The sequence below is a fragment of the Thermogemmatispora aurantia genome, assembly GCF_008974285.1.
Classification (GTDB): domain Bacteria; phylum Chloroflexota; class Ktedonobacteria; order Ktedonobacterales; family Ktedonobacteraceae; genus Thermogemmatispora; species Thermogemmatispora aurantia.
Genome location: NZ_BKZV01000004.1, coordinates 454384 through 569726 on the forward strand (window position 1 = coordinate 454384; position 115343 = coordinate 569726).

The 115343-nt window shown below is 61.3% G+C and carries 90 protein-coding genes, 1 tRNA gene, 3 pseudogenes and 1 CRISPR repeat array (2 of these 95 only partly in view); of the genes and pseudogenes, 38 read left to right on the plus strand and 56 right to left on the minus strand.

Annotation, left to right across the window (positions count from 1 at the left end):
* Positions 1 to 239: the 3' portion of an iron chaperone gene (locus tag KTAU_RS14350; RefSeq protein WP_069805221.1), read on the plus strand. The gene continues 226 nt to the left of window position 1, outside the view; only the last 239 of its 465 coding nucleotides appear in the window; its start codon lies beyond the left edge, outside the window; it ends in the stop codon at positions 237 to 239.
* Between the two features lie 1271 nt (positions 240 to 1510).
* Here KTAU_RS14350 and KTAU_RS14355 read toward each other — a convergent pair.
* Positions 1511 to 1795: a hypothetical protein gene (locus KTAU_RS14355; protein WP_151729023.1), complete on the minus strand. Its 285-nt coding sequence runs from the start codon at positions 1793 to 1795 to the stop codon at positions 1511 to 1513.
* A gap of 87 nt (positions 1796 to 1882) precedes the next feature.
* Entirely contained in the window at positions 1883 to 3112 is a 1230-nt protein-coding gene (locus KTAU_RS14360; protein WP_151729024.1) for a tetratricopeptide repeat protein, read from the minus strand.
* 228 nt (positions 3113 to 3340) lie between these two features.
* On the opposite strand from KTAU_RS14360, the gene KTAU_RS14365 reads away from it, so the two are divergent.
* The 3 genes from KTAU_RS14365 to KTAU_RS14375 all read left to right on the plus strand — a co-directional run bounded on the left by KTAU_RS14365 (position 3341) and on the right by KTAU_RS14375 (position 5022).
* Entirely contained in the window at positions 3341 to 3832 is a 492-nt protein-coding gene (locus KTAU_RS14365) for a response regulator (protein WP_151729025.1), read from the plus strand.
* Between the two features lie 76 nt (positions 3833 to 3908).
* Positions 3909 to 4583 (plus strand): LuxR C-terminal-related transcriptional regulator, encoded by a 675-nt coding sequence (locus KTAU_RS14370; RefSeq protein WP_151729026.1) that lies wholly within the window; start codon positions 3909 to 3911, stop codon positions 4581 to 4583.
* Positions 4549 to 5022 carry a hypothetical protein gene (locus tag KTAU_RS14375; protein ID WP_151729027.1) on the plus strand — a complete coding sequence of 158 codons (474 nt, stop codon included), beginning with the start codon at positions 4549 to 4551 and terminating at the stop codon, positions 5020 to 5022. Before KTAU_RS14370 ends, KTAU_RS14375 begins: the two co-directional genes overlap by 35 nt.
* Positions 5023 to 5079: 57 nt before the next feature.
* Here KTAU_RS14375 and KTAU_RS14380 read toward each other — a convergent pair whose 3' ends face one another.
* From KTAU_RS14380 to KTAU_RS14435, 12 genes are all read right to left on the minus strand, one after another.
* On the minus strand, positions 5080 to 8499 hold the full coding sequence (locus KTAU_RS14380; RefSeq protein WP_151729028.1) for a Swt1 family HEPN domain-containing protein: 3420 nt from the start codon (positions 8497 to 8499) through the stop codon (positions 5080 to 5082).
* 145 nt (positions 8500 to 8644) lie between these two features.
* Positions 8645 to 11686 (minus strand): DUF1156 domain-containing protein, encoded by a 3042-nt coding sequence (locus KTAU_RS22000; RefSeq protein WP_228026473.1) that lies wholly within the window; start codon positions 11684 to 11686, stop codon positions 8645 to 8647.
* Positions 11683 to 15222 (minus strand): helicase-related protein, encoded by a 3540-nt coding sequence (locus KTAU_RS22175; RefSeq protein ID WP_151729029.1) that lies wholly within the window; start codon positions 15220 to 15222, stop codon positions 11683 to 11685. The genes KTAU_RS22000 and KTAU_RS22175 overlap by 4 nt, the downstream gene beginning before the upstream one ends.
* A 574-nt stretch (positions 15223 to 15796) precedes the next feature.
* A complete protein-coding gene (ureG, locus tag KTAU_RS14395; protein WP_069804543.1) occupies positions 15797 to 16462 on the minus strand; it encodes an urease accessory protein UreG in 666 nt (221 codons plus the stop codon).
* Between the two features lie 101 nt (positions 16463 to 16563).
* Positions 16564 to 18297 carry an urease subunit alpha gene (ureC, locus tag KTAU_RS14400; protein WP_151729030.1) on the minus strand — a complete coding sequence of 578 codons (1734 nt, stop codon included), beginning with the start codon at positions 18295 to 18297 and terminating at the stop codon, positions 16564 to 16566.
* A complete protein-coding gene (locus KTAU_RS14405; protein WP_174844069.1) occupies positions 18294 to 18719 on the minus strand; it encodes an urease subunit beta in 426 nt (141 codons plus the stop codon). The genes ureC and KTAU_RS14405 overlap by 4 nt, the downstream gene beginning before the upstream one ends.
* 35 nt (positions 18720 to 18754) lie before the next feature.
* Entirely contained in the window at positions 18755 to 19057 is a 303-nt protein-coding gene (locus KTAU_RS14410; RefSeq protein ID WP_069804541.1) for an urease subunit gamma, read from the minus strand.
* Between the two features lie 89 nt (positions 19058 to 19146).
* The gene (locus KTAU_RS14415; protein WP_170293304.1) at positions 19147 to 20106 is read right to left on the minus strand and encodes an urease accessory protein UreD; all 960 of its coding nucleotides are present in this window, start codon (positions 20104 to 20106) and stop codon (positions 19147 to 19149) included.
* 126 nt (positions 20107 to 20232) lie between these two features.
* On the minus strand, positions 20233 to 20997 hold the full coding sequence (locus KTAU_RS14420; protein ID WP_069804539.1) for an urease accessory protein UreF: 765 nt from the start codon (positions 20995 to 20997) through the stop codon (positions 20233 to 20235).
* Between the two features lie 337 nt (positions 20998 to 21334).
* Positions 21335 to 22999, minus strand: coding sequence for a hypothetical protein (locus tag KTAU_RS14425; RefSeq protein ID WP_151729032.1), 1665 nt, complete (start codon positions 22997 to 22999; stop codon positions 21335 to 21337).
* Between the two features lie 541 nt (positions 23000 to 23540).
* Positions 23541 to 24467: a class I SAM-dependent methyltransferase gene (locus KTAU_RS14430; protein WP_151729033.1), complete on the minus strand. Its 927-nt coding sequence runs from the start codon at positions 24465 to 24467 to the stop codon at positions 23541 to 23543.
* Between the two features lie 608 nt (positions 24468 to 25075).
* Complete coding sequence (locus tag KTAU_RS14435; RefSeq protein WP_151729034.1) at positions 25076 to 27412, minus strand: hypothetical protein; 2337 nt, start codon at positions 27410 to 27412, stop codon at positions 25076 to 25078.
* Positions 27413 to 27946: 534 nt separating this feature from the next.
* Between KTAU_RS14435 and KTAU_RS14440 the strand changes: the two genes are divergently transcribed.
* The 3 genes from KTAU_RS14440 to KTAU_RS14450 are packed head-to-tail and all read left to right on the plus strand — an operon-like array spanning position 27947 to position 30405.
* On the plus strand, positions 27947 to 28210 hold the full coding sequence (locus KTAU_RS14440; RefSeq protein ID WP_069804535.1) for a hypothetical protein: 264 nt from the start codon (positions 27947 to 27949) through the stop codon (positions 28208 to 28210).
* On the plus strand, positions 28211 to 29227 hold the full coding sequence (locus tag KTAU_RS14445; protein WP_151729035.1) for an MvdC/MvdD family ATP grasp protein: 1017 nt from the start codon (positions 28211 to 28213) through the stop codon (positions 29225 to 29227). It abuts the gene before it with no gap.
* 41 nt (positions 29228 to 29268) lie between these two features.
* Positions 29269 to 30405, plus strand: coding sequence for a methyltransferase domain-containing protein (locus KTAU_RS14450; protein WP_170293305.1), 1137 nt, complete (start codon positions 29269 to 29271; stop codon positions 30403 to 30405).
* 21 nt (positions 30406 to 30426) lie between these two features.
* On the opposite strand, the gene KTAU_RS14455 is transcribed toward KTAU_RS14450, so the two are convergent.
* The 4 genes from KTAU_RS14455 to KTAU_RS14470 form a co-directional block, all read right to left on the minus strand.
* Positions 30427 to 31416: an alpha/beta hydrolase gene (locus KTAU_RS14455; protein WP_151729037.1), complete on the minus strand. Its 990-nt coding sequence runs from the start codon at positions 31414 to 31416 to the stop codon at positions 30427 to 30429.
* Between the two features lie 247 nt (positions 31417 to 31663).
* The gene (locus tag KTAU_RS14460; protein WP_151729038.1) at positions 31664 to 32830 is read right to left on the minus strand and encodes a thiolase family protein; all 1167 of its coding nucleotides are present in this window, start codon (positions 32828 to 32830) and stop codon (positions 31664 to 31666) included.
* Between the two features lie 79 nt (positions 32831 to 32909).
* Positions 32910 to 33716, minus strand: coding sequence for an enoyl-CoA hydratase-related protein (locus tag KTAU_RS14465; RefSeq protein WP_069804530.1), 807 nt, complete (start codon positions 33714 to 33716; stop codon positions 32910 to 32912).
* A gap of 64 nt (positions 33717 to 33780) precedes the next feature.
* Entirely contained in the window at positions 33781 to 34248 is a 468-nt protein-coding gene (locus tag KTAU_RS14470; RefSeq protein WP_170293306.1) for a Zn-ribbon domain-containing OB-fold protein, read from the minus strand.
* A 614-nt stretch (positions 34249 to 34862) separates the two neighbouring features.
* Here KTAU_RS14470 and KTAU_RS14475 point away from each other — a divergent pair.
* Positions 34863 to 35612, plus strand: a complete 750-nt coding sequence (locus tag KTAU_RS14475; protein ID WP_151729040.1) for a hypothetical protein — start codon at positions 34863 to 34865, stop codon at positions 35610 to 35612.
* Between the two features lie 153 nt (positions 35613 to 35765).
* A complete protein-coding gene (locus tag KTAU_RS14480; RefSeq protein ID WP_151729041.1) occupies positions 35766 to 37676 on the plus strand; it encodes a copper resistance protein CopC in 1911 nt (636 codons plus the stop codon).
* A gap of 11 nt (positions 37677 to 37687) precedes the next feature.
* Here KTAU_RS14480 and crcB (KTAU_RS14485) read toward each other — a convergent pair whose 3' ends face one another.
* The 4 genes from crcB (KTAU_RS14485) to KTAU_RS14500 are packed head-to-tail and all read right to left on the minus strand — an operon-like array spanning position 37688 to position 40398.
* Complete coding sequence (gene crcB, locus KTAU_RS14485; protein ID WP_228026474.1) at positions 37688 to 38272, minus strand: fluoride efflux transporter CrcB; 585 nt, start codon at positions 38270 to 38272, stop codon at positions 37688 to 37690.
* Positions 38272 to 38658, minus strand: coding sequence for a fluoride efflux transporter CrcB (gene crcB / locus KTAU_RS14490; RefSeq protein WP_151729043.1), 387 nt, complete (start codon positions 38656 to 38658; stop codon positions 38272 to 38274). Before crcB (KTAU_RS14490) ends, crcB (KTAU_RS14485) begins: the two co-directional genes overlap by 1 nt.
* Entirely contained in the window at positions 38655 to 39011 is a 357-nt protein-coding gene (locus KTAU_RS14495) for a DUF190 domain-containing protein (RefSeq protein ID WP_170293307.1), read from the minus strand. The genes crcB (KTAU_RS14490) and KTAU_RS14495 overlap by 4 nt, the downstream gene beginning before the upstream one ends.
* Positions 39012 to 39030: 19 nt before the next feature.
* Entirely contained in the window at positions 39031 to 40398 is a 1368-nt protein-coding gene (locus tag KTAU_RS14500) for a DUF190 domain-containing protein (protein WP_170293308.1), read from the minus strand.
* Between the two features lie 283 nt (positions 40399 to 40681).
* On the opposite strand from KTAU_RS14500, the gene KTAU_RS14505 reads away from it, so the two are divergent.
* Complete coding sequence (locus tag KTAU_RS14505; RefSeq protein ID WP_151729046.1) at positions 40682 to 41803, plus strand: winged helix DNA-binding domain-containing protein; 1122 nt, start codon at positions 40682 to 40684, stop codon at positions 41801 to 41803.
* A 77-nt stretch (positions 41804 to 41880) separates the two neighbouring features.
* On the opposite strand, the gene KTAU_RS14510 is transcribed toward KTAU_RS14505, so the two are convergent.
* The 6 genes from KTAU_RS14510 to KTAU_RS22180 form a co-directional block, all read right to left on the minus strand.
* A complete protein-coding gene (locus tag KTAU_RS14510; protein WP_151729047.1) occupies positions 41881 to 42738 on the minus strand; it encodes a zinc ribbon domain-containing protein in 858 nt (285 codons plus the stop codon).
* A gap of 305 nt (positions 42739 to 43043) precedes the next feature.
* The gene (locus KTAU_RS14515; protein WP_228026475.1) at positions 43044 to 43688 is read right to left on the minus strand and encodes an LLM class flavin-dependent oxidoreductase; all 645 of its coding nucleotides are present in this window, start codon (positions 43686 to 43688) and stop codon (positions 43044 to 43046) included.
* A gap of 97 nt (positions 43689 to 43785) precedes the next feature.
* Complete coding sequence (locus KTAU_RS14520; protein ID WP_151729048.1) at positions 43786 to 44229, minus strand: hypothetical protein; 444 nt, start codon at positions 44227 to 44229, stop codon at positions 43786 to 43788.
* Between the two features lie 330 nt (positions 44230 to 44559).
* Positions 44560 to 45459: a hypothetical protein gene (locus KTAU_RS14525; protein ID WP_151729049.1), complete on the minus strand. Its 900-nt coding sequence runs from the start codon at positions 45457 to 45459 to the stop codon at positions 44560 to 44562.
* A gap of 1230 nt (positions 45460 to 46689) precedes the next feature.
* Positions 46690 to 47028 carry a winged helix-turn-helix domain-containing protein gene (locus KTAU_RS14530; RefSeq protein ID WP_151729050.1) on the minus strand — a complete coding sequence of 113 codons (339 nt, stop codon included), beginning with the start codon at positions 47026 to 47028 and terminating at the stop codon, positions 46690 to 46692.
* 82 nt (positions 47029 to 47110) lie between these two features.
* Positions 47111 to 47233, minus strand: coding sequence for a hypothetical protein (locus KTAU_RS22180; protein ID WP_265576282.1), 123 nt, complete (start codon positions 47231 to 47233; stop codon positions 47111 to 47113).
* Between the two features lie 1630 nt (positions 47234 to 48863).
* On the opposite strand from KTAU_RS22180, the gene KTAU_RS14535 reads away from it, so the two are divergent.
* Positions 48864 to 49826: a rolling circle replication-associated protein gene (locus KTAU_RS14535; protein WP_151729051.1), complete on the plus strand. Its 963-nt coding sequence runs from the start codon at positions 48864 to 48866 to the stop codon at positions 49824 to 49826.
* Between the two features lie 371 nt (positions 49827 to 50197).
* Here the strand turns inward: KTAU_RS14535 and KTAU_RS14540 are convergent, their stop codons facing one another.
* The 4 genes from KTAU_RS14540 to KTAU_RS14555 form a co-directional block, all read right to left on the minus strand.
* Positions 50198 to 51148: an LLM class F420-dependent oxidoreductase gene (locus KTAU_RS14540; RefSeq protein ID WP_151729052.1), complete on the minus strand. Its 951-nt coding sequence runs from the start codon at positions 51146 to 51148 to the stop codon at positions 50198 to 50200.
* Between the two features lie 113 nt (positions 51149 to 51261).
* Positions 51262 to 52221 carry a mechanosensitive ion channel family protein gene (locus tag KTAU_RS14545; protein WP_151729053.1) on the minus strand — a complete coding sequence of 320 codons (960 nt, stop codon included), beginning with the start codon at positions 52219 to 52221 and terminating at the stop codon, positions 51262 to 51264.
* A 28-nt stretch (positions 52222 to 52249) separates the two neighbouring features.
* Positions 52250 to 52612: an anti-sigma factor family protein gene (locus KTAU_RS14550; RefSeq protein WP_151729054.1), complete on the minus strand. Its 363-nt coding sequence runs from the start codon at positions 52610 to 52612 to the stop codon at positions 52250 to 52252.
* Positions 52613 to 52620: 8 nt separating this feature from the next.
* Positions 52621 to 53316, minus strand: coding sequence for an RNA polymerase sigma factor (locus KTAU_RS14555; protein ID WP_151729055.1), 696 nt, complete (start codon positions 53314 to 53316; stop codon positions 52621 to 52623).
* A 513-nt stretch (positions 53317 to 53829) separates the two neighbouring features.
* Between KTAU_RS14555 and KTAU_RS14560 the strand changes: the two genes are divergently transcribed.
* Positions 53830 to 55491 carry a flippase gene (locus tag KTAU_RS14560; protein WP_151729056.1) on the plus strand — a complete coding sequence of 554 codons (1662 nt, stop codon included), beginning with the start codon at positions 53830 to 53832 and terminating at the stop codon, positions 55489 to 55491.
* A gap of 258 nt (positions 55492 to 55749) precedes the next feature.
* Here KTAU_RS14560 and KTAU_RS14565 read toward each other — a convergent pair whose 3' ends face one another.
* Both KTAU_RS14565 and KTAU_RS14570 read right to left on the minus strand, forming a co-directional pair.
* Positions 55750 to 57912 (minus strand): GDSL-type esterase/lipase family protein, encoded by a 2163-nt coding sequence (locus KTAU_RS14565; RefSeq protein ID WP_151729057.1) that lies wholly within the window; start codon positions 57910 to 57912, stop codon positions 55750 to 55752.
* Between the two features lie 353 nt (positions 57913 to 58265).
* Positions 58266 to 59054 carry a mechanosensitive ion channel family protein gene (locus KTAU_RS14570; RefSeq protein WP_151729058.1) on the minus strand — a complete coding sequence of 263 codons (789 nt, stop codon included), beginning with the start codon at positions 59052 to 59054 and terminating at the stop codon, positions 58266 to 58268.
* A gap of 369 nt (positions 59055 to 59423) precedes the next feature.
* Between KTAU_RS14570 and KTAU_RS14575 the strand changes: the two genes are divergently transcribed.
* The 7 genes from KTAU_RS14575 (at position 59424) to KTAU_RS14605 (ending at position 70395) form a co-directional block, all read left to right on the plus strand.
* A complete protein-coding gene (locus KTAU_RS14575; protein ID WP_151729059.1) occupies positions 59424 to 60410 on the plus strand; it encodes an aldo/keto reductase in 987 nt (328 codons plus the stop codon).
* Positions 60411 to 60674: 264 nt separating this feature from the next.
* Positions 60675 to 61568, plus strand: a complete 894-nt coding sequence (panC, locus tag KTAU_RS14580; RefSeq protein WP_151729060.1) for a pantoate--beta-alanine ligase — start codon at positions 60675 to 60677, stop codon at positions 61566 to 61568.
* Between the two features lie 52 nt (positions 61569 to 61620).
* Entirely contained in the window at positions 61621 to 62481 is an 861-nt protein-coding gene (gene panB / locus KTAU_RS14585) for a 3-methyl-2-oxobutanoate hydroxymethyltransferase (RefSeq protein WP_052890143.1), read from the plus strand.
* Positions 62482 to 63616: 1135 nt separating this feature from the next.
* Positions 63617 to 66745, plus strand: coding sequence for a winged helix-turn-helix domain-containing protein (locus KTAU_RS14590; RefSeq protein WP_151729061.1), 3129 nt, complete (start codon positions 63617 to 63619; stop codon positions 66743 to 66745).
* A gap of 143 nt (positions 66746 to 66888) precedes the next feature.
* Positions 66889 to 68616, plus strand: a complete 1728-nt coding sequence (locus KTAU_RS14595; protein WP_151729062.1) for an MDR family MFS transporter — start codon at positions 66889 to 66891, stop codon at positions 68614 to 68616.
* Between the two features lie 363 nt (positions 68617 to 68979).
* Positions 68980 to 69384: a hypothetical protein gene (locus tag KTAU_RS14600; RefSeq protein WP_151729063.1), complete on the plus strand. Its 405-nt coding sequence runs from the start codon at positions 68980 to 68982 to the stop codon at positions 69382 to 69384.
* Positions 69385 to 69678: 294 nt separating this feature from the next.
* A complete protein-coding gene (locus tag KTAU_RS14605) occupies positions 69679 to 70395 on the plus strand; it encodes a class I SAM-dependent methyltransferase (RefSeq protein WP_151729064.1) in 717 nt (238 codons plus the stop codon).
* A 216-nt stretch (positions 70396 to 70611) separates the two neighbouring features.
* On the opposite strand, the gene KTAU_RS14610 is transcribed toward KTAU_RS14605, so the two are convergent.
* Both KTAU_RS14610 and KTAU_RS14615 read right to left on the minus strand, forming a co-directional pair.
* Positions 70612 to 72942: a serine/threonine-protein kinase gene (locus KTAU_RS14610; protein ID WP_151729065.1), complete on the minus strand. Its 2331-nt coding sequence runs from the start codon at positions 72940 to 72942 to the stop codon at positions 70612 to 70614.
* A gap of 23 nt (positions 72943 to 72965) precedes the next feature.
* Entirely contained in the window at positions 72966 to 78062 is a 5097-nt protein-coding gene (locus KTAU_RS14615) for a tetratricopeptide repeat protein (RefSeq protein WP_151729066.1), read from the minus strand.
* 309 nt (positions 78063 to 78371) lie between these two features.
* Between KTAU_RS14615 and KTAU_RS14620 the strand changes: the two genes are divergently transcribed.
* Positions 78372 to 79862 (plus strand): NERD domain-containing protein kinase family protein, encoded by a 1491-nt coding sequence (locus KTAU_RS14620; protein WP_151729067.1) that lies wholly within the window; start codon positions 78372 to 78374, stop codon positions 79860 to 79862.
* 39 nt (positions 79863 to 79901) lie between these two features.
* Here KTAU_RS14620 and KTAU_RS14625 read toward each other — a convergent pair whose 3' ends face one another.
* Complete coding sequence (locus tag KTAU_RS14625) at positions 79902 to 80153, minus strand: hypothetical protein (protein WP_151729068.1); 252 nt, start codon at positions 80151 to 80153, stop codon at positions 79902 to 79904.
* On the minus strand, positions 80150 to 80548 hold the full coding sequence (locus KTAU_RS22410) for a hypothetical protein (RefSeq protein ID WP_170293309.1): 399 nt from the start codon (positions 80546 to 80548) through the stop codon (positions 80150 to 80152). The genes KTAU_RS14625 and KTAU_RS22410 overlap by 4 nt, the downstream gene beginning before the upstream one ends.
* A 205-nt stretch (positions 80549 to 80753) precedes the next feature.
* Between KTAU_RS22410 and KTAU_RS22415 the strand changes: the two genes are divergently transcribed.
* The 11 genes and pseudogenes from KTAU_RS22415 to KTAU_RS22425 all read left to right on the plus strand — a co-directional run bounded on the left by KTAU_RS22415 (position 80754) and on the right by KTAU_RS22425 (position 92292).
* Entirely contained in the window at positions 80754 to 81239 is a 486-nt protein-coding gene (locus tag KTAU_RS22415) for a type ISP restriction/modification enzyme (protein ID WP_170293310.1), read from the plus strand.
* 125 nt (positions 81240 to 81364) lie between these two features.
* Positions 81365 to 81604, plus strand: a complete 240-nt coding sequence (locus tag KTAU_RS14635) for a hypothetical protein (protein WP_151729070.1) — start codon at positions 81365 to 81367, stop codon at positions 81602 to 81604.
* Between the two features lie 1155 nt (positions 81605 to 82759).
* A complete protein-coding gene (locus KTAU_RS14640; protein WP_151729071.1) occupies positions 82760 to 83512 on the plus strand; it encodes a DeoR/GlpR family DNA-binding transcription regulator in 753 nt (250 codons plus the stop codon).
* Between the two features lie 240 nt (positions 83513 to 83752).
* Positions 83753 to 84853, plus strand: a complete 1101-nt coding sequence (locus KTAU_RS14645; RefSeq protein WP_170293311.1) for a 2-aminoethylphosphonate ABC transporter substrate-binding protein — start codon at positions 83753 to 83755, stop codon at positions 84851 to 84853.
* Complete coding sequence (locus tag KTAU_RS14650) at positions 84813 to 85955, plus strand: ABC transporter ATP-binding protein (protein ID WP_151729073.1); 1143 nt, start codon at positions 84813 to 84815, stop codon at positions 85953 to 85955. Before KTAU_RS14645 ends, KTAU_RS14650 begins: the two co-directional genes overlap by 41 nt.
* A complete protein-coding gene (locus tag KTAU_RS14655) occupies positions 85936 to 87744 on the plus strand; it encodes a 2-aminoethylphosphonate ABC transporter permease subunit (RefSeq protein ID WP_170293312.1) in 1809 nt (602 codons plus the stop codon). The genes KTAU_RS14650 and KTAU_RS14655 overlap by 20 nt, the downstream gene beginning before the upstream one ends.
* A 45-nt stretch (positions 87745 to 87789) precedes the next feature.
* Positions 87790 to 88635 (plus strand): phosphonoacetaldehyde hydrolase, encoded by an 846-nt coding sequence (gene phnX / locus KTAU_RS14660; protein ID WP_151729075.1) that lies wholly within the window; start codon positions 87790 to 87792, stop codon positions 88633 to 88635.
* A complete protein-coding gene (gene pbfA / locus KTAU_RS14665) occupies positions 88625 to 90034 on the plus strand; it encodes a (R)-1-hydroxy-2-aminoethylphosphonate ammonia-lyase (protein ID WP_151729076.1) in 1410 nt (469 codons plus the stop codon). Before phnX ends, pbfA begins: the two co-directional genes overlap by 11 nt.
* Positions 90034 to 91236 carry a TIGR03364 family FAD-dependent oxidoreductase gene (locus KTAU_RS14670; protein WP_151729077.1) on the plus strand — a complete coding sequence of 401 codons (1203 nt, stop codon included), beginning with the start codon at positions 90034 to 90036 and terminating at the stop codon, positions 91234 to 91236. Before pbfA ends, KTAU_RS14670 begins: the two co-directional genes overlap by 1 nt.
* Before the next feature lie 143 nt (positions 91237 to 91379).
* Positions 91380 to 91502: pseudogene (locus KTAU_RS22420) on the plus strand (zinc ribbon domain-containing protein); the annotation flags it as partial.
* Between the two features lie 154 nt (positions 91503 to 91656).
* Positions 91657 to 92292 carry an HD domain-containing protein gene (locus tag KTAU_RS22425; protein WP_151729079.1) on the plus strand — a complete coding sequence of 212 codons (636 nt, stop codon included), beginning with the start codon at positions 91657 to 91659 and terminating at the stop codon, positions 92290 to 92292.
* 865 nt (positions 92293 to 93157) lie between these two features.
* On the opposite strand, the gene KTAU_RS14685 is transcribed toward KTAU_RS22425, so the two are convergent.
* The gene (locus tag KTAU_RS14685) at positions 93158 to 93907 is read right to left on the minus strand and encodes a hypothetical protein (RefSeq protein ID WP_151729080.1); all 750 of its coding nucleotides are present in this window, start codon (positions 93905 to 93907) and stop codon (positions 93158 to 93160) included.
* A gap of 1308 nt (positions 93908 to 95215) precedes the next feature.
* Here KTAU_RS14685 and KTAU_RS14690 point away from each other — a divergent pair.
* Positions 95216 to 95377, plus strand: a pseudogene (locus tag KTAU_RS14690) (MMPL family transporter); the annotation flags it as partial.
* Positions 95378 to 96099: 722 nt separating this feature from the next.
* Here KTAU_RS14690 and KTAU_RS14695 read toward each other — a convergent pair.
* The 3 genes from KTAU_RS14695 to KTAU_RS14705 all read right to left on the minus strand — a co-directional run bounded on the left by KTAU_RS14695 (position 96100) and on the right by KTAU_RS14705 (position 97502).
* A complete protein-coding gene (locus tag KTAU_RS14695) occupies positions 96100 to 96501 on the minus strand; it encodes a PPOX class F420-dependent oxidoreductase (RefSeq protein ID WP_151729082.1) in 402 nt (133 codons plus the stop codon).
* Positions 96502 to 96521: 20 nt separating this feature from the next.
* Complete coding sequence (locus KTAU_RS14700; RefSeq protein ID WP_151729083.1) at positions 96522 to 96974, minus strand: DUF6069 family protein; 453 nt, start codon at positions 96972 to 96974, stop codon at positions 96522 to 96524.
* Between the two features lie 105 nt (positions 96975 to 97079).
* Complete coding sequence (locus tag KTAU_RS14705) at positions 97080 to 97502, minus strand: MarR family winged helix-turn-helix transcriptional regulator (protein ID WP_151729084.1); 423 nt, start codon at positions 97500 to 97502, stop codon at positions 97080 to 97082.
* Positions 97503 to 97633: 131 nt separating this feature from the next.
* On the opposite strand from KTAU_RS14705, the gene KTAU_RS14710 reads away from it, so the two are divergent.
* Together KTAU_RS14710 and KTAU_RS14715 are read left to right on the plus strand one after the other, a co-directional pair.
* Complete coding sequence (locus tag KTAU_RS14710) at positions 97634 to 98371, plus strand: vWA domain-containing protein (protein WP_151729085.1); 738 nt, start codon at positions 97634 to 97636, stop codon at positions 98369 to 98371.
* A gap of 558 nt (positions 98372 to 98929) precedes the next feature.
* Positions 98930 to 99258: a CRISPR direct-repeat array (repeat unit 37 nt; unit sequence GTCAGAAGCAGCGAAGAAGCCCGTCTGGGATTGAAAC).
* Between the two features lie 532 nt (positions 99259 to 99790).
* Entirely contained in the window at positions 99791 to 100129 is a 339-nt protein-coding gene (locus KTAU_RS14715; protein ID WP_151729086.1) for a type ISP restriction/modification enzyme, read from the plus strand.
* 335 nt (positions 100130 to 100464) lie between these two features.
* On the opposite strand, the gene KTAU_RS22430 is transcribed toward KTAU_RS14715, so the two are convergent.
* The 3 genes and pseudogenes from KTAU_RS22430 to KTAU_RS14730 all read right to left on the minus strand — a co-directional run bounded on the left by KTAU_RS22430 (position 100465) and on the right by KTAU_RS14730 (position 102647).
* Positions 100465 to 101163 (minus strand): tyrosine-type recombinase/integrase, encoded by a 699-nt coding sequence (locus KTAU_RS22430; RefSeq protein ID WP_228026486.1) that lies wholly within the window; start codon positions 101161 to 101163, stop codon positions 100465 to 100467.
* 204 nt (positions 101164 to 101367) lie between these two features.
* Positions 101368 to 102326 (minus strand): annotated as a pseudogene (locus tag KTAU_RS22020) (Tn3 family transposase); the annotation flags it as partial.
* Between the two features lie 42 nt (positions 102327 to 102368).
* On the minus strand, positions 102369 to 102647 hold the full coding sequence (locus tag KTAU_RS14730; RefSeq protein ID WP_151729089.1) for a hypothetical protein: 279 nt from the start codon (positions 102645 to 102647) through the stop codon (positions 102369 to 102371).
* 148 nt (positions 102648 to 102795) lie between these two features.
* On the opposite strand from KTAU_RS14730, the gene KTAU_RS14735 reads away from it, so the two are divergent.
* Positions 102796 to 104064: an MFS transporter gene (locus KTAU_RS14735; protein ID WP_170293317.1), complete on the plus strand. Its 1269-nt coding sequence runs from the start codon at positions 102796 to 102798 to the stop codon at positions 104062 to 104064.
* 874 nt (positions 104065 to 104938) lie between these two features.
* On the opposite strand, the gene KTAU_RS14740 is transcribed toward KTAU_RS14735, so the two are convergent.
* From KTAU_RS14740 to KTAU_RS14750, 3 genes are all read right to left on the minus strand, one after another.
* On the minus strand, positions 104939 to 105223 hold the full coding sequence (locus tag KTAU_RS14740; protein WP_151729091.1) for a tetratricopeptide repeat protein: 285 nt from the start codon (positions 105221 to 105223) through the stop codon (positions 104939 to 104941).
* Between the two features lie 466 nt (positions 105224 to 105689).
* Complete coding sequence (locus KTAU_RS14745) at positions 105690 to 106301, minus strand: alpha/beta fold hydrolase (RefSeq protein ID WP_170293318.1); 612 nt, start codon at positions 106299 to 106301, stop codon at positions 105690 to 105692.
* 574 nt (positions 106302 to 106875) lie between these two features.
* Positions 106876 to 107472, minus strand: a complete 597-nt coding sequence (locus KTAU_RS14750) for a TetR/AcrR family transcriptional regulator (RefSeq protein ID WP_151729093.1) — start codon at positions 107470 to 107472, stop codon at positions 106876 to 106878.
* A gap of 345 nt (positions 107473 to 107817) precedes the next feature.
* Here KTAU_RS14750 and KTAU_RS14755 point away from each other — a divergent pair, with 345 nt between their 5' ends.
* On the plus strand, positions 107818 to 108702 hold the full coding sequence (locus tag KTAU_RS14755; protein ID WP_151729094.1) for an NmrA family NAD(P)-binding protein: 885 nt from the start codon (positions 107818 to 107820) through the stop codon (positions 108700 to 108702).
* A 325-nt stretch (positions 108703 to 109027) separates the two neighbouring features.
* On the opposite strand, the gene KTAU_RS14760 is transcribed toward KTAU_RS14755, so the two are convergent.
* Genes KTAU_RS14760 through KTAU_RS14770 form a run of 3 tightly spaced genes read right to left on the minus strand, consistent with a single transcriptional unit; the run spans position 109028 to position 110147 of the window.
* Entirely contained in the window at positions 109028 to 109282 is a 255-nt protein-coding gene (locus KTAU_RS14760) for a hypothetical protein (protein WP_151729095.1), read from the minus strand.
* On the minus strand, positions 109233 to 109577 hold the full coding sequence (locus KTAU_RS14765; RefSeq protein WP_151729096.1) for a hypothetical protein: 345 nt from the start codon (positions 109575 to 109577) through the stop codon (positions 109233 to 109235). Before KTAU_RS14765 ends, KTAU_RS14760 begins: the two co-directional genes overlap by 50 nt.
* 18 nt (positions 109578 to 109595) lie before the next feature.
* The gene (locus tag KTAU_RS14770) at positions 109596 to 110147 is read right to left on the minus strand and encodes a transposase (RefSeq protein ID WP_170293319.1); all 552 of its coding nucleotides are present in this window, start codon (positions 110145 to 110147) and stop codon (positions 109596 to 109598) included.
* A gap of 49 nt (positions 110148 to 110196) precedes the next feature.
* Between KTAU_RS14770 and KTAU_RS21635 the strand changes: the two genes are divergently transcribed.
* Positions 110197 to 110424, plus strand: a complete 228-nt coding sequence (locus tag KTAU_RS21635) for a hypothetical protein (RefSeq protein WP_170293320.1) — start codon at positions 110197 to 110199, stop codon at positions 110422 to 110424.
* Between the two features lie 339 nt (positions 110425 to 110763).
* Here KTAU_RS21635 and KTAU_RS22435 read toward each other — a convergent pair whose 3' ends face one another.
* A complete protein-coding gene (locus tag KTAU_RS22435) occupies positions 110764 to 110907 on the minus strand; it encodes a helix-turn-helix domain-containing protein (protein ID WP_170293321.1) in 144 nt (47 codons plus the stop codon).
* Between the two features lie 545 nt (positions 110908 to 111452).
* Between KTAU_RS22435 and KTAU_RS14780 the strand changes: the two genes are divergently transcribed.
* Positions 111453 to 111526 (plus strand) — tRNA-Asp (locus tag KTAU_RS14780).
* On the opposite strand, the gene KTAU_RS22440 is transcribed toward KTAU_RS14780, so the two are convergent.
* The 4 genes from KTAU_RS22440 to KTAU_RS14805 all read right to left on the minus strand — a co-directional run.
* Entirely contained in the window at positions 111488 to 113086 is a 1599-nt protein-coding gene (locus KTAU_RS22440; protein ID WP_228026487.1) for a recombinase family protein, read from the minus strand. The two genes, KTAU_RS14780 and KTAU_RS22440, sit on opposite strands and share 39 nt — an antisense overlap.
* A gap of 390 nt (positions 113087 to 113476) precedes the next feature.
* Positions 113477 to 113800, minus strand: a complete 324-nt coding sequence (locus KTAU_RS14795) for a hypothetical protein (protein ID WP_069804506.1) — start codon at positions 113798 to 113800, stop codon at positions 113477 to 113479.
* A gap of 105 nt (positions 113801 to 113905) precedes the next feature.
* Positions 113906 to 114340, minus strand: a complete 435-nt coding sequence (locus KTAU_RS14800; protein ID WP_151729098.1) for a hypothetical protein — start codon at positions 114338 to 114340, stop codon at positions 113906 to 113908.
* An 83-nt stretch (positions 114341 to 114423) separates the two neighbouring features.
* A protein-coding gene (locus tag KTAU_RS14805; RefSeq protein WP_151729099.1) for a DNA polymerase III subunit beta crosses the window boundary here: on the minus strand, positions 114424 to 115343 show its 3' portion. 280 nt of this gene lie beyond the right edge of the window; only the last 920 of its 1200 coding nucleotides appear in the window; its start codon lies beyond the right edge, outside the window; its stop codon occupies positions 114424 to 114426.

Below are 115343 nucleotides of genomic sequence, written 5' to 3' on the forward strand. Positions count from 1 at the left end.
GTGTACCGGAGCTGGCGCCGCGTACGTGGTATGGGATGCCGGCTTATGCGCGGGATGGCAAGATCGTCTGCTTTTTCCAGCCGGCGCAGAAGTTCAAGACGCGCTATGCGACGCTGGGTTTCAACGATGTGGCTCATCTGGATGAGGGACAGATGTGGCCGACGGCCTATGCGCTGACGGCGCTGGGGCCGTCTGAGGAGGAGCGGATCAGGGAGCTACTCAGGCGGGCGGTGGGCTGAGGTTGCTGGGTTGTGGTTGGGGTGTGATGTCGCGACTGACCAGGTCCTGGCTCGGCTGCCTGGGCGGCAGGCTCCTTGTTGTGAGTGGTTGACTGCAGGCGCGGAGGAGGGAAAACTTCCTTCGCGTTTTTATTGCTTATTTTGCGGTATCGACGACCTTTCAGAATCCCCAAACGGATCGAGGCCCTTGCCACCTGTAGCGTAACAAGACCGGTACCATTCCGTTTACCGCCTTTCAGAATCCACAAGCGGATCGAGACCCCTGCCACATTGGCGGCAAGCGTCGGCGGGTCACTTACTGGTGACTTTCAGTATCCACAAGCGGATCGAGACCCCTGCCACTCAGTGTGCGAAGAAATTCGGTGCCTGGTAGCGGATCGTATCTTTCAGTATCCACAAGCGGATCGAGACCCCTGCCACTCTTTTGGCCCGTGCTATCGTATTCGCCTTTGATTCTCTTTCAGTATCCACAAGCGGATCGAGACCCCTGCCACCTCCTCAGATGACATGCGCTCTAAAAGCTCACTGACCTTTCAGAATCCACAAGCGGATCGAGACCCCTGCCACTGCCGTCCGACTATTGCCGGCGACGCAGTGGCGGCGTGCTTTCAGAATCCACAAGCGGATCGAGACCCCTGCCACCGCAGCCGGCGGAAGAGCATTGGGGATACTTCTCACTTATTCTAGAACGATCGAGGCCCCATTTTTGGCATCTGAGCGCCTCGTTTTTCCCCTTCCCCAGCTACCAACATCTATCGTATCACGACCTTTCTCGAAACTCGTTGTTTGCAAGCCGCAAGGGGCGAGTTTCGAGAAAGCACCAACAGATTTCTTATCAGAAAAGCAGCAGAAGATGTGCGATTCTGGCCAAAAGCGGTCAGATTCTGACCGCATTGGGGTGATAGCCGCGGCGAGTTTCGAATCGGCCTCTCAGAGGGGCCATTTTTTGGCCAGGCTCCCTTTCCTCCCTCTCTTCTCTCCTCCCCAAAAACAAAAAAGCTCGCGGGCCTGACCCTGCCCGTGCGCTCGTGTACATCCTGGGAACGAGGAGCCGCAAAATGAGGAGGCAAGGAAAGCCATCCTCGCGGTCTGGCGGACGGTGCTGCGCGCGGCGCTCAGCCGCGCCGGCTACCAGGTCCAGACCTGCAGCGACGGCCTCAGCACCCGGGCAGACGCTGGCCACGTGGGCCCAGCGCCTCCCGATAATACACTCTCGAAGGGAGCAGTCGCTCAGCCTGGCGTCAGACGGAACGACTCTGGTTTAGCCCTGCTCAAGCCTCTGCTCGGGCACAGGTATGCCCAGCAAAGCGCCGCCGCACTGCTAATAGCTCTTCAGCAACCAGACGTCCGTCGACCAGGGTCAGCGGCTGCAGCACCTGCCGACAGGAAGCACAGCGAGCCGTCAGCCGGTCTGTGGCCGGCTCGCGTTCCAAAAGCACATAGGCATCTGGTTCGCTGCCACCGGTCAGCCAGCGAACGACGTCCGGCCCTTCCGTTCGGAGACGCCCGGCATTGGTTTCAAGAACGTGGCGAATCTTCTCTTCGGCGGGTGACATAGATTCCCTCCCTCATCCTGTATACCCCTCAGCAGGCCCAACGGCAGCAAGAGCCTGGCTGCGTCTCTGCCTCAACGCTGCGCGCTCTCAAGCAGGGCGGCTGAGTAACTGCTGTAAATCGCGCAGAGCATGTAGTGGCGTCTTGCCCTGACACTGCTGATACAAGCGCTTGATACGCTCCTCCTTGGTGGGCAGGTTGAGCGCGCGGGTGATGCGCAGGGCGTCTGTGAGAACGTAGCAGCAGCTTTCCAGGTCCCCCTGAGCATAGTAGGCATCAGCCTCAGCCAGCAGCAAATTCAACTGCCAGCGTGTCATACCTGGTTGCAGATGCTTGCGCGCCACGCCGAGAGCTGCCAGCGCCTCATCGTGCCGACCGAACATCGTGAGGGCCTGGGCCTTCTCGATGGCGATGCTGGTCAGATCCGTTCTAACGAAGCTGCCGTCGGGGGTCAGATCCCCTTTGCGTGCAAGGCGGGCAGCCTCCTCGAAGTAGCGCAGGCTCTGCTGTTGCCGGCCCTGATCTGCTCCGGCCACATAGCTGAGAGCCTCCCCAGCCATCTGGAGGCACTTGCCTTTGAGGGGGTCACGGGCGAGGTCGGCATACGGTAAAGCGGCAGCAGCATCCTGCCAGGCAGACTCGTAGCGTTGCAGGCCCAGATAGACCCGAGCACGCCGTAGATACGCCGCCGCCAGCAATTCAGCATGGTTGAGCCGACCGGCAATCTCAACAGCCTGGGTAGCATATTCCAGAGCCTGGGCCCGGTCCTGGCGGTCACGCGCCACGACCGATGCAAGCTGATAGAAGCGGCAGCGGAGTGCATCGTACTGATCCCGCTTGAGGCCGCTGGCGTGGGCAAAGTCGCTGTTGAGCTGTCCGAGCGCCTGCTGAATGCTCTGGGCGGCCTTCTGGATGCTGCTGGTGTAGTAGAGTTCCCAGGAGAGAGCCAGCAGGCTTTCGTAGGACTGCATCATCTGACCACTGGCCAGTGACTCGATCCCCACGGAAGAGGAAGCCAGTTCCAGGGTTCCATCGCTGCTGGCGAGCGCGACGGAAGACAGACCGAGCAGAACGGGCGGGATCTGGAGCACTTTGGCCAGCAGGATGCGACGGGAAAGCAGCTCTGGCATCGTCTTATTCTTCGGACTCTTGAGCATGGTGACGTATCTCTCTGTGCACTGTAATCGGCGTGCTAGTTCCTCTTTCGAGAGGCCGCTGAGCGCGAAATAATAGGCAATGACTTCCCCCGTGCAGGGCAGATTATTCTCCCCTGGACTAAATCGCCCATACACATACCACCAGTAGTATGGTTGTTCCATACAACTCGCCTATCTTCCAGATAGAAGCGCCTCCTGAGCACAGTATAGCTACTCCGGGCAACAATTTCAATCATGTAATGAGGTAGGAAGGAAAAGAATTTTCCTTTTTGGGCAAGCACCGATTTACTCCTCACTTAGATTGCACTATGTTAGATGTAGCACTGTAAGTAAGAGCACTTAAATACAGCACGCTTGTTTAGAGATAAGCGGAAAGGAGGCATAGACATCATGCGCCCAGGACCCACCATTCTCGTGGTTGACGATTCGCTGGTCTGTCGGACGGTGCTGCGCGTGGCCCTCAGCCGCGCCGGCTACCAGGTCCAGACCTGCAGCGACGGCCTCAGCGCCCTCTCAGCGCTGGCCAGCCCCGGAGCACCCCCGCCCGATCTGCTCCTGCTCGACTGGCTCCTGCCCCATCTTTCCGGTCTCCAGCTCACCTATCTCCTGCGCCACCAGACCCGCTATCCCCAGTTGTCCCGCCTGCCCATTCTGATGCTGAGCTGCCGTCACAGCACCCTCGACCGCCTCAAGGCTCGCCTGGCCGGCGCCTCCGCCTTCCTGGCCAAACCCTTCACCATTGCCGACCTGCTCGCCACCGTGCAGCACCTTCTCACCTTCGCCCCTCCTCACCTGCCTCCCTTGCCGCTCCCCCCTTCCGCTCCACCTCTCCCCCCGGCTCCCTGGTCGCTTTCCCCTCCCTCGTTCTTCCCTTCATCATAGACAGCTTGCTTGCTCATCCCGACAAGACGATGTTCGTTTCTACCTGTATTCATGCACTGAAGGAGGAAGACACCTTATGACTCTCACCTGCCGGCCCAGGGCTGACCGCCGGTGGCGACGGCCCCTGACCCCGCGCCAGTGGCAGATCGTCCTCTTGCTGCGCCGTGGCCTCTCCCGCCAGGCTGTGGCCGCCCAGCTGGGCCTTGCCCCTCACACCGTCGCCGTTCACCTCTCCCTGTTGCGCCAGCGTCTCTGTCTCTCCCGCCACAGCGATCCACTCGCGCATGTCCCCTGGGAGCAGTGTCCGCCCGCACTGCTGCCGCCCGAGGGGTTGCCTCCGCTGCCTGGCAAACCAGCAAGCCAGCCCGAGGCGCCCACCCTCTCCGAACGGCGCTCATCGCCGGCGCTCAGACTGCGCGGACTGCGCCGCTGGCAGGTGCTGCTCTTGCTCCGGGCCGGTCTGACGACCACGGAGGTGGCCAGACAGTTGGGGCTGAGCCGCAACACGGTCTATGCGCATCTGGAGCAGATCCACGCCCGGCTAGGGCTGGGGCCAGCGCTATCGCGGCTGGCCGTTCTGGACTACGTTCCCTGGGAGCAATGTCCGCCCGAGCTGCTCGCCTGGTGTCAGGATGAGCTACGCCGTCTGGGTCTGCCAGCCCAGGTAGCTGTGTCGACCGGAGAAGAGGCATCAGATGCAAAGGAGGAAGCCAGTCATGAAGATCCGCCAGCAGCCCGGGTCTGGCGTTAAGCTTGAGCTGGTGCGACGTCTGCGGGAGCAGGAGCCGACGCTGGCGCCCGTCTCCAACGAACAGGGCGAGTCGCCGGCAACCTGGCGGCATCTGGAGGAGGCGGTCGCGACCCTGGGTCAGGCTGAGGAGCAGGCCGAGGCGATGGAGCATGTGAGCGAGGTCTGGCAGGCCATCGCGGCGGCGCGGAGCCACCTGGCAGGACTGCCGCCAGCGCGGGCCTGGCAGATCCTCCTCTGGCCCTTCCGCCGCGAGCTGGCCGCTCTGGCTCTGGCCTCCTCGCCGGACGAAGACGCTGGGGATGAGGCGCCGGCCTGCGCTCTGCTGCAGACTGCCGACGGCCCGCCTGACATCTCCGCTTGGGCCGAGGAGGACCCGCCAGACCAGGACGCCGCGACGCGCCACGTCGGTGACTGGCCACGTTTCGTGGAGTCAGGCTGAGCTGAGACGGGCTGGCGTCCCGATCTGGCGGGCCGGTTGGTTGGCCTGCCGGGTAGACTACTCGCTCTCGAAGCCGAAGTCGGAGAATTTCAAGGTACGACAGTTCTCCTCGACGACCTGACGCTTATGGGCCGGGAAGCCGTCGGGGAAAGTGGCCTGGATCTCCAGGGTCACCTCAACTTTGGCCCCGGGCAGACTCAGCAGATGCTGAATGACCTCGCTGACGATGGTGTGAGCGCTGCTGGTGAGGTGCCGCGGATCGACAGAAACGGCCCCGTAGAAGCGGCGCTGTGGTGGCTCGGTGGCGACCGTTGCTGAGCTGCCAGCGACTGTATAGGCGGTGCTGGCCGACTGGCTCTGCTCGTAGAGCGTAGCAGGTGAAGTCTGTAGCGCCGGCGCGGTCCCTGGCGCGCTGCCAGCGGGAGCGGGGGCGCTCAGGGTGCTGGCTGCCGCCTGGGCCAGGCGGGCACGCTCAGCCTCGGCTCTGGCGCGCGCCTCGGCCTCTAGCTGGGCGGCGGCCACCTCCGCCTTGACCACCAGGCCGGAAGGCTGCACCTGCTCTTTGCTCATAGGCTGACCGGCGCGCAGCCCCAGGTAGCGCTGACGCTCCTCATCCCAGGTGTCGGCGTAGGCAAAGCTGTCGTCGCGCCACTGGGCCAGGCCCACGCCCTCGGCGATGGCCTGTAGCAGGACCTCGGGACTCTTGAGGCGCTTGAGATAGAGATAGCGCCCGTAGAAGTCCTGCAGCTCCTTGACGCTGACGTGGTTGCCGCGCCAGAGCGGGATGCTGTCCAGCTCCCGGCGCAGCCAGGTTGGCGCGTAGCGCTCGACGAGCTGTTCGCTCTCGCGCAGGATAGCGCTGATGGATAGCGCGATTTGCTTCGGCTCCTGGCCGGTCATCTTGAGCTGACGCTCATCCAGGAGGATGCTGCTGCTGTCGCGGGCGTTGCTCTGCTCGGGGATGAGCAGCCAGCAGTAGCTTTCGGTGATGCGCAGATCAACGGTCTGGTTGGCCTCCTTCTGCTTGCTCTGGGCCTGATTGAGCTGGGCCAGGTCCAGATTGAGGCTCTCACGATCGTCCCAGATGCCTTTCCAGGCCAGAAACTCGCGCACGCCCTCCTTGAGGCCCTCGATTCGGTGGCGATCGGCGGCCAGGAAGATCAGCGTATTGCAATACTGGCGGCGCCCATTGCCGTGCTCCTGGAGCAGGCGCAGGGCCTCTCTGTAGGCCAGGCTGTGGCTATCTTTGGCGCCATGACTAAACTGCGGCTCCAGAATGACCAGGGCGACGCCATTGTTCTCGTCGGGCACCTCGGCGCTGCTGGAGGGAAAGATATGGATGCGGGCAAAGGCTCCGCGCTGTTTGGGGCCGCTGAGGCTCTGGTGCAGGCGCTGCTCAAGCTCCTGGCTGATCTCGTAGTCCTGGACCTGGCGGGCGCGGTCCTGAGCCAGGCGCGTGATGCTGACGCGCGTGTCGTACCAGTAGCGCTGGCCATCGTACCAGAGGTGGGTTGAGCGATTGGAGAGGTGGCCCAGCGCGTCGCTGAAGGCCGAGATGTTTTCGCCGGGCATGACGCAGCCCAGCTTGATCTCGCTGACGGTCAGGCCGCGATTGGGATTGTGGACGGTGGGCGCCGTGCCCAGGAAGAGGGTACGGGCCACGCGCCGGCTGGCGCCGCAGTGGCCCAGGTTGGGATACTCGCCGTCGAGGCGCAGCGGCAGCGAGTCAGGCCCGTCGACGTCCCTGGCGATCACTGGACGCCAGTTGTCTTCCAGGTAGTGCATCAGCTCGTCCTGGACGATGGGGGCGTCGATGGGGACGCTGCCGGGCATGATGAGCGGATTGGGGTCGTTGCGCTCCCAGAGCGTGCGCACGACGCTGGCCATCAGGCGCAGGACGCCGCGCGTGCGCTGGAAGCGTTCGAGGGTCGACCAGGCGCCGTAGAGGCGGTCGAAGAGTTCGGGATGGATGGGGTAGGCGCGCCTGATGCGGTCTTCGTAGCTGGCTTCATGGCTGGCGCTGGGAAACTCCTGCTGGTACTGCTCGTAGAATTGGACGAAGGTGCGCGCTACGGCGTCGCGGGCCTTGAATCGGTCGGGAGTGACCAGGTCTTTAAAGAGGCGCCGACGCACGATCTCAAAGCTCTCTTCGGGACTGGCAGGACTCCAGGGGGCTTCGATGCGGCCAAAGATCTGGCTCAGGCGGGCCAGGGCCTCTTTGCCGCCCTGGCCGCCGGCTTCGCTGTCGGAGGCGGGCAGCGAGGCGACGAGCTGGACGAGCGGCGTGCTGCTGACGGCCTCGCTGAGGGCCTGAGCAAAGCTGAGATTGGCCTCGAAGGTGCCGGCGGGCAGGTTGGGGTTGTGATAGAGCTGGCGCAGGTGGACGATCCATTCGTCGATGAGGATCAGGCAAGGGGCGGCGGCTGCGAAGATCTCGCGCAGGGTGTCGGAGCCAGGGCTGACGCCATGCCGGTCGGCTTCGGCGACGCGCTCGTAGCCGTCCTTGCCAAGCAACTGCCAGGCCAGTTCTCCCCACAGGGTGCGAATGGTGCAGCCATCCGGCTTGTGCTGGACGTCGCTGGGAGAGATGGCGTGGCCGACGATAACAACGCGCTGGACGCCGGGCAGGCTGCTGAGGTTGACCGCTGACAGGAGGCTTTCGACGCCGGCCAGCTCGGAGGCCGGGTAGCCAGAGAAGAGGTGGTAGAGGGCCAGCAAGGAGTGGGTCTTGCCGCCGCCAAAGTTGGTCTGCAGGTTGATGACGGGGTCGCCGCCCTGGCCGCTGAGGCGGCGCAGGACGTTGGTCAGCAGGCGGCGCAGGCCCTCGGTCAGGTGGGTGCGCTGGAAGAATTCGCGCGGGTCCTGGTATTCGGCTGGGGCACTGCCTTGTACCACCTGGGCCAGGTTGGCGGCGTATGTGGCCAGGCTATATTCGACACCGATGACGTCGGGCCGCGGCGTGATGATGCTGCGCCAGGAGGGCAGCCCGGCGACGCCTTTCTCGGCGACCAGGGCCGAGGTGCGCCGGGCCTGCCGCTGGGTCTGCTCTTCGTAGCGCCGGCGCATCAGCTCAGACATGAGCTGCTCGCACTGATCGGCCTCATTCCTGGCGGAGACCGCTTCGAGCAGGCGCTGTGCGCTGTCGCAGGCGCGGTAAGCGTCGTTGGTGTCGAACGGCTCCTGATGGGCCCAGCGGTTGCGTGTGTCGCGCAGCTCGCTGACCAGGCTGCGCTCAAGTTGTCCCAGCGTCTGCGCAAAGACCTGGTTCCACTGGTCCCACATGATGACGAGCAGGGCCTGGACGTCACGCAGGAGATCTTGATCCTCGGTGATGTGCTCTTTATGCAGGGACTGGGCGGCCTGTTTGCGCCAGTTGGTGCCATAGGTGTTCTGCATCTCGCGCTCGACGAAGGGCTTGAGGCCGTCGCGGAGATAGGTCAGGGCCTGACCGACGTATTCGTGGTTGGTGCGTGGCATATAGGGGGTCGCTCCTCTCCAGTTGCTCGCTTACTAGACGCTCATCAGGCAAACGCCAGGGTCATCGTCTCTCATTTATTGGGAGAGACGGCAGCCAGGCACACTTTTGGCGCCCGGTTCTGCGCGTTCTCCCCCTTCTCTGTGATTATTCTGGCAGCAGGCTCCCCTGTTCGGCAAACTCGCCCCTGCTGTAGCGAAGGGCTTTCTGGTTGATGTCTGGCCAGGCAATGGCCAGGCTGTTGTAGGGCAGGGCCTCCTGGGCCCAGCCGCGGCGCTCGCAGATGCTGTAGAGGCGGTAGGCCAGTTCAAGGGCTGACGCGGCCAGGTCCTGTCTCTGGCTGAGGAGCCTGGCGGCGTGCTCTTCGCCGCCGCCTTTGAGGAGGGCGTGGGCCAGGCGCAGGGTGAATTCCCAGGTGGTGAGTGGCTGGCCGTCGTTGAGGCGCTCGCGCTGGGGCAGGTCTTCGCCGCGCAGCAGGCGCACTTTGCCGCCGTGGGAGTGCACGATGCCGCTCTCGCTCAGGAGCTGGATGGAGATGTTTTTGGCTTTGGAGAGGGTTTCGGCGCTGCCGAAGTCGCCACTGACGAAGCCGAACTGTTCGAACCAGGCGACGGCCCAGCGGGTTTCGTTGTCAAAGTCGCCTTCCTGGGCGGTCAGGATTTCGTCCAGGACGCGGTTGATGAGCTGGAGGGCGGCATGCACGCTGACGGGGCTGCCGTCGACGTCTTCGACGCGGCGGTAGCGGGAGTAGATGGCCATGCCGGGGCCGATGCTGGCCTGGGCCAGGTCGACGGGGGCGATGCCGCCTTGCTGCAGGTGGTGAATGGCCTGGGGCAGCTCCTGGCGCAGCTCGCGCAAGAATTGCTGGCGCGAGGCGATGGGGGCCTTCTCGGGGCGCGGGCGGCAGACGAGCACGATCGAGGAGGCTAGGGCATTAGACGCTATAGCGCGTGTGCGATTAGATCTTTCAGTACGGATGGGCCAGGTGCCGGTGATGGTGAAGCCGGCGCTGATCAGGCCCTCGAGCATGGTCTCCCAGCCGGTGGAGGCCACCAGGGCCGTACCGTTCTGGCCGTTGGCGGCTTGTTTGCCGTTGCGGCGCCGGGCCGCACTCTGAGGAGCCTGGCCCTCCTTGGCGGCCTCTGCCTCGTCGCCTGCCAGTGGCTCGGCTGCCTCCTCCAGCTCCTCGTCAGGCGCCTCGTCCCCGGCCTGCTCGACCTCGGCCTGCTTGAAAGCGTAGTAGAGGGTCAGGGGATAGTCGGGATGCTGGGCGGCGCGCAGATTGGCGAAGACGCGGCGCAGGCCTTCCTCGAAGAAGCGGCGGGCCTGGTCTTTGTCGCCTCCGTGGCGGTAGGGCGAGGCGATCAGCTCGCTGCCCTTGGGAGTGAGCAGGGTGGCGAAGAGGTCGGGATAGATTGGAGCCAGGCTGCGCCGCAGCCAGACGTAGAAGAAGTCTGAGAGGTCGGCGTAGCCGACGTTGTCGTAGTAGGGCGGGTCGGTGGAAATAAGGAGCTGGGCAAGGCCGTCGACCGCCGCGCTGGCCTCGCACTGCCTGGCCACGCCGCTGGCGATGCAAGGGATAGCTTTGATGACTTTGGAAACCCAATCGATGGCTCCCATGAAGTTGCCACTACCTGTGCTGAAGGGGTTGGCCTCCGCGAAGTCCCATACCATTGACAATGTCTGAAGATTAAAGGTATGGCCAATTGTTTCCCCATCGCTGTCAATAACCCACGAACATAACGTGGACCAATAATCTGCACAACGGTCCACGGCCAGCGCCAGGTAGGTGGCCAGAGCGTCGGCATAGGCGACGGGGCCGCTGCCGCCCTCGCGCAGGGGGCGCTCATCGCCGGAGATGGCAGGGTCCAGCTCGCCCCAGGCGGCGCGTGCCTCGGCCAGCACCCGTTCGCGCGCCTCGGCGATCAGGTCGCTGAAGGTGGTCAGGGCCACAAGCTGGCGCGGCGTGAAGAGGTCGCTGTGGCGCGTCATACCATACTGCTGCACTCGAAAACCCAGAGCCTTGTCTGGTAAAAAGGTCTGAGGCGGGTTCAACGGCGCTGCCTGCGCGGCAGTGGCCTCCTGCTCTACGTTGGGAGCCAGATAGAGGCGCCCGCCCGGTCCATCGGCCACGATTGCCATGAGCTGGGCGCCCATGCGACCGGCACGTCCCTCGGTACGGATATGACTGAAGCCCACAGGGGTATCACAAACCACGCAGCGGGCGCCGCGGAGGTTCACCGTCCCCGCCGGCGGCTCACCCTGGCCCGTGTCTCCTGTGTGCACCACAAAGCGCACCCGCGGCGGCCTGCTCTCGCGCTCCACCAGCGGCTCCACCCAGGCCTCATGCCCCCGCTTCTTCGAGAGCCAGAACGTGCGCACGAGCGGCATCTGAGCCCCGCAGGCCGGATTTGGACAGGTCACCGTGCGCGCCCACAGCCAGGCGATGACCGTCGCCTCGCCGTTGCTGTGGCTGGCCTTAGTGGTCTGACTGGGCTTTCGCTTCCTGTTGGCGGCGGGCCTCTCTTCCAGCGCTGGCGTCGGCAGAGGCACGCGCGGATAGAGGTGGCCGATGCGCCGCTCGGCCTCATCGCGCAGCCAACGCCCATAGGCGCGAATATCGGCGGCCAGCCCGCGCGCCCCCTCCCACTGACCCGCGAGCAGAGCCTGACGCGCCTGCGGATGAACCGGCGGGCGCCCGGCGAAGCGCGGCGGGATCTCGATCAGCGCCTTATTGATGAGCACAGCCACCGGATTGAGATCGCCGGCATGAGCCTCCAGCCCCAGGCGCAGCGCCTCCAGCGGAATCGAGCCGCCACCGGCAAAAGGATCGAGCACGGGAGGCGGCGCCCCGTTCGTCGCGCGACGGATCTCCTCGCGGGCCTGCGCCAGCACCTGCTCATTGGTTGTATTCTCCCAGATGACCAACTGGCGGATCAGTTCGAGAAGCCGCTCGCGCTCCTGCTCCTGGCTGGCCTCATTGGGAAAACGCTCCGGGTGGGCCGACGGATCGTCCACCAGCGAGGCAAACAGGACGGCCCGGCAGGCCGCCAGAGGCCGACGGGCCCACCACAGATGCAGCGTCGAAGGATGACCATGACGCAGCGACTTCTCCTTAGAGGAAGCCTCATTAATAGCCTTCAGCGGCAGCGCCACCTCAATCAACTTCTTCTTCAGCGAATCACTCATCGCAGACGCTCTCCTTTTGCCAAAAGATCAGCGATCTTATAAAAAACCCCGCAGGCCAGCCGATCAGGAGGCTGCTCAAAAGGCTGGCGCACATACCAGACCGCGCACTGCGAGCCCTCCACCAGCACCAGCGCCAACACAAAGCGCTCCGGCTGATTCAGCGCCGTCAGAATCTCATTGCGCGTCACAAACACCGTCGCCGCCCCTTGCGTCCGACCCTTCACCTCAAGAAAGCGCAGCGCCCCCGTCTCCGGCACACGCGACTCGATATCATAGCCCCGATTCTCGCGACTCACATCGCGCGGCTCATAGCCCAGCGCCCGCTCCACCTCCATCACCGCCGCCATCGCCAGCCGCTCCACCTCGGGATTGCGCTCCAGCCCAACCTCATCCTCCGCATCCGCGCCCGCCCGCTCGGAGCCAGCCGCCGTCTCTTCCACCAGCGCCCGCCGACGCTCCGCCAGCAGACCCGCCGGCACCACCAGCGCCGCCCCCAGCACCCGCGGCGGCAGCGGCGTCAGCGTCCGCTCCCGCTCCAACTCCTCCATACGCGAATTCAGGCGCCCCTCAAGCTCCCGACAGCGCTGACGAGCCTGTTCCGCATTCAAGCGCGCATTCACCTTCCCCTGCCGCTCCGCCTCCGCCAGCTCAGCCGCCCGCTTATCCCAATAAATGATCTCCTGCATCAAGCGCTCGTGCACCGCCTGCCGCACCCGCTCCACCTGCTCCAGCCGTTGGCGGCGCACCTCCTCCAGATAGCGCGGCACCAGCTCGCGGATCGCATACGAGCGCGCCCGCTCCTCCAGATCCTCCTGCAGCCAGCGAGCCGCCAGCACATCGGCCAGCACCCCTTGCTCATCTTCTTTCAGCGCGCGGTAATCCAGGAAAGGCGCATAGCCTGCCGGCTGCATCTCCCCCCGGGCAGTGCACTCCACAAACAGCAACTGGCGCGCCGCCACATGGCGCATGCCCGAGGCATCGACGCGGCCATCCTGAATCGTCATCTCCAGATAAAAGAGCACCCGCGGCTCCCGGCCCCCATCCTGCTCATCCAGCAAGATCGCCCCCTGCTGCAACAGCTCCCGATCCTCCTCCAGCACCAGATTCAGCACCGCCTCCAACAACGGATGGCCCGGACACAACAACTCCGCCGGCGGCTTCCCCGGCAGCGTCATCAGCTCCTTCTCAAACGTCACCCGCTCATAGCGCGGCAACAGTGCCCGTCGCAGACCCGCCGGCGAGCGCTCACGGATACGCTGCGGCACATGCGTCAGCTCATAGCGGCCCGGCTCACGGCGATAAAAGCGGCCCCCGAAGCGCTGAAAGGCCGTCAAGAAAAAGGAGGCCACAAAATGCGGCTGCAAACGCCGCGCCTGGGCCCGCTCCATCTCCTCGCGCACCTGACGCACCCGCACCACATCCCAGACCTCATGCGTCAGCGCCCGCTCCTCAAGCAAGCGCTGCAAATGAGAACGATCCAGGGCCGTCTCCACTGTCTGCTCCAGGCGGGCCCGCACCTCGGGGCGATCCCCATAGCGGATGGCCTCCACAATCAAATCGCGCAGCGAGCGCTCACCAAACTGCAAACGGCCCAGCACATCGAACACCTGCCCACCCAGCGCCTTGCGCTCCTTATCCAGCTTTTCCAGCAAATGATAGTATACCTCGCCCTCGCGCGTATTCAGGGCCACCAGATTCCACAAATGGCAGGGATAGGTCTGCCCGATACGATGGATGCGTCCAAAGCGCTGCTCCAGGCGATTAGGATTCCACGGCAGATCGTAGTTCACCATCAAATGGGCCCGCTGCAAATTGATGCCCTCGCCCGCCGCATCCGTCGCCACCAGAATCAACACCTCCGGGTCCTGCGTAAAAGCCTCCTGAACCTGCCGACGCTCCGCCCGATCCATTCCGCCGTGGATCGCCACCACCGCCTCAGCGCGGCCCAGCAGACCCGTAATACGCCGCTGCAAATAAAGCAACGTATCGCGATGCTCCGTAAAAATCACCAGCTTACAGCGCCGGCCCTCAGCATCAAACATCGCCTGCTCATGCTGAAGCAAATCCGACAACTGCTCCCACTTACGATCACGGCCACTGCGGCGCACCTCCTCAGCCAGTTGCTCCAACTCCCGCAAGCGCTGAATCTCCTGCTCCAACTCGGCCATTGTCCGCGCCGCCGTCGCCAGATCCACCACCCTCTCCTCCACCTGCTCGCGCTCAGCATCTGGAGCATCCTCCTCCAACTCCGCCAGCTCCTCCTCATCCAACAGCGGCACCTCCTCGGGCAGCTCCACCGAAGCCATGAGCCGCTGCTGGTGCAGCTCCGCAAGGCGCCTCTCCAGACGCGAGCGACGCCGATGCAACGACTGATAAATGGCCTCCGGCGACGAAGCCAGCCGGCGCTGCAGAATCGTCAGCGCAAAGCCCACCGTTCCCTTGCGGCCCCCCTGCAAAGCATCGGCGCGATTAAACTCCAGACGCACATACTCCGTCACCTCCCGATAGAGCCGCTGCTCCAGAGGAGAAAGCTCGTACGCCAGCGTCGACGCATAGCGCTCCGGAAAAAGCGGCTTCCCCTCGAAGGTATAGAGCTGCTCCTTTAACAAATGACGCATCAAATCGCCAACCGCCGCCGGCTTCACCCCAAAACGGATACGGCCCGCGAAGCGATCGGGATCGAGCAAGCGCAGAAAGAGCTGAAAATCCTCATCCTTGCCATTATGCGGAGTAGCCGTCAACAGCAACAAATGCGACGTGCGCGTCCCCAGCAACTCACCCAAGTGATAGCGCTTCGTATACTTCACCTCATCGCCCACGAACGTCGCCGACAGCTTATGCGCCTCATCGAAGACCACCAGATCCCAGGACGTCTCTTCCAGCCAGGGCCGCAAAGCCTCATTGCGCGCCAGCACATCCAGGCGCGCAATCAACAGCGGCATCTCCAGAAAGGGATTAGCCGCTAAAGAGGCCGCTGCCCGCTCCTTCGTCCAAATCTCAAACGGCAACTGAAACTTACTCTTCAGCTCATCCTGCCACTGCTCCACCAGATTGCCCGGCGCCACAATCAAGCAGCGCTGCAAGGCGCCACGTAGCTGCAGCTCCTTAATCAGCAGGCCCGTCATAATCGTCTTCCCAGCGCCGGGATCATCCGCCAGCACATAGCGCAGCGGCTGGCGCGTCAGCAGCGTCTCATAGACCGCCGTAATCTGGTGCGGCAGCGGCTCAATCAGCGACGTATGGACCGCCAGCAACGGATCGAACAGATACGCAAGGTGAATGCGAAAGGCCTCCGAAACCAGACGGAAGCGCTCCCCATCGGCCTTGAACGACCAGCGCTCCTCAGCGGGCACCACCGTCAACTGAGCCAGCCGATCGGCGTAGAGCAGCTCGGAACCAAGCTGGCCGTTAGCATCGCGATAAACCACCTCAACCTCATCCGGGCCATGCGGCTGAACCGCAAGCAGGGTCACCACCTCATGGGGACGCAGCCCCCGCACGCGCACATTGGGATAAAGCTCATTCACGGCAGCCATCGGAGACACACCTCTCTCCAACCTGACAGCGAACAAGAGGAGCGAAAATCATAGGCCATCGCCCATGCCTGCCTTTCCTCTCCTCCCCTGTCGACCGAGCACTCGCGCGCTCCTTGTCTCACAAGCGAGCCTGAAGCCACCGGGAGCCAGGCAGCACAGATGGCACCAGCCAGCCGACCCAGGTCCCCAAGTCGGGCCAGCCCAAAACCCACAGACTGACAACCAGCCAGAGACCGAAACAGCGCTTCCTGGGAAAGCAAGCTGCACCTGGGGGAGAGCCTCCATCACATCAACACGCGATCCTATCTAGCGATTGGATGGCCATTGCATACAAAAGAACGAAGCCAGGTGTGCAAAAATGCGGGCGAATTTGCTCACCATCGAGCACTCCAGATGATACGGCATAGAGCGCACGACGGCAAGGAGGAAATTCGGCAATAGAGAGGAGAGCTTTCTCAACCCCAGCCACCAAACCCAGAGGAGGGCCAGAACAGGAACGCCGTGGCACCGGCGGCGGCCCCATTCTGGCCCCAATTCCAGCAGACCAACCGAGCTGACAGAAGAAAGGCTACGGTTACGAAGGAAGATGAATCTGCGACCCGCGCGCCCGCGCCAGCTGCTCCTCCAGCCAGCCCACCACCACCTCCAACCCCTCGCCACTGCGCAAATTAGTAAAGACAAAAGGACGCTCCCCACGCTGACGCCGCGTATCCCGCTCCATCACCTCCAGCGACGCCCCCACATACGGCGCCAGATCAATCTTATTAATCAAGAGCAAATCCGAACGCAGAATCCCCGGTCCCCCCTTGCGCGGCATCTTCTCCCCCTCCGCCACATCAATCACATAAATCCAGACATCCACCAGATCCGGGCTGAACGACGCCGCCAGATTATCCCCACCACTCTCAATCAGCACCAGCTCCAACCCCGGCAGACTCGCCTCCAGATCGGCGATCGCCTCCTCGTTCATCGAGACATCATCACGGATCGCCGTATGCGGACAACACCCCGTCTCTACACCCCGCACCCGCTCCGCCGGCAGCGTCCCCTGCCGCAGCAAAAACTCCGCATCCTCGCGCGTATAAATATCGTTCGTCACCACCGCCAGATTATAGCGATCGCGTAGACGCCGACTCAGACAATCCACCAGCGCCGTCTTGCCACTGCCCACCGGCCCCGCAATGCCCACCCGAAAAGCTCGCCGCTCCTGCTGCTGTTGCTGCTGATACACCTCAGACATAGCCTCGCCCTCCTTCAGGCAGGAGAGCCATCCTGAACTCTCCCGCACTTGTACTGGAGTAGAGATACAAAAAGTAACACATAGCACAATAATCGATACAATCAGAACAAAAAGTAACGCTGGGCCAGGGGCAACACCCGCGCCGGCTCGCAGGTCAACAGCACCCCATCGGCGCGCACCTCATAGGTCTCAGGATCGACCTCGATCAGCGGCGTCGCCGTATTATGCACCAGATCCCGCTTGCCAATCGTGCGGCAGTTCTCGACGGCCACCGCCCGCTTGCGCAGGCCCAGGCGCTGCGGCACCTCGGCCTCCAGCGCCGCCCGCGACACAAAGGTCAGACTGGTCTCCGCCACCGCCGCCCCGAACGAACCGAACATCGGGCGATAGAGCGCCGGCTGCGGCGTCGGAATCGAAGCGTTGGGATCGCCCATCACACTCCAGGCGATGAAGCCCCCCTTGATGACCATCTCGGGCCGCACCCCGAAGAAGGCCGGCTTCCACAGCACCAGATCAGCCAGCTTCCCCGGCTCGATCGACCCGATCTCATGCGCCACCCCGTGCGTAATCGCCGGATTGATCGTATACTTGGCCAGATAGCGCTTGACCCGAACATTATCGTTGCGCCCCGAATCCTCGGGCAGCGGGCCGCGCTGCACCTTCATCTTATGGGCCGTCTGCCAGGTGCGCAGAACCACCTCACCGATGCGCCCCATCGCCTGCGAATCGCTCGACATCATACTGATCACGCCCAGATCATGCAGAATATCCTCCGCTGCAATCGTCTCCGGGCGAATGCGGCTCTCCGCAAAGGCCACATCCTCCGGCACCTGCGGATTGAGATGATGGCAGACCATCAACATATCCAGATGCTCAGCCAGCGTATTGACCGTATAGGGCCGCGTCGGGTTCGTTGACGAGGGCAGCACATTGGGCAGCCCGGCCACGCGAATAATATCGGGCGCATGGCCGCCGCCAGCCCCTTCCGTATGGTAGGTATGAATAGTGCGCCCGGCAATGGCCGCGATCGTCTCTTCTACAAAGCCGCTCTCATTCATCGTATCCGTATGGATCGCCACCTGCACATCGCAGATCTCAGCCACCCGCAGACAAGCATCGATGGCCGCCGGCGTACTGCCCCAATCCTCATGCAGCTTCATCCCGCAGGCTCCGGCCTGAATCTGCTCCAGCAGCGGCTCCTCCGCGGCGGCGTTCCCCTTGCCCAGAAAACCAAAGTTCAGCGGCCAATGCTCCGCCGCCTGCAGCATGCGCGCCAGATACCAGGCCCCGGGCGTACAGGTCGTCGCATTCGTCCCCGTCGCCGGTCCCGTTCCGCCGCCGATCATCGTCGTAATCCCATTGGCCAGCGCCTCATAGACCTGCTGCGGCGAAATGAAATGAATATGGCTATCGATGCCGCCCGGCGTCACAATCAAATGCTCGCCGGCGATCACCTCGGTACTGGCCCCGATCACCAGCTCGGGATCGACCCCCTCCATCGTATCGGGATTGCCCGCCTTCCCCACCTTCACAATGCGCCCATCTCTGATGCCAATATCGCCCTTGACGATCCCCCAATGGTCGAGCACAATGGCATTGGTGATCACCAGATCCAAAGCTCGCAGCTCGCCTGCCTTCCCCTCGCGCAGTGCCTGGCTGTTCTGCCCCATCCCATCGCGGATCACCTTCCCGCCGCCAAAGGTCACCTCATCGCCATAGACCGTGTAATCATGCTCGATCTCGATCAGCAGGGCCGTATCGGCCAGGCGTACGCGGTCGCCGACCGTCGGTCCATAGAGATCGGCATAGGTACGACGTGGCAACGAGAAGCTCATAGCTTGCCCTCCTCGCCAGACCGCTCGCTCTCAGCGTCGGCGGCCTCCCCCGCCGGCTCCGGCGGCCTCGCCTGCAGCGGCCCATTGACCTGACCGCGGTGGCCATAGATCGCCCGCCTGCCGCCGAAGGCCACCAGCGTCACCTCTTTCTCCTCGCCCGGCTCGAAGCGCACCGCCGTTCCCGCGGCGATGTTGAGGCGCATGCCATAGGCGGCGGCCCGCTCAAACTGCAACGCCGGATTAACCTCGAAAAAGTGATAGTGGCTGCCAACCTGCACCGGACGATCGCCCCGATTGCGCACCCGCAGGCGCGCCGTCCGTCGACCAGCGTTGAGCACGATCTCCCCCTCGGCCAACAGATAGGCCCCAGGAGGCAGCTCCTCCAGCCCTGACGAAACCTCGCCTTCCTCTGCAGCTCCCATGACAAGACCTCCTTTCTCCTGGCAGGCAGCGAACGCTAGCGAATCGGATCGTGGACGGTCACCAGCTTGGTGCCGTCGGGAAAAGTGGCCTCGATCTGCACCTCCTGGATCATCTCGGGCACGCCCTCCATCACATCCTCGCGCGTCAGCAGCGTCGTCCCCAGGGTCATAATCTCGGCCACGCTGCGCCCATCGCGCGCCGCCTCCATCATCTCGGCGGCCAACAGAGCCACCGCCTCGGGATAGTTGAGCTTCAGACCCCGCGCCCGCCGCTTGCGCGCCAGCTCAGCTGCCACCACAATCAAGAGCTTCTCCTGTTCACGCAGCGTCAAATACATCGCCCGATAAACCTCCTTTCTTCCTCCTTGCTCAGCTCCGTCAGACAGCAGTGCATCGTTGCCTCAAAAAGCGCATCCAGCAAGATCGATCAATTGATCTTGCGCGGCAGCGGCAGCATCCGCCCATAGAGGCGCAGCCGCGCCCGGCGCCAGAACTCCGGCAAGCCAGCACTGAGCGGCAGCCCCTCCTGAGCCAGGCCGCGCACCACCAGCCCGTCCGCCGGCAAGCGGCCCACGCCCCAGACACAGCCGTCGGGCCGGCTCAGCTCCTGTGCCAGCCCCGCCAGCTCTGCTTCCAGGTCGGCCCAGCGCTGCCGTGGCAGGCCCGTGCGACAAACGTACAAGCTGGCGCAGTAGCGATATGGTCCCAGGCGTGCCAGCGAGAACGGAGACCGCCCATGCGGCTCCAGACGGAAACGCTCGATTGCCAGCGGACACCCGGCGCTCGTGATTGTCAGCAGCAGCTCAAGCCACTCATAAGCAAAGCACTCGCCGCGCGCCACCCGACCCGGCGCCACGATCTCCCACCAGAACAGGCCGGCATCCTCCTCCAAAGAGATCAGCACCTCCTGGCGGTAGCGCGCCCCCGCAAAGGGGATCAACGTATCGGGCAGATGCTCCAATAAAGCCCCGGCGCCGACGTGCACCTGCCAGCGCTGCAGAGCCGGGCGATCCTCGGCGCGCGGACGATAGAGGCGCGTCGCTCCCGTCGAGGTGAGCATTGCCCGCGCCCCAGCCCCGACCTCGATCACCAGCTCGCAGCGATCGCCGCCCAACACACCGCCCGAAAGATTGTGCACATGTACCAGTGCCCCACCCTCGTCTGTCGAGAAAGCGCGCACCACCTGCAGCGGGGGCCGCTGCTCCTGAACGAGCAGCCGCGTCCGGCCCGTCGCCCTCTCATAGCCGAACCCCAGCCGCAGCCAGCCAGCCACCGTCGGGCGAGAGCCTGGCGCGTCAGGCTGCTCCTGGCGCTCTCGCTCATCAGATCCTGCTGCCGTCTCCTCCTCAGTCGCCTCCTCGCGCGGCTCACTTCCCAGCGCCTGCATCCAGATACTCGCTCCTTCCTGGCCTGGCCTGACCATTGCCGTGCCTGCCAACCTCTCCCTCCTCAACCCGCTGCATCGCTTAATGCCCGGTCCGGCTGCACGCGCCGGCCAGGCGGGATGACGCCCCTAGCTGATAAAGAGGCGCGTCTCCAAATACGGATGGCGCAGACTACCCAGCTCCACCAGCGGAGTCCACTGCCACGGCTCCTCACCCCGCTCCAGGCAGTCCCGCGCCTGCTCTGTCACCGCGAGAAGGACCGGTTTCAACTGCCAGAGCAAGAGCATCGCCCGCCGCTGGCCCAGCGGTAACAGGCGCTGGCAGGCCGCCAGCACAGCCGCTAACTGCTGATGCAGAAAGGCCGCCAGCGCCGCGCGTTCCTCGATCCCCAGCAGGCCGCAGAGCAGGCCGGCGGCCAGTGCATAATGGCTGGCCCCGTCCTCGCGCAGGGCCACCTGCTGCACCGAGGTCAGACGCTCGTCGCTGAACCAGCCCTGCACCAAATGCAGCAGGCGGCGCCCCATCATGATGCTGGCCTGACGGCTCTCGCGAGCCAGCTTGAGCGCGCTCAGCTCCGCGTTCAGCGCCCGCCAGCGCAGCACTAGCTCCTCCGGAGAGGATAGCGCGGCCAGACGCCAGCCACGGCCAAAAAAGACCCCTTCCAGCAGGCCCGCCTCCGTCAAATAGGCACGCAAAAACTCCTCCAGCGTCTCCACCGTCAGCAGCTCCTCAGCCACCAGGGTCTCCAGACCAAACGAGTGCGCGCTGCCCCCCACAGGCAGCGCGCTATCGCACAGCTGCAGCAACTGCAAGACCTGCAACGGCTCCAGGTCCAGGCACAACCCATCGCGGGGCGGCCCCGCTAGCGGCGGCTCACCCAGCAAAGCGGCCATTGACACACCTCCTTTCGTTTCCTCGTATCAGGACCACAACGCAGAGCGGGCCAACAAAAAGAGAGGCGGGATGCGGTCGGAGCATGCCATTGGGGAGGAGTGGGCAGGTCAGTTCAGCGCGGTTCACCACGCGGCCTCACAGCAAGCACATCCCACCTCTCTTCTATGCTACGCCAGTCCCCCAAAAACCGACCCACTGGCAGGCGGCCAGCCAGTCCAGTCGGCCTGGCAGTCCTGGCAGCCAACGCAACGACCGAAAGACCAACCAGATGACCGACCGACTGACTGACTGACCGTCGTACCAGCTCTTTGCTTTCCCTCCCGTGGAATAGCGAAGCTAGGCCGTCGCCTTACACAGATCGTGACAATCCTTCTCCAAAGTGCAACACAGCGAACAGATCGTCCCCTCGTGGAACGGACAGAACGTCGTATCGGGAGCCTCATAGGCATCGGCGCAGACCGAGCACTGCAGCAGCGGCAGCTCCCCTTGACCGCTCGTATGGGCCACGACATTCTCGCGCGCGATATAGTACTTTCCGCGCGTCAGCACCGCCAGCAGCGGCGAGAGCACGAAAGCGATCACCAGAGCCAGGAACGGCGAGAATGCCTGCGCCACCGGCCCGAACAGCCCGAAGAAGGCCAGCACCGACAGCACCGAAGCCACCAGCGTCGACCCGAAGCCCACCGGATTAATCGTATACAGGTGCGCGCGCTTAAACTCGATATAGGGAGGACTCAGCTTCAGCAGCGGCTTATTAATCACCAGGTCCGCCACCACGGCCCCGATCCAGGCGATGGCCACATTCGAATAGAAGCCCAGGATCGTATTCAAGAACGCGAACATATTCAGCTCCATCAGCAAGAGGGCGATGCCCACATTGAGAAAGAGCCAGACCACGCGCCCAGGATGGCGGTGCAGCATTCGCGAAAAGAAATTCGACCACGAGAGCGAGCCGGAATAAGCATTCGTCACGTTGATCTTCACCTGGGAGAGCAGCACGAAGAAGGTCGCCACGGTCAGCGCCAGCCACGGATTGGGGATCAGCACACTGAAGCCCTTCAGCAGCTGCTGAATCGGCTGATCGGCCAGTTGGGCCCCCACCTCGGCGAAGATATAGAAGGCCAGAAAGGCCCCGGCCAGCTGCTTCAACGCCCCCAGGATCACCCAGCCCGGGCCAGCGCTCAACACGGCCAGCCACCAACGACCACTGTTCTCGCGCGTCTTGTCGGGCATAAAGCGCAGATAATCGGCCTGCTCCCCGATCTGGGCAATCAACGAGAGCGCCACGCCGGCGCCAGCTCCCACTTCCAGCGGCACCAGGCTCGCCCCCGTTGGGGAGAGTCCGCCGAAGTGCGTCCAGCTTGCAAAGGCGCCGGGGTCCTTCCATAGGATCGCCAGGAAGGGCAGCACATAGAGCACCAGCCACAGCGGCTGCGTCCAGGTCTGCAGCTTCGCCAGCAAAGTCATGCCGAAGACCACCAGCGGAATAATCAGCAGCGCGCACACCAGGTAGGCCCACGGCAGCGGCAGGCCCGTGTAGAGATGGAGGGCCTGGGCCATAATCGAGCCTTCCAGGGCGAAAAAGATAAAGGTAAAGCTCGCATAGATCAGCGACGTCAGGGTTGAGCCAAGATAGCCGAAACCGGCCCCGCGCGTCAGCAGATCCATATCGATGTTATAGCGAGCCGAATAATAAGCGATCGGAATGCCCGTCAAGAAAATCACCACAGCGGCCAGTAAGATAGCGGCCACCGCGTTACTGAAGCCGTGGGCGATAATAATGTCGGCCCCGATGGCAAAGTCGGCCAGGTAAGCGATCCCTCCCAGCGCAGCGCTCGCCACCGCCAGCGTTCCCCACTTACGGAAGGAGCGTGGCGCATAGCGCAGCGAATAGTCCTCCAGGACTGGATTGTTTACTAACAAATTGAAGCGACGCTTCGGTTGATCAGCGGTGGAGAGAGCGGTAGCGGCGACTGGTGTTGCTTCCGTTTCTTCAAGCATGCGCAGAAGCCTCCTCATCTGCTGGCAGCTGACATAACGGGTCGACAGCGGGCGCGCGACCAACAAGCCAGAGCGACGGCTGGGTAATCTGACCAACCGACCAACTGGCTAACGACCTGGGCGCCCGGAGGGCGCTGCGCGCGCGGTGCAGCGCACGGCCCGCAGCCTCGCAGGTGCCGCGCCGTCAGAGCGGCAGCGGACAGAAGCAGCGACCTCGCCTATGAGTGGAGTCTCGACGCGACGCCGCACCAGCTCGCACCATCCCTGGTTACCGCGAGCCACCGGAGGGGAAGTGCTTCGCGTAGCTTCATATAAAGTGCACAGACGGCGCCTCTTTGCGGCCTCTGCAGATCAGTATAATGCCCAAGCACAGGGGAATCTATGGCCAATTTAACGCATAAGGAGACGAGGGTTTTGTGCATGATGCATAAAGCTGTGGGGGAGGGGAAAGAGGGTGAAGCGGAGCCAGAGCAGGCCAGGCGCGTGCCCCCAGTTCTTTCCCCTCGGACTGGGCCAGGGCGTTGCGCAGCAGCAGCCGCTGTTAAGAAGCCGGCGGCTTGCGACCGACGGTCACATGGAACTGGAAAGCGGTCTGAGAGGCGGCCCACTCAGCCGGAAGAGCCTCAAGCATCCGTTGCCACTCCTCGCGCGCAATGAGAGAGGCCATACGCTCGCTCAACGCATGGAGCAGCGCCAGCAGGTCCTTCTGCAGGAGGCGCCCACCCTGGCCACCTCCTTCGCCCAAGACAACGCTGTAGACATACTTCTCCACTTCGACCACCCCGGCCTGTTGCAGGTACATCGGCAAATGCTCGGCAATATAGGGATCAAAGCCCCAGCGCTCAAAGGCGCGGTCCAGGAGAGCGCTAACCCGCAGCGAGAGCGGGCCTGGACGATGATAGTAGCCGCCGGTCTCGGTGAGCTGTAGCCAGCCGCCCGGTCTGGTCACGCGCACCAGCTCGCGCACCACCGCCGGCCACGAGCGCACGGGGATGGCCGAGATCAGCAAGCGCTGATGCACCAGATCGAACGAGTTGTCGTCAAAGGGCAGCCCCTTGAGCACATCGCTGTAGAGAAACTGCACGTTGACTGGCGTGGTGGGCAGTCGCTCCGGTGGCTCTACATCCACCCCCACGACGCGGCAACTGGGAAAGCGATGGCCGACTTCGCGCGCCCAGAGGCCGGTGCCGCAGCCGACATCGAGGATGGCCTGGGGATAGTTTTCCAGGGGTACGACGATGTGGACCTTCTGGACGCTCATCAGGGCATAGTGCTGAAAGTTGAGACGATCGATCTCTGCCTCATCCTTAGGCAGCAGGTAGGGGACGTCTTCTAGATAGCGGCGCTGGAGCCGGGCGACGCGCTCCTGCTCCGACGGCGGCTCAGACTGCGCCTGCGCCGGAGAGAGGGGAGCACGGGCCGCCGTCGTACGCTGCTTGCGACGCAATAGACCCCAAAATGGCATCATGGCCTCCTTTGTTCGATCGGGTCATGAGTTGTTGCGGATGAGTCGCTGTGCTGTCTCGCTCGTTTGCTCGTTTGCTCGCTCGCTGCTGCATCAGCGAATCGAGACCTGGTTTCTCTCTCGATGAAAGGAGCGATCGAGAAAGGCTGCGGCTCATCGCCTCGCAGAGAGTATAGCGTACGGCGTCATTGAAGGGAAGAGATCGCGCATGGCTGGCACCTGATACTTCTTGCACAATTGATCTTTTGTTTTGTGAAAAGTGAACTTTTAGAGCAGTAAAACCAGGAGGGTAGAGAGGGGGAGGATGATGGCGGCGAGACGGCGTGTCTGGCTGGTGCCTGGTGGTCGACAGGGGAGGGAAAGCCAGGGCCGGGCAAAAGAATAAGGGGAAGACGGGGTGCCAGCTCGTCTCCCCCTTATTACCCAGGAGCTTCTGCTACCGGGAGATCCCTGAAAGGGCGGGTGCAACCTCATGGGGAGAAGGCTGCACAGGAAACGGGTAGCGCTACAAGCTGCTCGTCGAGGTGGATCTGCTTGCTCGCGGCCACCCCCGCTTCCTTTCGGGTCTATATATAGAACGAACGAGAACCCCGTTTGATATCAGTTCGGGGTCAGGAATTTCCCGCTTTACCGTCCAGACTGTCGAAAATCTCCTGGAGAGACCAGGGAAGTGGCTGCGGCTGGGCACCCGTCCGTAGAGGGGAGGAGCGGGACGAGCAAGGTTGACCAGCCGCAGATGAATTTGCTGTAGCGGGGGCAAGAGAGGGCGTGCAGGCTGTGGCGGTGGCTGGCCCGCTGGCGCTGACCTGCTGCCAGATTGACTCGACCTCTTGGGCCACCAACTCAAGGAAAGTCGCCAGGCTCACCTCTAGCGAAACCTCCGGCTCTGCCGGGGCTGGGGTTGTTCTCAGCAGGCAGCGAAAGCGCGAAAAGAGGCGCAGCGCCTGGGCTTGAGCCAGGACAAAGCAATCGTTGCGTGAGAGGGCGGGCAGCTGCTGACCGGCGGCCATCTGCAAGGAACGCAGGCGCGCGACTGTCTCTTGCACCACCGTGGCCAGGGCCTCTGCGCAAGAGAGCGGCTCTCTCCTGGCGGCCTGATGCTTACAGACCAGGATGGCATCGTAGTTGATGGGAGAGCGTGTCTGACTTTTCGGGGTTGCCAGAGCCAGCTCGGCCTTGATTGGGTGAACTGCCGCGATAGCCAGACCGGCTTGCAGGAGGGCCTCGCCGACGGCAGCCCAGCCCTCCGTACGCGAGTGGTGGAAGCTAAAGACGAGCAAACCCTCTGCTTTGAGCACGCGCCGACATTCGCGAAACACGCGGCAGAGCGCTTCTGAAAAAGCCTCTGCCTCCTTCTGCTGCACCTCGTATGGCGAGCGTGTGGTCTCGGGAGCGAACTCGGGATAGCGCTCTCGCAGAGCTGGACGCAGCCAGGCGTAGAAAAAATCCGCCAGCTCGGAGTAGTGGACGAAGTCGAAATAAGGGGGGTCGGTAATGATGGCATCCACGGAGCCATCGGGCAAAGGAACCTGAGCGGAGTCGGTGCACAGCAGCAGGGCGCGCCGCTGCTCGCTCAGCTCAGTGAAGTGGGAAGCAAGAGGGGTCACGGGCGAGGCGCTCAAACCATAGATCTTTTTCCCTGTCAGCCGCCCTTTTTCCTCAGTCAGCGCCAGCTCGAAGGGGCGCTGGCGGTAGCGCAGGGCGGGAAGCAGCCGCGAGTAGAACAGCGTAGAGAAGCAGCCAGAGCTTTTCGGTGTGCCCCACACCGAATTTTCAAGGGCCATCCGTTCTGGCTTCAGAATATGATGGTAGAACAGATGGCGCACCGCTCCTGTGCCCTCCCCCTTATAGGAGCACAGCATATTGTTGAATTCAAGGGTGCCGGAGAACAGCAACAGCAGCAGTTCACGGCAAGCCTCATCAGGCTCTGCGAGGATCGCCTCAAGGAGCAGCGAGAGGCAGTACAGCTGTCGCTCATTGAAGAGCTGTCGCCATGAGGTGAACTGATAGCGTCGGATCTGATCAGTATTGTGGCCCGCCAAAATAGGCGTTGCTGGAAGGGGGCCTGAGTGTGAGCGCAGTCGTTCCCCTGCGAGCGCGACCTGTCGCCGATCGTCCTCAGTGGCGGGCAGATAGACCTTGCTGCCATCTGGGCGCAGGGCCAGCAGGGCATAGAGGTGGTAACCTGGAGGGCGACCTTCTTGCGCCAGGGCCTGCACAATCACAAAGGTGTGCTGGCAAGAGGGGCACGTGGCCTGGCTATGTCGCGCCGGCCCTCGGTGAGGATCGTAGTTTGTTTGGCAACCACGACAGCGGACAAGGCTGGCATCGTAACGGATCTCATTGATCGTTCCGCAGTCCAGACAAACAGATTGGCAGGTGGGAACGCGCTGCGGGTAGGCGTGCCTGGCGAAAATCGTGGTATCGAAGAGGTGCACCGGAGTGCCACAGGCAGGACAGGGGACGCTCATAACCCAGAAGGCGTAGAGGAGAGGAAGAGGAAGCTTGCTCTCTGGATCTCTGGTTTGGTAGAGCTGGCCGATCGGCTGCGCTACTTTGGCTGCTACCCGCTCGAAGGCGGCGAGCAGCTCCTCATGAGAGACTGGCTCAAGAGCTTTGCGCACCTGGAAAACACTGACAGGATTGATGTCAGCCCCAATGGCGTAGCAGCCAAGCTTGAGCGCTTCGCCGACGATCGTTCCCGCTCCCATGAAAGGGTCAAAGACCACCTTGCCGGGGAAACGCAGCGCTTGATAGAAGCTTTCCCAGATATCTTGTTCGTCCTCGCTCAAAGCGCCGATCAAGATGGCGCGGAAAACCGATCCCAACCGTGTGGCCCACCATTTGTGCATGTGGTAAGTCGGGCGGTTGATCTCCTTGCGCCAACTCTCCAGTTCGGCCAGCAGACTCAGCTGCTCCGAGGGAAACTGCTGTTCAATCGCTGCCATATCCTCAGTGCCTTTGATAGTTGGTATTGCTATCGGGCGGATCTCTCTTTCTCTCTTCTGAGCCGGCCCTTGGACTCCGGGTGATGTGCACAGTCTCGAAGAGAAAACCAGGCCTGCGCGTGGTTGTGACCTTGATTATAGTTGGATCACACTCCTCTGCTGTCAATGTGCCTCCCCTGAGCGGGTCGTCCTGCGTACGCCTCATCCCTAGCTCTCTGCCTGTCCAGTGTGAATTTCTGGCACACTTCTTATCCAATCTCGGAAATAGAGCTTGCTTCATAATTTGGCTCTATATCAGGCTTCGGGTGCGAAAGAACGTCCCTGCCGTTATGCTACAATAGAATGCAGGAAACATAGTAAGTTGACCAGCCCGGTACCTCGCGGAGCGAGCCAGGCCATCCTTGCCCTGTTCCACCGGGACGGGGCAGTCGGCTGGCTGGTCAGAATGCACCGGCTGACTGGTACTGGGTACTGCGTAGGCATTCGTGTACTCGTGCCGGAGCGGCAACGAGACGAAAGGCAGGCAAATCCAGGATGCTGAAACGACCACTTGAAGCCTCCAGACAGCTGCCCCTTCCTGCTGAAGCGCTGGCCCTGCCAGCCAACGGCCCCTTTGCCTTCTTCTTTGCCCAGGAGCGTCGCATTCCCCTCGTCGGCAACGGCGGGGGCGAGGAGGATGAAGGTGGCAAAGGGGGAAAGCCCGAGCCATCGATCACCTTCTACCACACGACCGGTCATGACTCCTCGTCGCCCAATCCCTTACACAACGAGGAGTTCGACATGGAGTACGACGACTAGATGGAACCATACGTCCTTATCCTTAGCTACCCAGGCGACAGCACTGCCCGGCGCGTCCAACATGCTTTACAGCGCTGCGGCTGCGCGGCCCTTGTGCTCGATACGGCGGCCTTCCCCCAGGCGGTCACCCTGGCTGCCCTCTTGCGTGATGCCAGCTGGAGCGGCTCCTTTTGCTACCAGGGCAAGCGCTATGACCTGGAGGCCATTCGTAGCATCTATGTGCGTCGCCCCCATCACTATCAGGTGCGTGAGGACTTTCCTGAGCTGATCCAGCTCTTCCTTGAGAATGAAGCCTATCGTGGCTTCGGAGGCGTGCTACGTAGCCTTGACTGCCTGTGGGTCAACTCCCTGGACGCCCAGCGGCGCGCCAGTTTCAAACCCCTCCAGCTCAAGCTCGCCCAGGAGGTCGGCCTGCGCGTACCGGCAACCCTCATTACCAACGACCCCAGCGCCGTGCGCAGCTTCTTCTTCGAGGTCTGCCATGAGCAGATGATCTACAAGACCCTGCATGGCAACTTTCTGCCCGGCGGCGGCGACCGCTATCATCTGATTTTTACCAGTCGGGTCGGGCGCGAGCGGCTGGCCGAACTGGAACAGGTGCGCCTGACGGCCCATCTCTTCCAGCCGCTCATCGAGAAAGCCTACGAGGTGCGCGCCACTGTTATCGGCCAGGCGCTGCTGGCTGTCCGCATTGACTCGCAAGAGCTGGAGGCGGCACGCCTTGACTGGCGAGCAGCCTGCTATCAGGTACGCTATCGGCCTTATAGCCTGCCCGAGGCCGTGGCCAGGCGCTGTGTCGCGCTCGTGCAGCGGCTGGGCCTGGTCTTTGGGGCGCTCGACCTGATCGTGACCCCCGAGGGCGACTACGTCTTTCTGGAGTGTAATCCGGGTGGGCAGTGGGAATGGCTGGAGGTGGAGACGGGCCTGCCTTTTGCGGCAACCATTGCCCAGGTGCTCAGCTCTGGCAAGGAGGGCCTTGCCCTTCCCTGCGAGGGGCCACTGGTGCAGTTACAATGAGCAGACCCGTCGTAGCAGATACGGATGGAAGGAGTTTTCTGGTGGATGATCTTATGGCGGCAACGACTGAAGACGAGGAGCGTCGAGAGCTAGTGAACAGCATTGAGGAGACGCGCGGCTATCCTCTGGCGCCAGCCGTGCGCCGCGCGCTCCTCAAGGTCTCGCGGGCCCACTTTGTGCCGCTCTACTGTCGGCAAGAGCAGCCCGGCGTTTGGACGCGGCAGGAGGCGCGGTCTCTTGTCTACCGTGATCAGGCCCTGGTGACCAAGGTCGACGAGCTGGGACGCCCGATCTCCTCCTCCAGCATGCCATCGATTATGGCCGCCATGCTGGAAGCCCTGGCGCTACAGCCGGGTATGCGCGTCCTGGAGATTGGGACCGGCACCGGCTACAACGCTGCCCTGCTGGCCGAGCTGGTGGCCCCCGGAGGCCAGGTGGTGACGCTCGATATTGATGAGGAGATCACGGCCCTGGCTGCCGAGCGCCTGCGGCTGGCCGGCTACGGTGAGCGCGTCCAGGTGGTAACCGCTGACGGGCTTCAGGGCTACGGCCCGGCGGCCCCCTATGATCGCATCATCGCGACCGGCAGCTATCCGCGCATCCCGCCGGCCTGGCGCGAGCAACTGGCCCCGCAAGGGATCATCGTGGGCGACCTGCTTCGTCCACTAACGACGCCGCTCTTCCGCCTGGTGAAAGTGGCGCCGGATCGCCTGGAGGGCCGCCTGCTGCGAACGCCAGCCTTCTTTATGCATCTGCGAGAAGAAGAGCCAGCAGCGCCCACCAGGGTCCACCGCATCAGAGAGCTAGCCTCCTGGCGCGAACAGCCGCGCCGGGAGGAGGCTGAGACCGATCTAGAGAGCTACGAGCTGCTCTACGAGTCGGCCTTCGCCCTCTGGCTGGAGCGCCATCTACCGGGCGTTGAGCGCCGTCTCTACCCGGTGCCCGGGCGAGGTCTCGGAACGGGCCTGCACTGGCAAGAGAGCCTCCTGCTTCTGGTGCCTGCCGCCGAGGGGCCGCGACCTGTACACTGGCGCGTCGAAGTCTACGGGGCGCACCCTCTCTGGTCGCAGGTCCTGCGACTGCGCGAGCAGTGGCTGGCCGCCGGCGAGCCCTCTCTGGAGGACTACACGCTCGAAGTGGCCGCTGATGGTACCTGCCAGCTCCAGCTCAACAGCTAAAGAGCGCTGTGCGCTGCCTGCTTAACCTTGCTGAGCGCGGGCCTGGCTGCGTGGATGCAGGGCCTCGCGCAAGGCCCGATCGCGGTTGGCCACGAACTGCTGGGCCAGGCGCGAAGCGGGGGCGATACCATCCCAGGCGTGATAAGCGCGTGGGTAGACCTGCAGCTCGACGGGCACGCCGGCGTGCGCCAGACGCAGCGCGTAGTCGACGTCCTCGTCGAGGAAGATCTCTGCCGCGCCGACGGCCATAAACGCCGGAGGCAGACCGCGCAGATCCTGGGCCCGGGCCGCCGCCGCGTAGGGTGAGACTGTGGGACCGCCTGCTGCCTCGCCCAGGTAGGCCCTCCAGCCGCGGCGGTTATCCTCGCGGTTCCAGATCGGGGCCTCCGCGAACAGCTCCGTCGAGCGCGTCGCATCGCGATCGTCGAGCATCGGGTAAATCAGCAGTTGGAAGACCAGCGGCACCTCGCCGCGATCACGGGTGAGCAGAGCCAGGGCCGCGGTCAGGCCGCCGCCGGCGCTGGCGCCAGCGATGGCCAGGCGCGTGCGATCGACCGCCAGCTCATCGGCGTGCGTGGCCAGCCATTTCAGCGCCGCATAGCAGTCCTCTACTCCTGCCGGGAAAGGATGCTCGGGGGCCAGGCGATAGTCGACCGAAGCCACCAGGCAGCCGACGCTCTCGGCCAGGTGCTGGGCCAGCAAGTCATCCTGCTCGACGCTGCCGATCACGTAGCCACCGCCATGAATCCAGAGCAGGCCAGGCAGAGGAGCCGGCTCGCCCTTGGGGCGGTAGAGGCGCACGGGTACCGCGGGCGCCCCCTCTGGGCCTGGGACCTGGTGGTCTTCTTTCAGAATATTGGGCGAATCGGGGAAGCTGGCCTTAACCTGCTGCATCGCCTCCTGCAGCAGCGCGCGCGAGGCCGGCAGGTTCTCCCAGTTCAGTTGCGGCTGAGAGAGGAAGATCTCCAGGGGAGGCAGCAATTCAGGGTCGTAGACACGGGTCAGATCCATCTTCGGCTCTCCTCTTTCTAGCGATCCTCGCTGAGGGAGTGATTGGCCCCGCGCTGGCTTGACGCAGGGCGGGGCCCTGACTGAGATCAAGGAAAAGCTGGCCAATCACCACTGACTGGCCGGAAGTCGTCTCTGGGCGGGCATGAGCTAAAGGAAAGAGTGCGCTCTACCCCGCACAGCGCTGGACGATCAGGGGGTCGTCTCACTGGTACACCGGCGTCTGGACCGGCTCGCGCAGCCGTTCCACTCAGCCGGGCTGCGTTCCCAGGATCGTCGTCGAGTGATATTGCAAGATGCCGCCGTTGCCGCTCACCAGGATCAGGTCGTGTTTGGGTACCTGGCGCTCGCCAGCCTGGCCCCGCGCCTGGATGATCGCCTCTGAGAGCGGCGTAAAGCCCCACATATAGTACGCCGAGAGCTGGCCGCCGCCCGTATTGGTCGGCAGCGATCCGCCAGGCCCCAGCTTGCCGTCGGCCACAAAGGCCCCGCCCTCGCCTTTGGCGCAGAAGCCGTAGTCCTCCAGCGTCACCAGCACCGTATAGGTGTAGCAATCGTAGATCTCGCAGATATCGATATCCTTCAGCTCGATACCGGCCATGCGCAGGGCCGTCTCGCCCGACTGCTTTGCTCCCGTATAGATGCCAGGCTCACGGTCGGTGCGCTCATCGCCGCCGGGGGCGGCCTGCCCCAGACCGAGAATGTAGACCGGCGGCTGGCGCAGCTGGCGGGCGCGTTCGGCAGAGGTGATCACCACGGCGATGCCGCCGTTAGAGACCAGACAGCAGTCGTAGAGGCGCAATGGCTCGACGACATAGCGCGAGGCCAGATACTCCTCCATTGTCAGCGGCGTTCGCATCTGGGCGGCAGGATTCATCTGGGCCCAACGCCGTTGAGCAATGGCGATCGCGCCAAGCTGTTCGCTAGTAGTGCCAAAGAGGTGCATGTGGCGCCGCGCGGCCAGGGCGTAGCCAGGAATGGGACCGAAGATGCCGTAGGCCGCCAGCAGACCCTCCATGCCCCGCAACGAGAGCAGATCGGCCCCGTAGGCGGCGCCAGCGCCCCGCGTTGGCTTGAGAGGGGCGTCGGCAAAAACCAACACCACAACATTGGCCAGGCCGTGGATGATGGCCATCGTCGCATACTGGATCAGCGTACCCGCGGTGGCTCCGTAGGCGCTCATAACGTTGAGCAGGCGCAGATTCTCCAGGCCCAGCGCCGTCTGTAGTCCGAGCTGCATCTCGCGTGAGAGATTGGCGTTGATCAGAAGGCCATCGACCTCGGCCTTCGTCAGACCGGCATCCTGCAGGGCCAGCTCAACGGCCTCAATGGCGAAGTCGCTGGCGCTGCGCCCGTAGATTTTGCCCATTGCCGTCATGCCCAGGCCGGCAATGGCACATTTGCCTTTGATGCTCATCAGGGGATATGCTCCAGCCTCTTTCTGCTTGCGTGGTCAGAAGCGTTGCTCTCAGCCAGTTCTGGTCACTGGCTGGCTCCTAGCGTCCTTTCCATTGAGGCTTCCGCTTCTCGACGAAGGCGCGCGGCCCCTCGCGGAAGTCCTCGGAGGCCAGCAGGAGGCGCAGCCGTTCCTGGTCGGCAGCCATCGCCTCCTCGATTGGGCGTCCCAGGCCGGCCAGCACCGACTCTTTGGTCAGGCGCACGCTCAAAGGAGAGCACTCCAGGATCTCAGCGGCCCAGCGCTCCGCCGTTTCGCGCAGGCGTTCCAGCGGCACCACCTCATTCACCAGGCCGTAGTGAGCGGCCTCCTGGGCGGAGAGCCACTTGCCCGTCAGAAGCAGGCCCATCGCGATCTTGAGCGGAAGCTGCTGCGGCAGGCGGTGCATGCCACCGGCGGCGGCGATCAGGCCAACGCGCGGCTCCGGCAAGGCAAAGCGGGCCTGCTCGGCAGCGATGATCAGGTCGCAAGCCAGGGCCAGCTCGAAACCGCCGCCGGCGGCGACGCCATTGACGGCGGCAATGATCGGCTTCGGGCAGTGCAGCCCGATCAGTCCGCCGAAATAGACCGGCTCCCCATCCTGCTGCTGGCGGCTCGTCAGGGGTGCCTCGCCACGGGCGGTCGCCTCTGCCGTTGCCTTCAGGTCGTTGCCGGCGCAGAAAGCGCGCTCGCCCGCTCCGGTGAGGATGGCCACCCAGGCCGCTTCATCGGCCACAAAGTCGCGGAAGACCGCCGTCAGCTCCTGGTTGGCCGCGGCGTGGAGGGCGTTCATCACCTCGGGGCGATTGATGGTTACATAGGCGACATGATCTTTCTTCTCGTAGAGCACATATTGATAGTTCGTCACTGGTGCCTCCTCGCATCAAAAACAGTTGACGGGCCTATCGACCGACCGGACTACCCTGCTCACTTCACTGGTCGCTGTCCCCGCCCGGTCTGGCAGCGGGCCGGAACTTGGGAAGCGTGATCTCCTCACTGAGCTGTTCAAAGGTAACCTCCAGAGGCATGCCGATGCGCAGCTCGTCTGGCGAGCAGCCGACGATGGTGCTGGTGATGCGCACGCCCTCGGCCAGGTCGATGGCGGCGATGATGTAGGGCAGCTCGCTGGCGAAGGCGGGATGATAGAGCTGGTGCATGAGGGCGAAGCTGTAGAGGGTGCCTTTGCCGCTGGCTGGCGTCCAGTTCAGGGCCGGACTCCAGCACTCGGGGCAGCGCGCCTTGACCGGCCAGAGCCAGCGACCACAGGCGCTGCAGCGCTGCAGCATCAGCTGTCGCTCTCTGGCCCCGGCGAAGAAGGGGCGCGAGGCCTCGTCAGGGATGGGAACGGGCTTCGGGGGGGGAAAGGGGTGCTCTGAGCTAGAGCGGCTGCTGTCGGCCATCTTCATGGAACCTCCTTCCTTGCTTTCTCAGTATAACCAGAAGATGGCCGTCTGTGGAAGGCTGGGCCAGGTCCTCTAAAGCGTGGCTGAGCCTGAGTTGTCACCTGCTCGCCCTGCTTTTCGGCTGTCATTTTTGCCATCCTCGGCCTGGCAAAGACCGCCTCGGTTGCCTTCCTTCCGGTAGAATGCCGAAGGAGGGCCGAGGGCATCCCCTCAAAGCGCTTACTCCCTGGGAAAAAGCCGTAGGGCCTGCTGCTGGCCAGAATAGGGCATACTCCCAATACACAAGTCTCTGCCTTTGCCCTATGCTCTTCTCTGTCAACAGACAGAGATGGCAGGTAAGCGTGATCCCCCAGGTTGACCCCTGGCCTGGCGGCGACCCTCCAACCAAAAGCTGAGGCGGCCTGGCGATCTCTCTGGCCAGCGGCCATAGGCCAGGGAGATCGCTCAGAGGGCAGGGATGGTAGCGTCGTTCTGCTGCCAGCCGCTTCTCTCTTACCTGCTGAACTGAAGAACACGGGCACCATGAGCGTATCAGTGCCGGTGTCTCTTTAAGTGCGTGCTTAGCCAGCAGAAGATCATCAGCCCGGCAGGGGAGGAAGGAGTATCGTCTCATGGCTTTCATTAGGAGACTGCTACGCATAGGAGCGCTGGCTCTCAGTCTGGCCCTTGTCTGCTTGCTCTTGACCACAAGCGTGGCGGCGGCCCACGAGCGCCGCCACGTTGGCCCTTATACCTTCATCGTCGGCTTCCTCAACGAGCCGGCCTATGCACAACAACTGAACAGCCTGGATCTCACCATTTGCAGAGGAAGCACATGCACCTATACCACTAACCAGCAGAATGGAATGAGCGGTATGAATCCGAGCACTGGTCCAACGCTGGCCAATCCTGTCGTTGGGGCCGAGAAGACCCTCAAATTCGAGGTGCGCTTTGGCTCCTCCAGCCCGCTCAGCGTTCCCATTGAAGCGCGCTGGGGCCAGCCAGGCAAATATGTGGCCTATTTCATGCCCACCCATCCTGGTACCTATACTTTCCATATCTTTGGGACACTGGAGGGTCTTAAGATAGATGAATATTTCACCAGTGGCCCCAACACCTTCAGCGACGTCGAGGTGCTTCCCACCTACCCGGCGCAGGTCAGTACCAGTAGCGCGGCCCCGTCCACATCGCCCACCGCTGACCAGCTCCAGGCGGTGGAGAGCCGCGCCACGCTGGCCACTGGCCTGGGAGTGGCCGGGACGCTCTTGGGGCTGGGAGGACTCCTGTTCGCACTCATTGCCTGGCGCCGCGCTGCGCCCTCTGCGAGCATGGGCCGCAGCGGTGAGGCGTCCCCAGCGCTAGAGGAACGCCTGCGCGGCTAAGCCAGGCTGATCTCAAGACCCACCCACATACGTCCTTTCCCTCTCTCTGGCGTCGTAGTATGGCTCAGGCGCTCCAGGCGTTGGCTCAGCGGAGGGGGGCCGGGCCGTGGTCAAGCAAGACTGGAGCGCCTGAGCCCTCTTGGAAGAGCAAATATGATGCATCGGCGAGGCCGTAACTCAGGCAGAAGGATCTACTCCTGGCGAGCGAGGGTGCACCGCCTGCTCTTGTGGTGGGGAACGCTCTGCGTACTGGGCCTGGGCCTGGCCTTAGTGCCGGGGAACGCCCAGGCGCGTGCCCTGCACCCTCTGCATGCCCAGTATGATCATAGCATTCCCGCCGCCAATGTCCGCTTACCCAGTGGGCAGGCCCCGCGCCAGGTCAAAGTCTGGTTTACCGAGCGTATCGAACCGGCCTTCAGTGAGCTGCAGGTCTGGAACCAGCGGCGGCAGCGTGTCGACCTCCGCGACAGCCGGGCGGTGCCTGGTGACCCGTATGCACTGGTCGTTGACCTTCCTCCGCATCTACCCGACGGGGCCTATACCGTCCTCTTCCACAACGTCTCTGCCGACGATGGTCACGAGGTCACAGGCAGCTTCAGCTTCGTTGTCGGGGCTGGCCCGCTGCCTACCAATACCGATGCCCTGCTCAACCAGTTCGCTCCCACCAGTGCCAACCTCACTCTCTGGAGCGTGGGCACGCGCTGGCTCAATATCCTCAGCCTCTGTGCCCTGGCCGGTCTTCCTCTCTTGCTGCTCCTCATCTGGCGCCCTACCGTTATCCGAATCAGGAAAGAGGTCGGGCCAGAACTGGCGGCAGCTGAGCAGCTGATGCAGCGCCTCAGCAAGATCTACCTGCTGGCGATCCTGCTCGCCCTCAGCCTCGGCTGGCTGGCTTTCTGGTGCTATCAAGGCTGGATCTTCAGCGGCCTGCCTCCCTGGCAACTGCTCAGCAATGGGGGCATGCTCGGCGAGATCGTCCGCAGTCGTTTCGGCACCCTCTGGCTCGCCCGTCTGGGGCCGCTGCTGCTCGTCTGGGGCTGTTGGATCGTGCTGCTGCGCCGTCGGTATGGCTGGTGGCGCAGCTGGCCACTCAAAGGACTGCTACCGCTGGCCGGTCTGCTCATGCTCACCGAGATCCTCAACTCACACGCTGCTGCCAGTCGCCAGGCGCTGCTCTTGTTGCCGCTCAACCTGCTCCATCTGGCGGCAAGTGCCATCTGGATCGGCACGCTACTGGGACTAATGATCCTGCTGCCCCCGGCTCTGGGCAAGCTCAGACCAGGCACCGGAGACCGCACACGCCTGCTGGCTGGTCTGATCGGTCGCTTTACCCGGCTGGCGATACCAGCGGTGCTGTTGCTGGCTCTGGCTGGCGGACTGGAGGCCCTCTTGCTCCTGCCCTCGCCGGCGGCCCTCTTCAGCAGCGACTACGGGCGGGCTTTGCTGGGCAAGACGCTGGCTTTCGCCTTGCTTCTCCTGTTGGGGGGACTCAATGGTCTCTTCATCGGGCCTCGCCTGCGGCGTCTGGCTCGTCAGCCCGACCGTGAACGTGGTGCCGCCTCGCTGGCTGCCGGGCGTCTGCAGCGCCTCTTTGTACGCGCCCTACGCTGGGAAGGCACACTGGCCGTGCTGCTCCTAATCGTCGTAGGCGTCCTGACCAGTCTCAGCCCGCCTGTGGCCAGCGTGGCCGCCGGCTCCGGCTCCAGCCAGGGGCCTGCACTCTATCTGGGGCACATGGGAGACCTCAACTACAGCTTCATCATCAATCCTGGCCAGGTGGGTACCAATACGTTCGCCGTCGACCTGCGTGATAGCACAGGTCGCCCGCTCAGGCTCGGACCGAACGACAGCCTCATTCTGCGTTGCACCATGACCGATATGACGATGGGCATCCAGGAGATCCCTCTTCGTCCGATCGCGGGCCAACCGGGCCGCTACCGCGCTGTCGCCAGCGTCATCAGCATGAGTGGCCACTGGCAGCTCACGCTGATTGTCAGACGCCTCGGCTTCGACGACGTCAGCGCTACCTTCAATCTGACCATCGCGGCCCCAGGAAGATTCTGAGCTGGCCCCGCTTACGAAGGCTCGTCCCGCGGGCCGGGGTTGGACTGGATCGTTGACGGCGGCGCAGCCGGACCGGCTGAGGTCCTGGCTGTCGCCCGCCCAGCCTGCGTCTGACCGGCCACCGACAGCCGGCCCGGCGAGGACCTGGTCCGGGGCCGTGATTGGCGCGCACGGCGCCCGTGCCACCAACGCCGCAGGGCCAGGCAGCGCTCTCCCAGCCAGGTGCCGAGCAGCACCGCCGCTATGCCACCACCCAGGCTCAGGAGCAGGTAAAGCACCGCCGCCAGCCAGCGCCCGGCGGCCAAAAGCAAGACATCCCCCAGAGCCAGGCTGCTGAAAGTCGTATAAGCCCCCAAAAAGCCAACCGCCATCAACAGGCGGCGGGTAGGCCCAATCAGAAAAGTGGCCTCCGCCAGGACCGTGACCAGTGCCAGAGCAAGAGCGCCGCTGAGATTGATCAGCAAAATATCGTACGGCCAACTCTTGCCAAAGCAGGCTTGCAAGAGGGGACTGAGCGAAGCCCGCGCCAGCGTCCCGCAGAAGCCGCCCAGGGCGACCGCCCCCAGACGCCGCCGTGCCGAAAGTCCCTGAGCCACTAGAGCCACCTCCCCAGGGCCAGACCACAGGCCGCGGCCAGCAAGCCCAGCAGCACACTGCCGGCCAGATAGAACAGGCCCAACCAGCTACTGCCACCGCGCAGCAGCTCAACCCCTTCCCAGCTCATCGTACTGAAGGTCGTGTAGCCTCCCAGAAAGCCGGTGGCCAGCACGCCCTGGAGCGCCGCATTAAGCACATGTTCCGTCGTCAGCCCGAACACCAGCCCAATGGCGAAAGCCCCGGTCAGATTGATCACCAGCGTCCCCAGCGGAAAGGCCGTCGTCACCCGCTCCGCAATAAAGCGCCCGAGCACATAACGGCTCAACGCTCCGACAGCTCCCGCCAGTCCTGTGGCCAGCAACTGCCCGAATGCCAGCAGCGTCATCGTGGCCACTCCTGCCAGGTTGACAGGGACACCATCGTCACCGGCGTCACAGTAATCAGACCGTGACTCACCATCCTCTGCACCACGGGCAGGAAGCGCCCTATCTGCTCCTCACTGTCAACCAGCTCGATCAACAAAGGCAGGTTATCGGCAATATCGGGCAGACGCTCACTGACCAGGTGATGATCTGGCCCGAAGCCCTCAATGCCACGCAAGACCGTAGCCCCGGCCATCTGGTGGCGCTGGGCTGCTTCCAGGATGGCTCGATAGAGAGGCCGACCCTGCCACTCCTCGGCCTCGCCCACAAAGATCCGCAGCCGTTTCCCCGCCCTGGGGAATGGCTGCGGCTGCATTGTTCCGCAACCAGAACCGTTAGTATGAAGCATCATCACCATCTTCCAGGAGGACACGCAGCAGATCAGAGCGACCCACGATCCCAACAAGGCGCCCATCATCATCCACCACTGGCAGCACCTTCCGGCCCGTTCTCATCATCAGAGCAATAGCTTCTGAGACCGTCGCTGTGGCAGGCACGGTCACCACTGTGCGGTTCATAACTTCGCCCGCGCGCCCGGCGCGATGCAGCTGAGGGCCTAAAGAGGTGCTGGCGCCAGAGACGTGCTGCTCCCGACCCCGTGCCAGTCCGCTCAACCAGGACAAGAGACGGGGACGCAGCTCCTCCTGCAAGCTCGCCAGCAGATCGACATCGCTGATGATTCCCCGAACATGCTGCCCATCGTCAATGACCACCACGCGCTTCAGCGGCGACTGCAGGAGGGCCTCAAACACCTCCGTCAGCGGCGCATCCTCATGCACGGTAGCCACCTCGGAGCGCAGATAGTCCCTGACCGGCGCCGAGGCGGCGGAGCTGTTGGCCTGCCTCGTGACGCCGCCCGTTGGCGCTGACTCCCTCTCCTCGGCTTCGCTTGCCAGGGGACTGGTGGCCGCTGCGCGCAGCAGGTCTGTGCGTGAGAGCATGCCAACCAGTCGCTTATCGCGCTCCACGACTGGCAAACGGCGCAGACCCGTCTCCACCATGAGATGGGCCGCCTCGCGCAGCGATTGCTCAGGGCGCACTGTGCGCACCTGACGATTCATGACGTCTGCTGCTGTACGCGCGCTCTGTCCCGCCTGCGTCAACGGGGTGCGCATCTGCTCGGCGGTTGTCTCATCCAGCGCGAGCGCCGTGCGCACCAGACCGCGACGCAGCGGCAGGGCGCCCGTCCTGATCAGGTCACCGGTGGTAATGAGGCCGAGGAGATGCTGCTCCCGGTCGACAACTGGCAGGGCCCGGAATGGCGCCTGCAGCAAAAGTGTGAGTACCTGGGCCAATGGCGTCTCCGGTTCAACAGTGGTCAAGTGTGTGGTCATGGCCTGACGCACCGGACGACGGGCCGGCAATCCCGAGAGCAGGGGTGGTGTTACGTGAACCACCTCGGTCTCGTGCAGGGTGATCAGACCGCCGCGCAGCATGGCGCTCAGGCGCGGGAGCAGACGGTCGATGCGCGCTGGTTGATCGATGACCTGGATGACGATGCTCGCATCCGAAGACCAGCGTAGCCCCTGACTCGCATGCAGACGCGCGCTTGCACCGTAGCCAGCTATCGCCCGCATGGCTGTGGCCCCAGCGCAGCCCTCCTCGCGCAGCAACTGCAGCATGGCGACGTAGAGCGGCTGCCCGTGCCATTGATCCGATTCGCCAAGGTAAATGGTAAGAACCTGGGCTTTTTCAGGGCGCACAGTTTCCCCTCTCTGGTCTCGCTCTCCTCTTCTGCCAGCGTATCCTCTCTCTGATCGTTGTTTCACTCGCTAGCCTGAGCGGGGTGAGGAATGCATCAGCACTCGTCGCCCCGCATCGCCAAGTCTTGTTTGCAGGATAGCATAGAGCGAAGGTCGGAGGCAATGCTCTCTCCCAGCGGGCCTCAAGAGCCGGCCTGGCCTGATGCACGCTTTCCACCTGGAAGAGAATGAGAAAGAATAATCTCAGAAAGAAAGAAGGAAAAAGGGAGGATCTTGTCGGTCAATGACCAAGCCTGTCCTGAATCGGCGTCAGCTCAATCGCGCCACGCTGGCCCGCCAGTGCCTCCTGGAGCGGGTTGAGGTGTCTCCGTTGGAAGCCAGTGAGCACCTGGTTGGCCTGCAGGCCCAGCTGCCTGCTCCGCCGTTTATAGGACTCTGGACACGTCTGCGCAATTTTCATCATCAGGAGCTGCTTCATCTTCTTCAGCAGCGGAAGATCGTCCGTGCCACCCTGATGCGCGCCACTCTACATCTGGTGAGCGCTGCCGACTATTTGCGCTTCCGTCTGGCTCTACAGCCGGCTCTCACTCGCTCGCTCCAGTCCTTCTTTCGTCGAGGAGGAGATCCTGCCATCCAGGCTGCTGTCGTGGAGGAGGCGCGAAGCCTGCTGCGGGAAGGTCCTGCTACCTTCGCAGTCCTCCGTCAGCGTCTGGCCGAGCGTTTTCCTGAGCTGGAGCCGGCCCACATCGCCTATCTCGTGCGCATGCAGCTTCCTCTGGTCCAGGTCCCCGATCAAGGTGCCTGGGGCTTCAGCAACAACCCGCACTATGCTACTGCCTTCGACTGGCTTCGTGAAGAAGGAGAGCCATGGCCGCCCGAGGAGGGTCTACGCCTGCTGGTACGGCGCTACCTGGCGGCCTTTGGGCCGGCCAGCCTCAACGACCTGCAGACCTGGTCGGGTCTGACGGGCCTGGCCTCGCTGGTCCGCTCACTACGCACCGATCTCTGCTGCTACCGCGATGAGCAGGGCCAGGAACTCTTTGATCTCCCAAACCAGCCATTGCCGCCGGAGGATCTGCCTGCCCCGCTACGCTTCCTGCCTGAATTCGATAATCTGCTGCTCGCTCATGCCAATCGCGAGCGCGTCCTGCCCGCTGCCTACCGCCGGGCTGTTCTCTTACCGCCCGGGCGTGTTTTGCCTACTATTCTTGTCGACGGCTTCGTTGCCGGCACCTGGAGCGTTCAACGCCAGCGTGGCCAGCACAAGCTCCTCATCACCCCGTTTGTCTCGTTAGCAGTGGGTCAGCGCGATGAACTTGTAGCCGAAGGTGAACGCCTGCTGGCCTTTCTCTCCCCTGAAGCTGAGGCTGAGCGGGCTGAGGTAGAGATCCTGAAGCCTCCCTGACCAGGTAGCTCACCCAGCCAGGTCAGCTCAGGCCAGGTCGCCCCAACTCCCCATCGCCTGCTCGGGGTCAGAGGCCATTATTGTGAGAAGCGGGCCCGCAGCAGCAGCTGGACCAGCCGATAGGACCCTGCTGCCAGCACCATCAGGCTGCCGATCAGGGTCAGATAGGCGCCTGGTCCAGCCACAATCGCTAACTCTGCATTCGTTGGGGAGGTCCCAAGCAGATCTCCAGAGGAGAGCAGCCCATCCAGGCGGAAACAGATGCCAAGAGTATAGACAGCGATCGCCAGAGCGAATGCCCCCGTGATCAGGGGAAGCGCCGGCAACCAGACAATCAAGCGCGGATTATTCTTCAGCAGCCACGGCTCCCCGGTGAGGAGAGCCGCCTGCAATATCAGTGCCAGGAATGGCAACCAGGTCATAAGCCCAATCTGTGCGCCACTAACGGCAAACTGCGATGGCAAGAGAGGCTCAAATCCTTGCAACTCAATCCAGGGCAAGAAAAAGCCGAGCAGGCAGGCCGCACAGCCCCCAATCATCACTATACTCGCCTGATCTCGCCGCAAAGGCATGATGCCGTGGGCAACCAGAGTCCTGAGTGGCCACTCCGGCTGTGTACGAGCGGGACCAGAAACCATCTGGCTCCTGGCGGTAGTCGCAGACCCGGCTGGCGACTTGGGAATGCCAATGCCACTCGTGAGCGAAGCAGAGGGCTGTGACTGATGAGAGAGCGTCGCCTCTGAGGCCAGTTTCCGATCTGCCTGATTCGCTGCCTCCTGGCCGGCGGACAATGATGAGGTCTGCTCACTCTCGCTGGCCACAGCGAGGGGGGGAGTAGTGGTTGAAGCTGGCGTGGCAGCAGGCAAGGGCTGACCACACTGCTGACAGCAAGAGGCTTCCTCGACATTAACGGCGCCACAGTGAGTACAGAACATGATCACACTTCCTTGGTAAGCATTGTCTGCATCTCTCTATTCCTGCAACTTGTCAGCTAAAGAAGGAAAAGCTAGGAAAACCTGAAAATCGTATTTTATCGATCCAAAGTATATGTGGCGCGCTCTGGCTGTGGGCGGGGGAACAAAGTGAGCGTGGAGAGACAATAGAGGTACCTTCCCCACGACAACAAGACAGCCGGGCGAGCTACCACGAAGGCGTCAAGGCACTACCCGTTCCGCTCTGAGCAGCTCGCTGGCGTCTGCCCTTCCATCGCGGTAAGCATCAGTAGTGTTTCTTGATAATATCATCTGCTTGCTGCTTTGTCAATGCAGTGAGGAGAAAGTGTGCTTTCGCAGGCTAGAGTGCAAAATCTCCGAATCATTCCCTTGCCAATAGATTCTTGCCAGCCGCCGATCAAGATCGGGATAGGCGGACGCTGCACGCCCTTGGGCTGATTGATGGCCCCGCGCACCTGATAATAGCGGCCCTCGAAATAGGCCTCCTCCTGGGTCCACATGGCCCGCAGCACCTGGAGCGCCTCGCCCAGGCGTGCCAGGCGCTCGGCAGTAGAAGGGAACTCGTAACCGTAAGCGCGATACTCCTGCTCATACCAGCCGGCGCCGATCCCCAAGATCAAGCGACCGTGGCTCAGCACATCGACCGTACTAGCCATCTTGGCCAGCAGGGCTGGATAGCGGTAGCTATTGCAGATTACAATCTGTCCGATACGGACATGCTGCGTATCGCGCGCCAGGGCGGCGGTAGACATCCACGCTTCGAAGGTCACCTCTTGCGTGGGAACAGGGATTGTATGAAAGTGGTTGTAGAGCCAGATCGAGCGGAAACCGAGGGTTTCCGCCTCACGGGCGACGCGCGTCATCGCCTCATAGGCCTCCACGGGATCAGAGACAGCCACCAGGTCCAGGCGCCAGCCTTGCGGGACAATCACCCTGAAGTGTATCGTTTGCTTGTCTCTCCTTTCTTCCTTGCGTGGGCCACTTGGGCTGCCAAAAACAGTCCTCGGCAGAGGAGCAGTCTCCCCCCTGCTAGGCTGCCATGGGCCGATTGAGGCCGGCCAGCACCGACGCTACTAAAGCCAGGAGCAGACTTGGCAAGAGGAAGGGGCCGACACTCAGTATCGCGACGACGACACCAGCCAGGAGCAAAGCAGTGGTGAGCCACAGGATCGCCCGCCATGCGTTAGAATGGGTCTGGCTGTGCACGATTGCGCTGATGCCAATGCCAAGGATCACGAGCGCGATGAAGGCAAGGAAGTATGCCGCCGTTGCCGAGATGCCTGTTGCTACCAGACTGACCGACCGAGTGGTCGTCGGGCCAGCCGTGCCTGGTCCCGATCCAGGGGTGACCACTATGGTGCTGGTGCGGCCATACGTGCCAAGTGGTGCAAAGATCACGACGAGGAGGGCCGCCAGCCCCAGGATGCTGGCAAATGCACCGCTCAGACCCTCGATCCGCTGGAGTGTTCTCATGTTGCAGACCTCCTGATGAAACAGCGCCTTTCAGAGCTGTACCAGATGAGATTCGATGGTTGCACCTGTTTCTCATTCCGCGCGGCAAGCCTGGTCCTGTCTTCTTCTTGTCTCATACCAGCCTTGACCAGCAAGGAAGTGAGCCGAACCACGCTTTTTACTCATGACTTCCCTTGCCTCATTCGCCGACCAAACGATGCTTGAGAGGGAGCGCCTAACCAAGCTCTGACGGTACAGCTTCGGAAGCGACATCCACTATGGTGCACAACCAGAGTTTTGTCAGGGGCTCTTAGCGAATGTCCCCCTAGACACGACTGGACACGAAGCGGATCAGCTGCCACCACCACCGACCTGTGTGTAATAGCTCAGTGTCCCAGAGCAGTTCCCATCTTGCCAGGTGCTCACATGTCCTCCAACGTCGCCTGTTCCAAAGCCATAGACGTAGTTATCAGAATAGTAGACGTCCGACCCCCCCAGCGGCCAGCAATAGGAGCCACTATAGAAGTGGTCGTAGGTCCAGACGGTGCCCTGAGTATCGTTGTTACTATAATACGATCCAATCGAATGGGACTGCTCACTCCACCCAAGACCAACCGCGGTGGCCCACCAACGATAGTCCGATCCATTGAAGGAATCAACATAGGTGCCGTCATAGCGGAAGTTGATGATATCCTTCACCTCGTTGACCTCGCTGCCGAGTGGAGCGGACCAGACCGTCCGGTAGAAGCCTGAGGTCGAGCGAGGGGAAAACAACGGGGAGACTGCGCTTCCCCGTGCCGGCCCTGTTGTCTCTGAGGTGGCAGCAGATCCGCCTGTCGCGGGCGCTTGTGGAGCGGTTGATGAGTCTGCCGCCGGTACGCCAACCTCGATCAGCTCGGTATGCGCAACAGGATCAATTGCCACTTCGATGGCTGCGACCACTGACCCGTGGGATGCGTGCAAGTCATAAGCGTATTCGTAGTGGCTGCCGACGGCCTGGCCGTCTACAACGTAGTAGCTCGGTGCGAGAAGGTGGAGCGGCAAGCGCGTGAGATCGAAGAACTGGGCATTCGGTGTCCGATAGACCTGCGGAGACGTGATGCAGTGAACTGGACCGACGATCATTGGGACGCTGCGAGTCATGCCACACGTAGGAGTAGCTGGGGCTGCCTGGGCGACTCCTGCGCCAAGAACAAGGGCCATGAGCGCGAGCGCGGCCACACATGCCCGCATGATACTTTGCCTGTACATAAGAGTGTTCCCTTTCCCAAGCCAGAGTGAGGCAGTATCTGCGCCTGCACCTACGCGCCGCCACTAACGAATGAGTCGTAGTGTAGCCAGGAAGAGCAGCCTCCGCTGTCCCACGTTGACACATACCCGCCGACGCTTCCTGACCCGTGCGCGACCAAATTGTTATCGCTGTAGGTCACGTATGTGCTTTGGAGCGCGCAGAACACATCGTTCTCGTGGACCGCATAAGTCCAGGCGGTTATACTGGTGTAGTTAGAACCCCAATAGTATCCATTGCTATGCTGGGCCTGATACCACCCGTCCCATTGATCGAACCAGGCATCCCAGTAGGAGGCCGAATCCACGTATGTTCCGTCATACGTGAAATTCATGTGATCTTGCACCCAGTTCATGACAAAGCCCGGTGGGTCATACCAGGTGGTCTGGTAATAGCCAGAGGTAGAGCGGGTGTAGGGCTGTACCATAGGCACGTGATCAACTGCTCCACTGGCTGGCCGTGCCGTTGACTCGTTGACTGCACTGCGCTGGTTGCCGTGGCTGAATGGGTAGCCAGCGCGACGCTTGCAGGGGTCGGTACCCCCACTTCAATGAGTTGTGTGTGTGCAACGGAATTGATCGCTACCTCAATGGACGCTGCAGCTGAGCCACGGGACGCATTCAACTCATAGAGGTAGAGGTAGTTCCCTCCCTTCAGGCTGCCAGATACCACATAATAGTGGGGCTGGGGAATCCGCAACAGTTCATGTGAGAGGTCGAAAAAGCGTACATTTGGCCCTTGGTATGCGGCGGGAGAGGCGATCTCAGTAATGGCCCCGCTGACTGAAAAGCCGGATGGTGGCGTGCCAGCAGCAAGCACCACTGATGCCGCGTGCGCCGGGGTCACGGAGAGTGCGATGCACAGCGCAGCGAGAGCTAGAGCAAAGAGAGGGGCACCTCTGCGCCGGAAGCGGAGAAACGATATTGTGAATGTGTTGCGCATGAAAACCATACCAGCCTTCCTTGACTGTGAGCAGGTTGAACAGAGGCTTGCCATCCCTGAGAAGTGCTCGTTGGTGAGGGGACCAGCATCCTCACTTAACAGGATTTGACCGTTGCCTCAGTGCGTCGTCAGTTGATAAAAGCGTACTGACCTATTCCTTTGCTTCGGCAAGCATACATGATGAAGCTCAGAACATCTTCAGCGAAAGCTCAGTAAAGCTCAGAATTTGCTCAGGTATTGTTCCAGGAGACTCATCCGGCTTTGGGGCCTTGGGGAAAGATGCCGTAGCCAAAGCCATACCGGCTCAGCAGGATGGTTGGATGCTTCCCGCTCTCGCCAAGTTTGCGGCGCAGGCCCACGATGATTTGCTCGATGGAATGGGCATTGATATGCGGCCAGCGCCGCTTCAACCGACTTGCTAAGGCATCGGCGCTGTGCCAACAGCGTGGGGACTGGAGCAGCGCTCTCAGCACTGCCGCTTCTCGCGCGGTGAGGAGAATGGTCTTGTCCTGCCGCTGGAGGATAGCGAGGGCTGGATCAAACGAGAGATCACTGCGGAGGAGGATGCGCGAACTCTGTGCTTCGTCCATGAGTACCTCCTTCTACAAAGACCAATCAATACATGCCAGGTAGCTCCGTGGCGATTTGAACAACGTTTTGCGAGCTTTCTCTCTAGCTATGCTGAAGAGGGGTAGCTTGCCAGGCGCCGGCCAGGCGCAGGCTCCCGCCGATCAGAAGCAGCAGGCCATCGAGCAGCATCAAAAAGCCACCAGCCCCGGGGGTAATGAACATCATACTGAGGATCACCAACTGTAATTTATTTATATGTATCGATTATATAGTATAGTCTATTGTAGCATATCGGCTTGTGGAGCGGGCTGGTTTGATGCTGGGGTTGGTTGTGAAGACTATCGATTGCTTTGAGTGTGTTTAGAGTGCTAGGAGGGTATAGGGATTGACATTTGAATAGCTTTAAGGTACTATGTTGGTGGTTAGAGGTGGTTGTGGGTTGACGATGGGTTGTTTGTCTGTTATGCTGGTGGTGGATGATCTGAGGAGGTGTTTTCTGTGACTCTTAAGGAGTTGCTTGTACGCTTGGCTTGGTCAAGGATGGACTTGGTGAAGCGTGCTGATGTTTCTATTACGGCAGTTAGGAATATGGAGGGAGGAAAGCCGGTACGTCTCTTGACTGCTGCCAAGGTTCTTTCGGCGATTAATGCCGAGTTGCGTGCTAGGGGTGAGTCTCCTGTTAGCTTGGAGGATCTTGAGGGGGTGGTGATTTCAGATATGGATCGGTGATTTTGCTAGGATTGTGGGATGATGCCTAGAGCTGGCACTCTAGGCATCGGTAGGACTCGCTGATTGCTGGTGCTATGGCTGGTTGCGGTTGTGGGAAAGCCTGCCAGCCATAGTGTGCTTGTGCAGCGAGGCTCGTGGGTAATTATGCCATTTGGGCCTGGGGCTGTCAAGCGCAGCGATCAGCGAGCTGTGAGTGATGTTTGCTGGTTGTTGGTTGGCAGCCCTGGGCCTTGTTGTCTTTTGGTGGCCTGGGCTGCTCCCGAGTCGGTTTTTCAGGAGGTTGCTTGCTATGTTGTCTTGTCAGGAGTGTATGGAGCAGGTCCAGCGTTTTCGCGAGCGCTTTTCTCTGGAGGGGTTTGAGCAGTGGCTGCGGCAGTGGCCTGAAGGGCGCCCTGTCGGGTGGCCGTGTCCGTGTTGCTCTCCTGTGGCCCGGTACTTGTTTTCGTTGGAGATTGCTTTTCCGCATGTGACGTGGGGTACAGTCTTCTTCGAGGCGGAGAGAGGGGAAGAGTTTGAGGTCGAGCTGCCGGCCTGGGCTGCGGAGTTGGAGCAGATGTTTGATCGGGAGGTGGGTGCAGGGAAGTGGCCTAGTCGTGCGTTGGTGTTGGAGCTGTTGGAGCAGGTCAGGGGATCGGTTGGGGGTGCAGGGAGCTGAGCGTTTCGCGTGGCCAGGGGCGGCCCCAGCGCCTTTTTTCCGCGCCCGCTCCATCTCCACAAAGGAGAGCCGGCCAGGCGCCGGGGTCAAGGCTGCCCGAAGGGCACTCGTCTTGGCCTTGACGCCGGCGGGGGAAGGGAAGGGGAGTGGTGGGGCTTGGCCGGCGGACGCTGGAGCGTTGAGCGGGCGCGGAACAGGGGCGGTCTGGGAGGTGTGGCATCTTACAAGAGGGGCTGCTGCGCGCGTGTGGCTGCATGGGAGACAGCGGGCCGACCCGTCGGGCGCAGACGACCCGGGGGCCTGCGCGTGCGCGGTTTGGCGTGCGCAGCAGCCCTGCCGCTTCGAGTTGGTGGGGGGAGGGCCGGCGGCGAGCAGCCGCGCGTTAGCGCGGCGTGCGCGCGCGCAGCGCGCGACTCGCCGCCCTTCACTTGATCTCTATAGGCATAAGTCACACAGGGAGAGAGGAGGGGTATGGGAGAGGCCAGTGTGGAGGTGGAGAGGCTGTCCGTAGAGGAGAGTGTGGAAGAGCGGGTGAGGGATCGGACGGCGGAATGGTTGGTGTGTCCGTCGCGCTGGGCGCTGCGGCACCAGTGGATCGATCGGGAGTCAGGGGAGGTCAGGCCGGTGCGCTGCGGGCGCTGGGATTGTCGGCATTGTGGGCCGCGCAAGGTGGTGACTTGGGGACGCTTGATCGAGGCAGTGCGGCCTGAGCTGTTTGTGACCCTGACGAAAGCGGGCCGAACGCTGGTGGAGGCATCGAGGGCGTTGACGACGTTCTTGCAGGCGTTGCGTCGGGGATCGAAGCGGGCAGGGAGACCAGCGTATGCGGTGGAGTACCTGGCGGTGCCGGAGTGGCACAAGAATGGGTGGCTGCACTGGCATGTGTTGGTGAAGGGGGTAGACTTTCTGCCGCATGAGGTGCTCTCGGAGTTGTGGCGCTCGGCGACACGGGGGAAGCGGCAGGGAGCAGAAGCAGAGGAGCGAGAGGCGTATGTGGTCTATGTGGAGCGGGTGCGGTCGAGGCGGGTGGTCTCGTATGTGACCAAGTACCTGCTGAAGGTGGCAGGCTGCTGGCAGCGGCGGGTGAGGCGGGTGCGCTACTCGCGGCGGTTCTTTGGGGAAGCAGGTCGGCGGGCGTTGTTGCGCTGTCTGCTGGGGCAGGAAGCAGAGCAGGAGCGGGAAGGTGGGCAGGAGGTGGTGAAGGAACGAGAGGAGGAAGGTGGGCAGGAGGGTCAGCGGTCTGGGGGGAGTCGATGGCTGTTGTGGGAGCAGGTACCTGGGAAGGCGTTGGTGAGGCCGGTGAGCTATGGGCTGTTGCTGCGGGAGCGGTTGCGCAGGCAGGTAGAGCGGTTTCGTCGAGGGGAGTTGCGGCTATCCAGGTGGGTGCTGTCGATCTGGGAGCGCTGGCGTTTTGAGGAAGAGGAAGTGTTGTAAGTTAAGGGAGGGTGGTGTACTTGTGTGGCCTGGTTGGTGTAGTAGTGATGCTGGGAGTGCTAGGAGTTGTGATGATTATTGTGTGGGGGAGAAAGGTAGTGTGTTGAGTTGGTGGGGAAGAGTAGGCGTGCTGAGCTGGCTTTTTTGGCTGGATGGTTTTGGCTTTTCTGGTGAGCTGGGCTGGATTGGCTCTATTATATAGTATAGTGTACAGAAGAGGTCATTATCAATGCAAACTTTGCAAAAGAGATCGCCAAGTTCTTCTTGTCATCCAGGTGGAAGCAAGAAGACTCGGCGACATAGATATGCTCCCAAAGAGTCGGTGGGTAGCTTTCGGGAAGCGGGATAAGTCGATCAGATCTAATATCTGATCAGACGGACAGGCAAGTACGGGCAAAGAGCCGCAGCCCTTCGAGATTGGTGGCGGCATCAACAAAATGAATAATCAACTCCTGGATACCCAAAGCTTCGTATTCAGCGATACGGGAGCGGATGGTCTCCGGAGTACCGATCAGTTGGGTACGGCGCAGGTGCTCCAAATTAGCGCGCTGCTCGGGGCGCAACTTGGCCACCGCCTCCGCCTCACTCTCAGCGATGGCGCACTCATCGATAATCACCGTGCGCCAGATACTCTCATAATCGCGGCCCACGGCCTCGCAGTGTTGACGCAGCACCGCCAGCTTATGGCGAACTGTTTCGACGTCGCCGCCCAAATTGCAGGCATCGCCATAGAGGGCCACCAGGCGCAGCGTCACCTTCTCGCCGCTGCCGCCGATCAAGATCGGGATATGCGGACGCTGCACGCCCTTGGGCTGATTGATGGCCCCGCGCACCTGATAATAGCGGCCCTCGAAATAGGCCTCCTCCTGGGTCCACATAGCCAGCAACACCTGGAGCGCCTCGCCCAGGCGTGCCAGGCGCTCGGCAGTGGAAGGGAACTCGTAACCGTAAGCGCGATACTCCTGCTCATACCAACCGGCGCCGATCCCCAGGATCAAGCGACCGTGGCTCAGCACATCGACCGTACTGGCCATCTTGGCCAGTAAGGCTGGATGGCGATAGCTATTGCACGTCACGATCTGCCCGATACGCACGCGCTGTGTATCGCGCGCCAGGGCGGCGGTAGACATCCACGCTTCGAAGGTCACCTCTTGTGTGGGAACAGGTACCGTATGAAAGTGGTCGTAGAGCCAGATCGAGCGGAAACCGAGGGTTTCCGCCTCACGGGCGACGCGCGTCATTGCCTCATAGGCGTCCACGGGGTCAGGAAAATCCACCAGATCCAGGCGCCAACCTTGCGGGACAATCACCCCGAACTGCATAGTTTGCTTGTCTCTCCTTTCTTCCTTTCATGGGGCACTCACGATGACCGCACGCTCGACAGGTTTGTTCAGCCTTCGTGTGCGCAGCGGACCTGTCGAGCGGTCCGGTCCGCTCAGCTCTGGCCAGGGCCAGGCCCAGGCGCTGGCTCAGAGCCTTGTTCGCTTTCGGGCTCAGAGGGCGTCTGACCTGCAGCCGGAGCCTCGCCCGGGCCTGGCGCCTCCGCTGTAGTTGTGCGGGCAGGAGGAGGCTCCTCGCTGATGGTCACTCCCTGCAGCAGCAAGGCATTGGGCAAAGCAAGCAGGCGACGGCTGCCATCCTCGGCCTGGATCTCTAGCGTCGTATAGGCCCCGCTCGTCGTCTGCAGCGTACCGCTATAATCGCCCAGCGTCAGCCGCTGACCGCGTCGGAACTGCTGGCGCACATAGTAGCCGGCGATCACATGGCGAGCTACCTCGCGCGTTCCAAAGGCGAAGGTAAGTGCAATGGCCAGGCCCGCCGCGGCCACAATGATGGTCAGGCTGGTAGTCAGCAGCGTTGTCTCAACACCGAGCGTAGCCAGAGCCAGCACACAGAGGAAGGCCACCACCGTATACTCGATCAACCTGCCCAGCGCGCCAGCGTAAGCGATATTCACATTGCGGGCCACCGCGGTTACTGTATTCCCCAGCAAGCGAGCCAGGAGCGAGCCGAGCAAGAGCAAGAGGGCGGCGCTGATAGCCCGGGGCAAGAAGAGCAGAACGGCCTGGAGGAGGGCCGCCACCGGGGTCAGCCCCATCAGCTCCACGGCCTGGATCGAGAAGCTCAGCAACAAAAAGAAAAAGACCAGCTGGGCCAGCAGCTCGCTCAGAGGAATGCGGATGCCAAGTGCTGCCAGCGAGCGCCTCAGCCCGATACGTTCAAAGAGCAATTCCAGGCGCATCTGGCGGAACAGGAAGCGCAGGAGCCAGCGCACCAGCCAGCTCAGCAGGTAGCCGACCAACAAAACAATGAGACCGTTCACCAGGCGAGGAACGAAGGCCAGCAGGCTGGTGCCCACGCTCAGTAGTGACTGCAGTAACGGTTGCAAGCTCATAGAAGACCACCACCTCTACTGTGCACCATCAGACGGGTTGAGTCTGCAGGCGCAGGGCGCCCGTGGTTGGATCGAGCAAGGCCCCAATCAAGTTGAGTAAATCGATCAGCCACTGCAGCAGCGTCTGAGAAGAGAGATCGAGCAACTCCAGGCTGCTCTGCTCGGTGTGGATGCGAGCCAGCAGGCGCCGCTCGAAGTCTGGAGGAAGGCGCAGGCCAGCGTATTGTGCCTGCAACTCGTTCAGCAAGGTTCGCACCTGACGCGCCAGCTCTAGCTCTCGCTGGCATTCTGGGCAGTCAGGCAGAGCAGCCTCGGCCTCAGCTTGCAGCGCTGGCGGCAGCGTCCCCTCCACGAGGTCCGGCAGTAGCCGCGATAGCTCTTCACAGTTCATAACAGGTGTTACTCCTCTCGCTTTTGGTGACGATTCTTCTGCTTCTGGCTAGAAGATAGAACCTGATAGATCTTGCCGCAAAATTCGCCGAAGAGTTCTTTGAAAGCCAGACGCGCGCGGTGAACGCGCATTTTTACCGCACTCAACCTGGCCTGCAGGACCTGAGCTAGCTCCTCATAGCTCATATCCTCCAGATCGCGCAGCAGCAGGACCCGCACCTGTTCGCGATCCAGGCGGCGCAGCACACGGTTAATACAGTCGCGCAACTCGTGCCGCAGCACCAGCTCCTCGGGCGCTGGCCCTGGCGCTGGCAGCTCGCTAAGATTGATCTCGCCAGCCTCTCCTGGCGCCTGGGAGCGGGAGCGAACACGACTGATCTGGATCGTCTGTTGGCGCTGCCGCTGTGTGCGTTCTAGGGCATCCAGGGCGGTATTCGTGGCAATGCGATAGAGCCAGGTCGTAAAGGCGCATTGCATGTCGAAGCGTGGCAGCGCGCGGTAGACCTTGAGAAAGACCTCCTGGGTCAGGTCCTCGGCTTCCTCATTGTTGTTGACGATCTTATAGACGAGCGTATAGACGCGCTGCATGTGGCGAGCTACCAGCAGTTCAAAGCTGCTGGTGATCTGGGGAAGCTCCTCCTTGCAGCGCCGCACCAGCGCCTCATCCGAGAGCGTTGTCTCTCGTTCCAAAACATCGATTGGCATTGTCCGGCACTCAAGCAAAGGTGGACTAACAAAGGCGTACCTTATCAGGCGAGATCGAGCGAATTGGCTGAGCAGCTTCTTCCACTTCTGGCGTGCAATAGGGCCGCTGTCAGTTTCATCTCCCGTCCCGCTCCCTCATTCTCACAGAGCAGCTGAGGCCAGTCGGTCACTCTTCCCTGGCGTATCGCCTTCCCCAGCTCAGGTCGTTTACTCTGCAGCCAGGCGTGCTTCATTATAGAGAGCTGCCGCACTCCTGTCCAGTAATGGCGGTTGGGCGCGGCAGGTCAGGTCAGCTCAGCCTGGCCCGGTTTGATCCGGCTCTGCTATCACGCTCCGTTAGCTGGCGAGTCGGGATCTAAGGCCTGAAACGAAGGCCGAAGATCACCCCTTCTCTACCCTCATCGTTATCTCATCATCACTCCAGACTGCTATACCTTAAGATAGCCGCGTGTAGAGAGCGTCGCTCGCGTGGTCAGAGTGTGCCTGAAGAGAGGCGTTGAAAGGTGTTTGGGTATGCAGCGCTTGCGCCGTGTGGTCTATAATACCCTGATCTCCCTGGGGGGCCAGGTCATTACCTGGACCTCAACCTTGCTGCTGACGATCGCTTACGGACGCTTCCTGGGCGATGTCAAGTTTGGAGAGCTGTATTTCGCGACGACGCTTGCTCTCCTGGTCGGCTTCCCGATGGAACAGGGCTTTAACCAGCAACTGACGCGCGATGTCGCCCAGGAGCCAGGTCGGGCTGTGCGCTATCTGGCGAATACTCTGCTCATCAAGGCCGTTGCCTGGGGCTTGCTCTATGCCTTGCTCCTGCTCATCCCCTGGTTGCTGCACTACGATCGCGAGGTGCGCCTGCTGGTGATGATCAGTGGGCTGACGTTGCTCTGGACCGGTATGGGGACGGCCTTTGCTGCCGCGCACTATGCCTTTGAGCGTAATGTAGCTCCGGTGGTGGGCACGATCCTGGAGAAAGCTTCTTCGGCCTTCCTTGGCTACCTTCTTCTCAAGAACGGGGCCGGGGTGATGGCGATGGCCTGGGTCCTCTGTGGTGGCTCGCTGTTAAATATGCTCTGGCAGGCCCTCTGCTTCTTTCGCTGGATCGGCTTCCGTCCGCTCTGGGATGGGGCAACGATCCGCCTGCTACTGCGTTCCAGCCTGCCATTCCTGATCTACGGCGTCCTGGGGGTCCTCTACTATCGCCTCGACGTGGTCCTGCTCTCCTTCTTGGGGAACGACGCTATGGTCGGCTGGTACGGAGCTGGCTATCGCCTCTTTGATACCCTGAATTTCCTGCCCAGTCTGGTGATCGCCGCCATTATGTACCCCGTTTTTTCTAAGTTGGCTCTGCAATCGCAGGGTTCTCTGCGTCTGGCGATCGAAAAATCCCTCAATTTCTTGCTCTTCTGCAGCATTCCGACTGCAACGCTGATGGTGGTGGCCGCCTCTAACATTATCGGCTTCCTCTACCATCGCCCTGAGTTTGTGCATACCTTCACGGTCCTTGAGTTGCTAGCCCCTGGCCTGGTCTTTCTCTATGTGAATATGGTTCTCAGCACCGTCCTGGTAAGCATTCATCAGGAGCGCAAGATGACGCTGATGGCTGGGGTGGCCCTGGTCTTTAATCTCTCCCTCAATCTGGTGCTGATCCCGCTCTACCAGCAGAATGGGGCGGCCCTGGTGACCTCGCTGACGGAACTCCTCTTTATCGGGCCGTTCCTGGCCTTTATCCCCCGCGCCTTGTGGCCACGTGCAAGCCTGAAGGTGGCTCTGAAAGCCCTGGGGGCCAGCCTGGTCATGGCTCTGGTGGTCTGGCTCTTGCGCTCGTCGTCGATTCTGGTGCTTGTGCCCGTGGCGATCGTTGTCTATCTGGCGGCGGCAACCGTGCTGCGAACGATCCCACGCTCCGATTTAGGGGCACTCGTTGAAGCGGTGCTCCGTCGTCGCGGCAGGGGTGGGGAAGAGCCGGTAGCCGAGGTGCTGCTGGCCCCAGAGGCTCTGGCAGAAGCAGAGAGTGAACGGAGGAATGAGGCAGTGGCCGGTGAGACTGTTGTTCCGGCTCAGGATGACGAAGAGACGGATCGGCTGCCCGTGGTCCGGCGCCTGGCGGCAAAGGGAGCGGAGACCAGCCAGGCGCCGCTGAAGCTGCTGGGCGAGCGAGGTGGCTGGCCTGGCTGATCATGAGCGAGGAGAACCCGCGCTAAGAAAAGAGGCAGGCGGAACAAGATGCGGCGCGCTAGTAGGGGGTGGGTGAGGGTGGTCTTGTCCTGTGCCCCTGCCTTTCCTCCTGCCTGGTTGGCTCGACTGGTTCCGACCTGCTCTCTCTGTTCTTTCTTTACCAAAGGACGGCCTGACGCCTGGAAGGCCATCATGGAGAAAAAGAGCCGGACGCTCGCCAGTGAAGTGAAGCCAGGGGCGAGCGCGCCAAAGCTGTGGCTACTGCCAGAGGCCGTAGAGGCGCAGGGCGTCGAACCAGGCGCGGTTAATAGCAATGATGCCGGCGGAGTCGGGATGAATGCCATCCTCGCTCAGGTAGGCTGGATGCGTGCGGAAAAGGGTATAGAGGTCAGGCCCTTTCATCAATCCAGCGCTCTGGGTAACTTCCAGAACAACGCTGTTGAGTCGCTCCAGCTCCGCGTTCAGGGCGTCGCCATCGCCCGGCCTGTTGCTCGCCGGAGCCAGGGCCAGGATCGGTACATGGCCGGCCTGCTTAATGCGAGTCACCAGGCGCTGCAATGTCAAGCGATAGGTTGCTGGATCGACCTGGCCGAAAGCATCGTTAGTGCCGACTTCGATCAGCCAATAGTGCATGTCGGGGTTGAGCGCCAGGAACGTATCGAGCTGCTGGAGCATCCCCTCGCTCGTTTGGCCGCCGATGCCACCGTTGACCAGGGCGGGGAAGTCGTCGGGGTAGGCTGCCTGGACCAGATCGGGCAAGGCAGGCCGATTCTCGTCGAAGCGATTGAAGGCCAGAGCTGTAATCGAGGTTCCCATACAGAAGAAGGTATCATTGAGGGCGACCTGGCTGGAGACATCGAAGAGATCGATCTCATCGATCAGAAACTCATGCTCGCTATTGCCTGGCTGAACGCCAGTTACCGTCATCTTGACCCAGGACATCCCCGTGAAAGGGAGCAGATGCTCGCGGTTGCGCGCCCGATTAGCGCTGACGGTCACCAGGGTCTTCCAGGAGCCATCGGTGCCATTGGTGCTATTGGCGGAGACGGCGAGGGTATAGGAGCGGGGAGTGGGGCCATTATCACTGAGATAATCGAAGACGTAGTCGCTGGCCCAGACGAGCAGCAGGCGTGAGGGACCGCTGCCCACATGGATCGCGCACCACGTGGGGAGGGAGCGCTGAGTTCCGTGCCAGAAAGCCCAGTTTCCGTAGTGGCCATCGACAAGCGCTGCTGGCCCGCCAGGGCCATCGTCATTAGCCGAGCAAAAGACAGGTTTGCCGCGCGAGATCAGCGGACTGGCGCGCGCTTGAGCAGGCGTCGGTTGTGACCCTGTCGTGCTAGGATAATACTGGGCGATGACATTCTTCATCGCGTAGTATTGTGGTCGCGGGGTATTGGTATCCACGTCGAACAGATCCAGATGGCCGTAGCCCGCGTAGCTCGCCGCATCGAACTGGCAGGCGAAGGTCAGGCCTGCGCGAATCATCGCCTGCAGGGCGCGGGTTGTAAAGGCTGAGATAAAGTCGCTCTTCTCCCCGTAAGCTGGGGGAGGATTGCCAGGATCGAAATTCCACTCCGTAATCCCGATAGGGAGATCACGCCCCAAAATCTGGCGTGTCAGAGAGCGCACGCTCTGAACTGCCTCGGCGGCGCTGTCGGCCAGCTTGAGACAGTTGCTCTCGCTATCCTGCCAGCACGGATACCAGTGGAAGCTGATGGCATCGGGCAGCACTCCAGAGGAGTGCACGCCCTGCAGAAAGGCGCGCAGAAACTCGGTGGCGCTGGGCTGGCTGACCACCGGCCCGATGAAGCGGGCCCGTGGATTCAACTGACGCAGCTGGGGGATCACACTGTTCCACTGTTTCAGATAGCTGGCACTGGAGATCCCATTATCATCCGGCTCATTGCCGAACTCATAGAGCAGGCAGCGTGAGCCGGCGTAGCTCACCACATGTTTCAGAAACGCCACGTCAAAAATGTTGAATAGCACCCCCAGGCAAGTCATCCCGCTCTGTTCGACCGTGCGCAGGCGCTGCTCAAGCTCTGCGTCACTGGTCGGATGATTATCGGCCAGGCTGTGGTCAAAGAAAAAAGTGCGCATGAGCGTAAAGTGAGCTGCCTTCAGATCTGTCTGAAAAGCAGGATTCGTCTCAATATTGTTCTCGCTCCACTCTTGCGTATCGTTCGTACCGAAGAGCAGCGAGGAGACCCCATTTTTCCAGCGCTGCTGGCCCGGCAATTGTGTTGGCGAAGGGGAAGTTGTTGCCTGGACAGCGGCATTAGACGGCGTGGCCGTACTCCAGGGAGGAGTGCAGGCTGCGAGCGCAGTCAGCAGCAAGAAAAACAAGAGAGTGAGGCCTGTGGCCGGTTGAATTTGAGAAGTGGTGTTCCTGTGACCTGGGACAGCGTGCCTTGTCATGCACTTGCCTCTCTGCGGTGTTCTCCTAATTAGGATCAGTCTCTGTTTCTCTCTCAGTGAAATCAATGCAACTATATCATTGCTTCGTGGTAGCAGCGTGTAGCCGGTGGTTGTGACCTGGTTGCCATCGTGGAGGTGGTCGGGAGAGCCAGGCCAGGTGAAAGCTGAGGGAGTGCGCGGGTGAGGGAGGAGCTGGCGGAGAGAGTGAGCGTTTGAACCGAAACGTTGCTATGGCTCTGGCCAGCGGACCCGCTGGCCAGGAGGGGTAGGGCAGCAATCTTCCCTCTCCTACCAGGTCAGCGGACCCGCTGGGCACAATCCAGAGCTACATCAGGACTGCAGGCAAGGCGGCGCTACCTGCTGGCTTCAGGGCGTGGCTGAGTGGCAGGAGCAGCCGGCTGCGTCGGCTGAGTGGTCCGACTGCTCTCGCCGGCAGGGAGCGGCTGACCGCTCTCGCTTGCCGGGACTGCCAGCATGCTGCTGCGATTAAGCAGGCGACGGGCTGCATCCTGGCCACCGAGGCCAAAGGCCAGACCGAAGGCCAGGGCGGTGCCACCGACCACTGCCGTAAAGAGGATATTGAGCAGCGAAGGGGCGATCTGCAGCTGTTCTAGAGCGATCAGCCCGGCGAAGCCGATGAGTGCATAGCGTGCTATCGAGGCAAAGAGGGCTGGATTGCCCACACGTGTCGTAGCCATCAGACCGCGCACAATATCACCGACTACGCTCGCGGCCAACAGGCCCAGGAAGAGCACCAGCACCGCCACGAAGACATTCGGAATATAGGCGATCAGCTCATTGAGGATATTGCTGACGGTGCTCAGTCCCAGGGCGTCGACGGCGGGCACCAGGAAAATCAAGAAGATGAACCAGTAGACGATCGTGCCCAGGATAGCCACCACATCGAAGCGCATCCCCGTATTCTGCTCCAGGCGTGCCAGGCCGATGCGGGCTCCCAGACGTTCGAAGCCGATCCGCCGCAAGACGAAGACCACGGTGCGCCTCAGTACGCTGGCAATAAGCCAGCCAATGAGCAGGATGACCAGAAAACCGAGGAACTTAGGAATGAAGGTCAGCACCAGATTCAGGGCATTGGCAAGTGAGGTCAGAAAAGCCTGACCAATGTTGTTGACAACCGGCATAGGTTTTACCCTCCTTCACAGACAGCGACTGACTGACAGATTGTTGTGCTTGGCTATCTAACCAGCGGGCAGCTCGCCCCTGGCTTCAGCGGGGACTAGCCGCCGGCTGGCGTTTGCTACTGCTCTACACGTCCCCTTAGACGGCAAGGGTTCAAAAAAGTCACACCCTCTTCCGCAGGCTGCTGAGCCGATCTGTGTGAGCAGCAGGCCGAACAGTAGGCCACAGGCTTCAGCACTGTTAAGGTCAGGCTGAGTGTCATCGTTCCAATGGCGCCCGCCCCCGTCCATGCGATACAATCAAAAGGCCAGTGCCACCAAGACACTCCTGGCATAGGAGACCTCATCAGGAAGGAGAGTAAGGCGAGAAAGATGGAGTATCGACCGCTGGGACGAACAGGCTGGCAGGTATCGGCTATAGGCTTTGGGGCCTGGGCCATTGGAGGAGACGCCTGGGGGCCGACTGACGATCGTGAGGCGCTGGCGGCCCTCCATCGAGCCATCGACCTGGGCGTCAACTTTATCGATACCGCCGACGTCTACGGCGACGGGCACTCCGAGCAGCTCATTGCCCGTGTGCGCAAAGAGCGACGTGAGCCACTTTACGTTGCCACCAAGGCCGGGCGGCGTCTCAGTCCACACACTGCTGATGGTTACAATCGGCAGAATCTGACGGCCTTCGTCGAGCGCAGCCTGCGCAATCTGGAGACTGAGACCATCGATTTGCTGCAGCTCCACTGTCCCCCCACTGAGGTCTATGACCGACCTGAAGTCTTTGGCATTCTGGATGATCTCGTGCAGCAGGGCAAGATCCGCTACTATGGCGTCAGCGTTGAGAAGGTTGAGGAAGCTCTCAAGGCCATTCGCTACCCCAACGTACAGAGCGTCCAGATCATCTTCAATATCTTCCGTCATAAGCCTGCGGAGCAATTCTTTGCGGTGGCCCAGGAGCGGCAGGTGGGCATCATTGTGCGCGTGCCCCTGGCCAGCGGGCTGCTGAGTGGCAAATTGCGCCGCGATAGCCAGTTTGCTTCCAATGATCATCGGCATTACAACCGTCATGGCGAGGCTTTCGATCAGGGGGAGACCTTCTCGGGGGTCGACTACGAAATTGGCCTGCAGGCGGTTGATGAACTGCGTCCTCTGGTTCCCGCAGGCATGACAATGGCCCAGTTTGCTTTGCGCTGGATACTGATGTTCTCCCAGGTATCCACAGTGATCCCCGGAGCTAAGAATCCGCAGCAGGCCGAGGAAAACAGCCGCGCCGCTGAGCTGCCGCCTCTCGGCGAGGAGACTATGCAACGTGTGCGTGAGTTGTACGAGCAGCGCATCAAGCCGCTGGTCCATGACCGCTGGTAGGAGAGGACAGTGCTGCTGCGCCGGGCAGCAGGACGACCGACCTGGATGCCGCCCTGGCGTGGTGGACAGACAAACCACGGCTTGCCACTCTGGCCTGACCCTCTGAGTCAGGTCAGAGCGGTAGGTCGTGCTTGATGCTAACAGCCAGTCTCTGGTATACTACCGAAGACCGCCTGGTAGCTTTTGGAGCGATCAATGCCTTCCACTGCCTTTGTGTCACGGAAGGCTGCAGTAGCTGCAAAGAAATCACTGGTGGGGGAGGCAATGGACGTCATCACTACGGTGCGAGAGATGCGGCGCCTGCGTAGCGGCTGGCCGGCGCTGGCGAGCGTTGGGCTTGTACCGACAATGGGTTATCTGCACGAGGGGCATCTTTCGCTGGTGCGTCGCGCGCGTGCCGATAACGATAAAGTAGTCGTCAGCATCTTTGTTAATCCAATTCAGTTCGGGGCGCACGAGGATCTTGAGCGCTATCCTCGTGATCTGTCGCGTGATCTCCATCTGCTCGAAGAGAGCGATGTTGATGCAGTCCTGGTGCCGACGGCGAGCGAGATGTATCCGCCGACCTTCATCACCTATGTCGAGCCGAGTGGTCCATTGGCCAGCGAAGCGGAGGGTGCCAGTCGTCCGGGGCACTTTCGCGGCGTGGCGACTGTTGTGCTCAAGCTCTTCAATATTGTGCAGCCGCAGCAAGCCTATTTTGGGCAGAAGGATGCCCAGCAGGTTGCTGTTATCAAGGCGCTGGTGGCCGATCTAAACCTGCCTGTCGAGCTAGTCATCATGCCGACGGTGCGTGAGCCAGACGGGCTGGCCATGAGTAGCCGCAACAGCTATCTCTCGCCAGAGGGGCGGCGGGCGGCGACCGTTCTTTACCGGGCCTTACTGGCGGGCAAGGCCGCCTACGAGCAAGGGGTAAGCGATGGCCCTGCTGGCGTGGTACGAGTCATGCGGGAGATTGTTGCCAGCGAGCCTTTAGCGCGTCTGGAGTATGCTGACGTGCGAGACCCTGAGACCTTCCAGCCGCTAGAGACGTTGCGTGCGCCTGCGCTCTTACTGATTGCGGCCTTTGTTGAGGCAGCGCGCCTCATTGACAACGTTCTTTTGCGTGCTGACGGCAGTTGGGAGACTGGTCTCATTGTTCCGCCTTTGGCCTCCTGATCCTGGCGGAGAGTTGAGTCCATCAGACACAAACGAGCAGTGAGCGAGGAAGATGGGAGACAAAATTACTGTTGCCACTGTACAGGCTCGCAAGGGTGGGCCGCCTCTGACGATGGTCACCGCTTATGATACTGTTATGGCCACCATAGCCGATCGGGCTGGGGCGGACCTGATCCTCGTTGGCGACTCGGTGGCGGACAATGTGCTTGGCTTTTCCGATACTCTCTCTGCCACGATGGAGATCATGATCCATCACACTGCTGCTGTGGCGCGGGCCCGGCCACGAGCTTTGATCGTTGGTGACATGCCCTGGTTGAGCTACCATATCTCTCTGGAGGAGAGCGTGCGTAATGCGGGCCGCCTCATCCGCGAGGGGCGGGCTGAGGCTGTCAAGTTGGAGGGAGGGCGCAAGCGCCTGCCGGTGGTTGAGGCTTTGTTGGCGGCGGAGATCCCGGTGATGGGGCATCTAGGTCTCACGCCGCAGTCGGTGCGTGTCATGGGGGGGTATCGGGTGCAGGGTCGACGTCTTGAAGCGGCGCGGGCCCTGGTTGAGGAGGCGCGGGCGCTGGCGGGGGCTGGTGTCTTTGCTCTTGTGTTAGAGGGGGTGCCAGCCATCGTGGCCCGGGCCATTACGGCGCTGGTGCCTGTGCCCACCATTGGCATTGGGGCGGGACCGCACTGCGATGGTCAGGTTCTTGTCTTTCATGATGTGTTAGGCTGGCATCTCAACAAGCGCACGCCCAGGTTTGTCCGTCAGTATGCCTGTCTGGGTGAGGAGGCCGTGACGGCGCTCCAGCGCTTCTTTACTGATGTGCGCTCTGGGGCTTTCCCGGGCGAGGGGGAAAGTTATCGGATGGAGGAAGAGGAGGAGCGCGCCTTTGAGGCTCTGCTCAACGAGCTGGAGGGCGGTTGAGGTGGAAGAGAGGGAGGGGGAAGAGAGCAATCCAGCTCTGCCTGCTGCTCACATTGAGCGTCCCCGAGGCCCGAGGCTGGCCCTGACTGGTCGTGGGGGGGTATGAGAGGGCGGAGAGGGCGTGCACTTGATCCTTGCAGGGGCAGCGAGGCCTGTCGGTAGCTCTGCTGGGCCGGCACACTCAGTGGTGGGAGAGACCGATGCCCGTCGGTTCCGCTTGAGGGCATCCAGATCCATCCGCAGGATGCCATAGAGAATGGTCATATCCCTCGCCAGGTTCCGGTAGACAAACTCCAGGTCGGCAATCCGCTGCTCGCTCCATCGGGCCCTCCTGAACGCTGCTGCCTCTGCCGTACCATCCCCCGCAGTCGCTGTCAAACGTTTCTCACGAGGCCCACTCTGCCGCTCGTGCCGTTCGCTTCGAGCATCTCGGCACCCGGCTTCCCACGCAGGGATGCTCGAAGGGCCTCGCCAGCCGCTGCAGGGCCACAGGGGCAGGCATCATGGTCGCGCAACAGCGGTCACTGCTGACCGCTGTTGTGGAATGCTCGAAACGGCTTGACGGACGCCGCTCCTGATGCTCCTCTGGAGAGGGGGCAGTCAGAACGCCGCGGAAGCCCGTTGAGGGATTGAAACGCGAATCCTTTCCCGCCGGATAAGTTCTATCCTCCCTGTCAGAACGCCGCGGAAGCCCGTTGAGGGATTGAAACGCGAATCCTTTCCCGCCGGATAAGTTCTATCCTCCCTGTCAGAACGCCGCGGAAGCCCGTTGAGGGATTGAAACATACAGCAACTTTCTCTTACAGCAACGCTCTAACTCCAGTCAGAAGCAGCGAAGAAGCCCGTCTGGGATTGAAACTCCGAACGACATCCAGTAGAACTCTCGCACACTGCTCCGTCAGAAGCAGCGGAGAAGCCCGGCTGGGGTTGAAACAGACTGGAAGCGAGGGAATGCTGCGCGACTTCCTGTGAAAGGCAACCCGTTGTCGAGCCTTGTTGGGCAGAGCCTACAGCAGGCCAGGAGCTGCTGGTCTGACCCTCTGGCTGGCAAGTTACCCAAAAAGGTGTTATCTTTACCCAGAAAGTTACCCAAAGAAGATCTCTGGCTTTCGGTGGCTAGAAGGAGGTCCCGTGGGTGCCCGTGCGCTATCCCATACTTATAGAGGCGTGGCTCCATCCCGCGGAGGGAGGAGTGCCGATCGTTGTTGAAAGTCCGGACTGGTTCACCTGGCTACAAGCGCACCCTGCGTTCACCTATCAGGAGGGAGAGCTGCATTTTGCTGTGCGCTGCGAGCAGCGGGCAGAGGGACGGTACTGGTATGCGTACAAGCGGGTGCATAGGCAATTGTTCAAGTGCTATCTGGGGCGCAGTCAAGATCTGACCCTGGGGCGTCTGCGTGAGGCGGCCAGGCGGGTCAGGCAACGGCTCGCTGACGGAGCCGCTTCTTCCCCCTCTCTATCCCCTGCGCCTGCCCAGGCTGCGCGGGCTGTCCGGCCAGTCTCTTCGACTCAGCCGGTCCTGCTGGAGACCAGGTTCCTGGTGCCGGCCCTGCCTTTGCATCACATTCCCCGTCCTCGTCTCCAAGCCTTGTTGGAGCAGCAAACGCAGGCGCGTCTGACGCTAGTCTGTGCACCGGCGGGCGCGGGCAAAACCACCTTGCTGGCCGAATGGGCCAGAGCAACGACCAGGCGTGTGCTCTGGCTCTCCCTGGAGGAGGAGGATAACGATCCCTTGCGTTTCCTGGCGTACGTCAGAGGGGCGTTTGCGCCGCTCCTGCCCGCTGCCGGGCGGCTACTGTTGGCGCCGCCTCCGCTCTCTCCTGGCTCTTCCTGGGCGGAGGTGCTGACGCCCTTCCTCAATGAACTGACACCGAGCCTGACTGACGAGACGGTCCTGGTGCTTGACGATGCTCACCTGGTGACAGCGCCTGAAATTTATGCTGCCATTGGCTTTCTGGTGGAGCATGCGCCACCCACCTTTCACCTCGTACTGGGGACCCGCACCGAGCCTCCTTTGCCCCTGACACGCCTGCGGGCGCGCGGTCAGCTAGGTGAGCTGCGCTGGCAGACCGTGCGTTTCACTTCCTGGGAGGCTGAGCGCTTCTTACAGGAAATGCAGCTTCAGCTTGCGCCGGAGGAACGTCAGAAGCTGGTGGAGCAGGCTGGCGGTTGGATTGTGAGCCTGCAGCTGCTAGCGCTGGCCCTGCGTGAGCAGGCCTCGCTGCCGGCCTGGCTCAATGAGCAGCCAGGTAGCCATCCCTTCTTTTTAGAATATGTGAGCGAAGAGCTGTTGAGAGGCCTCCCGGAGGAGGAACGGCGTTTCCTCCTCTATACTAGTGTCCTGGAGCGCCTGACAGGTCCCCTCTGTGAGGAGGTGACCCAGCTGCCCGCTGGTCAGCAGTGCCTGCTCGCCTGCTATCGTAATAATCTCCTGATCACACCCACCGATGCCACCGGAACCTGGTACCGCTATCATCCGCTTTTCGCCCAGGCCCTGCGCACCCTTCTGCAGCGGCAGGAGCCTGCGATGATCTCGACCCTCTATCAGCGGGCCAGTCGCTGGCATGAAGAGTACGGCGATAGGGGGGAAGCCTGCCATTATGCCCTTCTGGCAGGTGACTGGCGTCGTGCCGCTGTGCTCCTGGAGGAGCTGCTGCTCTCGCTCATTGCTCAGGGCCGTTTTGCCCGTCTGGCCCGCTGGCTGGAGCAGTTGCCGGCGGAGGCCTTGACAGGCTCCCCTCCGCTCATGTTCGCTGCCCTCTGGAAGCAGGCGATAGAATCGCGCTCGCCGCAAGCGGCCACTACCAGATTGCAGACACAGTTCGCCCGCATCCAGGAGCAGCCGGAATCTCTGGAGCAGGGAAGGCCCCCAAGCTGGGAGGACCTGCAGAGCCAGCTCATGCTCTGGCGAGTCGTGACCATGTTCTCTCTGGATGACCTGCAGGATAGCCAGCGACTGCCTGAAGTCATGAGGCATCTGCAGGAGGAGCTGCGCGCGCTCTCCACCTCCCAGACGCCCTTCAGCCGGTTCACGGTGTTCCTCCTGCAAATGATGCTCTACGCCGTCTATCGCTTGCATGGAGACCTAGAAGCAGCTGAGCAGGTGCTTCTGGCCGTCAGCCAGGCCCCTGCCCCCGAGGAGGTTTCTCCACTGAACCTGCTGGCATACTGGGGATTGGCCGAGTTGTATGAGGCCCACGGGCGGCTGCGCATCTGGGGGGCACGCCTCGACGAGCTATGGCTCCGGCTCGGCCCTCGTCCTGATCTGCCGCCGTTACCACTGGCTGTGCTGCTTCTGAGCCAGGCCTTACTCTTTTATGAATGGAATCGCCTGCCCGAGGCAGACGCGCTGGTCCAGGAAGCTCTTCCTCTGGCGGAGCAGATCGATTTTCTCCCAGTGGTGACCTTTTGTCGCTGGTTGCAGGCGCGCATCAGACTGGCCCAGGGCCTGCCCCAGGATCTTGCTCCTCTCCTCGACCATCCCGAGCACTTTTTTCGGCAGATACCTCATAGAGGACTTACCGCGCACTATGCGCGCCTGGCGCTGGCCTGCGGGCGGCTTGAGGTGGCCTGGCACTGGATGCGCTGGCGCGGTCTGCGCTTTGATGATGCCCTTACCCTGCGTAGCAGCTTCTTCGAGTACATGACCTTAGCGCGGATATTGATCGCGGCAGGGCGAGCGCGGCGTGATCAGGTTCTGCTCTCCCAGGCGCTGCAGTTGCTCGAAGGCTGGCGGACTTTTGTCCTGGCCAGAGGCTGGCAGGGCTACTGGCTCGAGGTCCAGTTACTGACGGCTCTGGCCCTTGCCGCCCAGGGCAGGATCGGGCGAGCGGTGAAGGTTCTGGGGATGGTGCTGGCGAGCGCCGAGTCCGAGGGCTATCTGCGGCTCTTCGCCGATGAGGGCCAGCCCTTAGCTCAGCTGCTGGCTTTGGTCCCTGCCTCTACCTCGGCCTCGCCTGGCTATCTATTGAGCATTCAGAGTGCGCTCTTGCCTGGGCCAGGGCCACAGGAGCACTCGCCTGCGGCCCTGGCCCAGGCTGGGCGCCTGGCTACTGCTTCGCATGCGCTCAGCGAGCCGTTGACGGCACGTGAGCAAGAGATTCTCCAGTTGTTAGCTGCCGGCTACTCGAATCAGCATATCGCCTGGCTCCTGGTGATCAGCCTGCACACAGTCAAGCGCCACGTCCAGCACATCATCGCTAAGCTGGGAGTCACGAATCGTGCGCAGGCGGTGGCTCGCGCCCGTGAGCGTGGGCTGCTCTAGGCAGGTCTGGTTCAGGTTCCAGGGCCAGATCGAGCAAAATAGTCCCTCTCATGCTCCTTTCTGGGGACGACTGGCCCCTTGTGCTGCGCTAGGCTCAAGGAGAGAAACACATCAGTCGCTTCTGGAAAGGAGATGGTTACTAGATGGATGCTCGAACGACTGAGGAGGCGGTGCAGCCGCTTCCCGCTCAGCCTCGTGAAGAGAGGCGGCGCCGGGGCAGAGACCTGGCGCTGGTGATAGTAGGGTTGGCCCTGGTCTACTTTCTGGCCGCACTGGATCAGACGATTGTGGCCACCGCTCTGCCGACGATTGTCAGCGAGCTGCACGGCTTTAGCAGCTATGCCTGGGTTGGCACCGCCTACTTGCTGACCATGACAACGATGATCCCGCTGGTCGGCAAGCTCTCGGATCAGTTTGGGCGCAAGTGGCTCCTGGTGGCAGGCATCGTACTCTTTCTCTCCGGTTCTATGCTGGCCGGACTGGCCCAGACGATGCTGCAGTTGATTCTGTTTCGTGGTTTTCAGGGGCTGGGAGCGGGGGCGCTGACGTCGCTGGCTTCGACGCTGCTGGGAGATCTCTTCTCCCCGGCTGAGCGGGGACGCTGGCAAGGCTTGTTCATTGCCATCGGGACGATCGCCGCGATTGTTGGGCCGCTGACTGGGGGAGCCATTACCGAACACACCTCGTGGCGCTGGATCTTTTACCTCAATCTGCCGCTGGGGCTGGTAGCGCTGGCCTGTATTGCCATCTGGCTTCCCGCCAGCATCTCGGTCCGCGCGACGCAGGTGCAGGGCAGGGCTGGCCTGCGGCGTCTCGATTTGCCAGGCTCCCTGACCGCTGCCGCGGCAACGATCTGTCTGCTGCTCGGGCTGAGCTGGGGGGGAGAGACCTACCCCTGGGCCTCTGCTCAGGTGGTAGGGCTGCTGGTGGCCGCTGCCCTGCTCTTCGCGCTCTTCTTCCTGGTAGAGCGCTGGGCAGCTGAGCCGCTCCTGCCGCTCAGCCTGCTCCGCAACAGCATCTTTACCAACGCGCTCTGTCTGGCCTTCGCCTACGGCTTCCTCTTCTTCGGTATCCTCTACTACTCGCCGCTCTTTATTCAAGCCGTCCTTGGCCAGACCTCTCTCAGCTCCAGTGCGGCCCTCACCCCGCTCTTGCTAGGGGTAACTGTTGGCTCGATCTCCGGTGGTCTGCTGGTCTCCAGACTCAGGCGCTACCGCATCGTCACGCTGGCAGGGGCACTGATTCTGCTGGCGGGAGCGGTCCTGTTGGCAACGCTGGGCATGGCGAGCGGGCTCTGGAGTGTCATCCTGACGACAGTGGTGATTGGAGTTGGAGGCGGCCTGCTCTCTAACATGTTCATGCTCGCAGCCCAGAATGTGATGCCGCTCGAGCACTTAGGCTCGGGAACGAGTGCCGTGACCTATCTGCGTTCCGTGGGACAGGTCCTGGGAGCGGCCATCCTGGGAACGGTGCTGGTTAACGTCTCAACCAGCGTGTTTCCTGGCTACCTGCCAGCGGCAGCGCAGCGCCTTCCCGCCGCACTGCTGGAGCAGGCTGCTGATCCGCAGGTCTTAACAAATGCGCAGAAGCAGCAGCAGATCGTACAAGTGGTCACGCGGGTGCTGGCGGAGCAGAACGGAGCTAGCCCTGGACAGGGGCAGGAACTGACCCGCCTGAAGGCCCAGTCGGCAGTTCTCTGCAGACAGATCTTCGAGGCTGCGCGGCATGCTCTGGCAGACGGTCTGCATCTAGGCTTTCTGGTCCTGCTGGGAATGAGCGTTGTGACCGTGCTGCTAACGCTGCTCTTGAAAGATGTGCCGCTACGCGGGCGCGTAGAGCGACCAGAAGAACAGCAAGTCAAGGGAACCTGACCCCTCTCCAGCTTGCACCTTCTGTTGAAGCTGGAGGATCCTTCCTCGAGAGCAGCCCCTTGCACGCTGGCAACCTGTGAAGGGAGAAGGGGCACGCGCAGCACACACCCAGGCGCGCAGCCCTCTTCCCCAGAAAGGAGACGGCATGGGAAAGCGGATCAGCTGCCCGAACTGCCAGGGGACCGGCTTCACCGCTGCTGTTCCCTGTGACCGGTGCCAGGGAGGGGACGGGCCAGGTCGAGCTCATCGCTGACTGGGGACAACGCCGTCCCGTCACGTGCTTCCGGTGTCTGGGCACCGGTTTGTTGAAGGAAGGCGACACCTGCAATATGTGTGGTGGCTCTGGCGAGGTGGAGAGCTGAGATGCCAGGTCCTCTCATGCTGGACTGGACCAGTGCGAGCTGGCAGCAAGCCTGTGACGCGCTCGCTCAGCTGACGGATGCCCTCGGGACGCCCATCGACCCCGGCATCGTTGAGACGGTCGTGCTGCTCATCCTCCTGGGCTTCCCAACGGTGCCATCCTGCGAAGGCCATCTGGACCACGGCACCCCCTATCCCTGGGTCACGGTGGTTGATCGAGCGCTGCAGCGACGCTTCCTGCAGCAGTGGCAGCAGGTCTGCCAGCTCCAGGAGCAGGCGCACCAGAGCGGCGACCCTGCCGCGCTCGATCGCTCCTATCGTGCGCTGGCCGAGCTCCAGCTGGCCCAGGCGCAGCAGGGACCCGCCAGCCAGGCGCGTGCATCCGATGGCAGCAGAGAAGAGCGGTGAGCATGGGACGATGGGCCTGGCCTGAGCCCTTCTTCGGGCGCGCGCACACACGCATGCGCTTCACCCCCTGGCACGGCCATCTGCGCCCCAGCGACGTGCTTCTGCTGAAGACGGCAGAGAGAGGATCTGCTCCTGCTCGGGTCAGAAAGGAACCTAGAAGATGACGGAACCGGACAACACCTATGTGATCGACACCGAACACGCGGCCGAATTAGCGCGGCTGATGCAGCAGGATCGCCTGCTCACCAAGGCGATGGGGGCCTGTTACCCGAGGAAGGGATCAGCCTCCCCGAGATGGGCCGTGTGCTGGACCTGGCCTGTGGCCCGGGCGGCTGGCTGCTGGAACTGACCTTCTGCTTCCCGCGGGCCACCCTGCTCGGCGTCGATCTCAGCCCGGCGGTCGTCGAGTATGCCACCGCTCAGGCCCGCTCACGTGGCCTGCAGAACGTCCACTTTCAGGTGATGGATGTCATGGAGCCGCTGGCCTTCGAGGACGGCTCCTTCGACCTGATCAATGGCCGACTGCTCCTAGGCTTCATGCGGCCGGCGGCCTGGCCACGGCTGCTGGCCGAGTGCCGCCGCCTGCTCACCCCGGGCGGGATCATCCGTCTGACCGAAATGGAGCTGCCTCTCACCACCAGCCCAGCTTACGAGCGCTTCGGGGGCTACCTGACCGCTGCCCTTCAGCGAGCCAGGCAGAGCTTCTCGATGGACGGCCGCCACTTCAGCATCACGCCGGTGTTGCCGCGGCTGGTGCGCCAGGCAGGTTTTACGGATGTACACTTGCGGGCCACCGCCATCGAGTGGTCGACGGGCACCAAGGCCCGTTATCCCGTCTTCAAAGATCATTTCATCGCGATGGCTCTCTTACAGCCCTTTATCGCGAAGATGCAGGTGGCCACCAAAGAAGAGCTGGAGCAGCTCTATCAGCAGGCGGTGGCCGAGATGCAACGGGAGGACTTCTGTGCCGTCTGGACCCTGCTCACCGTGTGGGGGCGCCAGCCTGGCTGAGGGGGACCGGCCGTGGTGCTTGTCTGCTGACCAGGCTGCTCGATGGCCTTGCTGGAAGGGCACTATAACCTTGAGGCGGCGATGCTGGATCGCTTTAGCAAGATCTCATCGTACCTGTCCTTAGAGATTCCGCCGCCAGAGTATACTCGGTCATTGCAGGAATGAAGGAGGCTTTCCTGAGCGGAGTTGTAAACCAGGCCTGCTGCTGGAGGCGCACTAGGTAAAGGGTAGCGCTTGAGAGCACTGGGCAAGCTGTTCATAGACAGTGGCTGCAGAGGGGCGAGCGGCGGGGTCCTCGCGGAGCATGCCGCGGAGCACTTCGTAGAGGGCGACAGGGATGGTCAGGCGTGGCGGATCAGGCAGAGGACTGCGATAGTGACCGGCATAGAAATGCTCACTATAGGGGAGGCGCTCCCCGCTGGTCAAAGCCTGATAGAGCACAACGCCGAGCGAGAAAATATCGCTGGCCGTCTCTACCCTTTCAGGATGCAGCAATTGCTCTGGAGAGCTGTATTCGGGAGTACCCACAAAGGGGATACTCCCGTCCTCTCGGCGCCAGAGGATAGTGTCAACGCTCTCCGAGCGAGCGATGCTGAAATCGATGAGAACGGGTTCACCCTCGCGATCAATGATGATATTCTGCGGCTTAATATCGCGATGGATGACGGGCCTCTCCTTGGTATGGACATAATCGAGGGCCTGTGCCAATTTCATTCCAAGCCGGATGACCTCTGTGGGAGACAGCCACTCGCCCGCTTTCCAGTGCTGATCTAACGACTTCCCCTCTACCCACTCCATCACGATACCTGGCGGATTCATCATGATATGATAAAAGCGGCATATATTGCGATGATATAGATTAGCGATAATTTGTCCTTCTCTTTGTAGTAACCTGGTACATCGTCTAATATCTTCACTGTTGAGGTCATGAGGTATATGAAGCAGCTTGATAGCGAAATAGCACTTACTCACAGGGTCCCAGGCTTTGACCACCTGGCTGGCTGGGGTACGGCCAAGAATTTCCTCGACGATATAACGTTCCGAAAGGGCCTCGCCGGGCAGGATCGTGCGCTGCACCAGAGCCAGGGTCTCCTCCTCTGCGAGCCATTCCTTCTCTTCCAGTTTCTGATATATATCAAGAATTTCATTGCACAGGAGGTCTGTATCTCTATAGGAAGCGTAGAGGGACTGGTCGACTGTTGGCTGCATCAATGGCTCACACATAGCCATCAGAAGAGCAGCAGCCTGGCGCCAATAGCCTACTACATCGACATGGGTCCGGGAGCTGAAGTAGGGGCGGAAGATATCCCAATGCTGGAAAATGGTCGGGAACATATTGCGAAAGCTCAGGTGCGAAGCGTACTGGAGGGGAGTCTGTCGCCGATAGTGCTTCAGCAGGCGTGTAACAATAGTGCTCAGGGCCTGCTCGGCCTCCCTCAGAGGGGGAGGGAGAGCCGGGGCAGGCAAGCGTGTCGAGAGATACGTTTGAAAGTGGAGAGAAAAGGCCACATAAGCTGGCTCGCGTCCTCCGCCAGCAGACCAGGCGGGATTAGGCTGGATGAGACCATAACTCAGGAGCAGATCGACGTCGCGCTGATCCAGGCCATAGACTGGTCCGAAGAGAAGCTGTTCTAGCTTTTGCTGGCGCTCATCTTCTCGTAAGAAGGTAAGCACCTGATCATAGTAGCGATGGAAACGGGATTCGACCTCATGAGCGGCCCTGGCAACGTCAACGGGAGCGGTGTGTTTGCCGTAGTGCTCGACCAGCTGGTAGCCCATAAGGCCTAACAAGTAGGGATGTCGCCCGCAATAGGCCAGCAGCTCGGCTCGCTGCGCCTCGTCGAGTTGGACGCCTGCCCTGGCCAGCTGATCGAAGTAGGCGGGCAGCTCGCTCTCATTGAACATGGCGAGCCGGCGTTCTAAAAACATGCTATCGGAGATCGTCTGCGGCTGGCTTTCGATGGCCTGCAGGGGCCGGCGTGCCTGCACGACCCAGGTCACCTGGCAGTCGGGTCCTGTCAGCTCGCGGAACCATTGCAGTTGGGCCGTATGGTCTGCAAAGAGGAGGCGAGCGTGATCAAAGCGGTCGATCAGAAAGATGACGTGTACATTGGCCTCACAGACTGCTCTAAAAAAGTGCCTGAGCATCTGCCAATGCAGCTCCGTGGACTGGCGGTTGAGAATCTTCCTGGCAGCTGTCCGGATCTGAGGCGTGATCAACTTGAGCGTTTCCAGCTCCTCTTTACAGCATGCTACCAGGTCGTAGAAGAAGTGCAGGGGGTTGCCGTAGGCTGTGAGCTTGATTTGAATGGGAAGCAGTCGGCGTCGGAGCAGTTCCTGGCGGGCCTCTGGCTCGATAAACGCCCGCGCAATGAGCCAGGTTTTGCCAGTCTGGGGCAGGCCGATAATTGCCAGGCTGCCGCGCTGTTGCTCGGGCCGAATCACCCGATTCGCGATAGTTTCCAACGCCTCGGATCGACCGATAAAGTGGTCCCCGCCGAAGCTATTGCCCACCGAAGCAAAGGGATTTTCTGAGTAAGCGACCATAGGTTCTCTCCTCGGCTCTGCCGTTACGGATGAGCAAGAAGCCACTCCTTGAAGAGGCCCACGCGAATGGTGTAGCAATTGGCCCGCGTCTCGATCACCTCGCGCGCTGTCAGATCCTTCAGAATCTCATCGACGGAGGCCTCCGTCTTGACGCTGATGCTTTCACGTGTGCAGGGGCCGGTACGGCTGTTGAGAGCAATGGCGCTGAGCACGGCGCGTGCATCCTCTGATGGGATCGCATCCGGGGAGGTATCGCCAGAGCTGAGTAGATTGTCAAAGCAGGTGCTCTCATCCAGGGCATTGGCCCCCAGGATCAGCTCGTTTTTCACCTGCTCGACATCGGCCTGGGTCACGAGCGGATAGCGCTTGCGATTCATATACTCCACCAGACGACTGCAGAAAATCTGAATATAGTAGGGGCTGCAGGCTGTCAGATTGAGGATGCTCTCGATAGCCTTCTCACGATAGCGACTCTGCTCAAGCGGGCTTGCATTGTTGAGATGGATAGGCTCATCGATCAGCCTGCGCGCATCTTCTGGCCGCAGATAGCTGATGCGCTGGTCCTGAAAGGCGGCAAACTCATTGGGGAAGCCGGCCTTGAATTTGGGCATGACGTCCTGGCCCGCCAGAACTACGCTGAACAGATTCTGCTGGAGGAAGGCTTTCCAGTTCTTCATGAAGTCTTCTGAGAGCCGCCCTTTGAGGATCAGGCTGTAGATGTAGGAGAACTCATCCAGGAGCAGTACAATGCGAGTCTCGCCCCAGCCGCTACGCAGGGCGGCACGCTGGAAACTGTTCAAGACGCTCTGGAAGTAGGGCAGCGGCGTGGGATGAGCGTAAAACGCCGTCGCCTCGGGCACGCTGAAATTCGCCAGCGCAGGCCGTCGCCCAGCCTCAATTTCATCCTCGACGGCCGTCTGCAGCCCATGTAAGATGCCGCCCAGGAGCTGATAGAGCAGAGGAACTCTGGCATGCTCGTCCATATACGAGCCAACGCTCCCCATATCAATGACCAGCAACTGGGTGTAGTGGCGCTGCAGATGCTGCTTGAGATGATAGAGGATCGAGGTTTTGCCTGAGCGTTTCTGACCAAAGATCACGATCCCGGTGCTCTGCTGGGAGGGATTGCCCAGGGCCGCTGCAATGTTGGCGATCAGCTCTGAACGCCCATAAAACATGTGCTCATCGCGCACAATGCTGCCACTGGCATAAGCAGCGTAGGGGTTCTTAATATCCTCGAAGCTGTCGGCCGAGTAGAGGTTGATTGAGAAGGCATGCATCGACGTCTGTTGCCGCTCTCCCTGCCGTGTGCGATACTGAGCATAAACCGGTAACGAAAAAGCCTGGGCCTGCAGCACCTGAGGAGTGACCTGCAGAGGTATGTGTTTGATGCGTTGCTCGCCACCGCGCAGCGAGCCTTCCAACTTGATCTCTGTCGCCTTGACGCGAAACGAATCGCTGTCTTCTTGACAGACCAGCTCAACCGCTTCCGCCGGGCTACAGCCGAGCTTGTTCTCAATCACCAGCTGCACCTCCAGAAGGCCGCTGTTGCTGTCCAGAGCGTAGGATTCCATGTCCTTGGGCAGTCGCAGGGTGAGCTGCGGTTTCGAACTGCGATAGAGCTGCTCCCGGTGGTTGGAGACCAGATCCTGAATGGCCGTGACCAGCGGGTAAATATGCTCGATCAAGAGGCGGGTTGGATTGGCCTCGATCTCCCTCCCCAGGTCCTTACAACGGCTGTCAATCTGCATACAGAGCCGCTCTTGCTCCTCAAAGGTGGTCTCTTGGCTCAGACTCAGCAGGGTTTCGAGAATCTTACGCAATTCTCCAAGCTGCAGCCGGTCATGCTCAAAGAGCAGCTTCGGTTCAACCTCACGCAGGCTCTTCAGATTATCCTCAATGCTGGCAGCAGTGAGCTGGAGGCGGCTGCTGATCGTGCTGATCTCCGTTGTGACTTCATGCCACTTGTGGTATTCCTTCCGCAATTTATCGTCCCAGAGCTTGCTGAAGTCCTTACGGGAGATCGCCCCTTCAGGAATGGTAATGCCCTGGCGCTGCAGATACTCCAGGGCCAGCTTGCAGTATTGGGGTTCATCGTGCAGTCGCGGGAGCAGACGACTCGCAGCAAAATGGCTGTGCAGGAGCAGGTAGGAGAGGGCATCGAAGAGCCTCTCTGGATCCTTATGGATAAGCAGGACTTGTAGCCCGTCATCTATGCCCAAATGCTTCGGGCTGCTGGGTACTTGCTCGCGGGAGAGAGTGGAGTAGAGGAAACGCACCAGCGCATTAATAGCATCCTGTTCATCGTGGCCATGCGGACGGCTGCGATCACAGTCATAGGCTCTTAGGGCCTCGCAGTAGCACTCGCGGGCTGTATCCAGGGCGAGGTGCTGGATGATGGCGGCATCACCGCGCGAGGCGAAGGAGCGGCAGAGATAGCGGTGGAGGAACTGATACTCCTCCCATTCCTCATGGTCGAGTACAATGCGTGCTGCCGAGAGGTAGTACTCAGCGCGCTCACGAGGGCGGTAGGTTCGCATAGTACTCGCCAGATTTTCCAGCTTGCTGAGGTCGCTGCGATCGAAGTTCTGATTATCGAAGTTCTGATTCAAGCGGCGGGAGTCTATCCCTTCATACTTACAGCGGCTCAAGAAGAAGTCCGCAAATTTGCTGATTGAGCCTGAAGAGAAGTCGGTCAGGGCTGATTCCTCGATACTCAGATCGCTCAAGTTAGGCTCCTGGCCAGACTCGCGTGCCTGGATGATGGTATCCAGCAACTCGACGGAGCGTGGGTCAGATAGGTTCTCTCGCAGCAGGGCCTCGGCTTCTTCGGTCCGCCCCTGTTTGAGCAGACAGAGTGCCAGATTGCGCTGAGCGGCTCTATTATCTGGCTCCAGTTTGAGGACCTGGCGCATAGCCCGCTCGGCCTCGTTGGGATGCTCCTGCTTGAGATAGCAGATGGCAATGCGCCAATGGAGCTGGGCCTGACGGCTGGTGGGAAGGGGGGGCCGTTGACTCAGCATCTGTCTCAACAGGGTAATCGCCCCCTGATACTGGCCGGCTTTGTAATAGGCATCAACGAGCAGGTTGTCAATGCGCTGCTTATCGCTGAGGTGATGGCGGTTCTGTTGCAAGACCTCGATGGCTTCGGCGGGCCGATTCAGTTGCATCAAAAGCGCTGCCAGGTCTTTGACGGCACTGTCGAGCGTATCACCGAAACGAATGGCCTCGCGGAAGAGCGGTATGGCCCCCTCTAAATCCTTTTCAATCAATTGCTTGCGTTTGGCACGGGCGTAAGGATTGGAGCCGCGTGGCACGCCGCTGGCTCGAGCGAACTCAAGCCATTTCTGATAGCACTCGCGCGCCTCCGCATGCTCGGGGTCGAGATCGAGTACTTTGCGGGCCTGGGCACAGGCCTTTTCATATTCACCTTCGTTGGCGTAGTCCTGGGCCAGAGCAAAGATCTGTTGGACATCGCGACGCCGTGCCACGTCGATGGCAAAAGGGCCGCGCTGGCTCATGCGCGCCTGGAAGGTCACGGGAATCTTGTTGGTGAGCGGTCGTCCCTGGAGGCGTTCCAACTCGGCCAACAGGTCGTCATCGCTGATGGCGCTGCGGTGGAAAAAGTAGTTGCGCTGGTCATCGCCCTGGAGAAAGCCCCAACGGTTCTCATGGTAACGAAAGATATTCCCACGCAGCAAGCGTGAGGTCTCAGTCCTGCGCGAGGTGCCATACAGCCCTGTGCTCCGGGCAGGACTGGAAAACGCGAACCGCTCCTGCAGCTCGGTTGCTGCCTGTGGCTGCGGCTGTGGCTGCTCGGGGGTCAGCTTCTCCCAGAAGCGGCGTTGCTCGCGGCTCCATTCCTGGGCCGCTTGCTGATACCTGTGGCGTTCACCTGCAGTGAAATGCCACGCGGCTGCCTCCCGCAGTGCTTCCTCGACCGTGCCGGCTAACAGCTTTTCGACCAGTCGGCCACCTGCTTCTTGCTGACCACGGGCCTGGAGCAAGTAGATCGCGGCTTCCAGGAGATGCTGGCTCTCGTCGTCGAGGCCCCGCTGCTGGATGACGCGATAGATCTCGTGCAGGGGGGTGTAGTCGTCGCTCTCTTTGAGCAGGTTGATATAGACATACCAGGCATCCATGTAGCTGGTGATCGCCTCCAGTCTGAAAGCCTGGGTCAGAGCGTAGCAGGCCAGCTCTGGCTGAGACTCCGCTTGCTTGAGAGCCAGCACGGCCAGATTGTACCAGTCCGAGAAGAGCGGGGCGATGAAGGTCACCTCTTTATAGAGCGAGAGCGCCTCGGCGCCGTTGCCGTTGCTGGAGTAGCGCAAGAAGGCATAATGGCGTCTGGCAGCGGCAGAGTGAGGGATCTGCTTGATCAGCTGCTCCAGCTCGCTCAGAATCAGCTGAATGCGTCCAAACCGGGGAGCGAGCTCGTTCACTTTGAGGGCGTACTGATAGCGTGAGGCAAGCTGATCCCACTCTTTTTGATAGCCAGCGCTTTTGATTTCTTCGGGAAGTCGGAAGTGAATATCACGATCGAGTATAGCGAGCTGCGCTCCGCTGGCGCGGCCGTCGATGCGGGCAGCGATGTAGATCTGACGGCGCATGACCTCAGCGCTGAAAGGAGTGGGGGCATGGGGAGCATGCGCGCCGTTGCCCTGGTGGTCGGCTTCGTGCCCGTCCAGGGGGGAGGCTACTGCCGGCTGAGAAGGCTCCACGGGGGGACAAGCGTTGGCCAGGCTCACGCCTGGCTGCTGCGACGCTGGCTCTGGCGAGCTGCTCTCGCGCTCTATATCAAGGGGGAGCCCGGCGGGCCTGTCATTACCTCCTGCCGGCTGTGCGCTCTCAGGTCTCATGGCTGGGGCGGCAGGCCCCTGCTGAAAGGGGCTGGCTGGTGAGTTCTCCTCAGCCTCTCCATTCATGATTTCGCAACGATCAATGCGCTGGAGACGGATGAAGATGATGCGCCCGGCGGCTGTTTTGATCTGGGCGCGATCTCCTCCGGCGTTTTCCAGAATACCTCGGATTATTTCGCCTCTGTCCGTCTCGATCTCGACGACTCGACCAATGCTCTCTTGTAATGTTGCAAGCAGGGGATCGTCTGTACCTTTCTCCATAGTCTCGCTCGCTTCCCGATCGTAGTTTGGCTGGCACCTGCGGTCGATTCTGTCGATGGTGTGAGTATATGCGCGCCCGAAGCGCCTTCGTGCTCATTATAATCGTTACTCCTTTGAGTTTCAAGTAAGCATTAGACCCATCTCGCGTCTCGGGTATCGAGAGCCTAAATTGCTTCTCAGGACAGCCGTTGACAGGATAGAGACGGTGATTTATAGTACAAAGAAACGGCTGTTTCGAGCGAATCCGGCTATCGTCTGCTGGCAGGCGCTAAATGCCCTGTCTACACTCTTCCCGTGGAGGGAATAACCATGGACTACCCCCATCAGATGGAGAGGCACGTCATCTTCTGTCCCCAGAGCAAGCGCCTGCTCGATCGCGGAGTAGAAGGCGAGCTGCTGGTCGTGCGCTATCTCTTTGACCACCTGGACCCGCGCATGGTGGGTGACTACCGCGTGCTGGTCAACTACTATTGTCCTCAGCATGGTTTGAACGCCCTGGAAATCGATCTGTTGGTGATTACGACCTTTGGCGTTTTCTTGCTAGAGGTCAAGAACTGGCTCGGCCACATCGACGCTTATGATGATGCCTGGCAGCTGAATGGAGAAAAGCGCGACAATATTTTCGGCTCCATCTTGCACAAGCAGCACTGTGTTTACTCTTTGATGAAGAAATTCCAGAAGCTTCCTCTGCGAGTGAGCGTCTCTTCGCTGGTAGTGCTCGTGCAGGGAACAGCCCAATTTCACAATCATAGTGGATACGACGAGCGTGGTGTGGTTGGCCTGGATGAGCGTCTGTTGCGTGCCCTCAGTTCCAGCGAACTGCTTCACTGGCGCCAGAATAGCCACCGTCTCACCGATCAGGAGATTCAGGATCTCTGCAGCTTTCTCTCGCGACGACATAAGGATCAGGGCTATCAAATTGTGCACCACTATCGCCTTCTCAAGAAGACACGCTCTACGAGCTTATTTGAAGAGTTTGAGGCCGAGCATGTGCAGATCCCAACACGGCGTGTGCGACTCAAGTGCTATCGCCTGCGTACTCTCACCAGTGGGCGCGTTACAGAAAAGACTATAGAACAATTTAAACGTGGCATCGAGGTGGTCTCGACCCTGGCGAATCAGACTCACATTTTACAGACCCTGGACTTCTTTCCAGATCCCTGCTACTGTTACCTCTACTATGAGGTGACTGAGCCAATCGATGGTCTGCGCCTGGATGAGCTGGCTATCCAGTGCCAGCAGCAGGGGCGGACGCTGCCCCTGAAAACTCAGATGGCCATCGTGACGGCCCTCTGCAAGGCCCTACGGTCCGCCCATAACCATAAAGAGCAAGGAAAGAAAGCTCCCATCTATCACCGCAATATCTGCTTCGAAACTGTCTTTCTCATTCGCAACAAGGAAAACCATCGCCAGGTGGTGAAGCTCGCCGACTTTAATTTCGCTAAATTCGGGGAGCACACGATTAACCCGATGTACTGGGGCGTGCCTGAGTACCGCAATACCAGACTCATTGAAACGATTTTTACTGCTCCTGAAGTGCTTCGCGATGCATCAACAGCTTCGGCTGCAAGCGATATCTATGCCTTGGGAATCCTTTGGTATCTTTTGTCGATTCTACCAGAATATGATCCTCATATTCGTTTTGATCCAGATACCGATATGGTTCAGATCGATCGTCTGACCCTGCCCGGCGAGGTGCGCGATCTGCTGAAGCGCATGGTTGCTCCTCAGCCAGAAAAGCGGCCACAGCGTGTTGAAGAGATACTAGATGCTCTTAAGCTTCTCAAAGCGCTGACTTGATATGATGGTCTGCGCGACCTGCTGGAGAACTGGCAAGTGCTATAAGCGATTGAGCAGTGGAACGCTCTGGCCATGAAAACAACCGTCGGCATAACGCGAGTTGCACTGCTGTTGCTGTTGCGGATTGAGCACACCCTGCGTCATTGCCGTCCTGGCTACCACCTGCAAGGTGACCACCTGATATTTCACAAAGGCCTGGCGCGCGACGAATTGCAGAGAGCGCTGCCCGGTCGGCCAGCCGGTCTGCTCAGCGGGGAAGCAGCTCGCGCAGCTGGTGCAGGCATGGCTCACCGGGGAAGGCAGCGCAGGGGCAGACCGCCGCCCTCAAGCTGGCACGCCTGGCCAGTCGCTCGCGCGCCCTGGCTGACTACCTGTATCGGCGGCGTCATCTCATGCTGCGTGACTTCCTCTTGGGAGGCGGCACGGTGAGCCATGCGGCTCTGACGGCGCCGGTGCGCGCCGCCTACTGGGCACCCCACCGGCAGGCCGCCGATCGGGCTGGCGTGCTCGCTTTCCCGCTGCAGATCCCACGCCCGACCAGCGAGCCGATCGCGCAATGTAGCGCAGCCGTGGCCAGGGAACTGCACGAGACGCTGACCGCTACGCCGTCCCTGCTGCTCTGGGGGATGAAGGATTACCTCTTTGATGCAACGACCCTGGCTTCCTGGGTCGATTTCCGGCCGCACGCCACCGTGATGCGGCTCGAGCAGGCAGGCCAGCCACTATGTGCAGGAAGATGCTCCGCAATTGGTCGCATCCGCTATCACCAGGGCGATTCTCTAACTTCAGGCGCAGAGGGAGGGCGCGATTTATCGCGCCCCTCGTTCGTCCCTCGCCCGTATCCAGCCCTTCCCGTTCAGCTCGTTCCCTCTGGCAAGATGGAGGCCGGCGATGGCCGGCTCCAACCGGGTCGAGCGGGTAGCCTTCGTCACAGACCCCTCCTCGGAGCAAGGGCGGGTCTGGATCAACGTCACCCAATCTTTCGCTGGGGTCCCAGAGGAGGTCTGGACCTTCGAAGTCGGCGGCGATCAGGTCTGCGCTCAGTGGCTCAAATGGCCAAAGGTGATCCCCGCTTGCGCTTGCGTCTGGCCGCCCCCCTCTTGCTTCATCACCCGCCTAGCGCGCTTTTTCCCCATCTTGCGCAGGGCCGCCAGCATGCGATGGCCCGGCGTGTCATCGATGTCGTGCCACCGTTCGCCAGCGATGGCGACCTGCTTGCCTTTGTGCGCCTGCTTTCCACGCAGATACAGCCTGTTGCGGTGCTTTCCCTGGCTGGCCCTGCTGGTGGAAGCTAGCTTCATCCTGGGAGGAGCCTGGTCGCGTGGAGTGGGCGAGCGCTGGAGCTGCCGGGCCTGGGCCAGCTGGCGGCCCACCTGACACCGCGCAGCGCGAGCGATCCGAGCGATCGGCAGCGTCGAGCAGAAGGACTGCGGACGGCCTGGCTCTTCGGCCTGGGGTATGGCCTGGCCTCGCTGGGCTATGCCGTTCCAATCTTCTTGCTGATGGTAGGGACCGCCCTGACGCGCGGGAGCCTGGCCGAGGCGGCCCTGGTGCTGGTGAGCTATGCCGCTGGGATGGCCCTGCTGCTCGGCAGCGTGACCCTGGCCGCGACCGTACTGGGGGATCTCGTGCGTGCTCTCCTGCGACCGCTCTCGCGCTGGCTGCCGCCGATCAGCGCCCTGCTGCTGATGGGGGTGGGACTCTGGATCATCTGGTACTGGGTGCGTGCCGGCCTGTGGTAGCCGGGCCAGGGCCGGTGGCGAGAGAGGCCCGAAGGCAGATCTCCGCCTTGCGACTGACGGGCGGAGATCTCCTCTCAGGTCGAACAGAGCAGAAGACGAGATGGAAAGGAGCAGGAAGAACAGTCGGAATCGGACGAGACAGCGACCATTCCCTACTCCTGAGAGCCGATGACAGCGCAGGCGAAGTATGGCCTGAAGCTCTTGCCAGCAAGCCGGGCAGGAGAGCGGGCAGCGGGCGATATGGGCCTGCTTCTGCTGAATCTCGGCAGGGCCGCCTATGGTTGTTCTCTTTCCGGGTGGTCGCCAGGAGAGGTCAGGGAGGTAATCGTATCCCAGCCATGACCATGATCATTACCGATCAGGAGCATGAGCACAGCAGCAGCGTCGATGACGAAGCAGGGCGGTTCGGCGCAGCCTGGCAAAGCCGGTCTTGCCCCGAAGAACGAGGCATAAGCGCAGGACGGGAAAGATCACATGCCAATCCATTCTTCGAGTGCAGGCTGACCATGCCTTTGGCGACGCGCCAAACCGCTGAGGTCTACCAGCAAGGCGGCTTGCCAGTGCAAGAGCCTCAGAAGCCTCAGCACCTCCTCACGAGGAGGTATTGCAGGTGATCTCCCTCAAGGGCAACGATCAGATTGGCGTTCCAGGTCTCACGGACCGAGAAAGTCAGAGATACAGAGCCTATCTCAGCAGAAACAGGCTCGTCAAGAGGAGGAGACTTCCTACTAACTAAAAAATTCGCGGCTATAGCTTCGCCTATAGCAAAGATCACCCTCCCAATATAGAAAACGGAACCTGACTCTGCTCTCTCCTCGCAAGAACCATCAATCGACCCCAAAGCCTCCTACGCTAAGGCGTCACGGTGCCAGAGCCGACGGCGACCCTCGTCAAGCAGGGTTCTACGATCAGCGCTATCCGAGTCATGTGTCTCGTGTGGATGCTCCAAAGCCATCATCGGGCGCGAGTTATCAATGGCAGTGTGTAGGGAAGATCTAGGACCAGTTGAAGTACAAGCTGTTCCTCTTGGCTGCCAAAGAGATGCAACAACTTGCACAGAAGTGCATCGCTGCGTATACTACTGAGTGCCTGTGAAGTGGAGCCACATGAGCCAGACAAAAGTGTTGTAACCTGACTCTGTTGGAGTCCAAAGCCATGCTTGCCTCAAGAAGACAGGAACTGATTCTTCGCCATCTCCAAACACAGGGAGAGCTTTCCGTTCGAGACCTGATCAAGCTCCTCGGGGTGTCCCGGGAAACCATTCGCCGGGATCTGCAGGCCTTGGAGGAACGCGGCGCCTTGAAAAAGGTGCATGGGGGGGCGGTACTCACGCGCGTTGGCGAGGAGCCGGCCTACGCCGCCCGCACCATCGCCCATGCCCAGGAGAAGATGCGTATTGGCCAGGCCGCCTTGACCCTGATCGAGCAAGGCGACATCCTCTTTATCGATAGCGGCACGACCACCCTCCACCTGGCTACGCTGCTCTCGCCCGAACTGCGACTAACCATCTTCACCAATAGTCTCACCATTGCTTCGCTCCTGGTAGAGCGCGGTTTGCCCGTCTACGTGTTGGGGGGACTTCTGCGTCCAGGCGAGCTTTCCCTCTCCGGGGCCCTGGCGCAAGTGACCGCCGAGGCTATCCATGTGGATAAAGCCTTCATAGGGGCTGGCGGGATCTCTCTGCACGGGATTAGCGATTTTCATGTGGAGGAAGCCGCTCTCCGCCGCCTGATGATTCGCCAGGCTACGAAGACCTATGTACTGGCCGATAGCAGTAAGTTCATGGTGACAGCTCTAGCGCGTGTTGTCCCGCTGCAGGAAATCACGGCGATTATTACTGACAGCGGCCTGGAGGCCACGGTGCAGCAGACTTTCGCCGAGCAAGGAGTCTCAATCGTGCTCGCCTGAGCGCGCTCCACCAGCCTCTCCCGAGGCCCGGCTCTGGCCTGCTGCACCTTTCTCCATTTTCCTCCTCTCACGTTGTCCATAGCCACCTCTACTCTCCTGGTTCTTCGGCTCCTTTTTCCCTCGTCGGTTTTAACCCAATTTTTACTCAGCAACAATGGTCCCTTAACTCTGAATGTCTAAGAATCAGATGTAACTTGTAGGCAACGTGAGCAAATCTGTGGCATTCAAGGAGGTCCTTTCGTGAAGCGAGATAGTCTACGCTCACTCCTGGCTGGCGGGGCTCTCCTCGTCTGGTTGCTCTGCCTGTTGGCCGCCTGTGGTACGAGTACGACTCCAGCGGCCAGCTCGCCAGGAGGAGGAGGAACCATTACGCTCTACACAGCTGACGGGCTGGAAAGTTACTACAAGCAGGTCCTCCCATTGTTCGAGCAAGAGCATCACGTCCAGGTGAACATTGTGACCGACGGGAGCGGCGCCGTGGTTAATCGACTGCAGATAGAGAAAGATCGACCGCAAGCTGATGTCGTGGTCACGCTGCCCCCTTTCATTCAGCAGGCGGCAGAGCAAGGCTTGCTGGCCCCTTTTCAGCCGGAGGCTGCGGCACACCTTTCATCCGCTCACAGAGACAGCCACGGCCTATGGTATACCTTCGTCAATAATTACTTGACCTGGGTCTACAACCCGCAGTTTCTGGCGAAGCCTCCCCAGACCTTTGCCGATCTCATAACGCCGGCCTACAAAGGAAAAGTGGCCTATTCCAACCCGCTTTCTGCCGGTGATGGCATGGGTGTCATTATTGAGCTAGAGACGCTGTGGGGCATGGACAAAACCATCGCCTATCTGAAGGCCCTGGAGGCCAATGTCAAATTTCATACCAAAGGCACTGGCTACCTGGATGTGTTGGTCAACCGCGGCGAGATCGCCGTTGCCAATGGTGACCTGCAAATGGATCTCTCCGACAAGGTGCAAGGAGGCATGTCGCTGCAGCCCATCTTCCTACGTCCTGCCCCAGGTGAGGCTCCGATCACCATAGAAGATCCCTATACCATTGCTCTGGTGAAAGGTGGACCCAATCCCAGCGGTGGTCAGGCACTCATCAATTACCTGCTTTCGCCTGCCGCCCAGCAGCAGGTCTGGGACATCTATGGAGTACCGGCCCGCGATGATATCAGTGCTCAGTCCCAGGCCGCCAAGGCGCTGCGGCAGCTGCTGCAGGGTGTGCGCGTGCTGAACGTCGATTGGGAGAAGGTCATTGCCAATCAGCAAGCGTGGCAGCAGAGCTGGCAAAGCGAGGTGCTCAATGAGTTTGGGAAGCCCGCCAGTGTCCAGGCGCCAGCCTGAGCAGCTGGAGACACGCACTGCTGCTGAAGTTGCTCAGGGTTTCTGGCTGGAAGACCTGTGCGTCTCGCTCGGAGGACGGCCTGTGCTGGAACACCTCTCGTTCTCGCTAGCGCCGGGCGAGTTCCTCTGCGTGCTGGGACAGAGTGGCTGTGGCAAGACCACGCTGTTGCGGGCCATCGCTGGCTTCCTGCCGTTGGCCCGTGGCCAGTTGCGCCTCAACGGGCGCGATCTCACGCGCCTGCCAGCCTACCGACGCAACATCGGCTTTGTCCACCAGCAGTATGCGCTCTTTCCTCATCTGACGGTCGCCGAGAACGTCGCCTTCGGCCTGCGTGAACGGCGTCTTCCCGCACGTGAGCGCCAGGAGCGTGTCAAGCATTATTTACGCCTTGTCCATCTTGAATCGTATGCTGAATTCTATCCTAGCGAGCTGAGCGGCGGTATGCAGCAGCGGGTAGCGCTGGCCCGGGCATTGGCCATTGAGCCTGACCTGCTCTTGCTCGATGAGCCGCTCAGCGCGCTCGACTTTCATCTCAGGATTGAATTGCGTCAGCAGCTGCTAAAGATTCATCAGCGCTTTCCACGGTTGCCGCTGGTCTATGTGACCCATGACTGTAGCGAGGCTCTGCAGTTAGCCGATCGGCTCCTGTTGCTGCGGGGTGGGCAGATCGTGCAGAGCGCTGCGCCCCGTTTGCTATACGAGTACCCGCGAACGCTCTTTGCGGCGCGCTATCTAGGATCAGTGAATGTGCTACCTGAGACCATCTGTGCTCTGGCGGGTCTAGAGAGGCGTCCGGGCTGGTGCTGGATCATTCGTCCCGAGCGCCTCCATCTGCTCTCTGCCGAAGAAGGTCCTCAGCGGGCTACGAGCGCCGCCGCTGAGGCAGAGAGTGGCAGGATCAGCCTGTTGGGGAGGTTGCAGGCTATCGAGTGGAACGGAGCCTGGCAGACGCTCCATGTGGTCCTGGAAGGGGGGGGACCAGATACGCAGCCGTCGCTGCTGGTCTCCTGTCCTGCGAGTCGCGAGGTGCCTGCTCAGGGGGAGTGGCTCCGCCTCGTTTTCAGCCCGGAGGATTGTCGCCATGTACTCATGGATGAGTAGTAAGGCAGCGCGTTGGCTGGGACCAGTTGGTCTGCTCATGTTATTAGCTCCCTGTGTGCTTATGCCGCTGGGGTCTCTCGTCATTACCAGCCTGCAGACGGGAGCAGGGTGGTCCCTGTCTGCCTACGGGCGAGTGCTGACCGATCCCACTTTCTGGCAGGAGTTGATCTTTACCTGGCGCCTCGCTCTCCTGGCCACTGCCCTGGTGGCAGTGCTTGGGCTGGCGCTCGCTCTCGCCCTCTTTTTTCGTCCCTGGAAAGGAATGGGGCTTCTCCTGCGTGCCGTGGAGCTGATGGTCGCTTTCCCTTCGTTCTTGATCGCCTTCGCGCTGATCTATCTTTATGGCTCGCAGGGAGCGGTGACGCTTCTCCTGGGACACTTGTGGCCCCAAGCGTCTGGTAGCCCCAGCTTTCTCTATGGGATCGGGGGGATCTTGCTGGCCGAGGTAACCTACTACACCCCGTTTATGGTTCGTCCTATGCTGGCTGTGCTGGCCTTACTTGATCAGAGCGTGCTCGAGGCGGCCTCGGTTCTGGGAGCCTCGCCCTGGCGCTTGCTCCGTCGTGTTGTGATCCCTCTAACGCGCAGTGCCCTGGTGGCAGGCATTCTACTCTCGTTCCTGCTCCTGCAGAACGAGTTTGGCATTTTGCTCGTGCTTGGTACGCTGGCAACGCCAACCGTACCCGTGGCAATCTACAGCGACGCGCTCATCAACCTGGATCTGCCGCGGGCTGCCGTCGAGGCGCTTGTGATGCTGCTCGCCTCTCTCCTCCTCTATGCGCTCTATCGCTGGCTGCTTGGGCGTTCTGGCTGGGACTGGGAGGAGCCTGGCCTGGCCAATGCGGCCCGTGCGCAGCTGGGACAACCGCCTGGGAGGCGCTCGGGTCTGGCCTGGCTGCTGGCGATACTGGCCAGCCCTGGCATGGTGGTCCTCTTCTTCCTGCCGGTGGTGGCCGTGGTGCTGGCTGCTTTCGCCGAGAACTGGGCGGGCTCGGTATTGCCGCACAGCTACACGCTCCGCTGGTTTCTGGAGATGGACAGCAGCGATTGGCTGGCCCTGGAACACAGCCTGCTGCTAGCAGTGGGCGTTGCTGGCCTGTCGGTACTTCAGGGAATGCTGGCCGCGCTTGGGGTGGTCCGGCTCAAAGGAGCTATTGCCCGCTTCTTCGACTTTCTGCTCATGGTTCCCAGTGCCGTTCCCAGCGTTGTAGTTGGTCTTGCTGTGCTGCTGGCATACCACAGCGGCCCGTTCTCGCTCGCGGGAACGCCCTGGATGGTCTTACTGGCTCAGGCGAGCCTGACCTTGCCGTTCAGCTACCGCACCGTACATGCAGCCCTGCTCAAACTCCCTGCTGAGTATCGCGAGGCCGCGGCGGGTCTCGGAGCACCACCCTGGCGTGTCTTCTGGCGTATCACGCTACCGCTGCTTGCGCCTGCTCTGCGGGCCGCTTTTGCCGTGAGCCTGGCCTTCTCGCTCGGAGAACTTGGGGCGACGCTGGTGGTCTATCCGCCGGGCTTTACCACGGCTCCATTGCAGATGATCAATGCGATTGAACGAGGCTTCTATGCCCAGGCTGCAGCGCTGGCAACTCTGCTGTTGCTTCTCACGCTGGCCTTGCTCCTACTCGTGGCGGCGCTGCAGCCGGAGCGCTTCGGCCCCTTCTACTCTCTGCTGAGGAGGCGCCTGCGAGCCTGGCCTTCGCGCTCCACTGTGGAGGCAGTCGTGCCCGTGAGCGGGACGGGGGGAAATAGGGAGGAGGCACCCACCGCCGCTCTTCCACCATCCTGATGAGCTATTTCTTCTGAGAGCAAAGCAAGAGAGGAGTGAACTTCCTTGTTATCAAGCGTCCTACCACCAGGAGAGCAGCCCTCACTCACCCGCATCAAAGCCGTTGTCTTCGATTGGGCTGGCACGCTGGTTGATTTCGGGGCGATGGCGCCTCTGGAGGCTCTGGCCGCAGTTCTGGCCGATCACCACCTGCCGGTGAGCGAGGAAGAGCTGCGCGGACCGATGGGCCTGGCCAAAGGCGATCACCTGCGGATTCTCTTGCAACGAGAGCAGATAGCAGCTGCCTGGCAGCGGCGGTATGGCCGTCCACCTACCGAGGAGGACGTCCTGCGCTTGAGTCAGGAGCTTGAAGCCCGGATGCCGGCGCTGGTTGCCGCTCGTGCGAAGCCGTTGCCAGGAGCGGTAGCAGTCGTAGAGCGCCTGCGCAGTCAGGGGATCGCTGTGGCTGCCACCACCGGTTACACGCGTGCCAGCGTGCAGGCTCTGCTGCCCCTGGCCAGGCAGGCTGGCCTGACGATCGAGACGGTGTGCACGCCAGAGGAAGTCGGGGCAGGCCGTCCCGCCCCCTGGATGCTCTTCGAGGTCTGCCGTCGCCTGCAGGTCTATCCGCCAGCGACGGTGGTAAAGGTTGGCGATACGCTACAGGATATCTATGAGGGGCTGCATGCTGGAGTCTGGACAGTGGCGGTCGTTGTTGGCAGCAACGTGCTCGGCCTCTCAGAGGAGGCCTGGAGCCGACTAGAGGAACAGGACCGGCAGGAGCGAATTGCGGGGGCAAAGGCGCGTTTTCGGCGGGCTGGCGCCCACTTCGTGATCGAGCACCTCGACGAGCTAGAGGCAGTGCTGTCAGTGATCGCTGGCCGGCTCACAGGAGCGACGTATGGAGCATAGGAAGTGGCCGTACACGGTCAGCCAGGAGGCGGATGAAGCGCGGGTTGAAGGTGATATCAATACGACGCCTGCACGTCAACGCTGGTATGCCCGGCTGCCGGAGCAGACACGCGCCTTGCTGGATGAGGATGCTCGCTGGTTTCTTCACCAGAGCCTTTCTACTCCTTGTCTCAATGCCCTCCGGGCGGCCTCTGGCTGTTATCTCGAAGCGGTTGATGGTAGGCTGATTCTCGATTTCCACGGCAACAACGTGCATCAGATCGGCTATGCCCATCCGCATGTCGTGCAGGCGGTCTGCGAGCAATTGCAGCGCCTACCTTTCACGCCACGCCGCTATACCAATGAACTGGTGGTGCGTCTGGCGGCAGCCCTGGCCCAGCGGGCGCCTGGTGATGACAACTGGAAGGTGCTCTTCGCTCCTGGAGCTGCCGAGGCCGTCAGTATGGCGCTCAAGCTGGCCAGGCGCGTGACGGGGCGCTACAAAGTGCTCTCGTTCTGGGGAAGCTTTCATGGGGCCACGCTTGACACGATTGCCGTCGGAGGAGAGGCGCTCTTCCGCCGTGGGCTGGGGCCATTGCTGCCCGGCGTTGTGCACGCGCCCCCCTGTCGACCGCGGGGCTGTCCCTTTGGCTGCCCTGGGACCTGCTCGCTGCGCTGTGTAGATTATCTCGACTACGTGATGCAGCAAGATGGGGAGATCGGCGCGGTGCTCGTGGAGACCGTTCGCAATACCGAAGTCTGGGCACCGCCTTCCTCTTATTATCCAGCGTTGCGTCAGGTTTGCACACGGCATGGAGCCTTGTTGATCCTCGACGAGACAGCTGTTGCGTTGGGACGTACAGGTAAGATGTTCGCGATTGAGCACTACGATTGCCTGCCCGATATGATAGTGCTTGGCAAAGGATTGGGAGGTGGCGTCTTTCCCCTGGCAGCCTTACTGGCACGCTCTGAGCTAGACTGCGTAGCCGATACTGCCATTGGACACTTTACCCATGAGAAGACGCCTGTGGGTGCTGCCGCCGGCCTGGCAACGCTCCAAGTGCTGGCCGAAGAAGGCTTGATTGAGCGCGCCGCACGGCTTGGGCCGTTCTTCGCCGCCCAGCTCTCTCAGAGAGTGGGTCACTTTCCCTGCGTTGGCGCCTTGCGCCAGATCGGCCTCCTCTTTGCCCTGGACATTATTGAGCCGCACCAGCCCGGCCATCTCTGGCCCGCAGGGGCCGAGGCGATTCTTTACGCGGCGCTGGAACGTGGATTGAGCTTCAAACTCGGTGGGGGCTGCACGCTGACCCTTTCTCCGCCACTGATCGTGAGCGAGCAGCAATGGCAGGATGCCTGTCAGATCCTGAGTGAAGCCATGAGCAGCGTCCTCTCCACGAGCGCTCTACCAGGAGGTGAGTGATGAGGAGGAAGAGCGCCCTCCGTACACAGTCCGGCGTCGAGGAAACCGATGTGATCGTCATCGGGGCGGGTATTCTCGGGCTTTTCCATGCCTATTTCGCTGCCCGCCGTGGCTATCGCACGTTGTTACTGGAGCGAGATTCCTTCCCCGATGGGGCCTCAGCCCGCAATTTCGGCATGATTTTACAAAGCATCGTGCCGCCCGAAGGCGAATGGGCTACCTACGCCCAGGCCAGTCGTCAGATCTACCTGGCCATCCAGCGTGAGTGGCCCCTGGCCCTGCGGCCATGTGGCAGCCTCTATGTGGCCACCACCGAGCTGGAACAGCAGGTCCTGATGGAGTATGCAGCGATCGCTGCCAAGAGTGGAGGTGCAGAGGCTCACTATCTGGAGCAAGAAGAGGTGCGCCTGCGCTATCCTTTTCTTCAGCGTGAGCGCGTCCGGGCGGCCTTGCTCTTTCCGCTGGACCTTGCCGCCGAGCCGCGCCTGTTGCTAAGGCAGCTCCTGGCTTATGTTGAAAAGCAGGGGCCAGTGACCTACTATCCCCGCAGGCCAGTTGTAGCTTTGGAGCCATCGCGACAGGGCTGCCTGGTATATGTTGCAACGGGAGAACGTTTCTACGCTCGGCACGTCTTCGTCTGCAGTGGAGCTGAGTATCGGCTTCTCCTGCCTGAGCAACTGGCACGCAGCGGCCTCCGGCTCTGCAAGCTCCAGATGCTCCAGACGGTCATCCAGCCTGGCGTGCTCCTGCCACATCTCTTGCTGTCGGGCCTCTCGCTTCGCCGTTATGCCGGCTTCCTGTCGTGCCCAACTCGTCCTTTGCTGATGCAAGAGCCACTGGAGCCAGATTTGCAGCATTACGGCATTCACTTACTCTGCCGACAGACAGAAGAGGGGAGCGTTGTGCTGGGAGATTCCCACGAGTATCTTCTGCTGGAAGGAGCAGACCAGGAAGGGCCTCGCCCAGAGGAGAGCCGTTGGTCAATCAATGAGGCTATCTTGCGCTGTGCTCGCAGCATGCTCTCGCTCCCTCGCTGGGAGATAGAGCGCCTATGGAACGGCTATTACTTGCAACATCCCGAGCGGGAGATCTATGTGGAGACTCTTGATGGCGCTATCCATATAGTCACGGGTATTGGAGGAAAAGGGATGAGCACCGGACCTGGTTTTGCTCAGGCCCATATTGCTGCTACTCTTCCCTGAGCTGGCGCAGAGGAGGGTCAGGCTGATCAGGACCATAGGATACGGAACCTTCCTTCCGAACGGGGCCTCTGCCACAGGCGCGTGAAACAAAAGGAGTGTCGATGCTGGTTGGGCAAGCAAGGTTCTAACAGTTCTGGACCTGCAAAGCTGCAAACGCTGGGAGAGCGGTGCTGTTCGTGAACCCCAGGGATACCAGTCAAGGGTGTAGCAGCTGTGGTCAAGTCCGTAAAATGGCGCTGCGCTGCTCGCTCCCCTGGGGAGCGTGAGGCCACCGCTCATTCCAGCCCCGTGCTCGCAGCACCTCCTCCCCCTCAGCAGGACGCATCGAGACGGCTTCCTTGTGCTGCTCGCTTTCCTGTCCCAGACTGTGGTAAGCTAGAAGTGTTTCAGCAAGACGAGAAACAGGCGGGATCTCTCCCTATGTCAGAAAAGGATGCGCTTGCTCTCCCCAATCAGGCCCTCCTGGCTTCCTTCGCTCGTCTGGCGGAAGCAGTGCTCTCGCCTCTCGGGTCACGTTGGCTTCACGTGCACGGGGTCGCCTGTGTGGCCTTGCGCATCAGTTCCCTCTTTGCTCCAGATGATGCCTGGCATCTGATCGCGGCAGCGTATCTGCATGACGTGGGCTATGCTCCCGCTCTCTGGCACACAGGTTTCCATGCCGTGGATGGGGCGCTGTTTCTTCGCCAGCAGGGATATGAACGGCTGGCGTGCCTGGTGGCTCATCATTCGGAGGCCCGCTTTGAAGCGCACCTGCGGGGCCTGGAGGATCTCCTCTTGCGCTCTGCCTCGCGCACGAAGACCTCTTTCTCAGAGCGCTCCTCCTCGATCCGCTCATCACGAGACGCCGCCAGGTCTCCGGCAATGTGGCGCAGCAGGGCAATGCGCGCCAGGACCTGCTGGCCAAGAGGCGCTTTTCTTCCTGGATGTCGATCCCAGCCAGTTGCTGCCCCACTGCCGTCAGCAGCAACTCGAGCCAGACGAGTTGCTGCTCTTGCCCCAGAGCTGGCAACTCTGCCCGTTCATCATTGGCCTGCACCAGCTCCAGCAGGCCAATGATATCCGCCGATGCCACATGCAGCAACAGCTGATAGGGGCAGGTGGGCCGTTGGGCCGTGGCTCTGCAGCATGCTCACGAGCAGGAACCACCAGTAGTGCATCGAGCTGTCAAGCTATAGAAGACGCTGGTGGGTCGGCGCGCAGGGCTGCCACTGAGCAACGTTGGCAGCGCCAGCATCGTGGCCCAGTCTACCCAGCCACGGACCCTGAGCGGGATGGCGGCTGATATGGCATCGGCGCAACCCCAAGGAGAAATGCATCAGGCGAGCGATCAGTATGCGCTGGAGAAGGACTGATGACAGCCCTATGGAAGTGTCAGAGAGGTTGCACAGGCTCTGGAGCGGGCAGCTGAGCCATGACAGGCAGCCTCCTTGCCCAGTCCGGACGGCACGTTACCAGCAGGATCGCGATGATCTGCGATGTGAGCGCCAGGTATCCTGTTCCCTGTGCTACGGGGGACTATGCCAGTACGATCAGGGAGGTTGCCGGGTCGCAGGATGGAGGATACTGGCCTCCAGAGACGAAGATGAGCATGCAGGGTCATAGCTGGCCTGCGGTCGAGACCAGCCAGCCCGTGCCCCCCATCGGGGCCATGGGCCCCTGCACAGCAGGAGGCACTCGCAGCAGCAGGGCCGACATCTGATGGCGCATGGCTGCCCTGTCGTCGGATCGGCTTGTAGCCCCTGCTGAAGCTGCCCCGTTGCCGGATCGCGTCGCATCTGCCAGAGCCAGAACTGCACCGTTACCCGGGCAAAGCGTTGCCCCACAGACTTGCAGGGCCACCAACTGTGGCTCTGCATTCACTACTTCCTGTATGAGCTGCTCTCCCACGACTGCATCATAGAAGGCCGGACTCATCCGGCGATCATTCTGCTGGAAGCGAGCCTTTTCCCCAGGAGTGAGCAGGAACACCGCCGCCGTCAATGTCCCACCGAGCCTGGTCCGCGTGCCAATCTCCTGCCAGGTTCGTGGACCCCGTAGGTCCACTCGGGTCAGGACGGCTGGTCGGCATGGGGCGCGGAGAAGGTGTTGAAGGTCTCCCAGTGGGGGTACGTTGGACCCCTGGCGTACTGACAGTACGTGGAACGGTAGCCGTGGGAGGTACCGCGGTCCCCCCTGTAGCGGTCCGCGTGGGGGAAGCAGCACCAGGTGTCGGAGAATGAGCCAGAGCCGTAGCCAGCAGTAGGCTCAGCCGCAGGAGGGTCAAGGCCACCAGGCCCGACCGGCGCAGCAGTGACCAGGAGGAGCGCCGGGCTATCGTCGCCAGGCTCGCCGACTGCAGCGAGTTGGCCTGGTTCGCAGCGGCTTCTGGGGCGGTGGGCAGCACCAATGGACCAGAACGCTGGGGGAGGAAGATGGATGAGGCATGCTCAGCGTCATCTTCCCAGGTGAGCCATTCCTGCTCCTGCGCCGGAGAGAGGGCCGGCTCTGCCGCCTGGCTCGCTACGGCTGTCGACTCTACTGCTGGGGGAGAAGGGCGGCACTGGCGGAGGGCTCGCTGCTGTAGCTCCACCTGGCGAAGGAGACAAAGGGGCACTGGTTCCAGCAGAGGGATCAGCCAGGGAGGAATCGCCTTGAGCGGCGGGCTGACGAGGTTCAGAGACAGATATCGCAATCGGCTCCTTTCAGCTCATCTCGTGAAGGCCACCACAGAGATGGCCTCACACGCGCTCCCAGGTATCCAGCCCCCCATTCGCCACACGGACGCACAGATCCAGGTGCCCCCAAAGCAGGGGGAATCCGAAGGAGAAAGGCAGCTCTGATGGATGGACTGCTTTGAGCATAGCCCTGGCGACTGGACAGCGAGGGGAAAGGTATCAGCCCCTAACAGCAGGCAGCAGGCATGAAGAAAGATGGTCGTCGGGACAAGGGAAAGTCCCTGGGGAGGATGCATCAATGCCTGGTTGTTCTCCTCGCTGACCTCATTGTAGGCCTGATCCGCCGCCGTATTGTCCTGGTAGACCCACAGGCCCATGGTGCGTGGCTCACCAGGCCCGTTGCAGTCGGAGGCATCACCAAACGTCACTGAGCTGCTCGCCGGGACGGAGACGGAGAAGGCGCCGCCAGTCCATGCTGAGATCGTTCCGTTCTGCTGGATAGTGAAGGGATGAGCACCGGCGGCGATAAAGTCCTGCAGAATGTCCTCGGCGGTGTAGCTCAGGTCCGACGTGAGGGTTGGCGGGGAAGTCGCAGAGGAAAGAGAGGACGGCCTCGCTCTGGCCCCTGGAGACGACACCGATCTGGGTCCTGTGGAGCGGGAAGCAAGTGCACCTGGCTGACTTCGCCAGTACAGCGTTGCCACGAGCACCCCAGCACTGGCAGAGACGAGAGCCAGACAGAGCAGCAGCAGGGTCATGAGACGCTTTCTTGCATGCCCTGAAGCAGGAGGTGGCGGCGGGAGTGGGGGAAGTTCCCATGTTTTATCATACGGATAGGGATCTGCACCAGCTGTCGCGTCGGAGAGATCATTGCTCGTGGGAGACTGGGTCATTTCTTGCGGCAGCCTCGTCGGATCATCCGCGCACATCGCTCACCTCGCTTTTTGTAAAGCAGAAAAAATAAATAGCGAGATCAATCATGAAAGAGTACTCTATACTTCGTGCTCCCATCCGGCCTGAACTGCTCGCAAGGCTTTTCCACATGTTTTGTACGCATTGTAGAAGCGACAGCACACGCTGTCAAGGGACAGAGAAGGATGCCTCCCTCTTTAGACACAGCCATCATCGCGGATGAGGCCGTTCTCAACGCCCGGTACAGCTATAGCCAGACAGCGTGCGGATGCCTTCCGAGAAAGGCTATAAGTGACCAGTGTCTCGTAAACATGAGAAATCGTCTCCCAGCTCCGGGTGTCATACACCCGAGCCGGATCGAGTATCCCTGGCTTCCCCAATCTCTACCTTGACAAAAAGCCAGGGATGCTTCAGTCGAATCGTTCTTCGCGATCAGTGCGGGCGTGCTGATCGATACCTTCATTGTCCGCCCCTTGCTGGTACCTGCCATGGCGACCTTGCTGGGGCGCTGGAACTGGCTCTGGCCGGGTCGTCGCCTGCCGACGCCGATCGTTGGTGAAAGTGAAAGGCTATAATTGCTTTCTTCCTCCCCTGGTTTTTCGTCATCATCGAGACGTCAAAATCCTGGAGCCGTGCGGTCACGACGATGGAAACCGGTCCGCAAGATCCTCAGGCATGGCTGACGGGCGACCTTGCTTGCTACGTCATCCTGGTCATGGTCTCATGGCTCCTCAGCACGATTGGACTCATCCGGGGAGGCGATACGGCGGCTCTTGTGGGTAGATATGACGCACCTGGCGGCTTCTCTCCTGCGGCTGCCCAATTTCCTGGTCCCTCCCCTCCACTCGCCGCCCTCCGGCGAGCGCTTCATCGTTGCCAGGCTCCTCGTCCTCGTTGGGTTCTGAGTAAGCCTGGTCGGCTGTATCACCTCGTTGATCGAGCGCATCTGGATGCTGGTTGCTGATCGACCTCACTCGTGCCCCCCAGGAAACCAGGGAGCGCCCAACCAGGGCCTGCTGCTCCTGCCGGCAGGTGCCCTTTGAGGAGGGTGAGGGCAATGAGAGTGAGAGTATCAGCAGGCTCTTGCACTATGGAGCACCGAAACAGCACGATAAGGCCTCGGCTTCACACCGCGCGGCATCCGCCGGTGGCATCGGGCGCTTCCTGCATAGCTCATGCAGTATGCGTGTGCGAGTTATTCGGATGTCTGAAATGCCTGGGGGAGAGGGACACGGTGCGCTGGCCGCGCCCCTCCCCCGCCTCTCCCAGGTTGCCGGTAGCTTCATGGCCATTGGCTTCATGGCCATACGGTTTTCTTCGGGCCAGCCCTGCCAGCTGCTTCCCCCGGCTCTTCCAGCCCCCAGCTCCAGGAGACTCTGGGGGTGATCGCCAGATAGGTCCCGGCCCCGAGGTGTCCCTGGCGTTGGACGATCTCCGCGTCGCCGTGCAGCCGAATGCCGCGTGGCTGCCAGGGCTGAAGCGACTTCAGATCGTCGATCAGCAGGGATACCTGGCGATGGCCTGACAGAATATTGTTGTACTTGCGCGTAGCCTCTAACCGGTGACCGCCGACGTAGAAGCGTGTGCCGTCGAACTCGAAGCCCACCACATCGACAGTAGGCTGCCCATAGTCATCTACAGTACCGATCCTGGCAAGGGGCTGCGTTCGGAGAAAAGCCAGCTCTTGCTCGGAAAACATCCTGCACCTCTTTTCTTATCTTACTGCTCAGGTGGCCAGTCTGCGACCGCCAGCCGGGTCAGCAGGGCTACTGTAATGATGGCCGTCACCGTATGCATCACGATCATGGTCCAGAAAATGGGCACATCCATCCCTGGCGCCGGAAACAGGCCGCTCAGCGCCAGCACAGGATTGAGAAATGACACGAACAGCGCGGCCAGCGCTAGAAGGCGATAGAACCCCACGGGATGGCGCGCAAAGCGGCCAACCAGCACGAACGCGACCAGCGCCAGTACCAGAAAGAAGACGGTACTCCCAATGACAAACGGTGCCTGCAGGTAGGCGAAGCGGTCTGGAACGCCGAAGAAAGTAACCGCCAGGCTCCGTATCACCAGATTGACCAGGACAGCGACGATGATGGTCAGTGGTCCAACCCACACCAGTCTGCGCAGTGCAAACTTTGGCCGGGCAGAACGACCAGGAGGGGAGGCCATAGCTCTTTCCTTTCTTACTAAAAGTAAGTATACGGCTAAACAATTTCCCCCAAAAAAAGAACTGCATGCTCACTGCCAGCACAGGCCACCAGCACCACGACGGGTTCAGGACAGATTCGCGGACACCTGCATCAGCAAGCGGCGTAAGAGCGCCTGCTCGGTAGGCGACAGATTGGCTACCGTGCGAGCCTCGAGGTGCTGCCACACCTCCAGCACAGGCCGCTCAAGTGCACGACCACGCTCCGTCAGATAGATGCGCACGATGCGCGCATCCTCCGGGTCTGTCCGGCGTTCGATCAGTCCCGCACGCTCCAGGCGTTGGAGCATCTTGGTCGCCGTCGGAGGTTCAACCCCCAGGCAGGCGGCCAGCTGCGATGGGGTCATGCCTTCCTCCTTCCAGAGTTGAAACAGGAGCATTTCCTGGCCAGTATGCAATCCCAGCTTTTGCAATGCGGCTTCAGCACGCGCGCGGTGTGCTCTATGAATCTGAAGCAACTGAAACCCTATGTAGTCCTGAATCGGGAGCACGATTCCTCCTTCTTTTTGTTAGCCGTCTAAATAATAACACACGATCATGTTGTCGTCAAGGGGTCAGGCAAGGGCATCAGGGCTTTCCCGTGCCCACCAACCGAACAGTGACCCGTGAAGTCGAAAGGCATGTGACGGCCGTGCTGACCCTGCAGCTTGGCTGGCTCATGATGCAGCGTCGCCTGATCTCAGCCCGATTGGATCGCCGAACTGTCGAGGGCTTGACCCGGCGCTTTCTCCAGAAATATGGCTGGGACACCTTGAAGCCCCTGATCGAAGAGACCGTTCAGTCGCTCTTCCTCCGCCAGTTCCAGCGCGAGGCCAGGAACAATCTGCAGCGCTGGGTCCGTCTGGCGAGCAGCCGCGAGATTGTTCGCCCGCTCAAACGTCTTACCGCGCTCTTTCCTGCCAGCGGCGAAGAGCTGCTCTTTACCGAAGGGATTCTCTTCGGCAGCACGCCTTTTCGGGCTGCTCTGGACTGGGCAGCTCGTCGTTTTCTTGAGCCGGGCTATCAGCGGCATCGTAAGGTCTTGCTCATCATCTCCGATGGAACGTTCCCCTACGAGGAATGTGCCTTAATCACTGCCAGATTGTTCAAGCGACGCGGGGTTGTCATCATCAGCGGTCTGATTCATCGCCAGCGGCTGCTTGACCGGCTCGTCCGAAGCGCACCACCGTATTGGCCCCCAGGAGCCAGATGCATGCTTGAGCTGGCATCAGAACTACCCGAAACAGCAGGTGCGATGGACACGACCGCTAAAAGCCTGGTTCCATGTGGCAAGAAGTGCTGCTATCAGCTCAACCATGCCGGTCTCCTGGAGCCTTTGTTTGATTTCCTGTTGGATGATCCTGTCGCCGCCGCTGACTGAGCTGGGGCTCCCTGGACTCATCACGGCGCTGATCCGGGCTTCGCGCAGCACCGTCTGGACGCTCTCCCGCATGGCTGAGACCTCCAGGCTCCCTGAGTCGCTCAGGCTGCTCCCAGGCGTTCTCGCCCCGCCGGGAACGCTGCACCCTGTCAGGACAGGTAGAGAGGAGAGGCGGCGCTCGCCTGTCTGCCGGGAGGAACGAGCCAGCCCCAACCAGAGCACTCCCACTCGCGCCGGGGCCTGCCCCTTCCAGGGAGCTGAGGCGGGTGGACTGCTCAGCGGCATCTCCCGCGGGTGAGCGGTGCCATGCTGCGGCCCTCCATGCTGCTCTTGCTGCAAGGAATAGTTCTTACTGCTCTCGCTGCCCAGGCTCGTCACTTCGAGCATCTCGGCACCCGGCGTTCCACGCAGCGATGCTCGAAGGGCCTCACCAGCCGCTGCAGGGCCTCAGCGGCTGGTATCATGACCGTACAACAGCGGTCACTGCTGACTGCTTTTTTGGGATGCTCGAAACGGCTTGACGGAGACGGCTCCTGATGCTATCCTGGAGGAGGGGCCGTCAGAAGCAGCGAAGAAGCCCGTCTGGGATTGAAACGTTCTTGGAGCGCCAGGGAGCGGCAAAACGACTTTTGGTCAGAAGCAGCGAAGAAGCCCGTCTGGGATTGAAACATCATCTGGGTGGCCGGGAATCTCCAGGGGGTCAAGTCAGAAGCAGCGAAGAAGCCCGTCTGGGATTGAAACGTCGGCCAACTGCGGCCCACTCGTCGGCCCTTCCGGGTCAGAAGCAGCGAAGAAGCCCGTCTGGGATTGAAACGTCGGCCAACTGCGGCCCACTCGTCGGCCCTTCCGGGTCAGAAGCAGCGAAGAAGCCCGTCTGGGATTGAAACAGCTGCCTTGGCCTGGCGGGCACTGAGGGAGGGGAGAGGGGTCACCCAGACAGGACCTGGTGTTTCAGCAGCCAGCCAGCGCTGCACTCGCTGCTCGATCGGTCCGCTCGGGGCACCGCGTTGGTCGGGTGCCAGTGCGAGGCTGCAGGCCAATGAGATGCTGGCTGGCGCTGCAGTGCAGGGGGGCCAGCAGGGAGGGAGCCGGAGAGGAGAGTGGGTGCCCCATGAGGTGAGGTGAGCCAGGAGGAGACGGGACAGTCGAGCGGGATCTGGCTCCCTCTCCAGCAGGCGTGGGCATCACGGGCATCAGCAGCCCCCCTCTCTCTGGACCAGGAGAGGAGCAGCGAGCAGCCATCGGGGGCGGTATGCTGGGGGCGGTGTCTGGCCGTCAAGTCAATGGTCACCCACGGACGGCGCCGTCCATGCCTCCCGTTGCTGCTGAATGGCGCGGAACGAGGCACGGTCTGCTCCGGCTGGAAGCCACCTCTGGGGGATTTGTCTGGTGAGGGGGTGGAGAGCAAGCGGTCCCAGTGTGGCTTGCTCCCTGCCCTGGCAGCCGTCCCTCCACGGAATGCCGCTGCGGGCCCCGACACCGGCTGCCCTGCCAGGCGCTCCCCTCGCCAGCGGCTTTGGCTTTGCCCCGGGGCCGAAGAGACGCTCCGCCGTCACAGGCCCCTCCTCGGAGCAGGGGCGGGTCTGGATCAACGCCACCCAATCTTTCGCTGGGGTCCCAGAGGAGGTCTGGGCCTTCGAAGTCGGCGGCGATCAGGTCTGCGCTCAGTGGCTCAAAGACCGCAAAGGGCGGGTGCTCACTTTCCAGGACATCGTGCCGTATCAGCCGATCGTGGCAGCGCTGGCGGAAACCATCTAGTTGATGGAACAGATTGACGACGTGATCGAAGAACACGGGGGCTGGCAGGACGAAGGCAGGCGCAGCGACCAGCTCCCAACAGATCCCCCGGCCGCTCCTGTCAAGGTTTCTTCGTGAGCGATGCGAGCCTGGCTCAGGTGATGAGCCAGCTCAGAGGGGATGCTTGGGGCAGGTGGCTGTGGTCTGGTTTCCTACGGCCAGAGGTGATCTACTCTGGCGCTGCGGACAGCATTTGCCCCAGCCTCTGATAGGGATAGTGCTACGTAAGCTGTCACCAGTCGCAAAGTAACTGATGAGGTAGATGACAGAATCCGTGCGCAGTCCCTCCTCTTTTTTTACTGAATGGGGAAGCGTCCCATGACCTGATTGTACTCTTTTTGTGCATCAGCCAGCGAGAGCCGCGAGTAGATTTCCAGAGATTGCCGACTCTCATGACCTGAGTACGGTTGGATCAGCGCATCATCAATGCCCTGCTTTTTGAGCCAGGTGAACAGAAAATGCCGCCATTTGCGAGGCGACATGGATCGGCTAATCCCCGCCGCCCTCGCGTAGCGCTCCAGCATTTTGCGCACGCCGCGGTCCGTATACTTCTTCTTGCGCACCGACTCGAAGAGATAGGTCGCCTGCTTCTCACGCATGCGTTGCATGTGCAAGGCGAGCAGTTCACGGAACGGAACTTGGCGGTCCTTGTCTCCTTTTCCATGATTGATGCGGATCTGGCAGCGTTCCACATCCACATCCGCCAGACGAATACTGACCAGCTCACTCACGCGCACTCCGGTATAAAACAAGGTTTTGATCAGGATCATATCGGCGAAGTTGCGTGTTTGCCAGGCGACCTGATAAAACTGGCGCAGTTCCTCCTCGGTTGGGACCTCCGGGAGGCGGTGCTCCGCTTTGGAAATCTCTACCTCCAGTTCTGTCCGTAAGGCGCGGAAGACGCTCTTGAGATAGGGATAATCCGGTCGTTCAGCTCGCAAATATTTCGCCAGTTCCCTGGCTTTCTTCTTTGGAGAGGTCCGGTGACTGTTCATGATGCGGCCTCCTGCCGAATGGGAAGGCGTTCGGTCATATCCAGCCGCAGGATGCCATACGGATTGACGTGGCCGTAGAAGAGCGGCGTCAGAACCCGATAATCTTCTTTGGTCAGGTACTGGCAGAGGAAAATGATCTTGATCGCGCCCAAGCTCGGAGAGGGCCTGATAGGTCGGATGCTGCAGATTGTTGCGGGTAAAGCGCCGCAGGATCGCCTCGGTCTCTGCTGTTCCCAGGCGCAGGGCTGTGGCAAACTTGATCATCTCGTCATATTGGTTCTTGATCAGGTCCCAGTCAATCGGCTTGCTCAAGATGGGTTGCAGATGCTCATACTCGCTGGGATTCCCCGCTTCAGGCCGAGCGAGTTTTTGCGAGGCAATATCCTCAGCCGAGGTAACAAGCGAAAGCCGAGCAAGTGGCAGAAGGCGAAGGCCACCTCGCTCTGCCCGTGGGTATCCACGTAATTTTTCTGGATCGCCGCGCTGGTGCAATGGCGCAAGATCCCTTCGATCATCGCTGCCACCTCCGAGGAGGAGCAACTTTTGAGCTGGGAGTAAATGCACACCGACTTCCGTTCCACGTGCCAGTAGATCATGATGCCTGGCCCCCGGTAACGAATATGCCACTCGGTCAGCAGGTTCTGGTTCCAGGCCCCGAATTTCTTGGAGTCCGAGGCGCAGGCGGTCGTGCCCTCGCCCCAGATCTCCGCTCGGCGGATCTCAAAAATCGCACTGGCGACGTGGGCAAAGGCGTTGCGCAGTTGTTCTTTGTGGATGTAGCGGCTGTGCACGTAGCGCAGGTCGGAGTAGGTCGTTTCTGGATCGGCACTGGGCAGGCGTTTGAAGCCAGTATTGGTGCCCAGGCCATAGAGACAGAGCAGGAGCCGCCGGTGCAAGACCTCGCGCGGCAGTCGTTCGCGGCTGGCCACGCTGGTCAGGAAGTCCAGGAAATCGGTGCGCAGCGCCGTTTCTTTCAGCATATCAAGCAGGTTCGTGTTCGACCAGCGCTTGCCCACTTCCCGTTTGAGGCTGATCAAGTTGCGCGGCTTCGGTTGGGCCTCCAGGGGCGTGAGCGAAATAGCTTTCTTGCGGTGGGGCAGGAGTCGCACTTTGCTGCCCAGGCGTGGCATGGCAGCGTCGAGGGAGCGCAGCGCGGCCTGCATGGCAGTTTTGACCTGCTCGATAAAGCGATCCGCTTCGTGCGGCTAATGCAGGGCATCGTAATAGGTCGCCCGATTCTGCTCAAAATCGGTCGGCAGATCGTCATCGGGGTTGCGGAAGCGATTGGCTCCCACCACCCAGATCTCCTTCGTGCGCACTTTTTCGCGCAGGGCCTCGAGCACACACATCTCGTAGTTGAGCCGGTTAACCCGCTCGGCGCCGTCGGCCTCTTTCTCGACCACGAACTCGCGCCATTTCGGGGCAACCACCTCTTCGATTGGAATGACTTCCTCTTCCAGATAGAGGGGTCGCGGGCTGCGCACATAGTCCTTGACGAGCTGGACGGCCCGGATCCCGGGCGGTAAACTCGTTGTTGGAGCGAAAGTCGAGGATGTCTAGCAATTCTGGGACCATGCGGCGGTAATGATGGCTGTAGGAGGCACAAATAATCGTATGCACAAGGAGGGTCTGATGCAGGCGCAGAACGTGAGTCTCTGGCGTCATCCAAATTTCCTGAAGCTGTGGATTGGGCAAAGCGTTTCGCTCTTTGGCGACCAGATCACCTTGCTCGCTGTGCCGCTGGTGGCCGTGGTGACGTTGCACGTTCCTGCCGCACAACTGGGTTTCCTCGGCGCTACGGAAACCGCCCCGATCCTGGTTCTGGGACTCATGGCAGGGGTTTGGGTCGATCGGTTACCACGGCGCCTGCTGCTGATTGGTGCAGATCTTGGGCGGGCGGTGTTACTGCTCCTCATTCCTCTGGCAGCATGGCTCGGCCTGCTGCATATGCTGATCCTCTATATTGTAGCGTTTGGCGTGGGGACGCTTTCTGTCTTCTTTGGGGTAGCATATCAGGCCTTTCTTCCAACGTTGCTTCCACGCGAACAATTAATCGAGGGCAACAGCACGCTTGAGATCAGCCGCTCAGGGTCTCAGGTGGCTGGCCCAGCGATCGCGGGCTTCCTGGTGCAATTCGTCACTCCCCCTTTTGCTATTCTTCTCGACGCTGGCTCCTTCCTCTGGTCTGCTCTTTGTGTGAGCCTGATCCGCGCACAGGAGCCTGGACCACCACCGCGGCGCGAGCAGCGGCATCTCTGGGCGGAGATGATGATAGGGCTTCGCTTTGTGTTTGGCAATCCGATTCTGCGAGCGATTGCCGGCTGCACTGGAACCGCCAACCTCTTCGGCAGTGTGATTACGACTATCCTTGTACTGTATTTGGTTCGCGACCTCGGAGCGACTGCCGGGCTCCTGGGGATTATCTCTGCCAGTAGTAATCTTGGCTTTCTCTTTGGCGCAACACTCGCACGGCGCACTGCCACGCGTTTTGGCCTCGGCAGGACCCTGGTGGGTGCTCCCATCCTGGCAAGCATCGGCGCCTTGCTCATCCCGCTGGCACGCGGTCCGCTCATGCTCGCTGTGCCCCTGCTTATAGGAGCGCAGTTCCTGGGGAGTCTTGGGGGGACCATCTATAGTATCAACCAGTTGACATTACGACAGACGATTACCCCGGAACGCCTGCAGGGACGGATGAGTGCAAGTATGCGCTTCATTGTGATTGGAGCCATGCCAATAGGCGCACTCCTCGGGGGGATGTTAGGGCAAACCATCGGCTTATGGCCGACATTAGTGGTCGGAGCCGCCGGTCGATTGTTCCCGGTCCTCTGGGTGTGGTTCTCCCCTATTCGACACACCGCCGATCAATGGCTCGCGAAGGAATCTGCACAACTTCCGGTATAAATAGCACCAGGGAGAGCGCGAATCGATGAAAGGTATCTCCTCTTCGAGTAGTGGTACCAGGGAGCTTGTACTCGCATTCCCCACTACTTTGCGGCTGGTGACAGCTTACGTAGCACTCCCCCTGAGAGCGTCTCCGTTCCGCCACGGAGAGCTGAACGGTGCCCATAAAGCGTTCAGCATCGTCGTGATCCGTTGGCGTACCGGCCCGACTCATCGAGCACAACAAATGGGGCACCCTGCTGCTGGCACGGCTGGGATAGGTAGATTGCTTGCGCTTGCGTCTGGCCGCCACCCCTCTTGTTTCATCACCCGCTTGGCGCGCTTTTTCCCCATCTTGAGCAGGGCCGCCGGCTTGCGATGGCCCGGCGTGTCATCGATGTCGTGCCACCTTTCGCCAGCGATGGCGACCTGCTTGCCTTTGTGCGCCTGCTTTCCACGCAGATACAGCCGGTTGCGGGCGATCCCCAATGCTCGTGCCACCTGGCTTTTCGTGTAGGAGCTGCCCGGCTGACACCATTGATGACCAGTTCCACGCCGTCCCCACTGCGTGATTGCTATCGGTGGGTGGCCCGCTCCGAAGGCGGGCGCAGCTGCGGAACCCGGCCAGGGAGTGGTTCAGACGAAGAGGGACGCTGCACGCGGTCGGCCCGGAGGCGCTGATGGTGCTGGAGCTGCTCCCGCTGTTGCTGATGAGGAGAGGGATGGCGACCAGAGTGGAGCTGGAGCAGGGGCCAGTCCTGCGCGGCTGAGGGGCTGGCAGGTGTGGGCAGCGTCTCCCCTGTGCGCCGGCGAGGCGACAAGGGACTGTAGCCCGGTCCAGCCTTGGGCAGGCAGGGTGTGAGAGACTGAGAGACGGGGAGCAGGATGTATGGGATCAGTCGCCCAGCTGGCGCCGGAGCTGCTCGACGAGGTCGCGGCTGCGCTGCGTCGTGGGATGCTCGGGGCCCAGGGCCTGCTCGGTGATGGCGCGGGCCCGCTCAAGCAGCGGGAGGGCCTCGCTGTGGCGGCCCAGGGTGTAATAGAGGAGAACGAGGGTGTTGAGGGCAGTGGCGGTGTCTGGGTGATCGGAGCCGAGGACGCGCTCGCGGATGGAGCGGGAGCACTCGGCCAGCGGAAGAGCCGCCTGATAGCGCCCCTGCTCGCGCAGATATCTCACCACCTGCTTAGTCTGTCTTCTGAGGGGGAGAGGCTTCCTCCTCGGCCAGCTGGCGCGGGACCAGCTGGAAGAGGGGCCCCATTCGAGGGCAGTCCGAGCTGCCACCGCCTGGTCCAAGAACAGGCGGCCTCGAATCAGAGAGAGGAATTCATAGGTCCTCTCCGAGAGGGGGCGCCGGCTATTCTTCGGTCGCTGCTCACGAGCCTGGAAGAGGGCTTCCAGGAGGCAGAAATCGTCGTTGCGTATGGGCCACTGGATCAGGCCAGCCAGATGGGGCAACCGTTCCCTATCCAGCCGCAATTCAAGAGGAGGAGAGAAACGATACAGGAGGTCCTCAAGAGGAGGATGGGCCTTTTCCTGAGAGTCAACAGAATCCACGGACATGAGCAGTACCACCTTTCTCGTTCTGTGAGAACAGATGAGAACAGAGAGTCTGGAAAGGTGGGATCATCGGTGACAGATGTCCCCTCTAGGAGGAGGTGTGAGTCAGCACTGACGAGAGGAAGCGTTGCTGCAGAAAGGTCACCAGCTCTGTATTAAAGCGCTTCGGTTCCTCGATGAACGCGGCATGCCCAGTGGGATAGAGCGAGAGGGTGACTGTGGCTCCCGCGTCCTCGAGCTGCCGGGCGATCTGGTGAGCCAGCATCTGAGGGACCAGTCTGTCAGACTCGCCGTGGATGATGAGCGTTGGCAGCCGAAAGTCGTGCCAGGGAATACTCTCTCTTGCCTGGACGGCTGGCAAGGGAGGAAGGAGGCTGGCCAGAGAAAGGCGCTGCTCGTCCACTGACTCGAGGAGCCCGGTTAGCGCCAGGCAGCTTCCGCCCAGATGTCGCTCAAACTCTCCGAACACCGGTGGGTTCATCGTCAATCCGGTGGTAAAACGCACCAGCCACGTCAACGGCTCAGACAGGTCGAAGGGCGCGGGAGCATCTGTCCCTGTTCCTGTGAATACCTCAGCGAGGCGTTCAAGGAAGAGAGGTGTGCCCACGAACACCAGGCCAGCAATCGTTTGTCTGCGAGGCGATTGACGGAGCAGCTCACCGACCAGTATCCCTCCCAGCGACCAGCCGACGAGGACCACCGGGAGATAGGCCGGGAAGGGCGAAGCCGCCAGGACAGTAGCGAGCTCCGCTGTCCAGCAACCCAGGCTCTCCGTCTAGCCGCCCTGGAGCGACCAGGAAGGGGCCCACGTCAGCACGTTCCATCCGGCCTCGGTCAGTGGGAGGATCTGCTTGCGCCAGCAGTAAGCAGGCTGGAGGAAGCCCGGCACAAGCAGCTCGGTGCCCACGGCAGGGGAGTGCCTTGCAGGGGCGTAGTAGACGGAAAGCTGCATTCCTGGACGGTCAGGGAGAGTGAGCAGACATCCGGATCAGGGAGTCCTACCACAAGAATGTGGCTTCGATCACTTCCTTGGAACGGCTTACACCGGCATCTGGCCCCGGTCATGCTGGCCTACCGTTTTCTCAGGCGCTCTCGTCTCGCTCTTCCTTCCGGTGAGGTATTTTCCCCCTGCGGCAGGAGAAACTCGCTGCCTGGGGTGCATCGGCAGGTGCTCCTCTGGCTCTTCCAGGATCTCGTCTGCTGGTTGATTCACACCCAGCAGATCGAGTTCTTCCGTCCCAGGAGAAACTAACAAAGTAGTACCAGGGCGTCAGTCAAGTAACAGAGACAATCGGTGACAAGCCAGCAATCACGACGGCCAAAACGTGCTGGGCCATCACGTCTTTCGCAATGGTCCGGTCTCCCCGGCTCCACTGCACTGCGGGACCGAAGATGGCCCAACTGATGACCTGCGCCGTGGTTTCTACTGTTTCCCGGCCAATGGGCACCAACGAGGGGACCTGGTTCAGCCAGCGCACAAAGACCCCCTGGAGTTCTTGCTGCAAAGCGACCTCGAAGAACGGCACAAACTGCCTATCGGCTGGCTTGAGGTGATACTGCCAGAGGGCCAGAAAATCGAACACGGCGAGAAGAAGCTGGCGCAAGGTGCTCATCTGTAGGGTGGATGTGGCGGGAAGCTGGCTCTCTAACGCATGGTGAAACTTCTCGCGCATCCAGACCTCTAAGAGGGCATATTTGTCTTCAAAGTGAGCATAAAAGGTAGCCCGGTTAACCGTTGCGCGCTCTGTGATGTCTGCGACCCGGATAGAGTGAATGGTGCGTCCCTCTTCAAGCAATGAGCTGAACGCTTGCAGCAACAACTGACGAGTCCGTTTGACCCGTGGATCGTTCTCATTCGCCGGTGTGGTCATTGTTCCCTCCTTCCCCTGGAAATGTCCTCATCCTCCCCCTTGTGAAAAGCAACAATTGCCTCCCCGTGTTGTCTACACAACGATCAGGCTGGTTTGCTGATTGCTTCCTGTTTAGAGCCAGCTTACTATTCCTCCTGTGTAGTATACACGAAAGTGTTAGTTAGATAACACTTTTGTCTATCCGACATCTTTCTGTTCACTTGCTAGATGTGGTGGCCATCAGATGCAGGGCACCTGTCCCGGCAGGGCGTGTTTTGCCGCAGCGAGAGCACACAAAGATGGAGGAAGGGCTATCTCAATGCAACCAAGAGTCATTACGCGATCTCTCTCCTGGAGGTGGTTTTCGTGATCGTCATTACAACTCCCACTGGCCTGATCGGCCATCAAGTACTGAACAATCTGCTCGGAACTTCCGAGCAGATCCGTGTGATCGTGCGCGATCCCTCTCGTCTGTCCCCGCGCGAGCGTGAGCGGGTCGAAATCGTGCAGGGATCGCATGGTGACCTCGACGTGGTTACCAGGGCGTTCGCAGGAGCAGACAGCGTGTTCTGGCTTGTGCCCCCGGACCCCCGGGCCGAGAGCGTTGAGGCCGCCTATGTGGGCTTCAGCCGACCAGCGTGCGACGCCTTCAAGAGCCAGGGAGTCAAGCGGGTGGTTGGCGTCTCGGCCTTCGGTCGTGGAGCAGCTGTGTCCGGAAAGGCTGGCAATGTCACGGCATCGCTGGCGATGGACGACCTGATCGCCAGCACGGGGGTCAGTTACCGAGCTCTGGCAATGGCCCCTTTCATGGAGAATCTGCTCCGTCAAGTCGAGTCGATTAAGCACCAGGGCGTGTTCTTCGACATGGTATCTGGGGACCTCAAGCAGCCAATCTGCGCCACCCGCGATATTGCCACCATTGCCGCCGGGCTCCTGCTCGATCGCACCTGGAGCGGAGTCGCCAGTCGCCCGGTGCTCGGTCCCGAGGATCTCTCCTACAACGACATGGCGCAGATCATGTCCCAGGTGTTGGGCAGGCCAGTGCGCTACCAGCAGATCGCAGGTTCAGCCCTGAAGGCCACGTTGATCAGATATGGGAGGTCCGAGGCTATGGCGCAGGCCCTGGTCGATATGATGGCGGCCTACGATCAGGGACTCGCCACCGCCGAGCCGCGTACCCCCGAATCCACCACTCCCACGAGCTTCCGCCAGTGGTGTGAGGAAGTGCTCAAGCCAGCCATCCTGGCCTGAGCACCATTACAAACGAAAGGAACAACATGAGCACCATTACAAACGAAAGGAACAACAAACGAAGCACCTCGACTGAGGCAGCTGCGTCTCAAGGAGTTGGATAGCTGCCTGTGGGAGCGCAGGTGCTGTCTGCAACCGCTTCAGGGGAAGCAGGGCACTGGTCTGTGAGCATGCGGCCAGGTGGCGCGAGGCTCGCGCTTTTTCAGGCTTCACAGCCAAGCTCTTGCATGGCTGCTTCTACCAGCTTTCCTACTTCTCTGGCTTGCCGATGATACGCTGGAAGATGCTCGTGAGTGAAGACCTGCAAGGCCAATGTCACGCATTGCTAGCCCTTGCGCAGAGCAGTGCATGTCGCCTGCTGGTCCCATGCTGCCAGGGCTTCCCCAAGGTCCAGATAGGTAAGTGCCAGATTGTATTGGGTTGATGCCCATTCAAACGGCATCTGCTGGTGGGTGTAGACCTCCAGCGCCGCGCGGGAACAGGCCACCGCCTGCTCCTGGTTGGTCCGCAGATTACCCAGCGGGCGCAGGTTAAAAGCAATACCTGTGCCAATCAGCGTGGCGGCATCTTTGCGGCGCATCAGGCTGCGCGCCAGGGTCCAGCGTTTCCACCCGCTTGACCACGTAGGGAAGGTGGGCACGCTCCCGCTCGGCCTGCGCCTCGGCCTTGCGCTTGCGCCGTGCGGCTTCTTCTGCCGTGCGGCGCTTCGTCACGTCGGCGCGAAACGCCGCGAAGGTAAGCAGCCCTGCAAAGACGATGATGCCACCGGCCAACCAGGGATGGGCTAGTGCCTGGCCGGTCAGCGTCCAGGTGCGCGGGTCCGTCGCGCCGCTGACGCCGATGGTCACCAGGGCTTTAAGGAAATCTCCTATCAAAGCAAGGCCGACAAGGCCCTATACCCCACAATGATCTTCCAAACGGCCTGCTTGCCAGGCCGCCAAGGCGATTACCCCGAGGGCCGCATCCGTCGGGGCTACCCGCATGGCCACCGCCGACCAGCCAAAGACGAGAGGACGCTGTAACCGAAAACAGATGAAGGTACGTCCAAAGAAACGTTCGATGGAGGTGCGCTTGCCTGGCTCCTCGGCGATCCAGGTGGGAGGCAGACCATTCCGCCGTTTCTGGCGTTTGGGGGTCCACGGCAGGACGGCGCGGGCGCCCAGGACGGTGTGAATCCAGGCGATCAGTTTCAGGCCCCAGGAGCCAGCATCCAGATGGATCACGCGGGAGCGCACCTGGAAGAGGCGTACCGTCCAGGCGAGCAATGGGCGGGCCAGGGGCGCATCGTGGACATTGGCGGGTGAGGGCAGAAACAGGAGCGGCAAGCCGGTCCCACGACAGAGCAGAGTATGGACGCGGTAGCCTAACAGGAGCGGGCGGGAATGGCGGCCACCAGCTGGCCCTCCAGAGGATGACGGCCTTCCTTTGCCGTAAGAAGGGATCATCCTGTTCAGATTCAGTTTGCTGTTGTAGTTCTTTTGGGGGGTCTTTCTCGTGTTCCTGGTCTGGCTCTTCTTTGCTCCCCCACTCTGGATTGAGATCAGTGCTTCCCTCATCGCTGTGGCCCTGCTGGTGAGTGCTGCGCTCTGGAGGAATCCGGTTCCCGAGGAGAGGCTCGCTACAGCCAGGCGGGAGATCGCTCTCTATCAGGCCAGAAGCGGCGAGTATGCCCCGCTCTCAGAAGAAGAGCGGCGGGCCTTGCTGCTGCAGCGCATCACTTGACTGATTCCCTGTCGCAGCGAGCAGCTCGCTTCGTACCACAGAGAGAGCAGCACAGTGCGATCAGAGGAGGCTGTCCCTTCCTGCTCAGGGCGAGGAAGAATCCGTACGCTGTTCTCCTGAACAGGACTCCTGTTCCTGATGACCGCTTTTGGGAGTCTATCGCTGGACACGGATCTAACGCTGCCAATAGATGCCTTGCCGCTCCGCATCTTCACCTTTACCCTGAGTCCTTCTGCGTATCAGATCCATCAAGCCTATGCTGGTTCGCTGGTGCTCCTGGGGCTGGTGATTCCTGGCTTCGCTTCTGATTCGCTGGGTACTGCGCTGGACCTTGCCAGATCAGCTCTGACGAGGCCACAAGAAAGATCCCTTCTGTTGCAACTCATGCCAGGCACGTTGCACGCGCCGCACACTTTCGTAGGAGACGCCGAACTGCGCTGCGACTTGGCGCAGGGAGACCCCTTGCTTCAGGAGGGCCAGCACATGGGGCCACTCGGAGAGAGGGATATGGAAGCGGGCAAGGCGGGCAGCATCGCGCCAGCGGTGCCTGGCAGGTGCCGATGCAGCCTGGTCTTCCGAAGCCTCACTGCTGCAGGTCTCAACGTACTGATGGAGCCTGGAAAGTGTCGACAGGGGGGTCGACGCCCGTCGGTTCCGCTCTCGCCACCGTTCTTCACAGACTGCTGCGTGACACGCCGAGACGAGGTGAGGTAAGCAAGATTCGGCGTCTGTTCTTTTGCTCTGCTGTTATCATGTTTTTGGAGATATCTAGCATACAAATGCGTTCCAGGCAGGATAGGATAGCAGCGCATGCCTGACTGTTGTGACCTCCATCGACTAGGGTAGTAAAAATCCTTCTCTGGCCTCGTTGTTTGGCGTTACTGGTCCTTGCCATGTTGGCGGGAGTGTTGCTTCATGAAGCCAGCGGGTCAGGAAGCGCAAAAGAAATGCTTGACAGACTGCCCTCTCTTCTGGTATGATAGCAACTGCCACGAGCGAGGCTGAATCTCTTCAGCCTCGCTGGTTGGGGAGCCGTAGTGTAGTGGCCTAACACGCCTGCCTGTCACGCAGGAGATCGCGGGTTCGAATCCCGTCGGTTCCGCTCGCACCAGTGTGCTGTCAACAGCAGCCCTCTGGTTTCCTCGTACTCAGTCACCCCGTCCAGCATGCGCAAGATGGGCAGAAAGGCTGGACGGGGTTTCAGCGCCGCAATCATCTTATTCTCCAGATCGTAGTACAGTCCCCCTGGCTCCAGCAACATCGTCACCATCTCCCGTTTCTCCTCGGGCGTGGCCATCTCCCACAGGGCTGCCATCTCGGGCAGATGTTCACCCGCCTGGGTCACTTCTGCGAGCGTCACCCCGTTGACTTCGGGGACCTCCAGTTTCCTGAGTGCCAGCTCTGTTGCGGCCATTTCGGCCTGAAATTCCTTCTCATCAATAAACCCCTCGCAATACACCTTGAGCGTACGCGCCTTCTTGAGCAGCAGTCGCTCCTTCTCCCGCTCAACTGCCTCAGACGTGGTTCCTGATGCCGCCTGGGCCATCATTTCCTGGCGGATGTGCTCACGCCAGTGTTCAGGCAACTGGAGACGCTTGAGCAGGTGGCCAAACTGCTCCTCTACCAGGTTGGTGCGCACCATCAAGTTGCCGCTGGTGGAGCAAGGAATACGGCGCGTTTTGGCTGCGTCCCGGTAGTAATTTCGCCGATTGGCAGGCGTGTTCCCCGTATCACAGCGCAGCGTCAGGCCGCAATGAATGCAAGCAATGTATCCCGCAAATGGGTAGATCTTCCGGACGACAACCGTGCGGGTTTGGACGTGGCACAAGGATTTTGAGAGAGCACGGATGTGTTGCCACTCATCATACGTGAAGATCGCCGGATGCTGGCCTCGAAACCGCTGCCCCTTGTAGCGGATGGTCCCCCGATCATCGCCGGGGGCAAAGGCCGCATAGAATTCGTTCCGTAACATAGCATTAATCGTATCCTTCGTGAAGAGTCGATCTCCAAACCGCTTGCTGCTGGTACGGTAGCCAGCCGCGTTCAAGGCAGTAGCAATTTCCTCGGCAGTCTTTCCCTGCATGCGCAACTCGCCTATCAAGCGGACGCCTGGATATTTGTCTGGGTCAATCTCTAGCGGCGATTTTGGCCCTCCCGAGCGATATCCAAAAGGGATATCGCCGTTATGCAGTCCCTGGACAGCCCGCTCCCTTTTCCCTTTGCTCGTGTGCCTTGCCAGGCTGTCCGAAAAGTAAGCCGCAAAGGCCGCGAGAATCGTCAGCTGCAATTGTCCTTCTGGAGAGGAATAATCGATGTGCTCCGAAAGGGAAAGGAACGCAGTGCCTGCCTGGGAGAGAATGCGAAAGCTCTGCAAGGTCACCATCACGTTCCTGGACCATCGGTCCAGGGTATGGACGATCACGACCCGGATACGCTTTGCCTGGACGTCCTCGAGGAGCCGCTTAAAAGCTGGACGTTTCGCAATGTGTTCTCCCCGCGCACTACGCTCGTCGTCCTCATAGAAGACCGGCTCTGGTAATCCGTGCAGCTTCGCCGCCTCGCGAATGGCACGCTTCTGGGCCTCGAGACTATAGTTGTCTTTCTGCATTTCGCTGGAACGGCGCACGTAGCCGGCGACAAGACCTGACTCTGGTGAAGTCACCGTTCACCCCCTGCGCTCACTTCTTCTGCCCCGGCTTCTCTCCCTGCAGAGAGGAGACCGACAGTCCTGCGGGGCACCCTCTTTCTGCGTCGAGTAATTGATCCTGTAAAGCACGTCGAATAATCCGAGCGACCAGTCGACAAAAGGCGAGGACCTCTGGGGGAAGAGGTTCTTCTTGGGAATTATACTGCTCATGCGTCGGATGGTCCATACATCTTCTCCTTCAGAAGAAGCGATCATTCCTTGTCTCAGAGCAACAATAGTCCATGATAGGCGGAAAGGAGTGGGAAGGCAGAGGAACACCCAGGGATCACTCACGGTGATCCCTGGGAACGGCACGGGAACCAGGCGGGAAGCAGCGGGGGTGAGCGGAAGAACCAGGGGACCAGCTCAGGCCCCTTCCTCGGGAGAGGAGCAGGAAGGGCGCAGGGGCGGTTCCTGCTGCCCTGCTGGTGTCAGGGGGAACGCTCCCGCCAGCGGGGCACACGCCCGCGCCCGGCGGATCACCTGCAGGAGGGTCTGCAGCTGCCGTTGATCCTCTTCCAGGACGTCGTCCGTGGGCGTGCGCACGCCCCGACGCTTGCGCCGGTCGAGATACGCCCGCTCGCGGGCCAGCGTGCGCTCGAGCCATTGCTCCCAGACGTGGAGCTGCTCCCGTGATGTCCCGCAAAAGGGGCAGACCCCTGCCGCGGGTCCAGGTGGTGATCCTGTCATGTCAGCCGCTCTCCTTTCTTGCGTCTTGCCTTCCCGCCTGGCTGATGGGCGGGTTCCTGATGGCGCTCGGACCTGGAGCCTGCCGGCCACTGGTCCGCTCTGGGGTCACTCCCAGAGGGTGGCAGCCGCCGCGTGCTGCTCCGGGGCCACCTGGCCCTGCCCTCCGCGCGCAGCGCCAGACGCACGGGGCAGGTGCCCTGGCCGGCGGGAACCGGTGGATCGGGGCGGCTCTCCCTCGACCCAGGCCAGCAGGAACTCGATGCGCGGGTCTGCTGGAGACAGTTCCTGCAGGAGCCGTGCCGTGGCCCTGGCCAGGGCCTGCAGGGCTTCCTCGGCGCTGAGGTCCTCCAAGAGGGTTTGCCGCAGGTCCTCGACACAGGAGACCAGGTCCTCGCTCCAGGAGGGTGGGACCACCGTCCAGAGCCGCTCGACCAGCTCGGCGAAGCGGCTGCCTCCGGCCGTGCGAGCTCGCTCGATCAACCGTTCCTGGTCAAGAGGGGTGGAGGAGGCTGGCTGTCCTTCACGCTCACGTGGCTCCATCCTGTCTTCCTCCTTGCTTGCTTCGTCTTGCTGCTTCTCACTGGAGCTGCCGGGGGCATGGAGGCTGTTCCCTGCAGGCCCCTCTAGCGATCCTGAACCATCGGCATCACCAGATAGGTCAGGGTGCTGCTGGGGGCACACCAGGTGAGGACCAGCGGGCGAAAGGGCGCGGTTCCGGTGATGTCCACCACCGCTGTGGGCGGCAGGCGCTTGAGTCCCTCCAGCAGATACTCACTATTGAGCAGCAGGGTGAGGTCTGCCCCTTCTACCGTGGCATCCAGGGTACTGGTACAGTCGACTTCCCCCGAGGCAGGCCGGCCCACTGTGATGCTCACCTGGCCCTGCTGGCGCGCTCCGCCGGCAGCGCTGCAGAACCGGAGCCAGACTCCATTGGCTCGCTCGCGGGCAAACACTCTGGCAACCTGGAGCTGTCTCAGGAACGGACCCACCTCCAGCTGGGCACGCATGTCAGCAGTCTGCGGTAGCGCCGCCCGGTAGTCCGGGAAGGTCTCTGGCGACAGACAGGAGAAAAGCTCCAGCTGCTCGATCTGGAAGAGGACTCCGTGGGGCCAGGCCCCGATGGTGACCGTTCCCCGACGGGGCAGCAGTCGCTGCAGGGGTGCCAGGGACGTGGCCGGGATCAGGAGCTGCGGCCCCGCAGCCTGCCCGTCTTGCTCACCCTGATGGCACTGCCCGGCGTCCTGGCCGACGTTCACGGCAGGGGAATGAATCGTGTGGATGGCCATCCGAAACTGGTCACACGCTACCAGGGTGAGCTGCCCCGGCGCAGGCACGTCAAACTGGCACAGGACTCCTTGAAATGCGGGGCAGGCCCTCTCTCTGGCTGCCGCAAAGAGCACCTGCTGCAGCCCGCTCCGCAAGGCTGGGGCGCTGACCGTTGCCCTCCAGGAACGCGGCATGGCCAGGTGCCTCGCCATCCCGGGAAAAGGCGTCGGGTCCTCCCCGGTGAGCTTCACGCACAGGTCTGAGATCAGAAGCGTGA

What these genes read in the sequence shown, in the direction of transcription:
- KTAU_RS14370 (WP_151729026.1), top strand. Translation starts at nt 3,909, where the DNA reads ATGACTCTCACCTGCCGGCCCAGGGCTGACCGCCGGTGGCGACGGCCC.
- KTAU_RS14600 (WP_151729063.1), top strand. Translation starts at nt 68,980, where the DNA reads ATGCCAGGTCCTCTCATGCTGGACTGGACCAGTGCGAGCTGGCAGCAA.
- KTAU_RS14620 (WP_151729067.1), top strand. Translation starts at nt 78,372, where the DNA reads ATGGACTACCCCCATCAGATGGAGAGGCACGTCATCTTCTGTCCCCAG.
- KTAU_RS14570 (WP_151729058.1), bottom strand. Translation starts at nt 59,054, where the DNA reads ATGCCGGTTGTCAACAACATTGGTCAGGCTTTTCTGACCTCACTTGCC.
- KTAU_RS22415 (WP_170293310.1), top strand. Translation starts at nt 80,754, where the DNA reads ATGGCCGGCTCCAACCGGGTCGAGCGGGTAGCCTTCGTCACAGACCCC.
- KTAU_RS14470 (WP_170293306.1), bottom strand. Translation starts at nt 34,248, where the DNA reads ATGGCCGACAGCAGCCGCTCTAGCTCAGAGCACCCCTTTCCCCCCCCG.
- crcB (WP_151729043.1), bottom strand. Translation starts at nt 38,658, where the DNA reads ATGACGCTGCTGGCATTCGGGCAGTTGCTGGCCACAGGACTGGCGGGA.
- KTAU_RS14555 (WP_151729055.1), bottom strand. Translation starts at nt 53,316, where the DNA reads ATGCCAATCGATGTTTTGGAACGAGAGACAACGCTCTCGGATGAGGCG.
- KTAU_RS14735 (WP_170293317.1), top strand. Translation starts at nt 102,796, where the DNA reads ATGCAGGCGCAGAACGTGAGTCTCTGGCGTCATCCAAATTTCCTGAAG.
- KTAU_RS14565 (WP_151729057.1), bottom strand. Translation starts at nt 57,912, where the DNA reads ATGACAAGGCACGCTGTCCCAGGTCACAGGAACACCACTTCTCAAATT.
- KTAU_RS14540 (WP_151729052.1), bottom strand. Translation starts at nt 51,148, where the DNA reads ATGCAGTTCGGGGTGATTGTCCCGCAAGGTTGGCGCCTGGATCTGGTG.
- KTAU_RS14615 (WP_151729066.1), bottom strand. Translation starts at nt 78,062, where the DNA reads ATGGAGAAAGGTACAGACGATCCCCTGCTTGCAACATTACAAGAGAGC.
- KTAU_RS14475 (WP_151729040.1), top strand. Translation starts at nt 34,863, where the DNA reads ATGGCTTTCATTAGGAGACTGCTACGCATAGGAGCGCTGGCTCTCAGT.
- KTAU_RS14520 (WP_151729048.1), bottom strand. Translation starts at nt 44,229, where the DNA reads ATGAGAACACTCCAGCGGATCGAGGGTCTGAGCGGTGCATTTGCCAGC.
- KTAU_RS14415 (WP_170293304.1), bottom strand. Translation starts at nt 20,106, where the DNA reads ATGCAGGCGCTGGGAAGTGAGCCGCGCGAGGAGGCGACTGAGGAGGAG.
- KTAU_RS14525 (WP_151729049.1), bottom strand. Translation starts at nt 45,459, where the DNA reads ATGTACAGGCAAAGTATCATGCGGGCATGTGTGGCCGCGCTCGCGCTC.
- panB (WP_052890143.1), top strand. Translation starts at nt 61,621, where the DNA reads ATGGGAGACAAAATTACTGTTGCCACTGTACAGGCTCGCAAGGGTGGG.
- KTAU_RS22175 (WP_151729029.1), bottom strand. Translation starts at nt 15,222, where the DNA reads ATGGCTGCCGTGAATGAGCTTTATCCCAATGTGCGCGTGCGGGGGCTG.
- KTAU_RS14360 (WP_151729024.1), bottom strand. Translation starts at nt 3,112, where the DNA reads ATGGAACAACCATACTACTGGTGGTATGTGTATGGGCGATTTAGTCCA.
- KTAU_RS14455 (WP_151729037.1), bottom strand. Translation starts at nt 31,416, where the DNA reads ATGGATCTGACCCGTGTCTACGACCCTGAATTGCTGCCTCCCCTGGAG.
- KTAU_RS14380 (WP_151729028.1), bottom strand. Translation starts at nt 8,499, where the DNA reads ATGCCACGCACCAACCACGAATACGTCGGTCAGGCCCTGACCTATCTC.
- KTAU_RS14770 (WP_170293319.1), bottom strand. Translation starts at nt 110,147, where the DNA reads ATGATCCCTTCTTACGGCAAAGGAAGGCCGTCATCCTCTGGAGGGCCA.
- KTAU_RS14595 (WP_151729062.1), top strand. Translation starts at nt 66,889, where the DNA reads ATGGATGCTCGAACGACTGAGGAGGCGGTGCAGCCGCTTCCCGCTCAG.
- KTAU_RS22180 (WP_265576282.1), bottom strand. Translation starts at nt 47,233, where the DNA reads ATGATGTTCATTACCCCCGGGGCTGGTGGCTTTTTGATGCTGCTCGAT.
- KTAU_RS14545 (WP_151729053.1), bottom strand. Translation starts at nt 52,221, where the DNA reads ATGAGCTTGCAACCGTTACTGCAGTCACTACTGAGCGTGGGCACCAGC.
- KTAU_RS14495 (WP_170293307.1), bottom strand. Translation starts at nt 39,011, where the DNA reads ATGCAGCCGCAGCCATTCCCCAGGGCGGGGAAACGGCTGCGGATCTTT.
- KTAU_RS14365 (WP_151729025.1), top strand. Translation starts at nt 3,341, where the DNA reads ATGCGCCCAGGACCCACCATTCTCGTGGTTGACGATTCGCTGGTCTGT.
- KTAU_RS14440 (WP_069804535.1), top strand. Translation starts at nt 27,947, where the DNA reads ATGCTGAAACGACCACTTGAAGCCTCCAGACAGCTGCCCCTTCCTGCT.
- KTAU_RS14605 (WP_151729064.1), top strand. Translation starts at nt 69,679, where the DNA reads ATGGGCCGTGTGCTGGACCTGGCCTGTGGCCCGGGCGGCTGGCTGCTG.
- KTAU_RS14535 (WP_151729051.1), top strand. Translation starts at nt 48,864, where the DNA reads ATGGGAGAGGCCAGTGTGGAGGTGGAGAGGCTGTCCGTAGAGGAGAGT.
- KTAU_RS14460 (WP_151729038.1), bottom strand. Translation starts at nt 32,830, where the DNA reads ATGAGCATCAAAGGCAAATGTGCCATTGCCGGCCTGGGCATGACGGCA.
- KTAU_RS14670 (WP_151729077.1), top strand. Translation starts at nt 90,034, where the DNA reads ATGAGGAGGAAGAGCGCCCTCCGTACACAGTCCGGCGTCGAGGAAACC.
- KTAU_RS14550 (WP_151729054.1), bottom strand. Translation starts at nt 52,612, where the DNA reads ATGAACTGTGAAGAGCTATCGCGGCTACTGCCGGACCTCGTGGAGGGG.
- KTAU_RS14750 (WP_151729093.1), bottom strand. Translation starts at nt 107,472, where the DNA reads ATGACCACACCGGCGAATGAGAACGATCCACGGGTCAAACGGACTCGT.
- KTAU_RS14410 (WP_069804541.1), bottom strand. Translation starts at nt 19,057, where the DNA reads ATGTATTTGACGCTGCGTGAACAGGAGAAGCTCTTGATTGTGGTGGCA.
- KTAU_RS14530 (WP_151729050.1), bottom strand. Translation starts at nt 47,028, where the DNA reads ATGGACGAAGCACAGAGTTCGCGCATCCTCCTCCGCAGTGATCTCTCG.
- KTAU_RS14355 (WP_151729023.1), bottom strand. Translation starts at nt 1,795, where the DNA reads ATGTCACCCGCCGAAGAGAAGATTCGCCACGTTCTTGAAACCAATGCC.
- KTAU_RS22425 (WP_151729079.1), top strand. Translation starts at nt 91,657, where the DNA reads ATGTCAGAAAAGGATGCGCTTGCTCTCCCCAATCAGGCCCTCCTGGCT.
- KTAU_RS14375 (WP_151729027.1), top strand. Translation starts at nt 4,549, where the DNA reads ATGAAGATCCGCCAGCAGCCCGGGTCTGGCGTTAAGCTTGAGCTGGTG.
- KTAU_RS14640 (WP_151729071.1), top strand. Translation starts at nt 82,760, where the DNA reads ATGCTTGCCTCAAGAAGACAGGAACTGATTCTTCGCCATCTCCAAACA.
- ureC (WP_151729030.1), bottom strand. Translation starts at nt 18,297, where the DNA reads ATGAGCTTCTCGTTGCCACGTCGTACCTATGCCGATCTCTATGGACCG.
- KTAU_RS14760 (WP_151729095.1), bottom strand. Translation starts at nt 109,282, where the DNA reads ATGCGCCGCAAAGATGCCGCCACGCTGATTGGCACAGGTATTGCTTTT.
- KTAU_RS14510 (WP_151729047.1), bottom strand. Translation starts at nt 42,738, where the DNA reads ATGTTCTGTACTCACTGTGGCGCCGTTAATGTCGAGGAAGCCTCTTGC.
- KTAU_RS14635 (WP_151729070.1), top strand. Translation starts at nt 81,365, where the DNA reads ATGGTAGGGACCGCCCTGACGCGCGGGAGCCTGGCCGAGGCGGCCCTG.
- KTAU_RS14795 (WP_069804506.1), bottom strand. Translation starts at nt 113,800, where the DNA reads ATGACAGGATCACCACCTGGACCCGCGGCAGGGGTCTGCCCCTTTTGC.
- KTAU_RS14800 (WP_151729098.1), bottom strand. Translation starts at nt 114,340, where the DNA reads ATGGAGCCACGTGAGCGTGAAGGACAGCCAGCCTCCTCCACCCCTCTT.
- KTAU_RS14560 (WP_151729056.1), top strand. Translation starts at nt 53,830, where the DNA reads ATGCAGCGCTTGCGCCGTGTGGTCTATAATACCCTGATCTCCCTGGGG.
- KTAU_RS14505 (WP_151729046.1), top strand. Translation starts at nt 40,682, where the DNA reads ATGACCAAGCCTGTCCTGAATCGGCGTCAGCTCAATCGCGCCACGCTG.
- KTAU_RS14425 (WP_151729032.1), bottom strand. Translation starts at nt 22,999, where the DNA reads ATGCTTGAAGAAACGGAAGCAACACCAGTCGCCGCTACCGCTCTCTCC.
- KTAU_RS14430 (WP_151729033.1), bottom strand. Translation starts at nt 24,467, where the DNA reads ATGATGCCATTTTGGGGTCTATTGCGTCGCAAGCAGCGTACGACGGCG.
- panC (WP_151729060.1), top strand. Translation starts at nt 60,675, where the DNA reads ATGGACGTCATCACTACGGTGCGAGAGATGCGGCGCCTGCGTAGCGGC.
- KTAU_RS22430 (WP_228026486.1), bottom strand. Translation starts at nt 101,163, where the DNA reads ATGAACAGTCACCGGACCTCTCCAAAGAAGAAAGCCAGGGAACTGGCG.
- KTAU_RS14655 (WP_170293312.1), top strand. Translation starts at nt 85,936, where the DNA reads ATGTACTCATGGATGAGTAGTAAGGCAGCGCGTTGGCTGGGACCAGTT.
- KTAU_RS14420 (WP_069804539.1), bottom strand. Translation starts at nt 20,997, where the DNA reads ATGGCCGCTTTGCTGGGTGAGCCGCCGCTAGCGGGGCCGCCCCGCGAT.
- KTAU_RS14700 (WP_151729083.1), bottom strand. Translation starts at nt 96,974, where the DNA reads ATGGCCTCCCCTCCTGGTCGTTCTGCCCGGCCAAAGTTTGCACTGCGC.
- pbfA (WP_151729076.1), top strand. Translation starts at nt 88,625, where the DNA reads ATGGAGCATAGGAAGTGGCCGTACACGGTCAGCCAGGAGGCGGATGAA.
- KTAU_RS14435 (WP_151729034.1), bottom strand. Translation starts at nt 27,412, where the DNA reads ATGGCAGCGATTGAACAGCAGTTTCCCTCGGAGCAGCTGAGTCTGCTG.
- KTAU_RS14480 (WP_151729041.1), top strand. Translation starts at nt 35,766, where the DNA reads ATGATGCATCGGCGAGGCCGTAACTCAGGCAGAAGGATCTACTCCTGG.
- KTAU_RS22000 (WP_228026473.1), bottom strand. Translation starts at nt 11,686, where the DNA reads ATGAGTGATTCGCTGAAGAAGAAGTTGATTGAGGTGGCGCTGCCGCTG.
- KTAU_RS14445 (WP_151729035.1), top strand. Translation starts at nt 28,211, where the DNA reads ATGGAACCATACGTCCTTATCCTTAGCTACCCAGGCGACAGCACTGCC.
- KTAU_RS14610 (WP_151729065.1), bottom strand. Translation starts at nt 72,942, where the DNA reads ATGGTCGCTTACTCAGAAAATCCCTTTGCTTCGGTGGGCAATAGCTTC.
- KTAU_RS14575 (WP_151729059.1), top strand. Translation starts at nt 59,424, where the DNA reads ATGGAGTATCGACCGCTGGGACGAACAGGCTGGCAGGTATCGGCTATA.
- ureG (WP_069804543.1), bottom strand. Translation starts at nt 16,462, where the DNA reads ATGTCTGAGGTGTATCAGCAGCAACAGCAGCAGGAGCGGCGAGCTTTT.
- KTAU_RS14650 (WP_151729073.1), top strand. Translation starts at nt 84,813, where the DNA reads ATGAGTTTGGGAAGCCCGCCAGTGTCCAGGCGCCAGCCTGAGCAGCTG.
- KTAU_RS14405 (WP_174844069.1), bottom strand. Translation starts at nt 18,719, where the DNA reads ATGGGAGCTGCAGAGGAAGGCGAGGTTTCGTCAGGGCTGGAGGAGCTG.
- KTAU_RS14695 (WP_151729082.1), bottom strand. Translation starts at nt 96,501, where the DNA reads ATGTTTTCCGAGCAAGAGCTGGCTTTTCTCCGAACGCAGCCCCTTGCC.